At 37.2% G+C, this 115,343-nt stretch carries 102 protein-coding genes and 2 pseudogenes (2 of these 104 cut by a window edge); 82 read left to right on the top strand and 22 right to left on the bottom strand.

Translation table 11 applies throughout. The features are described 5' to 3' along the window. The 3 genes from IGL56_RS07785 to yeiL all read right to left on the bottom strand — a co-directional run. Window positions 1–669, bottom strand: partial view of a multidrug effflux MFS transporter gene (locus IGL56_RS07785; protein WP_002357121.1) — the 5' portion only. 513 nt of this gene lie to the left of the window's left edge; 669 of the gene's 1,182 nt are visible here — the first part of the coding sequence; its start codon is at window positions 667–669; the stop codon falls past the left edge of the window. 109 nt (window positions 670–778) lie between these two features. Then, a complete protein-coding gene (locus IGL56_RS07780; RefSeq protein WP_002357122.1) occupies window positions 779–1,174 on the bottom strand; it encodes a DUF3224 domain-containing protein in 396 nt (131 codons plus the stop codon). 71 nt (window positions 1,175–1,245) lie between these two features. Further along, complete coding sequence (yeiL, locus tag IGL56_RS07775; protein ID WP_002357123.1) at window positions 1,246–1,911, bottom strand: transcriptional regulator YeiL; 666 nt, start codon at window positions 1,909–1,911, stop codon at window positions 1,246–1,248. Window positions 1,912–2,000: 89 nt separating this feature from the next. On the opposite strand from yeiL, the gene IGL56_RS07770 reads away from it, so the two are divergent. From IGL56_RS07770 to IGL56_RS07740, 7 genes are all read left to right on the top strand, one after another. Further along, window positions 2,001–2,651 carry a YczE/YyaS/YitT family protein gene (locus IGL56_RS07770; RefSeq protein ID WP_429861327.1) on the top strand — a complete coding sequence of 217 codons (651 nt, stop codon included), beginning with the start codon at window positions 2,001–2,003 and terminating at the stop codon, window positions 2,649–2,651. A gap of 317 nt (window positions 2,652–2,968) precedes the next feature. Next, window positions 2,969–5,674, top strand: coding sequence for a cation-translocating P-type ATPase (locus tag IGL56_RS07765; protein WP_065813785.1), 2,706 nt, complete (start codon window positions 2,969–2,971; stop codon window positions 5,672–5,674). Window positions 5,675–5,743: 69 nt separating this feature from the next. Then, on the top strand, window positions 5,744–6,280 hold the full coding sequence (locus IGL56_RS07760) for a GNAT family N-acetyltransferase (protein ID WP_002357127.1): 537 nt from the start codon (window positions 5,744–5,746) through the stop codon (window positions 6,278–6,280). 69 nt (window positions 6,281–6,349) lie between these two features. Beyond that, window positions 6,350–6,790: a hypothetical protein gene (locus tag IGL56_RS07755; protein ID WP_002385841.1), complete on the top strand. Its 441-nt coding sequence runs from the start codon at window positions 6,350–6,352 to the stop codon at window positions 6,788–6,790. Between the two features lie 317 nt (window positions 6,791–7,107). Then, window positions 7,108–7,815: a GntR family transcriptional regulator gene (locus IGL56_RS07750; protein WP_002357130.1), complete on the top strand. Its 708-nt coding sequence runs from the start codon at window positions 7,108–7,110 to the stop codon at window positions 7,813–7,815. A gap of 114 nt (window positions 7,816–7,929) precedes the next feature. After that, the gene (locus IGL56_RS07745) at window positions 7,930–9,684 is read left to right on the top strand and encodes a PTS transporter subunit EIIC (RefSeq protein ID WP_065813786.1); all 1,755 of its coding nucleotides are present in this window, start codon (window positions 7,930–7,932) and stop codon (window positions 9,682–9,684) included. A 14-nt stretch (window positions 9,685–9,698) separates the two neighbouring features. Continuing rightward, complete coding sequence (locus IGL56_RS07740; protein WP_002392323.1) at window positions 9,699–11,366, top strand: alpha,alpha-phosphotrehalase; 1,668 nt, start codon at window positions 9,699–9,701, stop codon at window positions 11,364–11,366. 45 nt (window positions 11,367–11,411) lie between these two features. On the opposite strand, the gene IGL56_RS07735 is transcribed toward IGL56_RS07740, so the two are convergent. Next, on the bottom strand, window positions 11,412–11,573 hold the full coding sequence (locus tag IGL56_RS07735) for a hypothetical protein (RefSeq protein WP_002357133.1): 162 nt from the start codon (window positions 11,571–11,573) through the stop codon (window positions 11,412–11,414). 33 nt (window positions 11,574–11,606) lie between these two features. After that, window positions 11,607–11,963: a hypothetical protein gene (locus tag IGL56_RS07730; protein WP_002357135.1), complete on the bottom strand. Its 357-nt coding sequence runs from the start codon at window positions 11,961–11,963 to the stop codon at window positions 11,607–11,609. A gap of 180 nt (window positions 11,964–12,143) precedes the next feature. Here IGL56_RS07730 and IGL56_RS07725 point away from each other — a divergent pair, with 180 nt between their 5' ends. From IGL56_RS07725 to IGL56_RS07695, 7 genes are all read left to right on the top strand, one after another. Continuing rightward, on the top strand, window positions 12,144–13,478 hold the full coding sequence (locus IGL56_RS07725) for an FAD-dependent oxidoreductase (RefSeq protein WP_002357136.1): 1,335 nt from the start codon (window positions 12,144–12,146) through the stop codon (window positions 13,476–13,478). After that, window positions 13,468–14,934, top strand: a complete 1,467-nt coding sequence (locus IGL56_RS07720; RefSeq protein WP_002385844.1) for a helix-turn-helix domain-containing protein — start codon at window positions 13,468–13,470, stop codon at window positions 14,932–14,934. The genes IGL56_RS07725 and IGL56_RS07720 overlap by 11 nt, the downstream gene beginning before the upstream one ends. A gap of 276 nt (window positions 14,935–15,210) precedes the next feature. Then, window positions 15,211–16,716 (top strand): glycerol kinase GlpK, encoded by a 1,506-nt coding sequence (gene glpK / locus IGL56_RS07715; RefSeq protein ID WP_002357138.1) that lies wholly within the window; start codon window positions 15,211–15,213, stop codon window positions 16,714–16,716. 20 nt (window positions 16,717–16,736) lie between these two features. Next, the gene (gene glpO / locus IGL56_RS07710) at window positions 16,737–18,566 is read left to right on the top strand and encodes a type 1 glycerol-3-phosphate oxidase (protein WP_002357139.1); all 1,830 of its coding nucleotides are present in this window, start codon (window positions 16,737–16,739) and stop codon (window positions 18,564–18,566) included. 7 nt (window positions 18,567–18,573) lie between these two features. Further along, window positions 18,574–19,293, top strand: coding sequence for an MIP/aquaporin family protein (locus tag IGL56_RS07705; protein ID WP_002357140.1), 720 nt, complete (start codon window positions 18,574–18,576; stop codon window positions 19,291–19,293). A 283-nt stretch (window positions 19,294–19,576) separates the two neighbouring features. Beyond that, entirely contained in the window at window positions 19,577–20,104 is a 528-nt protein-coding gene (locus IGL56_RS07700; RefSeq protein ID WP_002385845.1) for a 5-bromo-4-chloroindolyl phosphate hydrolysis family protein, read from the top strand. After that, window positions 20,097–20,942 (top strand): hypothetical protein, encoded by an 846-nt coding sequence (locus IGL56_RS07695; RefSeq protein WP_002357144.1) that lies wholly within the window; start codon window positions 20,097–20,099, stop codon window positions 20,940–20,942. The genes IGL56_RS07700 and IGL56_RS07695 overlap by 8 nt, the downstream gene beginning before the upstream one ends. A gap of 314 nt (window positions 20,943–21,256) precedes the next feature. On the opposite strand, the gene IGL56_RS07690 is transcribed toward IGL56_RS07695, so the two are convergent. Both IGL56_RS07690 and IGL56_RS07685 read right to left on the bottom strand, forming a co-directional pair. Next, window positions 21,257–22,765, bottom strand: coding sequence for a helix-turn-helix domain-containing protein (locus tag IGL56_RS07690; RefSeq protein WP_002357145.1), 1,509 nt, complete (start codon window positions 22,763–22,765; stop codon window positions 21,257–21,259). 118 nt (window positions 22,766–22,883) lie between these two features. Continuing rightward, on the bottom strand, window positions 22,884–24,797 hold the full coding sequence (locus tag IGL56_RS07685) for a PfkB family carbohydrate kinase (protein ID WP_002385848.1): 1,914 nt from the start codon (window positions 24,795–24,797) through the stop codon (window positions 22,884–22,886). Window positions 24,798–24,943: 146 nt separating this feature from the next. Here IGL56_RS07685 and rihC point away from each other — a divergent pair, with 146 nt between their 5' ends. From rihC to IGL56_RS07670, 3 genes are read left to right on the top strand one after another with little or no spacing between them, the layout of a single operon-like run. Beyond that, complete coding sequence (gene rihC / locus IGL56_RS07680) at window positions 24,944–25,897, top strand: ribonucleoside hydrolase RihC (RefSeq protein WP_002383111.1); 954 nt, start codon at window positions 24,944–24,946, stop codon at window positions 25,895–25,897. Window positions 25,898–25,913: 16 nt separating this feature from the next. Beyond that, window positions 25,914–27,287 carry a C4-dicarboxylate transporter DcuC gene (dcuC, locus tag IGL56_RS07675; protein WP_430599716.1) on the top strand — a complete coding sequence of 458 codons (1,374 nt, stop codon included), beginning with the start codon at window positions 25,914–25,916 and terminating at the stop codon, window positions 27,285–27,287. An 11-nt stretch (window positions 27,288–27,298) separates the two neighbouring features. Then, window positions 27,299–27,787: a GNAT family N-acetyltransferase gene (locus tag IGL56_RS07670; RefSeq protein ID WP_002357151.1), complete on the top strand. Its 489-nt coding sequence runs from the start codon at window positions 27,299–27,301 to the stop codon at window positions 27,785–27,787. A gap of 78 nt (window positions 27,788–27,865) precedes the next feature. Here IGL56_RS07670 and IGL56_RS07665 read toward each other — a convergent pair whose 3' ends face one another. Next, on the bottom strand, window positions 27,866–28,894 hold the full coding sequence (locus IGL56_RS07665) for a lactonase family protein (protein ID WP_002357153.1): 1,029 nt from the start codon (window positions 28,892–28,894) through the stop codon (window positions 27,866–27,868). A 191-nt stretch (window positions 28,895–29,085) separates the two neighbouring features. Between IGL56_RS07665 and clpX the strand changes: the two genes are divergently transcribed. Both clpX and yihA read left to right on the top strand, forming a co-directional pair. Continuing rightward, window positions 29,086–30,339: an ATP-dependent Clp protease ATP-binding subunit ClpX gene (gene clpX / locus IGL56_RS07660; RefSeq protein WP_002357154.1), complete on the top strand. Its 1,254-nt coding sequence runs from the start codon at window positions 29,086–29,088 to the stop codon at window positions 30,337–30,339. A gap of 97 nt (window positions 30,340–30,436) precedes the next feature. Continuing rightward, window positions 30,437–31,018: a ribosome biogenesis GTP-binding protein YihA/YsxC gene (gene yihA, locus IGL56_RS07655; protein ID WP_002357155.1), complete on the top strand. Its 582-nt coding sequence runs from the start codon at window positions 30,437–30,439 to the stop codon at window positions 31,016–31,018. 16 nt (window positions 31,019–31,034) lie between these two features. On the opposite strand, the gene IGL56_RS07650 is transcribed toward yihA, so the two are convergent. After that, a complete protein-coding gene (locus IGL56_RS07650) occupies window positions 31,035–31,187 on the bottom strand; it encodes an SPJ_0845 family protein (RefSeq protein ID WP_002357156.1) in 153 nt (50 codons plus the stop codon). Window positions 31,188–31,364: 177 nt separating this feature from the next. On the opposite strand from IGL56_RS07650, the gene yidD reads away from it, so the two are divergent. After that, a complete protein-coding gene (gene yidD, locus IGL56_RS07645) occupies window positions 31,365–31,667 on the top strand; it encodes a membrane protein insertion efficiency factor YidD (RefSeq protein ID WP_002357157.1) in 303 nt (100 codons plus the stop codon). Between the two features lie 2 nt (window positions 31,668–31,669). Then, complete coding sequence (locus tag IGL56_RS07640; RefSeq protein WP_002357159.1) at window positions 31,670–32,551, top strand: ROK family protein; 882 nt, start codon at window positions 31,670–31,672, stop codon at window positions 32,549–32,551. Between the two features lie 40 nt (window positions 32,552–32,591). Here the strand turns inward: IGL56_RS07640 and IGL56_RS07635 are convergent, their stop codons facing one another. Beyond that, entirely contained in the window at window positions 32,592–33,203 is a 612-nt protein-coding gene (locus IGL56_RS07635) for an FUSC family protein (RefSeq protein ID WP_002374566.1), read from the bottom strand. Between the two features lie 102 nt (window positions 33,204–33,305). Here IGL56_RS07635 and IGL56_RS07630 point away from each other — a divergent pair. The 5 genes and pseudogenes from IGL56_RS07630 to IGL56_RS07610 all read left to right on the top strand — a co-directional run bounded on the left by IGL56_RS07630 (window position 33,306) and on the right by IGL56_RS07610 (window position 38,190). Then, window positions 33,306–34,265 (top strand): annotated as a pseudogene (locus tag IGL56_RS07630) (aromatic acid exporter family protein). A 117-nt stretch (window positions 34,266–34,382) separates the two neighbouring features. Further along, window positions 34,383–35,336: a hypothetical protein gene (locus IGL56_RS07625; RefSeq protein ID WP_002357162.1), complete on the top strand. Its 954-nt coding sequence runs from the start codon at window positions 34,383–34,385 to the stop codon at window positions 35,334–35,336. Between the two features lie 154 nt (window positions 35,337–35,490). Beyond that, a complete protein-coding gene (gene murC / locus IGL56_RS07620; protein ID WP_002357163.1) occupies window positions 35,491–36,828 on the top strand; it encodes a UDP-N-acetylmuramate--L-alanine ligase in 1,338 nt (445 codons plus the stop codon). A 197-nt stretch (window positions 36,829–37,025) separates the two neighbouring features. After that, on the top strand, window positions 37,026–37,511 hold the full coding sequence (locus IGL56_RS07615) for a MaoC/PaaZ C-terminal domain-containing protein (protein WP_002357164.1): 486 nt from the start codon (window positions 37,026–37,028) through the stop codon (window positions 37,509–37,511). Next, window positions 37,504–38,190 (top strand): Bax inhibitor-1/YccA family protein, encoded by a 687-nt coding sequence (locus IGL56_RS07610; protein ID WP_002357165.1) that lies wholly within the window; start codon window positions 37,504–37,506, stop codon window positions 38,188–38,190. Before IGL56_RS07615 ends, IGL56_RS07610 begins: the two co-directional genes overlap by 8 nt. 45 nt (window positions 38,191–38,235) lie before the next feature. On the opposite strand, the gene IGL56_RS07605 is transcribed toward IGL56_RS07610, so the two are convergent. From IGL56_RS07605 to IGL56_RS07595, 3 genes are all read right to left on the bottom strand, one after another. Beyond that, the gene (locus tag IGL56_RS07605) at window positions 38,236–40,038 is read right to left on the bottom strand and encodes a glycerophosphoryl diester phosphodiesterase membrane domain-containing protein (protein WP_002385849.1); all 1,803 of its coding nucleotides are present in this window, start codon (window positions 40,036–40,038) and stop codon (window positions 38,236–38,238) included. 100 nt (window positions 40,039–40,138) lie between these two features. Then, window positions 40,139–40,747: a TVP38/TMEM64 family protein gene (locus IGL56_RS07600; RefSeq protein ID WP_002383106.1), complete on the bottom strand. Its 609-nt coding sequence runs from the start codon at window positions 40,745–40,747 to the stop codon at window positions 40,139–40,141. A 221-nt stretch (window positions 40,748–40,968) separates the two neighbouring features. Beyond that, window positions 40,969–41,343, bottom strand: a complete 375-nt coding sequence (locus IGL56_RS07595; RefSeq protein WP_002381774.1) for a VOC family protein — start codon at window positions 41,341–41,343, stop codon at window positions 40,969–40,971. Window positions 41,344–41,540: 197 nt separating this feature from the next. Here IGL56_RS07595 and IGL56_RS07590 point away from each other — a divergent pair, with 197 nt between their 5' ends. From IGL56_RS07590 to rplS, 4 genes are all read left to right on the top strand, one after another. Then, the gene (locus IGL56_RS07590; RefSeq protein ID WP_002357171.1) at window positions 41,541–42,902 is read left to right on the top strand and encodes an Nramp family divalent metal transporter; all 1,362 of its coding nucleotides are present in this window, start codon (window positions 41,541–41,543) and stop codon (window positions 42,900–42,902) included. A gap of 107 nt (window positions 42,903–43,009) precedes the next feature. After that, window positions 43,010–43,534, top strand: a complete 525-nt coding sequence (rimM, locus tag IGL56_RS07585) for a ribosome maturation factor RimM (protein ID WP_002357172.1) — start codon at window positions 43,010–43,012, stop codon at window positions 43,532–43,534. Beyond that, complete coding sequence (trmD, locus tag IGL56_RS07580) at window positions 43,524–44,264, top strand: tRNA (guanosine(37)-N1)-methyltransferase TrmD (RefSeq protein WP_002381776.1); 741 nt, start codon at window positions 43,524–43,526, stop codon at window positions 44,262–44,264. Before rimM ends, trmD begins: the two co-directional genes overlap by 11 nt. A 143-nt stretch (window positions 44,265–44,407) precedes the next feature. Next, on the top strand, window positions 44,408–44,755 hold the full coding sequence (gene rplS, locus IGL56_RS07575; protein ID WP_002357176.1) for a 50S ribosomal protein L19: 348 nt from the start codon (window positions 44,408–44,410) through the stop codon (window positions 44,753–44,755). 121 nt (window positions 44,756–44,876) lie between these two features. Here rplS and IGL56_RS07570 read toward each other — a convergent pair whose 3' ends face one another. Continuing rightward, window positions 44,877–45,782, bottom strand: coding sequence for a polysaccharide deacetylase family protein (locus IGL56_RS07570; RefSeq protein ID WP_002357177.1), 906 nt, complete (start codon window positions 45,780–45,782; stop codon window positions 44,877–44,879). A gap of 223 nt (window positions 45,783–46,005) precedes the next feature. On the opposite strand from IGL56_RS07570, the gene yqeK reads away from it, so the two are divergent. The 11 genes and pseudogenes from yqeK to sprE all read left to right on the top strand — a co-directional run bounded on the left by yqeK (window position 46,006) and on the right by sprE (window position 62,819). Beyond that, on the top strand, window positions 46,006–46,584 hold the full coding sequence (gene yqeK / locus IGL56_RS07565; protein WP_002385850.1) for a bis(5'-nucleosyl)-tetraphosphatase (symmetrical) YqeK: 579 nt from the start codon (window positions 46,006–46,008) through the stop codon (window positions 46,582–46,584). Between the two features lie 90 nt (window positions 46,585–46,674). Next, window positions 46,675–47,667: a DUF4767 domain-containing protein gene (locus IGL56_RS07560; RefSeq protein ID WP_002357179.1), complete on the top strand. Its 993-nt coding sequence runs from the start codon at window positions 46,675–46,677 to the stop codon at window positions 47,665–47,667. Between the two features lie 315 nt (window positions 47,668–47,982). Next, window positions 47,983–48,195, top strand: a pseudogene (gene adhP / locus IGL56_RS07555) (alcohol dehydrogenase AdhP); the annotation flags it as partial. Window positions 48,196–48,242: 47 nt separating this feature from the next. Further along, entirely contained in the window at window positions 48,243–48,638 is a 396-nt protein-coding gene (locus IGL56_RS07550; protein WP_002357220.1) for a hypothetical protein, read from the top strand. Window positions 48,639–49,141: 503 nt separating this feature from the next. Then, window positions 49,142–54,769 carry a TIM-barrel domain-containing protein gene (locus tag IGL56_RS07545; protein ID WP_002392318.1) on the top strand — a complete coding sequence of 1,876 codons (5,628 nt, stop codon included), beginning with the start codon at window positions 49,142–49,144 and terminating at the stop codon, window positions 54,767–54,769. Window positions 54,770–54,850: 81 nt separating this feature from the next. After that, the gene (locus IGL56_RS07540) at window positions 54,851–56,842 is read left to right on the top strand and encodes an amidase domain-containing protein (RefSeq protein ID WP_002357223.1); all 1,992 of its coding nucleotides are present in this window, start codon (window positions 54,851–54,853) and stop codon (window positions 56,840–56,842) included. A gap of 418 nt (window positions 56,843–57,260) precedes the next feature. Continuing rightward, window positions 57,261–57,992 carry a response regulator FsrA gene (gene fsrA / locus IGL56_RS07535; RefSeq protein ID WP_078126945.1) on the top strand — a complete coding sequence of 244 codons (732 nt, stop codon included), beginning with the start codon at window positions 57,261–57,263 and terminating at the stop codon, window positions 57,990–57,992. An 88-nt stretch (window positions 57,993–58,080) separates the two neighbouring features. Further along, complete coding sequence (locus IGL56_RS07530; RefSeq protein WP_002377181.1) at window positions 58,081–58,809, top strand: accessory gene regulator AgrB; 729 nt, start codon at window positions 58,081–58,083, stop codon at window positions 58,807–58,809. Beyond that, the gene (fsrC, locus tag IGL56_RS07525) at window positions 58,806–60,149 is read left to right on the top strand and encodes a sensor histidine kinase FsrC (RefSeq protein ID WP_002392317.1); all 1,344 of its coding nucleotides are present in this window, start codon (window positions 58,806–58,808) and stop codon (window positions 60,147–60,149) included. Before IGL56_RS07530 ends, fsrC begins: the two co-directional genes overlap by 4 nt. A gap of 234 nt (window positions 60,150–60,383) precedes the next feature. After that, window positions 60,384–61,916 carry a M4 family metallopeptidase coccolysin gene (gelE, locus tag IGL56_RS07520; RefSeq protein ID WP_002357227.1) on the top strand — a complete coding sequence of 511 codons (1,533 nt, stop codon included), beginning with the start codon at window positions 60,384–60,386 and terminating at the stop codon, window positions 61,914–61,916. Between the two features lie 48 nt (window positions 61,917–61,964). Beyond that, on the top strand, window positions 61,965–62,819 hold the full coding sequence (gene sprE, locus IGL56_RS07515) for a serine proteinase SprE (RefSeq protein WP_002361980.1): 855 nt from the start codon (window positions 61,965–61,967) through the stop codon (window positions 62,817–62,819). Window positions 62,820–62,966: 147 nt separating this feature from the next. Here the strand turns inward: sprE and IGL56_RS07510 are convergent, their stop codons facing one another. Continuing rightward, window positions 62,967–63,797 carry an MBL fold metallo-hydrolase gene (locus tag IGL56_RS07510; protein ID WP_002371935.1) on the bottom strand — a complete coding sequence of 277 codons (831 nt, stop codon included), beginning with the start codon at window positions 63,795–63,797 and terminating at the stop codon, window positions 62,967–62,969. Window positions 63,798–64,188: 391 nt separating this feature from the next. Here IGL56_RS07510 and IGL56_RS07505 point away from each other — a divergent pair, with 391 nt between their 5' ends. From IGL56_RS07505 to IGL56_RS07425, 17 genes are all read left to right on the top strand, one after another. Next, window positions 64,189–65,043 carry a LysR family transcriptional regulator gene (locus tag IGL56_RS07505; RefSeq protein ID WP_002357233.1) on the top strand — a complete coding sequence of 285 codons (855 nt, stop codon included), beginning with the start codon at window positions 64,189–64,191 and terminating at the stop codon, window positions 65,041–65,043. 381 nt (window positions 65,044–65,424) lie between these two features. Next, window positions 65,425–66,813, top strand: coding sequence for an MFS transporter (locus IGL56_RS07500; protein WP_002391405.1), 1,389 nt, complete (start codon window positions 65,425–65,427; stop codon window positions 66,811–66,813). A 41-nt stretch (window positions 66,814–66,854) separates the two neighbouring features. After that, window positions 66,855–68,915 carry an LTA synthase family protein gene (locus IGL56_RS07495; RefSeq protein ID WP_002361977.1) on the top strand — a complete coding sequence of 687 codons (2,061 nt, stop codon included), beginning with the start codon at window positions 66,855–66,857 and terminating at the stop codon, window positions 68,913–68,915. Window positions 68,916–69,415: 500 nt separating this feature from the next. Continuing rightward, complete coding sequence (locus tag IGL56_RS07490; protein WP_002391404.1) at window positions 69,416–70,261, top strand: glycosyltransferase family 8 protein; 846 nt, start codon at window positions 69,416–69,418, stop codon at window positions 70,259–70,261. Next, the gene (locus IGL56_RS07485; RefSeq protein ID WP_002382420.1) at window positions 70,251–71,153 is read left to right on the top strand and encodes a glycosyltransferase family 8 protein; all 903 of its coding nucleotides are present in this window, start codon (window positions 70,251–70,253) and stop codon (window positions 71,151–71,153) included. Before IGL56_RS07490 ends, IGL56_RS07485 begins: the two co-directional genes overlap by 11 nt. A 385-nt stretch (window positions 71,154–71,538) precedes the next feature. Continuing rightward, window positions 71,539–72,270: a GntR family transcriptional regulator gene (locus IGL56_RS07480; RefSeq protein WP_002360115.1), complete on the top strand. Its 732-nt coding sequence runs from the start codon at window positions 71,539–71,541 to the stop codon at window positions 72,268–72,270. Between the two features lie 11 nt (window positions 72,271–72,281). Further along, entirely contained in the window at window positions 72,282–73,454 is a 1,173-nt protein-coding gene (gene agaS / locus IGL56_RS07475; protein WP_002357242.1) for an SIS domain-containing protein, read from the top strand. A 22-nt stretch (window positions 73,455–73,476) separates the two neighbouring features. Continuing rightward, on the top strand, window positions 73,477–74,472 hold the full coding sequence (lacD, locus tag IGL56_RS07470; protein ID WP_002357245.1) for a tagatose-bisphosphate aldolase: 996 nt from the start codon (window positions 73,477–73,479) through the stop codon (window positions 74,470–74,472). 15 nt (window positions 74,473–74,487) lie between these two features. Further along, window positions 74,488–75,429: a tagatose-6-phosphate kinase gene (gene lacC, locus IGL56_RS07465; RefSeq protein ID WP_002391403.1), complete on the top strand. Its 942-nt coding sequence runs from the start codon at window positions 74,488–74,490 to the stop codon at window positions 75,427–75,429. Between the two features lie 32 nt (window positions 75,430–75,461). Next, window positions 75,462–77,276, top strand: a complete 1,815-nt coding sequence (locus IGL56_RS07460; RefSeq protein ID WP_002401384.1) for a glycoside hydrolase family 35 protein — start codon at window positions 75,462–75,464, stop codon at window positions 77,274–77,276. Then, window positions 77,273–77,752 (top strand): PTS system mannose/fructose/N-acetylgalactosamine-transporter subunit IIB, encoded by a 480-nt coding sequence (locus tag IGL56_RS07455; RefSeq protein ID WP_002357249.1) that lies wholly within the window; start codon window positions 77,273–77,275, stop codon window positions 77,750–77,752. Before IGL56_RS07460 ends, IGL56_RS07455 begins: the two co-directional genes overlap by 4 nt. Window positions 77,753–77,765: 13 nt before the next feature. Then, window positions 77,766–78,665: a PTS mannose/fructose/sorbose/N-acetylgalactosamine transporter subunit IIC gene (locus IGL56_RS07450; protein WP_002357253.1), complete on the top strand. Its 900-nt coding sequence runs from the start codon at window positions 77,766–77,768 to the stop codon at window positions 78,663–78,665. Then, a complete protein-coding gene (locus IGL56_RS07445; protein ID WP_002357254.1) occupies window positions 78,652–79,461 on the top strand; it encodes a PTS system mannose/fructose/sorbose family transporter subunit IID in 810 nt (269 codons plus the stop codon). The genes IGL56_RS07450 and IGL56_RS07445 overlap by 14 nt, the downstream gene beginning before the upstream one ends. Before the next feature lie 19 nt (window positions 79,462–79,480). Then, window positions 79,481–79,888: a PTS sugar transporter subunit IIA gene (locus IGL56_RS07440; protein ID WP_002357255.1), complete on the top strand. Its 408-nt coding sequence runs from the start codon at window positions 79,481–79,483 to the stop codon at window positions 79,886–79,888. 149 nt (window positions 79,889–80,037) lie between these two features. Beyond that, complete coding sequence (locus IGL56_RS07435; RefSeq protein ID WP_002357256.1) at window positions 80,038–84,012, top strand: endo-alpha-N-acetylgalactosaminidase family protein; 3,975 nt, start codon at window positions 80,038–80,040, stop codon at window positions 84,010–84,012. A 239-nt stretch (window positions 84,013–84,251) separates the two neighbouring features. After that, a complete protein-coding gene (locus tag IGL56_RS07430; protein ID WP_002386882.1) occupies window positions 84,252–85,406 on the top strand; it encodes an AI-2E family transporter in 1,155 nt (384 codons plus the stop codon). Between the two features lie 120 nt (window positions 85,407–85,526). Then, window positions 85,527–86,171: a DUF998 domain-containing protein gene (locus tag IGL56_RS07425; RefSeq protein WP_002357259.1), complete on the top strand. Its 645-nt coding sequence runs from the start codon at window positions 85,527–85,529 to the stop codon at window positions 86,169–86,171. A gap of 46 nt (window positions 86,172–86,217) precedes the next feature. On the opposite strand, the gene IGL56_RS07420 is transcribed toward IGL56_RS07425, so the two are convergent. Continuing rightward, window positions 86,218–86,829, bottom strand: a complete 612-nt coding sequence (locus IGL56_RS07420; RefSeq protein ID WP_002381806.1) for a hypothetical protein — start codon at window positions 86,827–86,829, stop codon at window positions 86,218–86,220. A 178-nt stretch (window positions 86,830–87,007) separates the two neighbouring features. Here IGL56_RS07420 and IGL56_RS07415 point away from each other — a divergent pair, with 178 nt between their 5' ends. From IGL56_RS07415 to IGL56_RS07400, 4 genes are all read left to right on the top strand, one after another. Beyond that, window positions 87,008–87,460: a DUF2188 domain-containing protein gene (locus tag IGL56_RS07415; RefSeq protein WP_002357261.1), complete on the top strand. Its 453-nt coding sequence runs from the start codon at window positions 87,008–87,010 to the stop codon at window positions 87,458–87,460. Window positions 87,461–87,659: 199 nt separating this feature from the next. Further along, window positions 87,660–88,679: a branched-chain amino acid aminotransferase gene (locus IGL56_RS07410; protein WP_002357262.1), complete on the top strand. Its 1,020-nt coding sequence runs from the start codon at window positions 87,660–87,662 to the stop codon at window positions 88,677–88,679. A gap of 134 nt (window positions 88,680–88,813) precedes the next feature. Then, window positions 88,814–89,134, top strand: coding sequence for a cupin domain-containing protein (locus IGL56_RS07405; protein WP_002357264.1), 321 nt, complete (start codon window positions 88,814–88,816; stop codon window positions 89,132–89,134). 63 nt (window positions 89,135–89,197) lie between these two features. Beyond that, on the top strand, window positions 89,198–90,838 hold the full coding sequence (locus IGL56_RS07400; RefSeq protein ID WP_002357265.1) for a peptide ABC transporter substrate-binding protein: 1,641 nt from the start codon (window positions 89,198–89,200) through the stop codon (window positions 90,836–90,838). 97 nt (window positions 90,839–90,935) lie between these two features. Here IGL56_RS07400 and IGL56_RS07395 read toward each other — a convergent pair whose 3' ends face one another. After that, complete coding sequence (locus IGL56_RS07395; RefSeq protein ID WP_002371925.1) at window positions 90,936–91,811, bottom strand: NAD(P)H-hydrate dehydratase; 876 nt, start codon at window positions 91,809–91,811, stop codon at window positions 90,936–90,938. A gap of 149 nt (window positions 91,812–91,960) precedes the next feature. Here IGL56_RS07395 and IGL56_RS07390 point away from each other — a divergent pair, with 149 nt between their 5' ends. From IGL56_RS07390 to IGL56_RS07325, 14 genes are all read left to right on the top strand, one after another. Then, window positions 91,961–92,827, top strand: a complete 867-nt coding sequence (locus IGL56_RS07390; RefSeq protein WP_002357267.1) for an SPFH domain-containing protein — start codon at window positions 91,961–91,963, stop codon at window positions 92,825–92,827. A 174-nt stretch (window positions 92,828–93,001) separates the two neighbouring features. Then, the gene (gene purE / locus IGL56_RS07385; protein ID WP_010815993.1) at window positions 93,002–93,490 is read left to right on the top strand and encodes a 5-(carboxyamino)imidazole ribonucleotide mutase; all 489 of its coding nucleotides are present in this window, start codon (window positions 93,002–93,004) and stop codon (window positions 93,488–93,490) included. After that, complete coding sequence (purK, locus tag IGL56_RS07380) at window positions 93,483–94,607, top strand: 5-(carboxyamino)imidazole ribonucleotide synthase (protein WP_002371924.1); 1,125 nt, start codon at window positions 93,483–93,485, stop codon at window positions 94,605–94,607. The genes purE and purK overlap by 8 nt, the downstream gene beginning before the upstream one ends. Before the next feature lie 151 nt (window positions 94,608–94,758). Continuing rightward, window positions 94,759–95,472, top strand: coding sequence for a phosphoribosylaminoimidazolesuccinocarboxamide synthase (gene purC / locus IGL56_RS07375; RefSeq protein ID WP_002357270.1), 714 nt, complete (start codon window positions 94,759–94,761; stop codon window positions 95,470–95,472). 13 nt (window positions 95,473–95,485) lie between these two features. Continuing rightward, complete coding sequence (gene purS / locus IGL56_RS07370) at window positions 95,486–95,737, top strand: phosphoribosylformylglycinamidine synthase subunit PurS (protein WP_002357271.1); 252 nt, start codon at window positions 95,486–95,488, stop codon at window positions 95,735–95,737. Then, window positions 95,738–96,412 carry a phosphoribosylformylglycinamidine synthase subunit PurQ gene (purQ, locus tag IGL56_RS07365; protein WP_002357272.1) on the top strand — a complete coding sequence of 225 codons (675 nt, stop codon included), beginning with the start codon at window positions 95,738–95,740 and terminating at the stop codon, window positions 96,410–96,412. Then, a complete protein-coding gene (purL, locus tag IGL56_RS07360; protein ID WP_002357273.1) occupies window positions 96,409–98,628 on the top strand; it encodes a phosphoribosylformylglycinamidine synthase subunit PurL in 2,220 nt (739 codons plus the stop codon). The genes purQ and purL overlap by 4 nt, the downstream gene beginning before the upstream one ends. Beyond that, window positions 98,604–100,043 (top strand): amidophosphoribosyltransferase, encoded by a 1,440-nt coding sequence (purF, locus tag IGL56_RS07355; protein WP_002385863.1) that lies wholly within the window; start codon window positions 98,604–98,606, stop codon window positions 100,041–100,043. The genes purL and purF overlap by 25 nt, the downstream gene beginning before the upstream one ends. Window position 100,044: 1 nt before the next feature. Continuing rightward, entirely contained in the window at window positions 100,045–101,076 is a 1,032-nt protein-coding gene (gene purM, locus IGL56_RS07350) for a phosphoribosylformylglycinamidine cyclo-ligase (RefSeq protein ID WP_002357275.1), read from the top strand. Continuing rightward, on the top strand, window positions 101,073–101,645 hold the full coding sequence (purN, locus tag IGL56_RS07345) for a phosphoribosylglycinamide formyltransferase (RefSeq protein ID WP_002357276.1): 573 nt from the start codon (window positions 101,073–101,075) through the stop codon (window positions 101,643–101,645). The genes purM and purN overlap by 4 nt, the downstream gene beginning before the upstream one ends. Continuing rightward, complete coding sequence (purH, locus tag IGL56_RS07340; protein WP_375344972.1) at window positions 101,597–103,183, top strand: bifunctional phosphoribosylaminoimidazolecarboxamide formyltransferase/IMP cyclohydrolase; 1,587 nt, start codon at window positions 101,597–101,599, stop codon at window positions 103,181–103,183. The genes purN and purH overlap by 49 nt, the downstream gene beginning before the upstream one ends. 18 nt (window positions 103,184–103,201) lie before the next feature. After that, window positions 103,202–104,449: a phosphoribosylamine--glycine ligase gene (gene purD / locus IGL56_RS07335; protein WP_002357279.1), complete on the top strand. Its 1,248-nt coding sequence runs from the start codon at window positions 103,202–103,204 to the stop codon at window positions 104,447–104,449. Between the two features lie 127 nt (window positions 104,450–104,576). After that, a complete protein-coding gene (locus IGL56_RS07330) occupies window positions 104,577–104,906 on the top strand; it encodes a DUF1648 domain-containing protein (RefSeq protein ID WP_002357280.1) in 330 nt (109 codons plus the stop codon). Window positions 104,907–104,926: 20 nt separating this feature from the next. Beyond that, window positions 104,927–105,661 carry a TIM44-like domain-containing protein gene (locus tag IGL56_RS07325; protein WP_002357281.1) on the top strand — a complete coding sequence of 245 codons (735 nt, stop codon included), beginning with the start codon at window positions 104,927–104,929 and terminating at the stop codon, window positions 105,659–105,661. Window positions 105,662–105,700: 39 nt separating this feature from the next. Here IGL56_RS07325 and IGL56_RS07320 read toward each other — a convergent pair whose 3' ends face one another. The 4 genes from IGL56_RS07320 to IGL56_RS07305 form a co-directional block, all read right to left on the bottom strand. Then, the gene (locus IGL56_RS07320) at window positions 105,701–106,222 is read right to left on the bottom strand and encodes a QueT transporter family protein (protein WP_002385866.1); all 522 of its coding nucleotides are present in this window, start codon (window positions 106,220–106,222) and stop codon (window positions 105,701–105,703) included. A 145-nt stretch (window positions 106,223–106,367) separates the two neighbouring features. Continuing rightward, window positions 106,368–107,153, bottom strand: coding sequence for a 3-oxoacyl-ACP reductase (locus IGL56_RS07315; protein ID WP_002385867.1), 786 nt, complete (start codon window positions 107,151–107,153; stop codon window positions 106,368–106,370). A gap of 62 nt (window positions 107,154–107,215) precedes the next feature. Then, window positions 107,216–107,449: a DUF2829 domain-containing protein gene (locus IGL56_RS07310; RefSeq protein WP_002357284.1), complete on the bottom strand. Its 234-nt coding sequence runs from the start codon at window positions 107,447–107,449 to the stop codon at window positions 107,216–107,218. Beyond that, the gene (locus IGL56_RS07305; RefSeq protein WP_002357285.1) at window positions 107,439–108,101 is read right to left on the bottom strand and encodes a YigZ family protein; all 663 of its coding nucleotides are present in this window, start codon (window positions 108,099–108,101) and stop codon (window positions 107,439–107,441) included. The genes IGL56_RS07310 and IGL56_RS07305 overlap by 11 nt, the downstream gene beginning before the upstream one ends. A 141-nt stretch (window positions 108,102–108,242) precedes the next feature. Here IGL56_RS07305 and IGL56_RS07300 point away from each other — a divergent pair, with 141 nt between their 5' ends. Both IGL56_RS07300 and IGL56_RS07295 read left to right on the top strand, forming a co-directional pair. After that, complete coding sequence (locus IGL56_RS07300; protein WP_002357286.1) at window positions 108,243–108,530, top strand: DUF7662 domain-containing protein; 288 nt, start codon at window positions 108,243–108,245, stop codon at window positions 108,528–108,530. A 120-nt stretch (window positions 108,531–108,650) separates the two neighbouring features. Continuing rightward, entirely contained in the window at window positions 108,651–108,986 is a 336-nt protein-coding gene (locus IGL56_RS07295; RefSeq protein WP_002364074.1) for a PTS sugar transporter subunit IIB, read from the top strand. 324 nt (window positions 108,987–109,310) lie between these two features. On the opposite strand, the gene IGL56_RS07290 is transcribed toward IGL56_RS07295, so the two are convergent. Continuing rightward, on the bottom strand, window positions 109,311–110,027 hold the full coding sequence (locus IGL56_RS07290; protein ID WP_002357289.1) for an AAA family ATPase: 717 nt from the start codon (window positions 110,025–110,027) through the stop codon (window positions 109,311–109,313). Window positions 110,028–110,298: 271 nt separating this feature from the next. Here IGL56_RS07290 and IGL56_RS07285 point away from each other — a divergent pair, with 271 nt between their 5' ends. The 4 genes from IGL56_RS07285 to secA form a co-directional block, all read left to right on the top strand. Further along, entirely contained in the window at window positions 110,299–111,615 is a 1,317-nt protein-coding gene (locus tag IGL56_RS07285) for a DEAD/DEAH box helicase (RefSeq protein ID WP_002385868.1), read from the top strand. After that, entirely contained in the window at window positions 111,605–112,291 is a 687-nt protein-coding gene (locus IGL56_RS07280) for a ComF family protein (RefSeq protein WP_002357291.1), read from the top strand. The genes IGL56_RS07285 and IGL56_RS07280 overlap by 11 nt, the downstream gene beginning before the upstream one ends. A gap of 138 nt (window positions 112,292–112,429) precedes the next feature. Continuing rightward, window positions 112,430–112,981 (top strand): ribosome hibernation-promoting factor, HPF/YfiA family, encoded by a 552-nt coding sequence (gene hpf / locus IGL56_RS07275; protein WP_002357293.1) that lies wholly within the window; start codon window positions 112,430–112,432, stop codon window positions 112,979–112,981. A gap of 255 nt (window positions 112,982–113,236) precedes the next feature. Then, window positions 113,237–115,343: the 5' portion of a preprotein translocase subunit SecA gene (gene secA, locus IGL56_RS07270; protein WP_002381826.1), read on the top strand. Its footprint extends 431 nt past the window's final position; 2,107 of the gene's 2,538 nt are visible here — the first part of the coding sequence; it begins with the start codon at window positions 113,237–113,239; the stop codon falls past the right edge of the window.

Genomic DNA, 115,343 nt, shown 5'->3' with positions numbered 1-115,343 from the left:
ATTAATGCCCCCAATCAATAAGCCGTAGCACCAAACTTTCGAGTCGAAGGAAAGGCGTTTCGCCACGGACCAAAAAGATGCTTTCGTTAAAGTATTTCCTAAGTGAAAGGTTTCTGGTAAACGATAAAAACTATAGAAAAGTAATAGAACAGCCATGACAATTAAGGTGCTAAAGACATGCTGATAGCCAAAATAGGTTTGAACAAGTCCGCCGACTAAGGGTCCGATGGCAGGAGATAGCGATAGGGCAGCGCTTGTTTGAGCAAAAATTTTCCCTCTTTGAAGATCGTTAAAGCTTTCCCGCATCATTGATTGGGTAATGACAGAACCAACGCTTGCACCAAATGCTTGAATTAAACGGAAGAATAACAGCCAAGGAAATGTCGGACTCAAAAAAAGGCCAATATTTCCAATTAAATAGCATAAAATTCCTAATAACATAGCTGGGCGACGTCCAATCGTATCGGATAAAATTCCCCAGAATAAAACGCCAACGGCAAAGGCAACAAAATAAATACTCATGGTTAATTGTGCTACGCTATCGTGAATGTTAAAAGCAGAACTAAGCGCTGGCAAAATGGGTGTGAAAATCGACTCGCTGATTTGTGGAAATCCCACAAGCAAAATAATAATTAGTAATGATGGGACGGTGTTTCGGGTGTTTTTCATGATTTTTCTCCTTAAAAGTTTAATCTAATCAAAAACACCCATTGTCTTTTACAACCGCCAAATTTAAAATAAGTAAAATAATGTCACCAACTTTCCTTGAAATTTTTTATTATACAAAGTCTAAATGAAGAAGCGCTTCTTCTTGACTAAATTCATAAGTGTAGCGACCAGATAAACCGGAAAGCTCACCTGATGCTTGAAATAGTTCACCTGGGCAGTCTAAAAGACCCTGTGTAAACGTCCCTTTTTCGCAAGCAGTAAAGGTGCCTTTTTTTCCTAAATAAGTTCCTTCGAAATGTAGGAAACCGACCACTTGAGCCACAGCTTCAAGCCCATCTGCCATTGAAGAGCCTTGATAAGTCATTAAGTATTCTACAGAAGCTGTCCCAGATAAGGCGCCTGACAATTGATAAGAAGCGCTCGCTTGATTCACTGGGAAATTTTCATTAAGATTGTCAATCGGTTGTTCTTGCCAACTAGATACAGTAAATGATGCTTGCTCCATTGCTGTCCCTTCTTTCTTATTAATAAGAATAGGGTAGCGGGAAGCGCACTATTTGTCAACAATCCACCACTTTAACTCTTCATTTTTTGCACAAAAGAATGTAACGCTAAGCGGTTGATGTGATAAGCAGTTCCTTGTTTTTGAATAAAGCCGCGCTCTCGAAATTGTTTGAAAGTATAAATAAGATGGCGATAACTAACCCCTAAGTATTCGGCAATCTCAGTATGCTTTTCTTTATAAACATCTTCGTGATTAGCGGCAACCAATAGCAATTCCGCTAGCCGATAACTTAGTTCATAGGTCTGATTCGTTGTAAAGTGGTCCACCCGTTGGAGCATTTTTTTCCCTAGATAATGGCTGAGTTGCTGCATAAAAAGCACCTTGTTTTTTAAAACAGTTTCTGCGTAAGCTAAAGGTACAGCCAAACAACAGGTTTCACCTAAGGCGATAACGTCCTTGGTTATCGTTTCCGCTTGAACTAATGTTAAATCGCCAATTAAATCACCTGTCGTTAAAAACTGAACAATGGATTGGCGGCCATTGCGTTCTGTTTTTAAAATTTTCGCTTTTCCTTTGATTAAATAAAAAAGATAATTTAATGGCTCTGCTTGGTGATGAATGAATTCTTGATTTTCAAAATCGATAATAAAACTGTGTTTTAAATCAGTTTCATTAAAAAAAGGCGTATTTTTAGCTAATTCTTGTTTCGGTGATTGTTGGTAGGCTGTTTTAAGCATTTTTTTCTCCTTATAATAGGAGATATCTCCTATTTGTTTCTTCTATTGTAGCACATAATAGACGTATCAAGAGTAGAGGAGTTTTTATAATGTGGAAGAAAAAAATTGTGCTATCGTTTCTTTTTTATTTAATTAGTGCATTGGGCATCAGTTTGACAATTCAAGCAGGCATCGGGGTTAGCAGTTTTAATGCGTTTAATGTGACCTTTGCAACACTTACACATTTAAAAGTCGGAACTGTTACCACAGCTATCAATTTCGCTTTTTTAGGCACGTGTTGGTTGTTAGATCAGCAGCGTAAAATTCAGGACTATTTGATTATTTTGGTGACGTTAATTGGCTTTGGTTTTGTCATTAATTTTTTCTTATATCAATTATTTGGTTCGCTTGTTTTTCAAAATTATTTGGTTAAAATTGTTCTATTTATTTTAGGGACAATCATAGCAGGAATCGGGACAGGACAGGTAGTTGCGCTAGGTGTTTTGCAATTTCCAATTGAAAAATTTTGTACACTTATTTCTGAAAGAACGCGCTATAGTTTTCAGTTTTATCGTTATTTAGTTGATATTTTTTGTGTCAGTTTAGCACTAGGATTGTCCATTAGTTATCATTTGCCGATTTTTGTTCGTGAAGGAACCGTGATTAGTCTTTTCTTACTTTCTTGGGTTATTAGTTGGTCGAGAAAGCGGGGACAACAGCGTATTTTACGAATACAAATCAAGAAACTGGAATCCGAATGAAAGGATTTCAGTTTTTTTCAAATGAGCAGAACTTTTATTTGAAAAAAAGAATGGAAAACGGTATACTAATTAAGTAATTATTCATAACATTGGTTCTCCAATCAATGTTAAATAGTTTTTTCATGAGGGAGTAACTGACAGTATTTATGCTGTGACAACATCACCAACTCCGAAAGCAATTTCTGGTGTTGTCTTAAACGGTGAGACTTATGTATGTTCGACGAAGTAGCATACACAAGTCTATTTTTTTTCATTTATTTTTGATGAAATGTAAAATAGTACTTGAAGGATGCTGCAAAAAATAGAGGAGGAAGAACATGTCAGAAGAAAAGAAAACACAATTGTCTGAAGCGTTTTACGCACAAGACGACACAGTTGTTTTGGAGAAAATGAACACAACAACTGATGGATTAAGTGCACAGGAGGCTCAAAAGCGTTTAGAAACGTACGGGGAAAATGTGCTAGATGAAGGGAAGAAAAAATCACTTGCCGTGAAATTCTTTGAGCAATTCAAAGATTTTATGATTATTGTTTTATTAGCGGCAGCGGTCATTTCAGCCGTCTTTTCCCATGATGTGGTAGACTCGATTATCATCTTAGTGGTTGTTATCTTGAATGCCATCTTTGGGGTCATCCAAGAAGCCAAAGCGGAACAAGCCATTGAAGCATTAAAAGAAATGTCTTCACCAAATGCGAATGTTCGCCGTGATGGACACGTCATTACTGTTAAAAGCGATGAATTAGTGCCAGGTGACATTGTTTTATTAGAAGCAGGGGATGTCGTTCCAGCCGATTTACGTTTATTGGAAGCGAATAGCTTAAAAATTGAAGAAGCAGCGTTAACCGGTGAATCTGTTCCAGTTGAAAAAGAAGTAACCATCTTAGAGGGAACCGATATTGGTATCGGTGACCGAATCAATATGGCTTATTCCAATAGTAATGTGACGTATGGACGTGGTCTTGGCGTTGTGGTTGGCACAGGAATGAATACAGAAGTCGGTAAAATTGCTGGCATGCTAGCAAGCGAACAAGAAACGGAAACGCCTTTAAAACAAAACTTAAACCAATTGGGTAAAATGTTAACAATTGCCATTTTAGTCATTGCAGCGGTGATGTTTGTGGTAGGAATGATGAATGGTCGTTCATGGATTGACATGTTATTAACGTCAATTTCGTTAGCTGTAGCGGCAATTCCAGAAGGATTACCAGCGATTGTCACAATTATTTTGGCTTTAGGGACTCAAAAAATGGCCAAGAAAAATGCGATTGTCCGTAAGTTACCAGCCGTTGAAACATTAGGAAGTACAGATATTATCTGTTCAGATAAAACAGGTACGTTAACCTTAAATCAAATGACCGTTGAAGCGTTGTATACAGATGGTCAAGTTTTATCTGCTTCCACAGAAATCCCTGCCGATAATATGGCTTTAAAAATCATGAACTTTACGAATGATACAAAAATCGCTCAAGATGGTTCATTAATTGGTGACCCAACAGAAACTGCCTTAGTACAATTTGGTTTAGATCATGCGTTTAACGTAACCGAAAAAGTAGCAGCTGAACCTCGTGTGGCAGAGATTCCTTTTGACTCTGATCGTAAATTAATGACTACAGTTCATGAATTAAAAACAGGTGGCTTCCTAGTTTCTGTCAAAGGTGCACCAGATGAATTATTGAAACGTTGTACGGAAATCTTATCAAATGGAGAAACAAGTCCATTAGATGAAACAAAACGTCAAGAAATTTTGAAAACAAACACCTCATTAGCGAAACAAGCCTTACGTGTTTTAGGAATGGCTTATAAATATGTTGAGACGATTCCAGCCGAAATGAGTTCTGAACTTGTGGAAAAAGATTTAACATTTGCTGGTTTAGTCGGTATGATTGACCCAGAAAGAAAAGAAGCTGCAGATGCTGTAAAAGTCGCGAAAGAAGCGGGTATTCGTCCAATTATGATTACGGGTGACCACCGTGATACAGCAGAAGCAATTGCGGCACGTTTAGGCATCATCAAAGAAGACGACGACGATGCAGTCATTACAGGCGCTGAATTAAATGAATTGTCAGATGAAAAATTCGCACAAGTCGTGGGACACTACTCTGTCTATGCTCGTGTTTCACCAGAACACAAGGTTCGGATTGTTAAAGCGTGGCAACAAGAAGGAAAAGTGGTTGCGATGACTGGTGATGGCGTAAATGATGCCCCAGCCTTAAAAGCTGCTGACATCGGGATTGGTATGGGAATTACCGGAACAGAAGTATCAAAAGGTGCTTCAGATATGGTACTTGCCGATGATAACTTTTCAACAATTATTGTAGCGGTAGAAGAAGGACGTAAAGTTTTCTCAAATATCCAAAAAACGATTCAATATTTACTTTCAGCTAACTTAGGGGAAGTATTAACCTTGTTTATTGCAACAATGCTCAATTGGGATACCTTGTTACCTGTTCACTTATTGTGGATTAACTTAGTAACGGATACTTTCCCAGCGATTGCGTTAGGTGTGGAACCAGCAGAACGTGATGTGATGAGCCATGAACCTCGTGGTAAAAAATCGAACTTCTTCTCTGGCGGCGTTTTAAGCAGTGTTGTTTATCAAGGGATTACGCAAGGGGCATTGACTTTGATTGTGTATAAAATGTCAATTATGTTCCCAGCACATACCGCAGCTAACACAAACTTATCGGCGCAAGCGTTGTATGATTTACAACACGGCGATGCTTTAACCATGGCCTTCGCTACTTTGGGATTAATTCAATTGTTCCATGCCTTTAATGTGAAGTCGATTTATCAATCAATTTTCAAAGTTGGCTTATTCCGCAACAAATCATTTAACTATGGGATTCTTGTTTCGTTCTTGCTATTAGCTGCAACGATTGTTATTCCAGGATTTAATGATTTATTCAGCGTCACACATTTAGATGCATATCAATGGGCAATTGTAGCAGGTACTTCTTTTGCTATCATCCCAATTGTGGAAATTGTGAAGTTCTTCCAACGTAAAGCAGGTAAAGGTGCTTAATAAATAAGAAAAGAAAATTGGCTGGTACTTAAACCAGTCAATTTTTCTTTATGTAAGGAGTGAAAGGGCTTGAAACGGAAAATTATTTTCGAAACACAACGACTTATTGTCAGAGAATGGCAGTCGGAAGATGAAGTGGAATTGAAAAAATTTTTGCAAGATGAAAATGTGATGTATGCTTATGAACACGCTTTTTCTGATGAAGAGGTCGCAAACTGGCTAAAGTGGAACTTACAGTCCTATCAAGAATACGGCTACGGCTTATGGGCGTTAGAGAAGAAACGAACAGGCGAAGTCATCGGCGAGTGTGGTCTCACCAATCAATTAGTAAAAGGTAAGAGCTATCCAGAAATTGGTTATCATTTATGTGTGAAAGAATGGCACAAAGGGTATGCGATTGAAGCTGCCGCAGCGACAAAACAGTACGCATTCGATGTATTAAATTTTCCAGAAGTTATTTCAACGATTCGTGATACGAACTTAGCCTCTATGAATGTCGCTATTCGAAACCAGATGCTTGTTAGGGATCGATACATTAAAACATACCGTGGCAAAACGATGCCTCACTATGTTTTCTCTGTTAAGAATCAAAAGAATGAAGACTGAAAAAGTGCCACTTGTCAGATGGAATAGAAAAAGTGTAAAATGGAGTGAAAGAGAAAAGGGAAAAGAGGGATGGTTATGAGACCAAATTTAGGATTTTACGTTCAAACAATTAATGATATCGTTAAAACAACAGAAGACATTGGCGAAGTCATGAATCCATATTACGAAGAAGTTCGTCAAGCGATCGATAAGAATAAAGTGAATGATTTAACAGCCGAACGAATTGCAGAAATTCAAGCAAAATTTAAAGAAGGTACTGAAAAATATGAATTAATGCTCAAAAAAGTCGGAACATTAAAACCGACGCCACAAGTACTTGGCATTCACAAAAAATTTCAACATGCTTATACAGAATATGTAGCAGGATGCAATGAAATGATTTTAGCAACAGATCCAGAAACAGGTATTGATGCAGATTTATTTAATGCTTCAGAGGAAAAGCAGGATCAAGCAACGGATGAATTAACCTTTGCCATTACGCGGATGAGCAACATTCTTTTGAAAAAATAAAAAACTAATAAAAATAACTAACGAATTTAATATTTTTTTCATGTCTTTTTTATGGACAAAAGAGAAAGTGTATTGTATTATTAATTCATACCAACAACAACCTTTTTATTTTTCATTTTACTCTTATTGAGTAAATACTCCTTTTCCATCGGCAAAACTGCCGGTGGTTTTTTTTGTTATTTTTTTATTTTGAAACATTGGTATTTTTTAGGCAGCATCATTTAAAATATGTTTAATGTTGCGCGCATAAATAAGACTAGTCAAAATCTTTCAAGTATAGTAAAGTGAAATTATCATCGGAGAAAGAGTGAGCAGATATGACAAGAACTAAGTACATGGAAATTTATGAAAGCCTACGTGATAAAATTGATACTGGTATTTATCATGAAATGATGCCTTCTGAAAATACTTTAGTAAAAGAGTATGGAGTCTCACGCAATACAATCCGTCGCGCATTAAAAGAATTAACGAATCAAGGATTAACAGTTAGTATCCCTGGAAAGGGTGTCTCAATTATAAGTACGCCACATTCGTTAGGTGTTTCGCTAGATAAAATAGAAAGTTTTAAACAATTTACTAATCGCACACATCTAGAAATGTCTACGAAAGTATTGTCTTTTTCTGAAGAAGTGATGACGGAAGAATTGACCAAAAAATTACCTTTTCAAGTGGGAGAAACAATTTATCGAATTGTTCGATTAAGAATGCAAAAAAAAGATCCAATCGTTGTGGATGAAAATTATTTTCTAAAAGATGTTGTGCAAAATTTGACTACTGAAATAGCAGAAGATTCCATTTATGAATACTTGGAAAAAACGTTGAATATTCATGTTTCAACATCAAAACGCGTCATTACAGTTGAACTATTAACGAAAGAAGATAAAGAACTATTGCACAGCCATAGCTATGATACTGCAGTGATCATTAGAAATACGGCCTATACACAGTTAGGTAAATTGTTTGAATACACAATTTCTAAACATAGACCGGATAAATATGTATTTACAGAAGTGGTGGTCCATTAAAAAAACAAAAGCCAGTTGGCTTTTGTTTTTTTATTATTTAGAAACCTGTTTAAACAAGTTATTGACTAACTTGTTTAAACAGGTTACAATAATTTTGTAAACGTTTGCGGTTAAATGATGAGTTTCTTGGCCAGTAAACTCATGAAGGAGGAGAAGATAGTGAAATCAAATTATCAAGAATTGGCACAGGCAATTATTGTTGGCGTTGGTGGAGAAGATAATATTGAAAAAGTATTTCATTGCATTACACGTCTGCGATTTACTTTAAAGGACATCGAGAAAGTAAATCAAGAGAAACTGGAAAAGCTTTCAGCACCTAAAGTTCCTTCAGTAAAAGCTTTTTATAACACCAATTTAAATCAGTATCACGTGGTGATTGGTCAAGCGGTTGAAGATGTTTATACTGCTGTAGATAGTCAATTAGCTACAAAAGATTTTAAAAATCAAATAGATAAATCAGCAAAATTACCAAAGAAACAACCACAAGGCTTTAAAGAAATTATTTCTCACTATTTTCAAATAATTATCGGAACAATAACAGGATCCATGATTCCTGTTATTGGGTTATTAGCTGCTGGTGGATTAATTAACGGCTTACTAGCTATTTTCACAAAAGGGAATGGATTAATTAATGTGCTTGATCCACACAGTACAACGTATTTATTAATTTCAACATTATCAATGGTTCCATTTTATTTTTTACCTGTTTTAATCGGTTTTTCTGCCGCAAAACAACTAAAAGCTGATCCATATGTCGTAGCGGCAGTCGGGGCAGCCATGATTGCACCAAACATTCGTAATATTGTTAGTTTGGATCATCCAACAGTAGTCAATTTTACAAAAGGAGCAATCGAGACCGCAAATCAAGCAATTGCGGCAGCTGGCGTAACAACGAATGGAGCAACGGCGATAGCAAATTATGATGTTCATGGTGTTTTAACAGGATGGACAGTAACTGCAGGTAAGTTATTTCAGATGTTTGGAGCAACAGGACCTACATTTAATGCTGATTATTTTGGTATTCCGATTGTGTTGCCTAACTATGCGTACTCTATATTCCCAATCATTGTAGCAGCGGCTATAGCTGCACCTTTAGGAAGGTGGCTCAAAAAAGTTTTACCGATTGCACTTCAGCCAATTTTTAGACCGTTAATTACTTTTTTTGTGACAGCATCAATCATTTTTATTGGCGTTGGTCCTGTTATCTCAATGATTTCATCTGCTTTTGGTTCTGGTGTTGAATTTTTAATTGGTAATGGACAAAATGTTATTCAACTTGGGATAGCCGGTTTAATAATTGGTGGATTCTATCAATGTTTGGTGATTTTTGGTCTCCATTGGTTAGTTGTTCCAATCATTTCATTACAAATTGCTACAACTGGTGAGTCTAGTTTAAATATGTTGGCTAGTTATACAATGCTTGCTCAAGGAGCAGGAACGCTGGCGGTATTCTTAAAAACACGCAAAGCGCCAGTTAAAGGATTAACTTTACCAGCTGCAATTTCTGCCTTTTGCGGTGTAACGGAGCCTGCAATGTATGGTGTAAACTTAAAATATCCACGTGTGTTTATTATGAGTTCCATTGGTGCAGCTGTTGGTGCAGGAGCGGCGGGCTTTCTAAATCTCCATATGTATGGATTTTCTGGTTCGCTAATTGGTTTTCCAAACTTTGCAGCTAAAGGAGTATTGAATCCTACTACACAAGAATGGGTAAACGGAAATCCAAATAATTTTCTGGTTTTTTGGGTGACAACAATTTTGTGTATCACTGTTTCTATGGCACTCGTTTGGTTTTTTGGTTATAAAGATGATGATGTTATGGGAACTGGTATAGAAAAGAAAAATGTTTTTAAAAATGCAGTAAATTAAGGATGGAATAGAAGATGACAAACGAAAATTGGAAATCAGGCACGATTTATCAAATTTATCCACGTTCATTTAAGGATACGAATAATGATGGATTTGGTGATATCAAAGGAATCATTGAAAAATTAGATTATCTGGAAAATTTAGGTGTTTCCTATCTTTGGTTAACCCCTATGTATGTCTCTCCGCAAAGAGATAATGGCTATGATATTGCTGATTACTATAACATTGACTCGAAATTTGGGACAATGGCTGATTTTGAAGAATTATTAAATAAAGCACATGAAAAAAATATCCGAATAATGATGGATTTAGTTGTTAATCATACTTCTTCTGCACACTATTGGTTTCAAGAAGCTTTGAAGGGCAAAGATAATCCTTATCGAAATTATTATATCTGGAAAGACCCTGTCAATGGAAAAGAGCCAAATAATTGGGTATCTAAATTTTCTGGTTCTGCATGGGAATACGAGCCCACCTCAGGACAATATTATTTACATTTATATGAAAAAACAATGCCCGATCTGAATTGGGAAAATCCTAAATTACGAGAAGAAATAATCACTATGATGAAATGGTGGGCGGAAAAAGGAATTGATGGTTTTCGTTTAGATGTGATTAATAATATTTCTAAAGACCAATCCTTTCCTAATGATACATTAGAGACACCGAAAAATGACGGGCGAACGTACTATTCGGATGGACCACGTATTCATGAATTTTTACATTTAATGAATAAAGAAGTTTTTACACCGTATCAATTAGTGACGGTGGGGGAATTATCATCTACTACGCCTGAACAAGTTATTTTATATACGAAACCTGAACGCCAAGAACTTTCAATGGCTTTTAACTTTCACCATATGAAAGTTGATTATCCAAATGGGGAGAAGTGGGCAGTAAGTGACTATCAGTTAACAGAACTAAAAAAAATAATGGCGTATTGGCAACAAAAAATGTACAATGAAGGCGGCTGGAATGCTTTGTTCTGGACGAACCATGATCAACCACGTGCGCTGGCACGCTTTTTAGATGATGAGGAATTTCGGACTGAAAGTGCGAAAAATTTAGCAATTACAGAATTTGGCTTACATGGTACAACTTTTGTCTATCAAGGGGAAGAAATTGCCATGAAAGATGCTTATTTTCAAAATATTTCAGAATACGATGACCGTGAATCAATTAATGCCTACAATATGATGATTGCACGGGGCGATTCAAAAGAGTATGCTTTAGCGGCATTACGACAAAAATCACGAGATAACTGTCGAATTCCTATGCAATGGACGGATGAAAAATATTATGGCTTCTCTACTAACAAACCTTGGTTAATGGGTCCTACTCACGATGAGGTAAATGTTGAGCGAGCACTTGAAGATAAAAATTCGGTTTTTTATACGTATCAAAAACTAATTAAATTTAGGAAGGAAATGCCGATTTTTGTTAAAGGAGATTTTGAATTAATTGATGCAGAAAATAATCAAGTGTTTGCCTATAAGCGAGTATTCGATGATGAAACCGTTTTGGTTGTATCGAATTTTACAAGTGAAACTATTCGTTTTGATACAGGGATTAATTTAACTGAGGGAAGTCAAATCTTAGTGGCTAACTATCCGCGGAAAATAGTGACACAGGAACTAGAATTACAACCTTTTGAAGCTATGATGATTTTAAAAAATAAGTAATTAAAAAGAGAAAAAACTTCGCGTTGAACGAAGTTTTTTCTCTTTTTAATTTTCAACATTTCGCACATAATCATCAAAGTATTGAATTAACTCTTTCTTGATTTGTTGATAATCTGCTTCAGAATAGTTCTTTTCTTCTAGCGTGCCATTAAAAAATGGCAAATTTAGTTCTTCTTTTAAACGTTCAATCACTTCTTCTTGCTTCATAAGGACCCCTTCTCAACGAATTGTTCTCTTCTATTATAGAACATTGTAGTCATCCGTCAATTGTTCAAAGGCAATTTTCATTTCCTCTAGACGTTCATTCAATTGATTGGTTTCATCTTCTTCATTGAAAAAATGTTGTTTTAATTCAAAATAAAAATTTTCGAAGGCTTGAAAAAAAGGCTCAGACTTGTTGTTTTCAAGAGCAGGAACACTTGTGTAGAGAACACGAGCGCTATGATAGTAAGTGAAAACCTCGTTAATATTTAATAAAATACGCGCTTCTTCTGGGCGTGGTCGACTTGTAACTAAGTCATGTAAAGATAAACTTTTTGTATGGGTTTCAGATAAATAAAATAAAAATAGTTCCAATTGCTCTTTCGTTGCAGACATGAAAACTCCTCCTCAAACAGTAGTAACATTTATTATAAATGAAAATGAAAGTGCTTGAAAAGCAATGCGCTCAGCAAAAAATAATTATTTTAAGGGAAAACTATAGTTGTTGCTTTAGCATTCTTTTTAATCATGATAAACTGAGAGAAGTATAGTAGGTCCTGACAGAGGAGGAAACAAATGAAAATTGTGATTATTGGTGCATCATTCGCAGGTATTTCCGCAGCAATTGCTTCAAGGAAAAAATATCCCCAAGCAGAAATTTCTTTAATTGATAAACAAGCAACAGTGGGGTATTTATCTGGTGGCTTAAGTGCGTATTTTAATCATACCATCAATGAATTACACGAAGCACGTTACATAACGGAAGAGGAATTACGTCGTCAAAAGATTCAGTTGCTTTTAAATAGAGAAGTTGTGGCAATGGATGTTGAGAACCAATTGATTGCTTGGACACGAAAGGAAGAGCAACAGTGGTATTCTTATGATAAATTGATTTTAGCGACAGGCGCGAGCCAGTTTTCCACGCAAATTCGTGGTAGTCAAACAGAAAAACTACTCAAATATAAATTTTTATCAGGTGCTTTAGCGGCTGTTCCATTACTGGAAAAAAGCCAGACAGTAGCTGTCATTGGTGCAGGACCCATTGGAATGGAAGCTATTGATTTTCTTGTGAAAATGAAGAAAACGGTCCATGTCTTTGAAAGCTTGGAAAATCTATTGCCTAAATATTTTGATAAAGAAATGGTCGCAGAAGTTCAAAAATCTTTGGAAAAACAAGCAGTAATTTTCCATTTTGAAGAAACGGTCCTAGGAATTGAAGAAACAGCAAATGGTATTGTTCTTGAAACAAGCGAGCAGGAAATTTCTTGTGACAGTGGGATTTTTGCTTTAAACTTACATCCTCAATTAGCCTATTTGGATAAAAAAATTCAACGGAATCTGGATCAGACAATCGCGGTGGATGCTTATTTACAAACTTCAGTGCCGAATGTTTTTGCCATCGGAGATTGCATTTCAGTTATGAATGAACCAGTCGCGGAAACTTTTTATGCTCCGTTAGTGAACAATGCGGTACGAACTGGCTTAGTAGTCGCCAACAATTTAGAAGAAAAAACACACCGATTCATTGGCTCTTTGCGAACAATGGGAACAAAAGTGGGGGACTATTACCTTGCTAGTACAGGTCTAACCGAAACGGAAGGTTTATTTTTTCCGCAAACACTTGCTTCCGTAATTGTTAGACAGCCAGCGCCGCCTCTACAACATGGGACAGAAATTTTAGGCAAATTAATCTATGATAAAGTGACACAACGGGTCCTTGGGGCACAGCTTTGTTCAAAAAACAATTGTTTAGAAAAAATAAATACGTTAGCATTAAGTATCCAAACAGGTCAGACACTGACAGACCTATTACAAAAAGATTATTTTTATCAACCTTCCTTAACCAATATTTATGATATTACAAATTTGATGGGTGCTTCGGCTTATTGGAGAGAGAACGATGAAAGTTGAGACGTTATTGGAAAAGAAAGCGATGCGACAATTATTAACGGTGCAACAAACCATCTTAGCAGGCGGTACCTGCTCAGTCTCTGATTTAACAGCATTTTTAGCGGTCACAAAAGCCTCCTTTGAAAAAGACTTAGAGGATTTACATTATTTTTTGAAACCTTTTGGACAGGACTGTCAGCTTACTTATGATGGCCAGCAGCTATCAATCACCTTATCGGATTTTTTTTCGTTGAATCATTTAATTGAAGCATTTGTAAAAGAGTCTCTTAAATTTCAACTTTTAGATTATTTATATCGTAATAAAGAGTTTTCTATTGTTCAATTAACGACTAAATTTATGATTAGTGAGTCTTCTTTATTTCGAAAGATTAAAGAACTCAATCAATTGTTAGCCGCCTTTGATTTGCAAATAAAAAATGGACAACTACAGGGAGAAGAATTGCAGATTCGTTACTTTTACTTTCAGTTGTATTGGTATATTACTCCCTATGAAACACACCAGAAAAAAACGATGTCGCCGTTAAATAAACGGATAATTGAAGGGATTGAGACTGGCTTAGGTTTTACTTTTAATGAACATAATGCGTTAAAAGTTAGCCTTTGGTTGAGTATTACGAAAAAGCGCTTAGCGGTCACTTCAAAAAAATATCAACAATTGAGAAAGAAAATGATTGATTTTAAAGAAGATCCGTTATTTAAGCAAGTTCGACAATTGTTTTTCCGTTTTTCTAGTCGTTATTCATTAGAATTAGACGAAGGAGAAAGCATGATTCATTTTGTTTTTCTAATCACAATGTCGGTCTTACCAGAATCAGCTTTTGATGAATATTCCTTAATTCGGGGACGTCGTTCCGCTGTTTCTTTAGCTGATACGTTTATCTTGGAAAATGTGGTCTTGTATTATCGGCCCCATAAATTTGAACCTACTCTTGAGAAAACCATGGCTTACTATTTTTCACAAATTCATGGAAAACTGTATTTTTTTAAAGGAGAATTGGAAGTCTTTGATCGGGCCCATATCTGGGAAAAAGAACAGCAATTATCTAGTCGGGAATTAGCTTCTTTTTCAACAACGTTATTAGAAAAAGCTTTAGCTTGTTTTGATGAAACGTATCAACCAGGAGATAGTTTGCATGAACTTTCTCTGGTCAAATATTTAAGCGTGTTGGCATTAATTGAATTTAAAATGATTGGTGAAATAAAAATTGGAATTCATTTAGCAATGGATGCTCTTTATCAAGCGGCGTTAACACAAGTATTAATGCTTAGTCTTAAAAATATGAATGGCACACTGGTGGAGAGGTATCAGCCTGAACAAACATATGATTTAATTGTGACCAATTATCAGCAAACGAGCTATCAAGGAACACCGGAAGTCTATGTTTTGTCAGAATTAAGTTCGACCTATGATGTGCAACAATTAAAAAAGAAAATACGCACCTTGCGGGAGAAATAAACAAAAGGTTGGTGTGACGGAAATTGTCTGATCCTCGCACCAGCCTTTTTACAACTAAAAGTCGAAAATTAGGCTTTTTTAAACAAAAATGTTTCTTTTTATTGAAAAATTAGAGATAATAAAAGTATTATTGAAAGCGTTGTCTTTGTTGGTTTTAGTAGAAATCCTTTCAATTTTTTTAAAATAAAAAAAGTTTTTGACATGTTTAGTTATTCTTTTGTTTGTAAGATAGGAACATAAAGAAAACGGTTTCAAAAACGTTTAGGAGGAATTATCATGGCAGAAGAAAAATACATTATGGCGATTGATCAAGGAACGACTAGTTCTCGTGCAATTATTTTTGATAAAAAAGGAAACAAAATTGGTAGTTCACAAAAGGAATTTACTCAATATTTTCCTAATGCAGGCTGGGTGGAACATAATGCCAATGAAATTTGGAATTCTGTTCAATCCGTTATTGCAGGTTCTTTAATTGAGTCAGGAGTGAAACCAACGGATATTGCCGGAATTGGGATTACAAACCAACGGGAAACAACCGTTGTTTGGGACAAAGCAACTGGGTTACCCATTTATAACGCAATTGTTTGGCAATCACGCCAAACGACACCTATTGCTGATCAACTAAAAGAAGATGGCTACAGCGAAATGATTCATGAAAAAACTGGGTTAATCATTGATGCTTATTTCTCAGCAACGAAGGTTCGTTGGATCTTAGATCACGTAGAAGGTGCGCAAGAACGTGCAGAAAATGGAGAATTGATGTTTGGAACAATTGACACTTGGCTCGTTTGGAAATTAACGGGAGATACTCATGTCACTGATTATTCAAATGCAAGCCGGACGATGTTGTTTAATATCCATGATTTAGATTGGGATCAAGAAATTTTGGATCTTTTAAATATCCCACGAGTGATGTTACCGAAAGTCGTTTCGAACTCTGAAGTGTATGGATTAACAAAAAATTACCATTTTTACGGAAGTGAAGTTCCTATCGCTGGGATGGCTGGTGACCAACAAGCCGCCTTATTTGGTCAAATGGCCTTTGAACCTGGGATGGTTAAAAATACCTATGGAACAGGCTCATTTATTGTCATGAACACTGGCGAAGAACCTCAACTTTCTAAAAATAATCTGCTTACCACTATTGGCTATGGCATTAACGGCAAAGTATATTATGCCTTGGAAGGAAGTATCTTCGTGGCTGGTTCAGCGATTCAATGGTTACGAGATGGCTTAAAAATGTTGCAAACGGCTGCTGAATCTGAAGCAGTAGCCAAAGCGTCAACAGGGCACAATGAAGTTTATGTGGTTCCGGCATTCACTGGTTTGGGCGCACCATATTGGGATTCACAAGCGCGTGGGGCTGTCTTTGGATTAACACGCGGTACCACGAGAGAAGATTTTGTCAAAGCGACACTTCAAGCAGTTGCGTATCAAGTTCGTGACATTATTGACACGATGAAAGAAGATACAGGCATAGACATTCCTGTCTTAAAAGTAGACGGTGGAGCAGCAAACAATGATTTCTTGATGCAATTCCAAGCAGATATTTTAAACACTGCTGTTCAAAGAGCCCATAACTTAGAAACAACGGCCTTAGGCGCAGCTTTCTTGGCGGGCTTAGCGGTTGGCTTCTGGAAAGACTTAGAAGAAATCAAAGCATTCCAAGAAGAAGGACAACAATTTGAACCAATTATGGCGGAAGAAGAACGAGAAGATTTATATGAAGGTTGGCAACAAGCAGTAGCAGCTACCCAACAATTCAAACGTAAAAATAAGTAAATGGAAAAGGGGAATTTTCTATGACTTTCTCAATAGAAACACGCCGACAATCAATCGACGCTTTAAAAACACAACACTTAGATGTCTTAATTATTGGTGGTGGCATTACTGGCGCAGGGGTTGCCCTGCAAGCCAGTGCCGCTAAAATGAAGACAGGGTTAATTGAAATGCAGGATTTCGCAGAGGGTACCTCTTCACGATCAACCAAATTAGTTCATGGTGGTATCCGCTATTTGAAAACGTTTGACGTGGAGGTGGTAGCAGATACAGTGAAAGAACGAGCCGTCGTTCAATCCATTGCGCCACACATCCCTAAAGCGGATCCCATGTTATTGCCGATTTATGATGAGCCAAATGCAACATTTAATCTATTTTCTGTCAAAATAGCAATGGATTTATATGATCAGTTAGCTGATGTAACAGGTACCAAGTACGCCAACTATCTGTTAACAAAAGACGAGGTTTTGGCACGTGAGCCACAACTAAAAAGTGAAGGTCTACAAGGTGGCGGTGTTTATTTAGATTACCGAAATAATGATGCTCGTTTAGTTATTGAAAATATTAAACAAGCAGTAGCTGACGGGGCGCATGCTGTGAGTCGGGTTCAAGCGGTGGGCTTTTTATACAATGATGAAGGGAAAATTACTGGCATTCAAGCAAAGGACCTACTAACTGACGAACAGTTTGAGATTCACGCAGATGTTGTGATTAATACTACTGGTCCTTGGTCAGATAAATTAAGAGGCTTAGACAAAAACGATTCATTTACACCACAAATGCGTCCAACCAAAGGGGTTCATTTAGTTGTCGACAAAAGCCGTTTAAATGTTCCTCAACCAACGTATTTTGATACAGGTAAACAAGATGGCCGCATGGTCTTCGTTGTTCCAAGAGAAGAAAAAACATATTTTGGGACGACGGATACAGATTACCATGGAGACTTTCAACATCCAACAGTAGAACAAAGTGATGTGGATTACCTATTGGAAGTAGTCAATAATCGTTATCCAGAGGTACAATTGACAATTGATGATATTGAAGCCAGCTGGGCTGGCTTGCGACCTTTAATTTCTGCTAACGGTGGCTCAGATTATAACGGGGGAAACAATGGCAAACTTTCAGATAAAAGTATTGATGAAGTCATTGATGTCGTTGACAGATACCAAAAAAACAAAACAGATAAACGAGAAATTGAAGAAGTCCTAAACCATCTAGAAGACAGTTTGGTGGAAAATAAAGTCAATCCTTCAGCTGTCTCTCGAGGCAGCTCATTGGAAAGATCAGCGGATGGCTTGCTCACTTTGGCTGGTGGGAAATTAACAGATTATCGTAAAATGGCAGAAGGTGCGATGAAAATGATTCAAACCATCTTAGCAGAAGAATACCAGAAAGAATTCACCTTAATTGATTCTAAAAACTATCCAGTTTCAGGCGGGAAATTGAACCCTGCAACGGTAGACGAAGAATTAGAAGCGTTGGCAAAACATGGCGTATCTAAAGGGTTAAGTGAAAAGGATGCACTATACTTAGCTCATTTATATGGCTCCAACGTACCAACTGTTTTTGAAATGATTGATGATGCCAAAGTAATTCCTGGTTTAACCTTAACAGAAACTGTCTCTTTAAACTATGCGATGGAAGAAGAAATGGCTTTAACACCCGTCGACTTTTTATTGCGACGGACCAACCACTTATTATTTATGCGTGATCGTTTGGACCAAGTGAAAGCGGGAGTCATTGAAGAAATGGCACAGCATTATCAATGGACAGCGGAAGAAAGAGCACGACACATTGAAACATTAGAAAAAGTAATTGAAGAATCAGATTTAAAAAATTTGAAAGTAGGGTGAAGAAAAAATGGGAACTTCGATGATGACACAATTATTCGGTGAATTTTTCGGAACGATGATTTTAGTTTTACTAGGGGATGGCGTCTGTGCCGCAGTTAACTTGAAGAAAAGCAAAGCCTTTGCTTCTGGTTGGGTCGTTATTGCTTTAGGTTGGGGCGCTGCTGTTACATTAGCTGTTTACATGTCTGGGTATATGAGTCCAGCGCATTTAAATCCTGCTGTAACAGTTGCGATGGCAATTACTGGAAACTTTGAATGGGGCATGGTTTTACCTTATATCGTAGCTCAAGTCCTAGGCGGTTTTATTGGTGGTTTAGTTGTCTGGTTAGCTTATTTACCCCATTGGAACATTACAGAAGACAAAGGTGCTATTTTAGGAACCTTCGCCACTGGTCCAGCTGTCCGTAACTATCCAGCCAATGTTTTAACAGAAATTATCGGCACATTTGTCTTGGTTTTTGGTTTACTAGCCTTTTCTCAAAACGACTTAGCGGCTGGCATTAACCCAATGCTTGTTGGGATTTTGGTCTTAGGACTAGGTCTATCATTAGGCGGACCTACAGGTTATGCAATTAACCCTGCACGTGATTTAGGACCTCGTTTAGCGCACCAAATTATTCCTGTGAAAACAAAAGGTGATTCTGATTGGGCTTATTCTTGGGTGCCAATTGTGGGACCTATCTTAGGTGCTTCATTAGCTGCAGTAATTTATTTATTCACTATTTAATAAAATGAAATGTAAATAGTTGTTTTAGACAATAAAAAACGCTTGTGAGAAGTAATCAATTCTTGCAAGTGTTTTTTGCTACATATTAAACAAAAAAAGATTTCCTTAGACATTTAGACAATTTGTCCAAATACGTAACAGAACAATTTTCCTATATGATACAATAAAAGTGCACAAGTAATTGGGGGAGTAATATTTCATACTTATTTGTCAATTTTAAGCTGGACAATGTGTTCAGTAATATATACTAATTTAAAAAGGAGTACATGATTTGAATGGGATAATGGTTTTGTTAGTGGGGACTGGGTACATTGGTTGGGTTATTTATAGAAATGGTCGTACGTATTTCCGTTATAAAAAAAATCTAAAAAAATATCAAACGACGCACCATCTAACGGACAGTGACCTAGAGATGTACCAAAGAATTATGGACGAATTAAAAAAACAAATTATTTATTTAAACGAACTAACGAATAAGTCACGAAATTTAAAAAAAATTGAACAAGTAGAACTGGGTGTTGCTTCCGCTAAGGGCATCTTTAAACACTTAGTGAAGTATCCTGAAGCAATTACTCATTTTAGTGATTTTTTATATCATAAGGTACCAGAGATTTTACGAGCATCAGAACGGTTTTTAAGCATTAAAGAAGATAAATTGTCAACAGAAGAAATAACACTTGCAACCAATGGTATCTTAAGTACCATACGAGTGTTGTCGGAAAGTATCACAGATGATTATGAAAGATTAGTCTCCGAAGCATCTGAGGAAATTGCCTTATCAAAAAAATTAGTGGAGAGAAAAAATGGCTAAACAAAAGAATTTTTATGATACATATGATGCGCTTTTTCAAAAGCCAAAATGGTCGTTTTTTCCTGTCACAAGAACAGACACAGTAAAGCAACTTCCTAACCCCAATAAAAAAGTGGTAAAACCACAGACGAAAAAAAAGAAAAAACAAAAAAAGAACAAAAAAATTATTTGGATAGGCATTGCTGTAGCAATTGGCTTTATAGTATATATTGATCTTGCGGAGAAAGATGATTATTGGGATTACTCCGCTTCATCAGAAGATGTTTATCCTTTAAAAGAAGCTGGACTTACCACAACTGGACCTGTTGATTTAGAAAAACCACTAAAAGTCACAATAGAAGAAAATAAACTTTTATTTAATCAAGGCTACCAAATAGAAATTATCGGCGATGCCGATATTGAAACCAGTGGCGGAAAGAACTTTTTAATTTTACCTTCTACAGAGGAGTATCCAGATACAAAATATCTAGGCAATATCAGTTTTTATGAAAAAAGAGACTATTATACATCGGCAGGTATGTACCTTTCTGGCAATCTTATCAACAGTCTTTCTGATTATTTAGATACAAGTAAAGAGTTTATCAAAGCATACCCAATTGATAAAATTGCTGATGTACAAACCGGCTATATTTTAAAACGGAATCAAGGATATACAGACATCTCAAAATATTATCTCTTTAAAGATGGGACGGGATTTGAATTAGAAGTCTCTGTTGACCAATTGGAAAAGGTCAAAGATCCCAAAGACTATTCTTCTTTTGTAAAAACATACGCAAAAGAAGTCGCTTTTATAGAAAAAAGTTTTAAATTTGAGTCTACTGATGAGGAATCTCGATAGAGAAAATAGTTTTCAGCTTCAAGTAGCGCCCAGCAATACCTTTGTTGAAAAAATGTAAGAGCCTGAGACAAAAAACACTTTGGATCTTCGTCTCAGGCTTAAAAACTGATCAGCGGTGGAAGCGTAGCACTTTAAGGACTGAAGTACGACGTGTACCCACTTACTAGATTGTCTTTGAAGGTAACGTAGAAAAGAACAGCAATATACAAGCGACCTACAAACTATTTTCTGTCAGACTAAAACTGGCAGAAGTGGTTTGTAGGTTGCTTGTTTTCATTATGGCTGGTGAGACAGGTTGGCGCTTGATGTTTGTTTTAATATTGCAAATCAAAAATGGCGATACTTATTTTACTGAAAATTAGTTCCCAATCTTCTCGGGTTAATTCTTCTTCTAAAATGTAAATTCGGTCTATTTCTTTTGGTAAATCAAATAAGGGATAGTCAGTAATCACAATATCACAACTAGAAAAATCGGTTCGTTCAAAAATAATATCCTCACTAAATGCTTGCTTGATTTTCATCATAATAAAGCTAGCAATGTAAAAATCGCGAGAATATGCAACACCAATTTTAATTTTTTTGCGGGGACTATAGTGCTTATAAATTCGTAACAACAATTCACATGTCCAAATTGGGTTCTCCTGATCCTTAAATCTTAACTGATAAGGGGAATGCGCTGAAAAGTTTTGATAAAAAGCATAGATTTCTTTCTGTAAATCTTTTTGATAAGTACTATTTTTATTGACTAAAAAATCTAGAATTGCGGTATTTGGTTGCTGTGAAATAAATAATTGGTTATAGATAATATTTTTAAATAAAATAAGTAAGAAGTAATGACGATCAAATTCACGCATTTTTGGAATTTGAAAAACTTCGCAAAAATTGGTTAATAAAGAATCAACGTAGAAATATTCTGGGCAAGAAATTTCATTTAGAGCAGCCAGTAAATCTTTGGCTCGTTTTGCTGAATCAAAATTATCAATGGCAATGGGTGCAATGATATCTACAACCCGCTGTTGATCTTCTGAAAAATTTGATTGGGAACAAAAAATAGTTTGTTTTGAGTCTGAGAAAAGCCTTAAATAAGGATGTTCTTCAAATTCTTTTTGGAGATCATCTTCACAAGTATATGGAAAGCGATATTTTGCGATGTGTAAAAGTAAATTTAATTTTAGTAGAGAAGCGTGTTCCAAGCGTTCAAGAATTTCTGGTTTAATATGTTGCGTCAGTATATCTTCAAAATAAGTAGAGGTATAACGTGGTAAGGCTAAGGTATTTAAAAAGATGGTCCAGTAGACATCAAGAAAAGCATATAGGACTTGAAATTCAGAACCTGTAATCACTTTACTCGCGGAGGGGGAAAAATGGACGGAAATTCCATACAAACCAAATAGTTTATTAATGTTATTTAACCGTTTGTAAATGTAAGATGAGCTAAAATTAGTTTCTTGACTCACTTTCCAGACAGAATTGTTTTCTTTTTTGATAATTGCTTGAAAAAGAATGAAGTCAGTAGAATGGACACAGTAATAATTAAATAATAAAAAATAGTGGGAAAGAAAATCATTGGAAGTCGTATGTAATGAAATTTTTCCGTGATGGATCTGAATCTCTAAGGTATTTTCAGGAAGGGTTGCTAAGTCTTCTTGAATTTCACGAAGATAAATTGATAAATTTTTAGTAGAAAGATCGAATTTTCGGGCAACACTAGATAAATCAAGGTTCGTTTGTTTTGCTAAGTATAAAAAGACAGCCAATTTTTTTTGTGTTTTCTTTGAAAGTAAAAATGTTTTTATGGCATCTTGTGTTTTGATGAGACTCACTCCTTAGTAATAACTTCTCTTTTATTATAATAGTTCGCCTAATAAATTGTAATAAAAAAGAACAATTCTCATTGGTTTATGAGAAAATAACAAGATATTCAGCAGGAAAACACCTGTGTCAGTCGACACAGGTGTTACGATGAGCAAAAAGAGCGGGTTCTTTTTTTATCAAATAATTTTCCAAAGTGACGTGATCAACTAAAGAATCAATCACCCCTTCTTTAGAAACTGAAAATCCTGCAGCCTGAATTGCTATTTGAATGGCTGCTTCAGTCGGATAACCTTTCGAAAGATAGGAGGCGAGCGCGCTGATAAAGCTGTCACTGGCACCAGTGCTATCCACAGCTATATTTTCTGTTGCAGGGAAATAGTGGCACACTTGGGGTGTTTTTAATAACACGCCTTTTTTTCCTAAAGTAACAATGACATTTTTTACGCCCATTTCTAAGAAGTACGCCGCTTTCTCTTCTAATGTACCAGTATCTGGTTGAAGTTCCAATAATTCATCTTCATTGGGAATGAAAAAATCAACCTTTTCTAGTATATTCACTGGAATATGATGAATAGCAGCTGGTTTTAAAATAATCGGTACCCCTGAATGTTGGGCGATTTCACAAGCTTTCTCTACAGCAGACAAAGGAATTTCTGTTTGAATGAGACAAAAACTGGCATCCATAAATAGGTGTTTTTGCTGTGCGATTTTTTTAGGCGTAAGCGCTGTGTTTGCACCAGGTAAGATTGAAATCATGGAGTCGCCGCTTGTCTCAACATAAATATAAGCTTGACCAGTCTCAGTATCTTGAATACGTGTGATACCATCTGTCGTAACGTGGTATTTTTCTAATTCTTTATATAAGTAATTCGCATCTGTGTCTGAGCCTAAACAACCAATTAGGGTGGCTTGATGCCCCAGTTTGGTTAAGCCAACAGCTTGATTTAATCCTTTTCCGCCGGGGAATTTAGCATAGCTAGACAAAAAATTTGTTTTGCCGTTATGTGGTAAATTTGTTGAATACAGATAATTATCAACGTTTAAACTACCCACTACAATCATTTTGCTATGTGGATTAACACTAGACATGCCTAATGTATTTTTGTGATCTAGCACCAATTTTTCAGCCTCATTAATCAAGGCTGTTTTTTCTTTGCGTTTGTTAAGCAATAATAAGGCTAACTGGCTGCCAAACGTCTCTGTATCTAATAAGACGGAAGAAATATGATCAGGTAAAAATGAACGATCAATTTTTCGCTTAATTGCGAGTAAAGAGTAATTATCGGGGGTTCGCAAACCGCTCTGCTTTAAAAGCTGTTCCAAAAAAACAGCTTGGGTATAGTCATCGGTAAGGATACCCGTAATCCCATCTGTGATAAGCTGATTACTGAAATCAGCAGGGATAGTAGTTAAAATATTTTCTTTACTAAAGGGTAAATTGACATCAAATAAGGCTTTTTTATAGCCTGCAATAATTGCTTCTTTATATTTTTGGTTAGTGACGAAATAACTAATTTTTTTATGGTTATTCTGTAATAATTCTCGGGTTAAAACATAACTAGCTTCTTCATAAAGCCTCGCTAGAGAAGGCAATTCGTTAGTTGAGTGATTGACGAAATAGTAAGGAATCGTTAATTCTTCTATAAATTTCGCGTATTGTTTACTGTTTTCATTGATTGGGTCCCAAATAATGCCACTGGCTTGTTTTAAAGTTGGCGAGGTAATATTTTTCAGTTCTTGTTCTAAACTACCGTGACTATTTAAAATCAAGCAGCTATAGCCATTTTCTTGAGCTTTATCAATAAAGCTCGTAACCCAAGCCTCAAAAGTTTCATGGCTATTTAATAATAACACGAAGGTTTTTGTAGTACTATTTGTGACGAGATTTGCTGAGTAAGGTGTGTAGTTGTAATCTCGAACGATTTTTAAGACACGCTCACGGGTTTCTTTACTAATAGTTTGATCTTTATTATTTATAATTTTGGATACAGTTGAAGCGGAAACGCCAGCTAATTTTGCAATATCTTTAATATTCATCATTTTCGTCCTTTCACTGAACTCTTTTTTATAGTAAGCATTCTAAAAGCAGAAAGTCAAGAAAAAGCCTAATTATTTATTATTTAGAAATTCTGCTTGACTTTTAATGAAAGCGCTGTTAATCTCAAATTAAGAAAACGTTTCCGGAAATGTTTTTCCTAAATGTGAATGGAGGAAGAAAAATGGATACAAAGAAAAGACCGATCATTATTGATACGGACCCAGGAATTGATGATGCTGTAGCTTTAGCGATTGCACTGAATCATCCTAACCTAGAAGTTCGCTTAATAACGACGGTTGCAGGGAATGTAGATGTAGAAAAAACAACAAATAATGCCTTGAAACTTGTCGATTTTTTTGGGAAAAAGGTTCCTGTAGCCAAGGGGTGTAATTGTCCGTTACTTATTCAATTGGAAGATTCTGCTGAGATTCATGGGGAGACTGGCATGGATGGCTTTGAGTTTCCGCAACCTATCTCTACGTGTTTAGATATTCATGCAGTGGAAGCTATGCGAAAAGAAATTCTGTCTAGTGATGTTCCTTTGACCATTGTTCCAATTGCTGCATTAACGAATATTGCTTTGTTACTGACCCTCTATCCAGAAGTCAAAGAAAATATTGCAGAAATCGTCATGATGGGTGGCTCATTAGCAAGGGGAAATACAAATACAAGTGCCGAATTTAATACGTATGTCGATCCACACGCTGCACAAATTGTTTTCCAATCAGGTGTCCCGCTAACAATGGTAGGATTAGATGTTACAAGTCAAGCTGTGTTAACGAATCATGAAGTAACAGCCATCAGAGCGCTTGGCAGAGTGGGGGAAATGTTTTATGGTCTTTTCCGTCATTATAGAGGCGGCAGTTTAACTACAGGTTTGAAAATGCATGATGTCTGTGCGATTGCCTATTTAACTTCACCAGAATTATTTGAGACAACTGAAACGTTCATTGAAGTTGCTTTGGAAGGTCCAGCTGCGGGAGCTACTGTTGCGGATTTAAAAATGAAGTATCATAAAAACACGAATGCCGTTGCCTGTATAGATGTAAACGTTGAAGCTTTTCAAAAATGGGTTGTCGAAAAAATGAAAGCGGTTAATTAGCTGAAGGAGGATAAGTATGATTGAAAGTTTATTGGTATTGGTCGTTTTAGTTGTTGTAGCCTATTTGATTGTAAAAAATTATCATCCCGCACTCAGCTTAATTATTGGTGCGCTTGTTCTACTTGCATGTGCATGGATGTTAGGACATCCCATTTATCCTGCAGGGGAAGGAACCGGTTTTGGATTATTTGATATTTTCTTGAAGTTTAAAGATACAATTATTGCACAAGTGAGTTCAGCAGGAATTGTAATTATGATTCTTTTTGGTTACTCAGGCTATATGAATGCAATCGGGGCCAATCAGATGGCTGTCAACTTTTTGGTGAAACCATTAATGAAGATTAAACGTAAATCGTTATTTGTCCCTGTGGTCTTTTTAATTGGAAATTTAATGTCACTGGTAGTTCCTAGTGCATCAAGCTTAGCGATTATTTTAATGTCTATATTATATCCGATGCTAGCCAGCATGGGGATTTCATCATTAACTGCTGCAGGTGTGATTGCAATGACGGCAACTATCATGCCAACACCTTTAGGCGCGAATAACGTAATCGCCGCAAATACCCTTGGTTATGATGTGTTAAATTATGTTGTATGGAATGCCAAAATTTCGCTGCCATCGTTATTAATCATTGCGGTTGCACAGTACTTCTGGCAAAAATACTGCGATAAAAAAGAAGGCGAGGCTGCCTATGTTTCATTAAATGAAGAGGGCTTAAGCAAACAAAAAGAATTTGATGTTCCTAAATTTTATGCAATATTGCCAATATTACCGCTATTATTAATTGTTGGAGTGGGAATCGCAGGAATGTTTGTCAAAGGAATAACGATGGATATTTTTGTTCTTACATTTATTTCTTTCTTCATCGCTGTATTGGTTGAGACGCTTCGTTTGAAATCTTTTAAAAAGGTTCAAGATACAGCTGTCGAGATGTTTAAAGGAATGGGGCAAGGGTTTAGTCAAGTTGTGATGCTTGTCGTAGGCGGTTCATTATTCACGTCTGCGATTCAAACATTAGGAATTATTGATAGTATTATGGCATCTGTCGAAGCATCAAGTTCAGCAGGAATTGTCACGACCTTAATTTTCAGCGGTGCAACGACCCTTTTTGGAATTTTAAGCGGTGGTGGACTGGCAATGTTTTATGCGGTTATCGAACTAATCCCTGGGATTGCCGAAAAAGCAGGGATTGATGGTATTTTAATTTCCTTGCCAATGCAGATGATCGCGAATTTAACTAGAACGATTTCTCCTGTAGCAGCAGTTGTCATGATTGTCGCATCAACAGTAGGAGTTAGTCCCATCAGAATTTTAAAACGGACGAGTGTACCGACCATCATTGGCATTATTAGTGTGATTGTCTTGTCGATTCTATTGTTACCTTATTAAGAGAATAAACAATGAAAATTAGAGTGGCTGATGAGAAAGAGTTACCGATGATTCTTCAATTTTTAACAGAAGTAAAGGCATTCATGGATGTTGTGGGCATTACACAGTGGACAAAGGACTACCCTTCTCAAGAAGATATCCAAGAAGACATTACAAAAAAACGGTTGTATTTGCTAATGCACGAAGAAATGATTTTTTCAATGGCAACGTTCTGTATGGAGCAGGAACAAGACTTTGTTTGGTTAAAGCGCTTTGCAACTTCGCCTAATTATATTGCCAAGGGTTATGGCAGTTTGTTGTTCCATGAATTGGAGAAACGAGCAGTCTGGGAAGGAAGACGTAAAATGTATGCTCAGACTAATCATACAAACCATAGAATGATTCGATTTTTCGAAAGTAAAGGGTTCACAAAAATTCATGAATCTTTACAAATGAATCGCTTAGACTTTGGCTCTTTTTATTTATACGTTAAAGAATTGGAGAACCAATCCATCGTTTAAAATAAGAAAACAGGAGTCAGATGCAAAAATTATTTAGCATCTGACTCCTGTTATTTTCCAAGGAAATAGTCAACTTAATTATACAAATAAAACACAAACACATTCGGGAACAGCAACATCTTTTTGAATCATTTCTAATAAGCCTGTTTCTTGGTTCCGACGATAAAGTGTTAAGTTATCAGAGTCTTGATTAGCGACAACGATGAAATCTTCAGAAGGATCTAAATCGAAATCTCTTGGAATATCGCCTTCTGTTGAAATTAATTGAATTCGTTCAATCGCTTCGCCGTTTTCTGAAACAGCATAGACAGCAATCGAGTTATGGCCACGGTTTGAAGCATAAAGGAAACGGCCATCAGAAGAAATACGAATTGCAGCACCACCATTAAACGCATCATAATCAGCAGGTAAAGTAGAAACTTTTTGTAATTCAGTGAAAGAACCATCTGTTTCATCATATGAAAGAACTGAAACAGTGCTATCTAATTCACCAAATAAATAAGCCAATGATTTTGTTGGGTGGAACACTAAATGACGTGGACCAGTCCCTGGCTCAGTCACGAATTGAGCGATTTCAGAAAGCTTTCCATCTAAGCTAACATTATACGTATACACACGATCGGTTCCTAGATCACAGACGACTAAGCGTTGATCAGGCGTCAAATCTGTGTAATGAACATGGGCATTGTTTTGGTTTTCATGAGGACCAGTTGGCTCTGTATGAATCACTTTGTCAGCATCTTCCAAAGAACCATCTTCTAAGATACGATACACGTGAACGATACCTTGGTGATAATTTGCTGCATAGACAAGTTGTCGGTTTTCGTCAACAGCTACATAACATGGCGGCGCACCTTCCTCAGTTACTTTATTCAATAAGTTAAAATGGTCCATTTCTGGTTGATAAGCGGCAGTGCCACCTTCACCGTCAACACTAGTGACGCTAAAAAGTTCGCCCTTTTGACTCAGAGCAAGATAGGTAGGACTCGTTTCTTCTAACAAAAGTGTCGCTTCTGTTAAACGACCTTGTGTCGTATCTAATGCAATTTTATAAATGCCTTGGCTGGCTCTTCGAGTATAGGTACCTAGTAAAATTTGTTCTAACATCACAATTCCTCCAATTTGTTTCAACACAATCACTTTTTATGAAAGTGCTTTTATATAATGTAGTATACCATAAGAAGTCTAAGAACAATAAAACTTTCTATCTGAGATGTTCGCATTTTAAAGTGGTTTGTGCTATTATGATGAGAGACTGTGATGACAGTCATTTTTTGATTTTTAGAGGGGTGACGAACATGTACGACAATACGGATAATAACGGGACCGTTCGTTGTTCATTTTGTGGGAAAACACAAGAAGAAGTAAAAAAAATTGTTGCTGGTCCGGGTGTCTATATTTGTAATGAATGTATTGATCTATGTAAAGAGATTATTGATGAAGAATTTTATGATGAAGCAGTCCGAGAATTAACGGATGTGCCAAAACCCCAAGAAATTTTAAATGTTTTAAATGAATATGTTATTGGACAAGAACGTGCAAAACGCACACTTTCTGTTGCTGTTTACAATCACTATAAACGTGTGAATCAATCAGAAACAGCTGCAACTCAAGATGACGTTGAATTGCAAAAAAGTAACATTTGTTTAATTGGACCAACAGGTTCAGGTAAAACTTTCTTGGCTCAAACGTTAGCAAAAACATTAAATGTACCTTTTGCAATCGCTGATGCGACCAGTTTAACAGAAGCAGGTTATGTAGGGGAAGATGTTGAAAACATCCTTTTAAAATTACTACAATCTGCTGACTATAATGTTGAACGCGCGGAAAAGGGCATTATCTATATTGATGAGATTGATAAAATTGCCCGTAAGAGTGAAAATGTTTCGATTACTCGAGATGTTTCAGGTGAGGGTGTTCAACAAGCCTTACTAAAAATTCTTGAAGGAACAGTTGCAAGTGTACCACCACAAGGGGGCCGCAAACATCCACATCAAGAATTTATCCAAATTGACACAACGAATGTTCTCTTCATCGTTGGTGGAGCGTTTGATGGAATTGAAACCATTGTTAAAAACCGCTTAGGCGAAAAAACTATTGGTTTTGGTAAAACTAATTCTGCTTTAAATGAAGAAGAAAGCATCATGCAACATATTATTCCAGAAGATTTATTGAAATTTGGTTTAATTCCAGAATTTATTGGACGCTTACCTGTAATGGCTGCGCTTGATAAATTAACGAATGATGATTTGGTTCGAATTTTAACAGAACCGAAGAATGCCTTGGTGAAACAATATCAAAAATTATTGTCTCTTGATGACACTAAATTAGAATTTGAACCAGAAGCATTAAAAGCCATCGCAGCCAAAGCCATTGAACGTAATACTGGCGCACGGGGACTTCGTTCAATCATTGAAGAAATTATGATGGACGTAATGTTTGATGTTCCTTCAGATGAAAGCATTGAAAAAGTTATCATTACTAAAATGGCCGCTGAAGGTACCGGTAAACCAACAATTATTTATAACAAAAAAGATAAAGAAGCTGTATAAGATTGAAGCTGAAAACAGCTCTTTCGGCGGATCTCCGAAAGAGCTGTTTTTGTTAAGCTTTTGAATGAAAGACTGAATAGAAGAACGGAGGAAAACAATGAACGTACATAATGCAGAAATCGTGATTAGTGCGGTATCCCCTAAACAATATCCTGAATCTCAATTACCAGAGATTGCTTTAGCTGGACGTTCGAACGTTGGGAAATCATCTTTTATTAATACCTTGATTAATCGTAAAAATTTAGCAAGAACTTCAGGCAAACCTGGTAAAACGCAAACGCTAAATTTTTATTTAATTGAGGATGCCTTACACTTTGTGGATGTTCCTGGCTATGGTTATGCCAAAGTTTCTAAAACAGAACGTGCGAAGTGGGGAAAAATGATTGAAACGTATATCACGCAACGTGAGCAATTACGTGCAGTCGTTTCTTTAATTGATTTACGTCATCCGCCGACCCAAGATGATATCCAAATGTATGAATTTTTGAAATACTATGATTTGCCAGTTATTATTGTAGCAACTAAGGCAGACAAAATTCCGCGGGGCAAATGGAACAAACACGAGAGTGTCATCAAAAAAGCCTTGAATTTTGATAAACAAGATGACTTTATTATTTTCTCTTCTGAAACAAAAGAAGGAAAAGAAGCAGCTTGGACAGCAATTGAAAAGTTTCTATAGAAAAAAACAAGCAAAATTACTCTTTTGCTTGTTTTTTTGCTTCTTCTTTTTTTACTTCTTGTCGTTGTTTTGCCAGTTCTTCAAGAGGTACTTCTTTCTTTAATGGATCAACGGCGAAAGAATCGAAGAGTTTATCTAAGTCATTGGAACGTTCAAATTTTAATCCCATTTACTAAGCCTCCATTCCTTTTTTTATAGTGTAGCACGTTTTTTTTCATTTGGATAGCAACAGAAATGTAAGAATTCGTCATAGTTGGGTCTAGTGTAATTTCTCGTAACTAGGACTTGCCAAACATGAAAAAACAAGCTATTCTTTAGTAAGAATTAGTTAGAAAGAAGGCACTTTATGAAAAATCCGTTAATCGGCGGTGTTCGTTTTTATCAACGATTTATTTCTCCAGGATTGCCTGCACGTTGTCGCTATTACCCAACGTGTTCACAATATATGATTGATGCAATTCATACACATGGAAGTGTCAAAGGAACAACGATGGGGGTAGCACGGATTTTACGATGTCATCCTTTTGTTAAAGGCGGCATTGACTATGTTCCGTTGAAATTTCGCTTGACGAAAAATCCTGATGAGACCTATCATGGACCGTATACGTATCGAAGAAATAAGAAAACAGAAGTAGAAAAGGATGGATAAATATGGCAATTTTAGCATTTGATCTTGGCGGTTCTTCCGTGAAATACGGCGTTTGGACAGGCAAAGAATTAACAAATCAAGGGAGCTTTCCAACACCTGGCTCTTGGGAAGAAATGAAAGCGCATTTATATTCGATTTATGCAGACAAAAGAAATGAGTCGATTAGTGGTGTTGCTTTTAGTTCACCTGGAGTAGTTGACGAAAAAAGTCAACAGATTTTAGGGATTTCCGCCATTCCATATATTCATCATTTTAACATTTATGAAGAATTAGAAGCGTTGTTTGGCTTACCAGTGACTATCGAAAATGATGCGAATTGTGCTGGTTTAGCTGAGATATATGAAGGCGCGGCGAAAGGGAAAAAAGAAGTGCTTTTTGTCGTTATTGGGACAGGAATTGGCGGAGCGATTTTTCGCAATGGTGAATTGTACAAAGGCGCTCATTTATATGGAGGCGAGTTTGGACTGAACTTTTTAAGTAATGGCCAAACATTCAGTGAAATTGGCACAGCTGTCAAAATGGCTCAGCGCTATTGTGAACGAATTGGAGTCGAAAAACAGGCGGTGACAGGAGAAGAAGTTTTTGAACTGGCACAACGAGGGGATGAGATTGCTCGCGAAGAAGTCAATAATTTTTATGATTATTTAACACAAGGATTATTCGGCTTACAGTTTTCTTATGATCCTGAAATGATTGTACTCGGAGGTGGTGTTTCTGCTAAAGAAGGCTTATTAGCAGAGATTAATCGCCGGATGCTAACGCATTTACAAACCTTTGAATTAAAAGATTTTGTTCCAGAAATCGTGACCTGCCATTATCAAAATGATGCCAACTTGATTGGCGCAGCCGCCAACTTTCAAGCAAAAACGAATTGGGAACTATAAAGAAACAGCCGATTGTTATTCTCTTCAATCGGCTGTTTCTTTATTTATTTGCCTTGTCATCAGTATTTTCTTCTGCAGCAATCCGCGCTTGAACTTGTTGGCGTAAAGTTTCTAGTTCTTTTTCTTTCTTTTCTAATTCAGCTAAATCTTCAGAAATTTCATGGGCTTCTTCTGCTGGCTTAGGTTGTAAAAAGACGTTTAAACCAATCGCTATAAAGGTCCCAATGAATGTATCCAACACACGTTCCATTGCATATTGAAAGGAATCGCTTTGCGGAATACTTAAAGAAATCATTAAAAGTGTCGCAGTTGCAGAAATGATCCCAGCATTGTTATTAATCCCATCAGAAACAACGATGACGATAATGACTAAAAGTGGTAGTAGCAGTAATTCTACTAAGTGTTGGTTAGGAAAATAATCTTGTGCTAATACATAAAGCAAAGCTAAAAAGCCACCCAATGTGTTTCCAATAATGCGCGATTTTCCAAAAGACAAACTGGTATTTAAATCTTGTCTTAATGAAAAAACAGCTGCTAAACAGGCAATCATAGGTGAGCCACGATGGAAAAATTGAAATAAAAGAATACACAGCATGACAGCAATTGCTGTTTTTAACGTTCGCATGCCTAAACGAAATCGACCCACTATCATAAATATTCGCTCCTAAATAACTTTTCTCTTTAATGATAACCGAAATAGAGGTAAAATTACTAGAGAAAAGTGAAGAATTATTATTTTTTAAGGGGAGTATGCATGAAAATTGGTTTACGAACAGTCAAGACAGCCATTAGCGCTGCATTAGCAATGATTATTGCGGAAAAACTGGGATTACTTTATGCCCCTTCGGCAGGGATTATTTCGGTTTTAAGTGTTACTAGCACGAAAAAAACATCTGTCATGACAGGAATTTATCGTTTGTTATCCTTAGCTTTGGCAACTATTTTAGCGTATATTTGTTTTACTTTTTTAGGTTTTACAGCGATTGCTTTTGGTATTTTTTTGTTATTATTTATTCCAGCAGCTGTGTATTTTCAATTATCTGATGGGATTGTTGTGAGTTCCGTTTTGGTAACTCATTATTTAGTCGAAAAAAATCTTTCTTGGGCGATTATTGGAAATGAATTTTTATTAATGAGTATTGGTGTGGGACTAGCGTTATTAGCTAATTCCTATATGCCTGATACAGAAAAACGTTTAAGAGAAGACCAAGAAGTCATTGAAACAATGTTTCGTAAAATTTTAAGGGAAATGGCGCTACATTTAAACAACGCTGCAGGAGAGCGAAATTTGGTCATGCATTGTGCAGATTTAAAAACCTTTATTCGCACAGGCGAGACGTGGGCCAAAAATCATGCCGAGAATCAATTGCTGTCTACCAATACGTACTATTTAGAGTACTTTGCGATGAGAAAAATGCAAAGTAATATTCTAAAAAACATGTTGGAATTATTAGAAGATATTACTGTTGATGCGCAACAAGTTCGCTATATTCAACAATTGTTGGAATATACGGCAGAAACATTTGCAGAGAATAATGATGGACAAGAAATTATGAATCGAATTAAGACCGTTTATGAAACCTATCGCACAAAACCATTACCGCAAACAAGAAGTGAATTTGAAAATCGGGCGTGACTCTTTCAGTTTTTACAATTGTTTCAGTCATTCATTCAAGTCAAAGCGGACTTTGCCAAATTACAACTAGATAAATAAACAAAAAAGAAACCTTTTTAAACGGAGGTTTCTTTTTTTGTTCTCTTAAAAATTCAGGCAAGTTCTTTAGTATTCATTGAGAATGTGTTAAACTAATGAGAAAGAAAAATAAAAGGAATGACCGCAATGGATAATGCTCAAGTGAAGAGAAAACATTTCCGTTTTCCAGCGTATGATGATGAACAGGGCGTAAAATTACCAACAGATAATGAACGTAACTTATTTCAAGATGATCTGATTGGTAAAGCAATGTCTGGTAGCAGAAGAACTGCAACATCTGCCGAAGATACTAGACAAAGCACACCATCCGTCCAACAACCAACAACGAATCAATCAACTACAAATAAACAAACACAACAATTAACGGCAGCACAACAAGAGCAATTAGCACGTCATCGTTCTAATTTGCCAGACTACACAAAACATGCTAGTAAAGCAACGAAAAATAAACAAGCAACGAAAAAAAATAATAGCCTTTTTGGGACGCCAAAAGGAAATGGCTGGACACAAACGTATAAAAAAAAAGAAGTCGTAGCGAAACCAAGTAGACCTGCCGCATCACCATTAGTGCAGAAAACGACACCTTCTTATTTTGTTCCTAAATATATCCCGGCTTCTGTGATTCCTGAGGAACAGGAACCTAGTTTTACTGAAGAAGAGTTGCTAAAAGCAATGAAAAAAGATCGGCGTTCATATGTCATTCTTGATGATGAACCAACGGCTTTTCAAGTGAAAGATACGGAAGAAGATCCAACGGTGCGGAAGTTTAATATTCCAACCTCAGAACCTGAGATTCCTTTAACTAGACGACAATATCAACAAATCAAACCAGACTTAGAACGTTTTGGCGAAGATGCGTTGGATTTACGTTCGCGTTCCCGTTTGAATGCCGCAAAGAAAAATGCTAAAAGTCAAACTGCTTATGGGAAAAAATTAGCTAAAGCGAATGCTCAAGTGGAGCCTGAAGCACTTGTGACAGAAGAGAAGAAAAAGGGCATCTTGGATAAACCATTAAGTGGGATGCTAGAAGATTCAAGTTCTGTATTAGAAAACAGTAAATATTTTAGTTAAGAGATGAAACTTACATGTGGATTTGAAACATGTAAGTTTTTTATTCTGTTTTAATAGTTGATTATTTTTTTGTTTTATACGATAATGAATCTCGTATGATTGAATTTTTTTTAAAAAAGGTATGTTTTATATAGTGACAGAGAAGAGGATTATAATGGGAAATCAAGAGAACAAATTATACCATTTTGTCGGAATTAAAGGTTCTGGCATGAGCTCATTAGCGTTGGTCTTACACCAAAAAGGCTATAACGTTCAAGGATCAGACGTAGAAGAGTATTTCTTTACACAACGGGATCTTGAAAAATCAGGTGTCCCTATTTTACCATTTAATGCAGATAATATTGATAAAGACATGATTGTTATTGCTGGAAATGCTTTTCCAGATACCCATGAGGAAATCGCCCGCGCCATCGAATTAGGCGCAGAAGTAATTCGTTACCACGATTTCATTGCTCGTTTTATCGAACCGTACACAAGCATTGCTGTAACAGGGTCACATGGGAAAACAAGTACGACTGGTTTGCTAGCACATGTATTAAGTGGTATCAATCCAACTAGTTATTTAATAGGGGATGGCACTGGCCACGGCGAACCAGATGCTGATTTCTTTGCATTTGAAGCGTGTGAATATCGCCGTCATTTCTTGGCTTATTCACCAGATTATGCGATTATGACGAATATCGATTTTGATCATCCAGATTACTACAAGAGCATTGAGGACGTTTTTTCAGCGTTCCAAACAATGGCTCATCAAGTCAAAAAAGGAATTTTTGCTTATGGTGATGATAAGTATCTTCGCCAGTTAGAATCAGAAGTGCCAGTTTATTATTATGGCGTCAGTGAAGAGGATGATATCCAAGCCCGAAATATTCAACGAACAACGGAAGGCTCATCTTTTGATGTTTATCACAAGGATGATTTTGTAGGTCATTTTGTCTTACCAGCATTTGGCCATCACAATATCATGAATGCGCTAGGTGTGATTGCTGTGGCTTATTTTGAAAAACTTGATATGCAAAAAGTCGCAGAAGAAATGCTAAGTTTTAAAGGTGTGAAACGTCGTTTTAGCGAGAAAAAAGTCAGTGACATGATTATTGTTGATGATTATGCGCACCATCCAGCTGAAATTAAAGCAACGATTGATGGCGCCCGCCAAAAATATCCTGACAAAGAAATTATTGCTGTCTTCCAGCCACATACATTTACACGAACAATTGCCTTAATGGATGAATTTGCTGAAGCACTGGATTTGGCAGATGAAGTATTCTTATGTAATATTTTTGGCTCTGCGCGTGAAACACAAGGCGAGGTACGCATTGAAGATTTAGGCGAAAAAATTCAAAAAGGTGGACAAGTAATTACCGAAGATAATGTGTCACCTTTACTAGATTTTGAAAATGCAGTGGTGGTCTTTATGGGTGCTGGCGACGTTCAGAAATTTGAACAAGCTTACGAAACATTACTAAGTAACACAACTAGAAACGTTTTATAAGAGAACATAAACAAAATCGGGACAGGGGTATCTGGCTTCAAAAAATAAGAAGCTGCTCCTGTTCCGTTGTTTGTTTTTAAAATCTAGCATGGCAGATAAGTTGGTTTTGTTTAAACATCCTTTAAAGACTACTTTTTAGCTTGCCTTTTAAGTACATTTTGGTACAATTATCTTATCAATAACGGAGGTGTACTAATTTGAATATCGGAAAACCGAGAAAATTAGGCAAAACCATCGAAGATATCGAAGAGGGAGATTCGTTGTCCTTGACAGAGTCAATTGAAGACAAGGACTTATTACTTTACTTGGGCTTGACCAATGATGCGAATCCTTTATATATCCAACATGATTATGCCCAAAAAACAGAATATGAAAAACCAATCGTACCATCAATTATGCTGATGGGAATTATCACTAGTGCGATTTCAAAACATTTACCAGGACCAGGTTCACATGTTGTGAATTTCTCTGTGAACTTTGTGGAACCCGTTTTTCATTACGAAACATTGACTTTCCAATTAGAAGTAATCAAAGTCGACAAAATGAAAGATGTGATTACCATTTCAGTTGAGGCTGTTAATGAGCAAGAAAATCGCGTGTTAGATGCAGTGGTGATGGTTCAACCACCCCAAGTGACGATTGATGAACTAACAGAGAAAGAAGGGACTTTAACTTATGAATAATCAAGAGTATATCCAAACTGGCACAGGTTTGAATAAATTTTATGCCAAAATTTACGGATTTTTAGCGTTAGGAATTGGTATTAGCGCAATCATGGCTTATGCAATGACAACTGTCTTTTTACCTGTTCTAGCTACTTTATTCCAATCAAGCTTAGCTTTTTGGATGATTTGGCTTGTTGAAATTGGCTTAGTTTTATATCTAGGCGCAAAAGCACAGAAGAATCCAACCATTGCGATTGCAGGATTTGTTGCGTATGCATTATTAAATGGTGTCACTTTATCCGTGACGTTATTAATGTATACTGGTGGAACAGTGGCCGGCGCATTTTTAAGTGCAGCGGCTACCTTTGGCGCGATGTCATTAGTAGGTGTCTTTACGAAGAAAGACCTATCAGCAGTTGGTCATGCCGCTTATAGTGCCTTAATTGGAATCATCATTGCGATGTTGCTAAATATGTTCCTTTTACACAGTAATGCTGTAGAATTCTTTATTTCCATTTTAATGGTCCTAATTTTCTCAGGGATTACTGCTTATGATAACCAACGTATACGCCAAGTCTATGCGCAAACAGGTGATCAAGCAGGTACTGGGATGGCCGTTTTCTTCGCATTACAATTATACCTTGACTTCATCAACTTATTCTTAGCTTTCTTAAGAATTTTTGGTAAAAACAACTAACATGAACGTAAAAGAGCCAATCTGCTCAGCAGATTGGCTCTTTTTTTAACCCATTCCAATAGCGAAATTCAACAGTTTATCGGAGTATGTTGGATTTTCTAAATCGGTTTTCATTGTTTCGTTCAGTAGACTGAGTTGATCGGTAATGATGCCATCGACGCCATAAAAAATCATTCGCGTCATAACATCTTCATCATTTGCTGTCCAAGCATAAACCTTTTTCCCATCATGATGAGCGGCATTTACAAAGTTACGATTCATTGTACTGTATTCCATAGTAAAAAAGTCAACTGGCATTTTAGGCGGTCCCACAATGTTGAAAGGAATAACGTAGCCTACATAAAAGCGTGGTTCTTCTTTCTTTAAGGCCATCGCCGTATCATAGGTTAAGGTATGAAGGATATGGCCGTTTTCTAAAATATTTTCACGGTATTGTTTGACAAAGCGCTGTACTAAATCAGGGCTACCCTGAGGCGTGGTTTTGATTTCAATTAATAAACGTTGTTTTAATTGATTGGCTTTGGCTAAATAATCATCAAAAGAAACTATTTTAGCAGTTTGACCATTTTCTGTGACATTCATGTTCGTTAATTCTTTAAGTGTTAATTGATTTGGTCGTTTATTAACCCCCGTTAACGCCCGTAAATTAAAATCGTGCATGACAATAAATTGATGGTCTTTGGTTTCTTGAATATCCATTTCAACATAATCAGGTTTTGCCTTATTGGTCTCGATTAAAGAGTCCAAGGTGTTTTGAACGCCATTGTTACCATTAACACCACGATGGGAGATGGTAACCGGTTTTCGGTCAGGTGTATGACTTAGGTAATTCGTATTATAGGTGCCTACACCAATTCCGAAGAAGATTGCAATCAAACAAAAAAGAACGACTCTGAAGGTGGTCCATTCTACCCGAACCTCTGATTTCGGGGTGAACCATTCTGGCGTGTCAGGCAAAATCCCTTCATCTTCCATATCATCAACAATAATGTAAAAAATAGCAACACTAGACAACACCAAGTTTAAGAGCATCATAACCTGAAGGAGTGTCATAGCGATGACAGCGCTAGGTAAAGACCACTCAGGTTTAAACGTTTCGACTGCGGTTTGACCTAAAAATATCAAGAAATAGCCAGCCGTAAAAATCCCTAAAACAGTTCCTCCAATGATAATAAATTGCCCTAAAATCTGGAAAAAGCGCCGCTTTGTAATTTGCCAACTACGTTTTAAAGACTCACGAAAACCAACATCACGTAAAATCAACTCTGGAAGGGCAAAAGCAAGTCGAATCGCTAAATATAAGATAATCAGTTCTAACAATACGAAACCAATGATAATAATGACGCGATTTGCAAAAATAAAATCTAAGATAAAGGCTGGAATCTTAACTCTTGTTAATAAATAAGAGCGGAAGGTTAACCCACTTAATGGTAAAATCAAAAAGAAATATGCCAGGAAAAACAGAAAGGTAATTCCTCGAACTTTTTTGATCTGAAGCAAGGTGCCGTGCAATAATTGCGTTAGAGTAATTGGTTGCTTTTTCTTAATAAAATAGACACTAAGCAATAAAAAGGTAAATTCAAAAAAGAGCGCCAGTAAAATTAACAGCCCAATTAGTAGAAAAGTCAAAAGGACATAGGGATGTTGCGTAGCAATTGCCCCTAAGTTATCGTAGGAAATATAATCAATCCCACCTTCTTTGAGTACCAATTTGGACAAACTTGTCAATAAAGGCAATAGAACGAATAACATAAATCCGTGCATCAAGAGCACATCGCGAAAATACGCCGTTGTCCCTTTAAGAAAATCTAGCGTATTCACAATACTATTTTTAAAATAACTAAACATCAAAAGTCCCCCAGTTTCTACCAAAATTCCATAATAAAAGGACTAAATCAAACTGACACAGGCAGAGTTTTGATTTAGTCCGTTCGCTTTTTTATTTATTTTACATTCCCAGTAAGCTAGTTAAAAATGTACCGCCATAAATTAACGCAAGACTATATAAATAGATAGAAGCAGGTTTTGCTAATAAAATAATCAGAGTAAATTTTTTCACAGACATTTTTGTTAAACCGGCCATTAAACAAAGCGCATCATCCGGTGCAATCGGGAAGAAAATTGCTAAAGCAAACAATCGTTCAAAACGTTTTTCATTGTCTAACCAACCGATATACTTGTTATATGTTTTATCACTGACAAGGCTCATAATGAATGGTTTCCCATAATTACGACCTAATAAGAAAATGATAATAGAGCCAAGTGCAATACCAACGTAATTATAGACGAAGCCCATTGTTGGCCCAAAAATCAAGACCCCTGCAGCACAGCTAACACCACCAGGAATAATCGGAATAACCACTTGAATAATCTGAATTAACATGAAAATAATCGGACCGAGAATGACAGATTGCCCTACTAGTCCTCTTAGTGCATTGATGTCCTTGAAGACACCTAATCGGATAAAATAGATGGTTGCAATTATGGTTGCAACAATGCCCAAAATGGAAATAATATTAACAATTTTTCTAGATAGGGTAACACTCACATTTCTCATCTCCTTTAGTTATACTCATCGTACTTTTAGTATATAACTTTTCATCAATAAAAAACATCGTTTGTTCTTTCTGCAAACGAACAAAGTTGTAAGATACGCATCATTTGATAAGTTTATTATACAAAAAAAGAGACAGAAAAGACATCCTACTTAAGACCCATTCTGCACTGATCTTTCGAAAGAGAGTAAAAGAAACGAAAGTGGCGCATCTTTTAGTAATATTATAGAGGGGCAAAGAGTGAAATTAAATTTGCATCCACGTCTTTAATGATTGCGTATCGTTGGCCCCAAGGTGCATTCCAAGGTTCTTTAAAAACAATGTAACCAGCTTGGCTCATTTTTTTCACGGTGTTATCAACTTCTGCGGCCGTTTCACAAAGAAAAGCAAGTTCAATTTTATCGCCTTGTTGGCTAGGCGCAAACCCATAGACACCAGTAATCATTTGTAGTGAATTTAAAGAAATCCTGACGCCATTGTTTTGTAATTCTGTGTAATCAGGCGAAGCTTCTCCCAGCACGTTAAAACCTAGCGTTTGGTAAAAAGAGAGTGCTTGTGTCATATCGTTGACGATAATACCGACCATATCTAACTTCATCCTCATAACCTCCGATCTATGATAAAATAAGTGTAAGGGATTTTTTGGTAAAAACCAAACGATTTATAGCGAGAGTGCTTAAAAAAATTATAATGTAACAGTTTACAACGAAGAATAAGAAGACTATAATTATGTTAACTAGTTTTAGGTGTACCTAAAAGTGAAATGTGTGAACAAGATAGATTGAGGGATGTTGGATGAAAGAAAAGAAAACGGAAAAAATGCTTAATTATGCAAATGGACCTAGTTTAGAAGAGATAAATAATACCGTCGAGGTACCTAAAAACGCAAGCTTTTGGCGAACTTTGCTAGCCTATAGCGGACCTGGCGCCTTAGTGGCTGTTGGTTATATGGATCCAGGAAATTGGATTACGTCAATTGCTGGCGGAGCGGAATATAAGTACACGTTACTTAGTGTGATTTTGCTTTCTAGTTTAGTTGCCATGTTACTACAAAGTATGGCTGCGCGCTTAGGAATCGTGACAGGAATGGATTTAGCCCAAGCGACTAGAGAGCATACAAGTAAACGAACGGGCGTTGCCTTGTGGGTGGTGACGGAGTTAGCCATAATGGCAACAGATATCGCTGAGGTAATTGGTGGTGCCGTTGCTTTGCAATTATTATTTGGTTTTCCATTATTAATTGGTGTGTTGATAACAACGTTTGATGTTTTATTACTTTTGCTACTGACAAAGTTAGGCTTTCGCAAAATCGAAGCAATTGTTTCTTGTTTAATTGCAGTTATCTTTTTTGTTTTTGCTTATGAAGTGGCATTAGCAGATCCAAATATTGGTGAAGTGTTACGAGGTTTTATTCCAGACACAAAAATAGCGACAGATAAATCCATGTTATTTTTAGCCTTGGGAATCGTTGGAGCGACAGTCATGCCTCATAACTTATATTTGCATTCTTCCATTGCGCAAGCTCGGAAATTTGATCGTAACGATGATGCTGAGAAAGCCAAAGCAATTCGTTTCACTACTTGGGATTCAAATATTCAATTAACTGTCGCTTTTGTCGTAAATTGTTTGTTGTTAATTTTAGGAGGAGCATTATTTTATGGAACCAACAGTGAATTAGGTAAATTTGTTGATTTATTTGATGCTCTGAAAAATCCAGATATTGTTGGTAATATTGCTAGCCCAGTGTTAAGTATTCTTTTTGCAATTGCTTTACTGGCTTCGGGTCAAAATTCAACGATTACAGGTACGCTGTCAGGACAAATTGTAATGGAAGGCTTTATCCATTTAAAAATGCCGTTGTGGGCACGACGAGTGTTAACTCGTTTGTTAGCAATTGTGCCAGTCATTATCTGTGTCATTATTTATGGCGGTAGCGAAACGGCTGTTGAAGACTTGTTACTTTATACGCAAGTTTTCCTAAGTATTGCTTTGCCAGTGTCGATTATTCCTTTAACGATGTATACAAGTGATAAAAAATTAATGGGCCAATTTGCGAATCCAGCGTGGGTGAAATTTTTAGCTTGGATTATTGCTATTGCCTTGACGTTATTAAATTTATTTTTAATTTATGGCACATTAACTGGTTTAACGAATTAATAAAAACAAAGGCTGACTAGAAAAGTTGGCCTTTGTTTTTTCATAGAATTTGCGCGTAAGAAATGGTAGAATAGGAAAGATGAAATACAAGGAAGAGAGGCTTTCACGTGACAGATTATTTAAATGTAGGAAAAATTGTGAACACACAAGGAATCAAAGGGGAAGTTCGGGTCATTTCGAAAACGGATTTTCCAGAAGAACGTTATCAAAAAGGGGCAACGTTACTGCTATTTCAAGAGAAAAAAGCACCAATTGAATTGGTCGTGGAGTCCCACCGCAAGCATAAGAATTTTGACATTTTAAGCTTTGAAGGACATCCAAATATCAATGATGTTGAAAAATATCGTGACGGTATTTTAAAAGTTGCAAAAGACAATCTCGCTGAATTGGGAGAGGACGAATTTTATTATCACCAAATCATTGGTGCCACTGTTTATGATGAAACCGGTAGTGAACTGGGAAAAATTAAAGAAATTTTATCTCCTGGTGCGAATGATGTGTGGGTCGTCCAACGACCAAAGAAAAAAGATTTACTTTTACCGTATATTGAAGGCGTTGTTACAAAAGTCGACGTCGAAAATCAACGGATTGATGTGGACATTCCAGAAGGATTGATTGACGATGAGAATTGATGTATTAACTCTTTTTCCTAGAATGTTTGAAGGACCAATGGGGGAATCAATTATTGGGAAAGCTCGGGAAAAGCAGTTATTAGAATTGAATGTCTCTAATTTTCGCGATTTTTCAGATAACAAACACCAAACGGTCGATGATTATCCGTATGGCGGTGGCGCGGGGATGCTTTTAAAAGTACAACCGATCTATGATAACCTAAAAGCAATTGAAGAAGAGACAAACCAGCAGCCAAAACGGGTCATCTTATTAGATCCAGCCGGAAAACCGTTTAATCAGAAAATGGCCGAGGAATTTTCACAAGAAGAACATTTAGTTTTTATTTGTGGACATTATGAAGGCTATGATGAGCGAATTCGCACGATGGTTACAGATGAAGTTTCATTGGGGGATTACGTTTTAACAGGGGGCGAATTAGGCGCAATGGTCATGATTGATGCGACAGTCCGTTTATTACCTGATGTCTTAGGTAATAATCTTTCTGCACAAACGGATTCACATTCCACTGGCCTATTAGAGCATCCACAATATACCAGACCTGCTATTTTCAACGATATGGAAGTCCCTGCCGTGCTAACGAATGGTAACCATAAATTAATTGCAGAATGGCAACTAAAAGAATCATTACGACGGACCTTTTTGCGTCGACCTGACATGTTGGAATCAGTAGAAATGACGCCTGAAATGTTGAAGTTATTAGAGGAAATTAAACAAGAAGAGCAAAAATAAGGGAACTTTCAAGAAAATTCTCTTTACAGCTTATTTTGTCTGTGGTAAACTAATTTGGTGAGTGCAATGCGCTCTAACTATTACAATATTCCGCTGTGGCAGAAGTGACCATAAGAATATTTGGGAATAAGGAGAAGGATAAAATGAATCCATTAATTCAAGAATTAACACAAGAACAATTACGTACGGATATTCCTGCGTTCCGCCCTGGTGACACTGTTCGCGTTCATGCGAAAGTAGTCGAAGGTACTCGTGAACGTATCCAGTTATTCGAAGGTGTTGTAATTAAACGCCGTGGTGCTGGAATCAGCGAAACTTACACAGTACGTAAAGTTTCAAATGGTGTTGGTGTGGAACGTACATTCCCATTACACACACCACGTGTTGCTCAAATTGAAGTGGTTCGCTACGGTAAAGTACGTCGTGCAAAACTTTACTACTTACGCGCATTACACGGAAAAGCAGCTCGTATCAAAGAAATCCGTCGTTAATCTTTACTATTCGACAAACGAACACCCTCTTGCTCAGCAAGAGGGTGTTTTTGTGTGTAATTAAGTAGAAAATCAACATTGACTAAGACCAGAAATGCTTCCTTTAGTGTTCCGAGTTGCTTTAATATAACACGCCAAATTGATAACCATTTGCTTGATAAAACTCTATTAATTGTGGCAATGCTTGTTTTGTTAATTCCTTATCTACTGAATCATGCATTAAGACTACTCTAATATTATAATCCGGATAAACCTCAAGTGAATGTTGATGGAAAGCGAGCATTTCTGCGACTGTAGTAGGCTGTCTGTCTAACGGCTCCGCATCTCCAACCATCGCATTCCAGTCAATCCAATGGATGCCAAGTTGTTTGAATAATTCATCAGATTTTTCTGTACCTCCCCATGACATATGACCTCCTGGGTATCGCCAGAGAGTTGTTTGAAATGTTTCGCCCAATATTTTTTTAAGAGAGTTCTCCATGGTTGCTATTTCCGCTTGTATTTCTTCAGTGTTAACAATCCCGTTTGGATATAACGTTGCATAATCATGAGTTGAACTATGAAAGCCTATTGAATGCCCTTCTGCGACTTCGCGTTTCACTATGTTTTGATTTTCGGAAGTTAGGGTATTTCCTACAAGAAAAAAAGTTGCGTGGACGTTATACTTTTTTAATGTATCTAGGACTTGTGGGGTTATTTGATTATTAACGCCATCATCAAAGGTTAAGAATACTAATTTTTCACCTTTGTAAGGTTCTTCTCCAGTTATATATTTTCTGATTTTGTCTGCTGAGTAAGCATATTTTTTTGATGAAATAGTCATGTGTGTTGATTCCTTTTCTAACTTGGTCGGGGAATCTTTTTTTGCAGTTGAATTTTTAGTCGATGTCTGCGTAGTATCATCATTTTTACTTGTTATCTTGGGTTGAGTTAATAGGAACGTTTGAATGAAAACAAGAACAATGAGGATTAACGCACTAAATAATACATACCCGTTTATTTTGAATTTTCTTTTCTTATGTCGCATACTTTCACTCCTCTTTGGTTAATGAAAAAGTTAAAAAATACACCTCCACGTTATACAAAATTGAACGTCCTATTAGTTATAGACGAATTTGAGGACCAAAAAGTTTCAATTTTTTCAATTTAGTTAGTTGTTTATTTAATAAAAAATAAAAGGTTGCTAGAGGATGAAAGGAGTATAATTTATTTATCTAGAAGAGTAATCGGAATGAGAAAGGGCTGTGGAAATGGATCATCAACAGGTGTTGAAAAATGAAATTAAACAATATTTAGTGAGTAAAAACTGTGAGAAGACGTATTATCATTGTATGGAAGTTGGAGAGTATGCCTATCAACTTGGTGAAAAATATTTAACTAGTCCAGAAAAAGTAAGTATTGCAGGATATTTACACGATATCTCTGCGATTTATCCAAATAATCAGAGAATTAGTGTCGCACAAAAATATGGGATTGAATTAAACGAAGCAGAAATGGCCTTTCCAATGATAATTCATCAAAAAATTTCTAAGTCTATTGCGAAAATGGATTTTGGTATTGAAGACAATGAAATTTTATCAGCTATTGAATGCCATACAACATTGAAGAAAAACTATTCGGACATAGATTTAGTTTTGTTTGTCGCTGATAAAATAAAGTGGGATCAAGAAGGTAAACCACCATACTTAGATGGTTTATTACAAGCTTTAAATTGTTCTTTAGAAAATGCCGCATATTTCTATATTGATTATATTTTGAAACACGATATTAAAGTTGTGCATCCTTGGTTATGGGATGCTTACAATCAACTTAATTTGATAATTAAATAACAAATAAACATAGTCGTTTTTAGTCGAGTTTTGCTGGTGAGAAAAGTGGAAAAGTAGTACAGTATTCTTGTCAGAAAGAAGGGATTCCCAATGAAAAAAATAATCTTGATAGGTCTTTTATTGAGTATTTTATCAGGATGTTCTTCCAACAAAAGTGGTGATAGCACTGCAAGCAAGCCGACAGCAACATCAGAAATGAAAGCACCTGTTACCGTTAACAACAGCCAAGCAAGTCAAATGAGCACGGAGTCAAAATCTAGTACGACTCAAAGTAATTCTTCTGCTTCTAGTAAAGCTGAAAATCAGTTGTGGTCTGCGCAAAAAAAGGCACAACTACAACAATTTATGGCTGATTGGGGGCAACGGATGAACCAAACGTATAAAGAATATACACCAGGAAATTCAATCAATTTTAATGGCGTCCAAGCGCCTGATGGTCTAGTAGGAAATGTTACTATGCAACCAGCGATTGGTCAGCATCCCATTTATTTAGAATGGTCTGAAAATGGACAAGTGAAGGATGGATATGCGTTAGTTGCTGTTTACTCTGATGCAGAAACGCAACCAGAAATGCAAAAGCATTTGTATTTATTCACCATCGTTAACAATCATCCCTTAGTTTTAGTGACGATGCAAAATCAAGGAGATCCTTATGGCTATCTGTATTTTGGAGCAACAGATAATGCAGAGTTGAGGGCTGGCTTTGAAAAAATTGTAGGTGCCCCGTCAATTACTAAAGAACAAATCCCAAATATTTCAGTCAATCCGTGGTCTTCAAAAGAGGAAGCGATTGATTTTTACGAAGGAATGTATAAAAACACGGCAAACGAAATTTCAACTCAAATTGACTGGCATAACTATCAGCGGGCAAATTGGCGCGAGGTAGAAACAAAAGGCGACACGTTGACATTACATTTTGCCAACGTGGGCGGTGCTGGGGGCTCATACACACAATTCACGAAAGTTGGTACGAATACTGTTGTTGTATCATTTGATGGCAATGCTGCTTATCCCGATAACCCAAGTAGCGTTTTACTCGTGAAAAACAGTGATTATAAAGTTTTAAGGACTTTGAATCAGTAATAGGGGAAATACGTCGTTTACTTAAACATAGGCAAAGGCAGGTTACTTATAAAAAGGTAAGCAGCCTGCCTTTGCCTATGTGCTATTTTTTTGGATAGAGGTGCTCAGAGTAGGGGATGTTTTTCTGGGAAGTTTTTATGCTAGATCTCTATTTGACTAGGCTCAAATAGATCTGAATCAATCGTTGAAGTGATATCTGTTTATATAAAGATAGGCTAAATTGTCATTTTTTTACGAATCGTCGTTCATGTTAAAATAAATGGAGAAATGTTTTAGTATTCATAGTAAGTATTTTATCGTAGAATAAAAGATATACTAACAATTCCACGTCTTGTTCTTGATGGCATTCACGTAGTCGGATCGTTAGTTGGAACCCGTCAAGATTTAAGAGAAGCTTTCCAATTCGGTGCAGAAGGAAAAGTTGTTCCTGTTTGTCAAACACGTCAACCAGAAGAAATTAATGCTATTTTTGAAGAAATGGAACAAGGAAAAATTCGCGGGCGCATGGTCATTGATTTTCGCAGTTAATTTAGTTTTTTAGTGATTCGTTGATTTAATCTGAAAACCATGAAAGGATGGATGGAATGTTTGCAAATCTTACTCTCCGTGAGAGACGACTGCTTAAGCAAGCACAAGTGGGAGCCACAATTAGCTTTATTCTTTTGTTTGTACCAATTCTGACAATCAGTCTTTTGCATACCAGTGACTTATTAACAAAATGGCTAGGTATAGTTGGGGTAATTATGGTTTTACCATTGTTGTATTTTGCGTGGCAGATTTTAAAGATAGCCTATAAAGATCAAAAAGATAATCCAACGCCTCCTTTGTGGGTTCCGAAAGTTTATGGGATTGGGCTTTCGATCAATCCCTATCACCGGTTTGGAAAGTTAATTTTTATATTGCTAGCGGTACTGATAGTTGGCATCATCATTAGTTTGCTTTTCACACCAGCAAGTCAAATCAATCACTAAAAAACGAGTAATTAACACCCTCTTGCTGAGCAGGAGGGTGTTGATTATTTTTAAATAGACTAGATTTGAGCAACAGGTATTAGATTTTTGAAAAAGTCTTTCTTTTTCTGATGTAGATATTTTCGCAATAAAATCATCATTATAAGTGAATTAACAGGTTTATCAAGGGTTAATACTTGTTAATGGTGGCTGCTATAATTAACCGTTGACAAACACAAAAAAACCATCATACGATAATTATGTTATTAAAAAAGTGAAAAATTGGTAGTCAACAAATGAAAACGCATTCATTAGGAAATTGTGATTCTGTACTAAAATTTTTATATAAGATGAAAATGGATTGTTTTCATTTAATATTTTATTGAAAGGATGTGTTTATGAAGGGGTTACTGAAACTGACTTGCTTACAGTCTCAGTAAACTAAGAAAATCGTTATGACTTTTCATCTGGATAAAACTTTGTTGGGTTTTGGATTTTGTGAGTAATTGTGTCGGAACTATTCTATGGGGAGCAATTTTAAGGAGGAAAAAATGAACAAAGAGTATCAGGGTAAAAAAATTTACGGTAAAAAGCACTGGTTGACATTTTTATTAGTGAGTTCGTCTGTATTGGCGTTCCATTCGTTTGTTACGATGGATTCTCAAGTGGTTGATGCGCAAGAGCAAACAGCAAAAGAAGACGTAGCTGATTCAGCAACGTCAGTCGGAGCAATTGTGTCGATTGAAAAAGCGGAGAAAAACTTTGTCATTACGTATGCTTCTGGAAAAAAAGCACAAATTAGTATTTTAAACGACCATCTTTTTCGCTATCATCTAGATCCAACTGGTAAATTTGAAGAATATCCAACTCCAAATGATCCAAAGCATGTTGCGAAAATTACGGCTAAAACAATGGCCGACTATGGTACACAAGCCTTTGAGCAAACGAACGTCACAGATTCAGGAAACCAATTTATTCTAGAAAATAATGGTTTAAAAATTATGTTCGAAAAAGAAAGCGCTTTAATGAAGGTTCTAGACAAGAAAAAGAATCAAGTTATTTTAGAAGAAACCGCTCCGCTATCCTTTAAAAATGATAAAGCTACACAAACGTTAAAACAAAGTAGTCAAGAAAATTATTTTGGCGGAGGAACTCAAAATGGTCGATTTACGCATAAAGGAACAGCTATCCAGATTGTCAATACGAACAATTGGGTAGATGGCGGAGTAGCATCGCCTAACCCATTTTATTGGTCAACTGCAGGGTATGGCGTTGTTCGAAATACATGGAAACCTGGCAACTATGATTTTGGAAGTCATGATCCACAAACAACCACAACAACGCACGAAGGAACAGATTTTGATGCTTTTTATTTCTTTAATGATTCCTCAGCAGGTATTTTAAAAGATTACTATGAATTAACCGGGAAACCAGCTTTGATGCCAGAATACGGGTTCTATGAAGCACATTTAAACGCGTATAATCGGGACTATTGGGTGAAAGTAGCAGAAGGAACCGCGGGAGCAGTTAAGTTTGAAGATGGTAATTTTTACAAAGAATACCAACCAGGCGATCTAGGAAACTTAAATGGCACGCTAGAATCTTTAAATGGAGAAAAAGAGAATTATCAATTTTCTGCACGCGCAGTTATTGATCGATATAAGAAAAACGATATGCCGTTAGGGTGGTTCTTGCCAAATGACGGCTACGGTGCTGGCTATGGCCAAACAGATTCATTGGACGGCGATGTACAAAACTTAAAAGAATTTACAGAGTATGCTCAAGCCAATGGTGTTGAAGTGGGGCTGTGGACTCAATCTAATCTCCATCCAGCGGATCCTAAAAATCCTAAAAAAGGAGAACGGGATATTGCGAAAGAAGTTAGTGTCGCTGGTGTTAAAGCTCTCAAAACTGACGTGGCGTGGGTCGGGTATGGGTATTCCTTTGGCTTAAATGGTGTAGAAGATGCCGCGAATGTTTTTGTAAAAGAAACAGACGGCGCAGTTCGTCCGATGATTGTTTCATTAGATGGTTGGGCCGGAACCCAACGGCACGCTGGTATTTGGACAGGCGATCAAACGGGTGGTCAATGGGAATATATTCGCTTCCATATCCCAACATATATCGGGACTTCGTTGTCTGGACAACCAAATGTCGGTTCAGATATGGATGGAATTTTTGGTGGAAAAAATAAAGAGGTCAACATACGTGATTTCCAATGGAAAACTTTTACACCAGTGCAGCTAAATATGGACGGCTGGGGCTCCAATCCAAAAACGCCATTTGCTTTTGATCAAGAAGCCACAGATTTGAACCGAGCGTATCTAAAATTAAAATCAATGATGATGCCTTATAACTACAGTATTGCCAAGGAATCAGTTGATGGACTACCAATGGTACGGGCCATGGCTTTAGAATTTCCTAATGAAGGAACAGCATATACAAAAGATTCTCAATACCAATATATGTGGGGACCCAATTTACTCGTTGCCCCAATTTATAATGGCAATCAAGATGAGGCAGGAAATTCAATCCGTGATGGAATCTACTTACCAGATGAAAAACAAGTCTGGGTTGACTTATTTACAGGCGAAAAATATCAAGGTGGCCGTGTCTTAAATGGAGTAAAAACACCGCTGTGGAAGGTGCCCGTTTTCGTCAAAGATGGCAGTATTATCCCAATGACGAATCCAAACAACAATCCAAAGGAAATCCAACGAGATCAACGATCTTTCTTGATTTATCCAAATGGCACCACTTCTTTTAATATGTATGAAGATGACGGAATTTCAACTAGTTATGAAGCTGGGCAATCAGCTACGACTAAAATAAATAGTCAAGGCCCTAAATCAAACGAAAAAGGGGATCTGACCGTTACTATCGAACCGACAAAAGGAAGTTATAGTGGCTTTGTTGATGAACGAAGCACCACGCTTGATTTGCTAGCTTCAGAAGCGCCCGAAAGCGTAACAGCAATGGTGGGGGGAACAGAAGTAACCTTGAAACAAGCAGCTAATAAAGAAGAATTTTTAGCTGGTACAAATCTATATTATTTTGATAAAGAATTCCAAGTGAATCAGTATCTTTCTGAAGCTTCAGGAGAAAAACTGAACCAATCAGCGTTATCAGTAAAACTAGCGAAACAATCTGTGACCGCCAAAGATGTTCAAATAACTGTCAAAGGTTTCATTAATAAAGGAACGGTTGACGGAGGAAATACAACGGTCGATGACCAGTTAACTATTCCGGCAAATGTCGCAATCAATGAAGAAAAAACAACGCCATCTTCTTTGACTCTTCAATGGGATCAAGTAACTGAGGCAACAAGCTATGAAGTAGAGCGTGACGGAACTGTTTTCGGAAATATTCAAACGAATACAGCAACATTTGATGGATTTTCCTTCCTAAGCGAACATACTTTTCGAGTTCGAGCTGTTGGAAAAAACGGGGTCTCTGAATGGAGTGAACCGATTAAAGGAAAAACACAAGATGATCCCTATAAAGAAACAATTAATCAAGTCAAAGCAACAAGTAATTTACCAGAACAACCAGGCGCAGAATTGAAGAAATTAACAGATAAAGATTTGAGTACAGGTTGGCATACGAACTGGTCAACCGGCATCGCTAATCCAAGTGATGGAAATTTCTTGTCTTTAAAATTTGATCTTGGTGCGGAGTATCAAATGGATAAAATTGAATACTTGCCAAGAGACAATGCCGGCAACGGAAATATTTTGCAACTCCAGTATCGGACGTCGAAAGATGGAGCTAATTGGACAGAGTTTTCAGAACCTATTAACTGGAAGCAAGATGCTTTGACAAAAACCATTGAAACGAAGGAGCAAGCGTATCGTTTTGTTGAAATGAAGGTATTAAAGTCGGTGGGTAATTTTGGCTCTGGTCGTGAGATGCTCTTTTACAAACAACCAGGAACAGAAGGAATCTTACATGGAGACATTACTAATGATGGAACGATTGATGAAAATGATGCAATGAGTTATCGAAACTATACAGGCTTAGAATCTGTGGACAGTGACTTTAATGGCTATGTTGAAAAAGGCGATTTAAATAAAAATGGGGTAATTGATGCTTATGATATCAGTTATGTTTTACGACAATTAGATGGTGGGATTGAGATACCTGATGTCGAAGAAATTGCGGGCGGTTTATCCCTTGCTGTGGTTAATGAAAATGGCAAGGATACCTATCTTCCTGGCGATACATTAACCTTTACACTTAAAGGTCAAGACTTAAAAAACATTAATGCGTTAAGCACAAAAATGTCCTTTGATTCTAGCAAATTTGAACTTGTCGGTCAGCCTGCAACCACGAATAATACAAAACAAATGGAAAATTATTCTAAATATCGGAAACATTCAAATGATGTGGAGAATCTGTATTTAGTTCTTAGTAATCAAGGAAATAAACAATTGTTAAATGGTTCAATGGACTTAGTTACCTTTAAAGTTAAAGTAAAAGAAACAACTCGCGTAAAACGTGCGACAACTGTTGAGCAGCCATTACAATTTGATATGAGTCAAGGCTTATTAGTAGGCCAAGGATTCCAACAAGCCACACTTTCAGATTTTTCTGTAACAGTGAAGCCCACAGAGCTAGTAGATAAAGAGTTATTACAAGCGCTAATTACGCTAAATCAAGCACGTGTCGAAAAAGAATATACGCCTGAAACTTGGGCAATTTTTAAACCAGTCTTAGATGAGGCAGTAGCTGTTCTAGCCAATGAACAAGCCACACAGACAGACGTTTCTGCTGCTGTGGAAAACCTAGAAAAGGCTGCAAGTCAGTTGGAAAAAATGCCTGATGTAGCGAATAAAGCTGATTTAGAAAAAGCAATTCAAGAGGGGCTGGCGAAGAAACCAAGTGATGGGCAAGAATTCACCGAAGAAACTAAAAAAGTTCTCGAAGACTCATTAGCAGCAGCTCAAAAAGTATTTGCTCAAGAAAAAGTTACCCAAGAAGAAATAGACCAAGCGACTAAAACATTGCGTGAAGCAATTGCACAATTAAAAGAACAACCCGTCGCCGTTGATAAGGAAACCTTAAAAGAGAAAATCGCTCAAGCTCGAGGAAGAAAGCCGGAAGAAGGATACCAATTTACAAAAGAAACAGAAAAACAATTGCAAGAAGCAATTCAAGCGGCTGAAGCAATCGTAGCGAAAGAAACGGCGACAAAAGAAGAAGTCTCTGAGGCTCTAAACGCATTGGAAACTGCAATGGCTCAATTAAAAGAAGTACCCCTTGTAAATAAAGACCAATTACAAGAAGTAGTCAAACGAGCGCAGCAAGTCACTCCAAGTGAAGGGCACCAATTTACTGCCTCCTCGTTACAAGATTTACAAAAAGCGCTTTTAGCAGCTAAAAACACATTGGAAAACCCAGCAGCTAATCAAAAAATGATTGATGAAGCGGTTGCTGAATTAACTAGTGCCATCGATGGGTTACAAGAAGAAGCGTTAGTTACAGATAAAAAAGCCTTAGAGGCAATGATAGCCAAAGCAAAAGCAATCAAACCATCTGCCGGAAAAGAATTTACCAGCGAGTCTAAAGCGCGCTTAACTGAAGCAATTGACCAAGCGGAAGGGATTTTAGCTGATAAAAATGCTCGGCAAGAACAAATTGATACTGCTGAAAAAAATGTAAAAACTGCTTTGGATAGTTTAGAGGAACAAGTCCTTCAAGCGGATAAAACAAAGTTGAGAGAACTGCTTCAAAAAGCAGAAACCTTGAAACCTAAAGCAGGAAAACAATTTACAAAAGCATCGCAAGAAGCTTTAGCTGAAGCAATTAAACAAGCAAAAGCACTTGTTGAGGACCCAAGTGCGACGCAAGAAGCTGTGGACAAATGTTTAAGTATTTTAGCACAAGCCATTGAAGCAATGGCAGAAGAGCCAATCAGTAGCAACTCTACAGGCAACAATAGAAATCATGGCACGGTTAGCGGGACTGGTAGCGTAACCAGTCCAGGAAAGGGCACAGCAGCAGGTGGAACGACAACAAAAACCACCACTTCTGGTACTTTGCCAAAAGCAAATGAAGTTGTTTCGCCAATCTGGTCAATCAGTGGTTTTCTATTGATAGTAAGTATTGGTTTAGGAAAATTATTCTTCAAAAATAAAAAAGACCAAAATTAGCGTATCATTAACTTACAAGGCGCATTTGTACAAAAACAGTGTGCAAATGCGCAAGTAAGTAATAGGAGAGGATTTTTACGAATGAAAAGAAAGAAAATCAAGAATCAACTACTTGTTTTAACAAGTATTCTCGTTCTTCTGAGTTTGGAAGTCGCTCCAGTTGTTACGTTGGCTGCAGAATTACCAAGTAGCTCGCTACAAACAGCTCTGTCCTCGGAAACGACAATTACTTCGGAAGAAAAAGTAATTGAAACAACCGAAACAACCGAAACAACTGAAACAACTGTTGCTACATCGACAACGTCCACTAGTAGTTCGTCATCTGAATCAAATAGTTCTACCGATACGACTACCGAATCAACGAGTCATTCAACGACAGAAACGACAACCACAAATACTAGTTCTGAAACAAAAAAAGAACCTACAGAGCCAACGGTATCATCAGAAATCACGCAGCCTATTGAACAATCGCAACCACCACAAGTTCAACCACCACAAGTTCCTGTGACCAAGCAAGAACCTGAAGAACCTATTCAAGTTCCTGAAGCCACCAATAACGTTGTTGAAGAAAATCAGGCTGTATCGTTAAATCCGTCCCTCAAAGTAGATGAAATAGCTTCTTCAAATTTAAAAGGCTACGAACTGCCACTGTTGTCGTCTTTTGGCGAAAAGAAACGGGCAGTCGTGGTGGCTGAAGCATTAAGACACATTGGGAAAACAAAAAAAGAATTTAATTTGACGGAGCAAGCATTGACCAGTAGTTTCCTTGCCCAAAAAATTTACCAACAATTATTTAAAATAGACATTGGCAGTACACCGCAAGAACAAATGACATTTGGTAAAGTTCGTTCTATAGAGGAGGCAGAACCTGGTGATCTGATTTTTTGGCAAACAGCTGAAGGAAAAACGCTTCAAAATGGTGTTTATCTTGGCCAAGGAAAATATTTAATTGCCGCAGCGGAAGCGGATTCTAAAGAGAAACCAGAAGTAATCGCTCAGTTAGAGAATATCTATACTGCCAAACAACAACCAGACTCAAAAGAGGAAAAACGCTTGGTAGTGACTAATCCTTTTAAGGAGTTCATATTAACGGAGTATGGCAAAGAAGTTTTAGCAACATATGGTGCGTCATTTGAAATGCAGAAGTCAGAACAAACCACAGCGTTTATTAAAAAAATTGGTGAGACAGCCAGAGAACTTGGCGAAAAATACGATGTTTTTGCATCAGTGATGATAGCTCAGGCTATTTTAGAAAGTGGCTCTGGCGAAAGTCAACTAGCCAAAGAACCTTATTATAATCTCTTTGGCGTGAAAGGTTCGTTCCAAGGAAATAGTGTTAGCTTTTCAACAAAAGAGGCTGATCAGAGGGGCCAACTTTATACAATTTCCGCTGGGTTTCGCGATTACGGTGGCTATAATGACTCACTGCAAGATTATGTTCAATTACTCCGACAAGGGATTGACGGAAATCAAGATTTTTATAAACCAGCGTGGCGTTCGGAAGCCAAAAACTACCTTCAAGCAACGCGTTTTTTAACAGGTAAATATGCAACAGACAAGCAATACGATAATAAATTAAATTCGTTAATTGCGGTTTATAACTTAACGCAATTTGACTTACCAAAAACAGCAGACGGTTTGATTATCCAATCTAAAAATGAGCTGTCGGAAGCGGAACAGCAACAAATGCATTTTCCAGTCTATGATGGGATCAATTATAATCGGAGTGGTAGCTATCCCGTGGGCCAATGTACGTGGTATGTCTATAATCGTTTCAAACAGTTGGGCACTTCTGTGGATGAATTTATGGGAAATGGCAGTGACTGGGGAAGAAAAGGACGTGCATTAGGCTATCAAGTTAGTTCATTGCCTAAAGCTGGTCGTGCGATTAGTTTCCAACCAGGAGTTGCTGGCGCAGATAATCAATATGGACATGTTGCTTTTGTTGAAGCGGTCACTTCTGATGGAATCATTATTTCTGAAAGCAATGTCATCAATGATCAAACGATTTCGTATCGTGTCTTACCTAATGCAATTGCTTATAGTAGTGGCGTGACCTACATTGGCGCTTAAGCGACTCATTCAACAGGAAGAAGTGTGGATGTTTAAGTAAAAAGTTAGCACAATGATCCATGTGTGAACTAACAAATTAAAATAACCAGAATCGACCAATGAATTGATTTTGTCATGTATAAAATGACAAGAACAGTTTGGCGGTTGATTCTTTGTTTTTCATCAACGAAGAGACAATCGTCCTCATGATTCGTTAGAAAAAGATGAATAGTCCAAAGTACTCTTTCTTGATGCTTTGTTATTTTATGTTTTTGTTTGCAGGAAACTACTGAAATCGCTATACTAAATTTATGTGAATATACTAACAGACAATCAATTTTTTATCTCTTTTATTGGTGTATAAATTGATTGAACATTATAATCATTTGTCTTTTGTTGTGTAATTTTATATCTTCTTGAGAAAGGGATGAGTGAACAAATGGCTATTTATATATTAGAAGACCAAATTATTCAAGCAAAAGCGTTAGAAGCATTGTTAACAAATATCCTACATTCAAGAAATATTTATAATGAAACAATCCATTTATTTTCACGTTCAGATGAATTATTACAAGTGGCACACCAGGACGCCCAACTAAATATCTTTTTCCTAGATATTCAAATGAACAATCATATCCAGGCAGGATTTGAGGTTGCTAAAGAAATCAGAAAAACAGACAGTGAAAGTCTGATTGTATTTATTTCTACTCACACAGAATTAGTTTTAACTTCCTACAAATATATGGTTTCAGCTCTTCAATTTATTCAAAAGAACGTGGATTTTCTAGATTTCCAAAAAGAGGTCGAAACATGTGTCGATGCATATATTCAACAAAAAGAAAATATAAAGACAAAAAGTGAATATATTATCATTAACTTAAAAGCGTCTTCTATAAAAATGGATATTAATGATATTTATTTCTTTCAAACGGAATACGATCATCGTGTATCAATGGTTGGTAAAAATTTTAAAAGAGAATTTTATGGAACGTTATCAAAAATTGAACAACTGCATCCAGATTTGATTAGAGTCCATCAATCAATCATCATCAATAAAAAATATGCGTCAAAATTAAATTATAAAACGCATCTTTTAACTATGAGAGACGGAACGGAAGTACCAGTCTCAAGAAGATATTATACTCAGGTCAAGGCACTATTTCTTACTTAGGGAGGGATAATGACTAATTAAGGAATTATCTATCTATTAGTCGCTATATTCGTTATAATTTAGTGCAATACTTGAAGAGGAGGGCGATATGCTAATCGATTGGATTCTAAAAAATATTATGGATATGGATCAGGAAGATCAATCAGGAAAAACACAATGGACAAAGTATTATCTAACCGTTTATTTTTCTGGCTTATTTAATTTTCTGATGATTCTGATTTTATCAGTTTTATTTGGGACGTTAAGCGAAACCTTTATTGTATACGTCGTACTGATTTTTTTACGGCCTGTCGCAGGTGGCTGGCATGCAAAAACCAAATGGCTCTGTCGTCTAGAAAGCATTGTTATCTATGTTGCCATACCATTTGTATTGAAAAATTCTTCTGTGAGCTTACCGTTTATTTATAAAATTTTATTGATTTGCCTCTTAGTCGTATTATTTTATTGGTATGCGCCACAAGGAACAGCAATCGAACCTGTTCAGCCATCTGATTTAAACGTGCTCAAAAAGCAAAGCCTTATAAGGGTGTGTTTACTTATTTTATGTAGTCTGTTTGTCAAAGAAAAGATTGCTTCAGTAATACTCTACGGTCTCGTCATCCAAGGTCTGATGATACTCCCTGTAACAAAAAATTTAATTGAAGGAAGTGTTTTTATGAAATTTGGTAAAAAAATAATTAAAAATGTTATTGAAAAAAGAGTTGCAAAAGTCAGTGATGGTGTGGGAACTAAGCCTAGATTAAATCAAAATTCGCCCAATATATTTGGACAATGGATGGGACAAACTGAAAAACCTAAAAAGAATATTGAAAAATGATTTTGTCGTTATTAGCTACTAACGTTTTGCTTGTATCTAGCTTTATCGTTTTTGTCTTTTTACGAGTAACATTGATCAAGATTGAATGTAAAATACCGTTACTTTCATTGCTTATTGTCATTAATCTTTGTTCGTTTGCGGCATTAATGTTGGGCTACTCTTGGTTGATTTATGCGCTGACAGTCGTTATTTTTACAGGATTTTTACTCATTCACAAAAAGAGGTTCTCAATTTTTAAAGCGATATTTTTATCCGTTTTTACATTGCTTATGGTTTCGTTTATCAATTACACGGAGCAAACGATTTTAAGTGTTTTTTTTCAACAGATTTATCAAAATAAATTATTATGGATTGCCTCAAATGTTCTTCTGTTGCTTATAAATATCTGGATTGCTTTAAAAATTCCCAATAGTGTTTTTTTAAGATTAAATCGTGTGTTAGAAAATAGTCGAATTTTTTTTGGTTGTTTACTTTTATTGTTGATTCTGTTGTTACTTTTTGTGTTTTTGATTTCGCCAGAGATTTCACCTGACTTTATGCGAGGATTTGTCACGGTAAATAGTTCTAAATTGGAGTTATTAATAAGTGTAGGTTTATTTTTAATTCTGATTGGCTTAGTCATTGAAGCTTATTTGGAAGAACAACGTATCAACACTCAATTATTGAATAATTTAACGATTTATACTGAAAAAATAGAATCCATTAACGAAGAGCTAGCGATGTTTCGTCATGATTATAAAAATTTATTGTATAGTTTACAAATTGCTATTTCATACGAAGATATTCTGGAAATCAAAAGAATTTATGAAGAAACGATTGCACCAACCAAAAAAATTATTGATAATGAAGAATTTGAACTTATGAAGTTAAATCGTTTGAAAAATATGGAACTTAAGGCACTCATAAGTATGAAAATTAATACCGCAAAGCAAGCAAAACTAAAAGTGATTGTTGATGTGCCAGAAGTATTTATTCTCGATACATCAATCGACTTAGTGGTTGTGATTCGTTTGTTGGCTATTCTATTAGATAACGCGATTGAAAACAGTGCAAAATCAGAATTGAAAATGTTCGCTATCTCAATTTTCAATAAAAATGAAACACAAGAGTTTGTGATAACAAATAGTGTCCAAGCCGAATTTGATTTTAGGGTTATGAAGAAAACCAAATTTAGTTCTAAAAGTAACCCAGAAGAGCACGGTTGGGGATTGTTATATGTAAAAGAAATTGTTGATTTTTCAGATCAATTTGACTTGCAAACGTCCTTCAATGAAGGATCGGTTACTCAACATTTAATTATTGAAAAAAATCATAACAGTAAAAAAGTTGTTAACGAATGAATTTGTTAACAACTTTTTTGCTATGGTATTGAGTTATGAGGGGCAATACAGGGAAAAATGTCGGCTGATTAAGGAATTTAGATAGTGCCGGTTAGGTAGTTGTCTATAATGAAAATAGCAACAAATATTTACGCAGGGAAAGGGGCGGTCGTTTAACGGGAAAAATTAGGGAGGATAAAGCAATACTTTTGTTGGGAAAAGAAATAAAAGGAAACTGGGGAAGGAGTTAATTGTTTGATGAAGGGAAATAAAATTTTATACATTTTAGGTACAGGCATCTTTGTTGGAAGTTCATGTCTATTTTCTTCACTTTTTGTAGCCGCAGAAGAACAAGTTTATTCAGAAAGTGAAGTTTCAACAGTTTTATCGAAGTTGGAAAAGGAGGCAATTTCTGAGGCAGCTGCTGAACAATATACGGTTGTAGATCGAAAAGAAGACGCGTGGGGGATGAAGCATCTTAAGTTAGAAAAGCAAACGGAAGGCGTTACTGTTGATTCAGATAATGTGATTATTCATTTAGATAAAAACGGTGCAGTAACAAGTGTTACAGGAAATCCAGTTGATCAAGTTGTGAAAATTCAATCGGTTGATGCAATCGGTGAAGAAGGAGTTAAAAAAATTATTGCTTCTGATAATCCGGAAAATAAAGATCTTGTCTTTTTAGCTATTGACAAACGTGTAAATAATGAAGGGCAATTATTTTATAAAGTCAGAGTAACTTCTTCACCAACTGGTGACCCCGTATCATTGGTTTATAAAGTGAACGCTACAGATGGAACAATTATGGAAAAACAAGATTTAACGGAACATGTCGGTAGTGAAGTAACGTTAAAAAACTCTTTTCAAGTAACGTTTAATGTACCAGTTGAAAAAAGCAATACGGGAATTGCTTTACACGGAACGGATAACACAGGGGTTTACCATGCAGTAGTTGATGGCAAAAATAATTATTCTATTATTCAAGCGCCATCACTAGCGACATTAAATCAGAATGCTGTTGACGCCTATACGCATGGAAAATTTGTGAAAACATATTATGAAGATCATTTCCAACGACACAGTATTGATGATCGAGGGATGCCCATCTTGTCAGTTGTTGATGAACAACATCCAGATGCTTATGACAATGCTTTTTGGGATGGAAAAGCAATGCGTTATGGTGAAACAAGTACACCAACAGGAAAAACGTATGCTTCCTCTTTAGATGTAGTTGGTCATGAAATGACACATGGTGTGACGGAACATACTGCCGGTTTAGAATATTTAGGACAATCAGGTGCCTTGAATGAATCTTATTCTGATTTGATGGGTTATATTATTTCGGGTGCATCTAATCCAGAAATTGGTGCGGATACTCAGAGTGTTGACCGAAAAACAGGTATTCGAAATTTACAAACGCCAAGTAAACACGGACAACCAGAAACCATGGCTCAATACGACGATCGAGCACGGTATAAAGGAACGCCTTATTATGATCAAGGCGGTGTTCATTATAATAGTGGAATTATTAATCGGATTGGTTACACCATTATCCAGAACTTAGGCATTGAAAAAGCACAGACTATTTTCTACAGCTCGTTAGTAAATTACTTAACACCTAAAGCACAATTCAGTGATGCTCGTGATGCGATGCTTGCTGCTGCAAAAGTTCAATATGGCGATGAAGCAGCTTCAGTGGTGTCAGCAGCCTTTAACTCTGCTGGAATCGGAGCTAAAGAGGATATTCAAGTAAACCAACCAAGTGAATCTGTTCTGGTCAATGAATGAAAAAAATTCCCCAATTAAATAAAAATGGATAAGGAGTGGCATAATCTTATGAAAAAGTTCTCCATACGAAAAATTAGTGCTGGTTTTTTGTTTCTGATTTTAGTAACTTTGATCGCCGGTTTTAGCTTGTCTGCAAATGCAGAAGAGTATATCGTTCCTGCCGAAAGTCATTCACGACAAAAAAGATCGTTACTGGACCCTGAAGACAGAAGACAAGAAGTGGCAGATACAACCGAAGCGCCTTTTGCGTCAATCGGAAGAATCATTTCCCCTGCCAGTAAACCAGGCTATATTTCTTTAGGAACAGGCTTTGTTGTTGGAACTAATACAATTGTCACCAATAATCATGTGGCTGAAAGTTTTAAGAATGCCAAAGTATTAAATCCGAATGCCAAAGATGATGCTTGGTTTTATCCAGGTCGAGATGGCAGTGCGACACCATTTGGCAAATTCAAAGTGATTGATGTAGCTTTTTCCCCGAATGCGGATATTGCGGTAGTGACTGTCGGCAAACAAAACGATCGTCCAGATGGCCCAGAGTTGGGAGAAATTTTAACGCCATTTGTTTTGAAAAAGTTTGAATCTTCAGATACCCATGTCACAATATCAGGCTATCCAGGTGAGAAAAACCACACGCAATGGTCTCATGAAAATGATTTGTTTACATCTAACTTTACAGACTTAGAAAATCCATTACTATTTTATGATATCGATACAACAGGTGGTCAATCTGGTTCACCAATCTATAATGCTCGGTTTGAAGTAGTTGGTGTTCATTCCAATGGTGGCATTAAGCAAACAGGAAATCATGGTCAAAGACTAAATGAAGTGAATTATAACTTTATTGTCAATCGAGTGAATGAAGAAGAAAATAAACGTTTATCCGCTGTGCCAGCAGCGTAAAGAACCATAAAAATACTCGGAATTTCCAGAATCACGGGAAATTTCGAGTATTTTTGTTTTTTAAGATAGTGTAAGTTACGATATAAGTACCTTGTAATTATCGGTTAAAAGCATATAATAGTGCTGAAAAGAAGGCAAATAATCCGATTAAGTTAGTATTTCTAAACCATCATAACTCGTAATGATTTCATGCTTTTGAGATAAAGCCGCCATCTCCGCATAAGACAAGCCGCCATTGTGAGAAAAATGGTTGGCAACGTAAATCGTTTTATCTGTGACGAGTTTTCTTTCTTTTAATTCTGCAATTAATTTTAAATTTTCTTCCCAATTCATATGACTATTGCCAGTTTCGTTTGTTTGACTAGTACAATCTAAAGAAACAATACTAAGAAGTAAGTGGCTCTTTTCAAGATATTCAAACATTTCTGACGTAAAGTAACCTGTATCATGGGTGGATAAAAAAGCATCTTTACCATCGTCTATAACGAAAATAAAACAATCTTCACTGAAATTTCCATGTTGTGCAGGAAGGGGATAAATCGTATAGTTCGCAATAGTAAAACATTTGTAGGGCTGAATAACCTGATAATGTAATCGGGTATCGTCTTGACGACCTTCTAAATCAAAGGCGCGCTGATAAAACGTCTTAACTGCTTCATTTCCGTAAACAGTTAAACGATTGGGAATATCTAATGCATAACCAGACATTCGATAAGCCAAATCCTCGCCGTAAAAATGATCGGAATGCCAATGAGAGATTAGTAAAGAGTTAAAGTCTGCAAAACACAAGTCATACTGCAACAAGTGTAAATAAGAATCCCCTGGAAAATCAATCAGCAGGATATCATCAATAATTAATTGAGTTTGTGTACGAATTTCTCGTCCTTTTTTCTCTCGAGCGTATTTACATAATTTACAATTACAAAAAATTCCTGGAATCCGTTCTGCTGCACCCGTACCTAAATAGTTGATTTTCATTGGGAGTACCTAACCTTTCTTTGACATTCTTCATACTTAGTAGATAACGCTGAACCTTAAAGTAAATGGGCATGGAAACTGAAACATTTGTTGTGTCCATCTTACCTTTTTTAGAGAAGAATTGAAATGGAATTTCTTAAGTAAATTTGCGTAAAATAGAAAAAGCTAGACGCCTTTTTTGATAAGCCGAATTTACTGCGAATGCTCGTACTATTTCCGAAAAAAAGTTTTACCAAAGGCACTTTCATATCCATCTGCTATTAGTTATAGAAAAATAACAAGATGGACATAGCTTATTAGAGCAAAAATAACTACGCTATTGATAAAGAGTGAGGCGTGTTTTGAACAGGTTGCGTGGGCAAATGAATTTGAATAAAAGGGATGACAAAAGATGACTATTGAAAAATTAGAATATTTTTATACCATTGCAAAATATAATAGTATTTCCAAAGCAGCCTCTGAACTCCATGTTAGTAAATCAACCTTAAGTGCGTCATTAAAAGATTTGGAAAGTGAATTGGGCCATTTACTTTTTGACCGTAACGGGAATTCTTTGACGTTAAATTCCTATGGTGATAAAATCGTCCAATCTGTATATATCATTTTAAACGAGGCTAAGAAAATGAAACTTAATTTGCATGAAATGATTGAGAATCCAGTGATGCGTTTAGGTTTTGGAAATACGTCCTTGATGTATAAAGTGACAGAAAATGAGGACCAACTGAATCGTTTTTGGGAATGTTACCATGGTTCATCGTTTGAGTTATTGAATAAATTGGAGAATCATGAGTTGGATTTTGTGATTACTTCTGCAGATGTGAATAGTCCAGTTTTAAAGAAAGAACAATTAATTGAACTAAAAATGTATCTTTGTGTTTCAAGAGAAATTAAACAAGAAATTGAGGAAGAAGGCTTCACCTGTTTGACCAACTATCCATTTCTATTTTTGCCTCATCACTTAGATCATTTAGAAGCTACCAAGAGTGTGCTAGAAATGTTGCAATTAACAAGTCCGCTTGTTTGTTGCTATGATACGTTGATGCTTACTCGTCTCATTGAAAAAAGTAAAGGAGTTTATGCGGTGATCTCTCTTCGGAAAGAACAACTGCAGGAAATTGATTCTAAACTCTTCTTTTTACCGATTGAACGAAAACAAAAATTTTATTTATACCGAAATGTTTCCAGTTCGGTTTTTGTCCAACCTGGTCAAATCAAGGCAACTTTACAAAAGTTGCTAGAGACTTAGCCATTAAAATTACTTTGGAATAGTTACCCAAAATAGCTTTATTCGCTTAGATTTACTTCTGCTGCGGATAAGGCTATTTTTGTTGTTCATTGTTTAAAAGAGATGCTCAATTATGGGACTGTTCGATATTTCTGAACGGAATGTTCAATTATTTAATAACTTAAGAATCGATAAATCGTATCTATTACGGTTCAATTTAAAGGGGTTCTGGTGTATAGTTTGGCTATCTAAAGATTTACTTTTTTAAGTATAAAATAACTAAATGGCAAGGAATATAAAGAACTGTTGATACGTGAGTACTTGCGATAACTGTGTCGTTAGAAGTTTAAGTGTCATTGTTGCTTTTCCTGTTTTATGTAGTTGCTAGAAAGGACTGTTTTTATGATCGATAGAAAAAAAGTTATTTTGTATACTTGTTGCATGAGTTTGTTTGTAGTGACCATGGATGTTACGGTTGTCAATGTGGCGTTACCATCCATTCAAAGTGATTTTCACACGAATCTGTCTACATTACAGTGGGTAACAGATGGCTACACTTTAATGGTAGCATCCTTATTATTGTTATCTGGGTCTACAGCAGACCGAATTGGCCGTAAACGAGTCCTTCAATTGGGCTTAGCCTGTTTTGGTTTAGCGTCTTTCCTATGTGGGATTTCGCAAACCCCAGGGCAATTGATTGCGTTTCGCATGTTGCAAGGGATTGGTGGTTCTATGTTAAATCCGGTAGCAATGTCTATTATTACACAGGTATTTACCGAAAAGTTAGAACGTGCGAAAGCAATTGGCTTGTGGGGCTCTGTTACAGGGATTTCCTTAGGCATGGGCCCGATTATTGGCGGACTAATTGTTTCTTATTTTAGCTGGCGGTATGTCTTTTTTGTAAATGTACCGATCATTGCTGCGGCAATCATCCTTACACAAAAGTTTGTACCTGAGTCAAAAGTAGAGAAAACGGCGAAAAATGATTTTGTTGGTCAAGCATTGATGATTCTTTTTCTATTTAGTTCTATCTATTCCATTATCGGACTACCTAGAAAAGGGCTTTTCGCGCCAGATATTTTAAGTACTGGGATAATCGGCTGTTTAGCCATTGTCATTTTCTTTATTTATGAATATAACATTGACAATCCGTTAATCAACCCGCGTTTCTTTTTATCTATTCCATTTACATCGGCTTCTTTTTTAGCTATTTTTGGCTTTATCATATATAACGGCTATTTATTTTTAAACACGCTATATTTGCAAGAAATGAGAGGCTTCAGCCCTTTGGAAGCTGGCTTATCAACCATTCCTTTGGCTTTTGTTAGTTTTCTTGTTGCCCCGAGAGCCGGCGAAATGGTAGGGAGAATAGGAACGAAACGTCCTATTATGCTTTGTGGTATTTCAATGTTGGCTGTTAGCTTTTTACAATTATTTGTAACTAAAACAACGCCTATGATTATTTTATTTATTATTTATATCTTTTTAGGCATTGGGTTTGGGATGTTAAATTCACCGATTACCATTACAGCGATTGAAGGAATGCCACTTTCTCAGTCAGGAACGGCAGCAGCCATTGCGGTGACATGTAAGCAAATTGGCAATTCTTTAGGGGTTGCGCTACCAAGTCTTTTAATTACAAAGCCTATTACTAGTTCGCTTACTCGAACACCTTTTACAAACGTATGGCTTTTATTTGGATGTTGCGCCATTGCGATTATCTTTTTAAGTTATTTATCCAATTCTCCGCTAGCGAAAAAGTCATTGCGCAGAGTTAGGTTTTATTTTTAACAAATCAAGATTTTTTTGAAGGGAAAGGAAGACAAACTTAGATGAAAAAAATAAATAACCGATTAGGACTCTTTTTATTTTTTGTTTTACTCTTTTGGGCAAAAACGATTCTGGCGTATTACCTAGATTTCTCATTAGGCGTTAAGGGCAGTCTCCAACGAGAAATTTTATGGTTCAATCCAGTTGCTACTACGCTGTTATTATTTGGCTTTAGTTTGTATTTTAAAAAGCATAAAACATTTATGCTTAGCTTAACTCTTTTAAATGTTTTAAATACATTAATTTTATATTTGAATATTATTTTTTATCGTGAATTCACTGACTTTATTACCATCCAATCTGTTTTTGGCTTTTCAAAAGTTTCAGAAGGGATTTCTGGTGATTTACTTGCTTTAATGAGAGTCCACGATGTCTTTTATTGGCTAGATACTTTAGTGCTGCTCGTTTTGGTATTTTACTCTTTTAAACAGCGACGGAATCATCAAGTCTTTGTGACCAAACCTATCAACAGAAGATTGGCGATCTCAATTAGTTGTTTAAGTGTCTTGCTCTTTTCGGTTAACTTATTTTTAAGCGAAACCGATCGTCCTCAATTGCTTCAAAGAATTTTTGATCGTAATTATATTGTAAAATATCTTGGCTTGGATGCATTCACAGCCATCGATGGTGTCAAAACAGCCATGTCAAATGAGGTAAGAGCAGAAGCTAGTTCAAACGAATTACCTGAAATCATGAAATTTACCAAGCAAAACAATTTACCGCTTAATCCGCAGTATGCCGGGATTGCCAAAGGAAAAAATGTATTTGTGATTCATTTAGAAAGTTTTCAACAATTTTTGATTAATATGAAAGTCCAAGGCCAAGAGGTTACACCGTTTTTAAATCAGCTCTATCAAAACAAAGCGACAATCAGTTTTGATAATTTCTTTCATGAAGTAGGGCAAGGAAAAACGAGTGATGCGGAGAATATGTTGGAAACAGGAACATTCGGGCTCCCGCAAGGCTCTCTTTTTACACAATTAGGATCAGACAATACTTTCGAAGCGGCTCCCGCAGTTTTAGGACAAAAAGGCTATACAACCGCTGTTTTCCATGGAAATGTGGGGAGTTTTTGGAATCGAGACCATGTGTATAAAAACTTAGGATATCAATACTTTTTTGATCGGTCATATTTTTCAAAAGATGACAAAATGCTAGGTTACGGTATTTTAGATAAACAATTGTTGCGTGAATCAGCTAGTGAGCTTGAACATTTACAGCAGCCATTCTATGCGAAGTTTTTAACTGTGACCAATCATACCCCTTATTATACGGATGACCAAAACTTCCCGTTTCCTAAATTGAACACAGGCAATTCGATTGTGGATGATTATGTTCGAACAGCGCACTATTTGGATCAATCGCTAGAACAATTTTTCCATTACTTGCAAACAACAAGTTTATACAATCATTCTATTTTTGTTATTTATGGTGACCACTTCGGTATTTCAGATGCGAACAACAAGGACTTATGTAAAGCTTTCAACCGCGATCCAAAAACGTGGACAAACTATGACAATGCGCAATTGCAAAGAGTACCTTTGATGTTTTACATGCCAGGCTATACGCAAGGGAAAATCATGCACGAATATGGTGGGGAAATTGACGTTTTACCGACACTGTACCATCTTTTAGGTGTCGATGATAAAAATTATATCCATTTTGGCACGGACCTTTTATCTCCTCAATATAAACAAGTGGTTCCTTTTAGAAATGGCGATTTTGTAACGCCTCAATTTTCTTATCTAGGTGGGGAAATCTACAATAATCAAGGAAAAAAATTAGACCAAGTTCCAGCAGATTTAAAAGCAGAAGTCACGAAAGATAACGATTGGGTGAAAAAATCGTTAAGTTTATCTGACAAATTAAATCAGGAAAACCTTTTACGTTTTTATAAACCACAAGGATTCCAAGAAGTGCAACCAAAGGACTACAACTATGATGTGGCTTTTGAAAAAAACAAAGTCTTAGAAGTAGAAAAACAAAAAAATGCACAATCAACCAGCTTGTTTAGTCAAAATGGCAATCAAACGACAGTCCAAAATTATCCGACTACGCCATAGATCATTTAAGAAGGATAATTTTTGGAAGGGAAAGAGAATCATATATGAAGTGAAGGAGGTCAGGACAGAACCGTTTATTTTCGAAGGAATTGGTTCTATTCTCGCCATTTATCAGGTTTTGAGCCTGGAACAAAAATCCAAAGTGATTTTTGTCCCAGGCTCTTTCGCTCTTTTATTGAGTAAGAAGTCAGTTTAGAATTTATATTAAGTTTCGCTGTACATTTTAAAATTATCATCAACAGAAAATACAACAGGCGAATTTTTAGATAAAAAAATTAGTAAAACAAGTATTAAATAAATAGTATTTTTGAGGATAAAGTAAGAGAAATGTTGTTTTTTTAATAGTTGTTAACGGAAAACAAAATTATTTTATAGCCATAAAATATATTTTTATTATAATTATATTATAAAATAATGAGCATATGATTTGCAGATAAGTTTTTCAGGGCCTATTCTAAATAGGAACTTAGCTATAAAAATAAAAGAGGAGAGTGGTTTTGATGAGAAAAACTCAGAAGATTGTGCCAATTGTGACAGCTTCAGACGAAAATTATGCTCCTTATTTGAATGTAATGATGACAACTGTTTTAGAAAATTGTCATGCGGAGAGACCTGTTCATTTTTATGTGATTGATGATGGGCTGTCGCTATCTAGCAAAAAAGCACTCCAAGAAACGGTTAGTAGTAACTCACAAAGTGCGACTGTTGAATTTCTAACAGCAGACAAAGAAGTTTATCAAAATTTTTTAGTGAGTGATCATATTACAACGACCGCATACTTACGCATTTCTTTACCGTCACTTTTACAAAAATATAGCTATAAAAAGGTTCTTTATTTAGATGCAGATACGCTTGTTTTAGATGATATTGTCCAGTTGTATGATACGCCATTAGTGAACCAAACGATTGGCGCGGTTATTGATCCTGGGCAAGCATATGCCTTGAAACGTTTGGGCATCGATTCCTCCGATTATTATTTTAATTCAGGAGTCATGATGATTGATATTGACCGATGGAACGAGAAAGCAATCACGCAAAAAACAATTCAGTATCTAGAAGAAAATGGGGACCGCATAATCTATCATGATCAAGATGCTTTAAACGCTGTTCTTTATGAAGATTGGCTAGCTCTAGAACCAAGATGGAATATGCAGACGTCTTTAGTTTTTAATCGTCATGAAGCGCCTAATGAGGCTTACCAAAAATTATATGCAGCGGGAAATCAAGAGCCAGCGATTATTCATTTTACTGGACACGATAAACCCTGGAATACGTTAGAAAATCATCCTTATACAGCTCTTTATCTAAACAAATTAAAGAAAGTAGGTGCAAGAAATGGAAAATAGAAAAGAATTAGCGATTGTCTCCTGTTGCAATACCAACTTTGTACCGCATCTTGCTGCTATGTTTGTTTCAATTTTAGAAAATAGTCCTTCAGCGGCAGCTGTTCATTTTTATGTGATTGATGACAATATCAATTTTGAAAGCAAGCAACTACTGTATTTTACGATTAAACATACCCAAATCAATGCAGAGTTAACATTTTTAAAAATCAACCCCCATTTTTTCAAAAATGTTGTAACCAGTGAACGAATTCCCAAAACAGCTTACTACAGGATTGCTATTCCAGAGCTGTTTAGAGGAAGCCAGATCGAACGGCTGTTGTATATGGATTGTGACATGATTGCCTTAGATGATGTCGCAAAATTATGGACAGTTGATTTAGGTGAAAATATCATCGCCGCTGTTGAAGATGCAGGGTTCCATCAACGTTTGGAAAAAATGGCGATTCCTGCAGAATCTATGTGTTATTTTAACTCAGGCTTGTTGCTAATCGATGTTAAAAAATGGTTGAATTTAGATGTAACCACTAAAGTCTTAAGATTTATTGAAGAAAATCCAGATAAATTACGTTTCCATGATCAAGATGCATTGAATGCGGTTTTACACGACCGTTGGACCCTGTTGCATCCTAAGTGGAACGCCCAAGGTTATATTCTGTCAAAAGCGAAAAAACATCCAACTATTTATGGAGAAAAACAATATGAAGAAACGAGAAGAGCACCATCCATTATCCACTTTACTGGCCATGTCAAACCTTGGACGAAAGAATTTCAGTGGTATACCAAACGTTATTATGATCAATATGCGAACAGGACTGCCTTTCGTTGTGTCAACACATTCAATCAATATTTATCTTATACGAAAATTAGCAGAAGGATTGAATATGCTCAATAATGAATATTTTCATGGATTTCGTAAAATCAGTTACTTGTTAGTTGTTGCCAAAACCAAACAATAGAAACGAAGAAGTCGGGATCGAACTGTTTTTCAGATTTTGAGTATGAGACAAAAATCTAAAGTGATTTTTGTCTCATACTCTTTTTTGTCTATTTAAAATAAAGCTAGCAACTGGTATCATATTTAAGGGTGGTTTTTTATAAAAAAATGATTTCTTGAGGAAAAAAATATTACAATAAAGAAAAATGAAAAAATGTAAACGTTATCATTTCAAGGTTATAGCGGTATGAAGATATTTATTAATACTTTTTATTGACAAAATAAAAAAAACCACCGTACTATTGGTTTGTGGTTATAACCAGTTAGGGTAAAGGAGAAAGTTATGGAAAATGCCTTTAAAAACAAAGCTTTGTATCATCAACTTGTTGATTTGCTGCAGGAACGAATCGAAACATGCATGATTCCTCATGACAAGTTGCCCTCTGAACGTGAATTGACTGCACAATATGGAGTGAGTCGGACGACGGTCCGGTTAGCGCTACAAGAACTAGAAAATAGAGGTTCCATCTATCGTCGTCATGGCAAAGGAACATTTGTTTCAGATATAAAAAAAGAGGCCGCTGATTTAGCTGGCGCATATAGTTTTACAGAACAAATGAAAGGGCTGGGTCGAAAACCACATACCCGTATATTATCCTTCGAAAAATTGGAAGCGGATAAATTTATTTGTCAGCATTTGAATCTTTCGTTAGGAGAGGCAGTTTTTAAATTAAGTCGGTTGCGGATTGCTGATAACGAGCCATTAATGGTTGAAGACACATACTTGCCTGTGAAATTTTTCTTATCACTCACGGATCAATTACTACGTAGCAAGCCATTATATGATCTATTTTCGGAAGATTTTAAGCAAACCGTTCGTTTAGCTGATGAAGAATTATACGCTAGCATTGCGTCAAAAGAAGATGCCAAATTATTGATGATTCCGGAAGGAGCGCCAGTCCTTCATTTAGCACGCCAGACATATAACATGAAAAATGAAATTATTGAATTTACGTTGAGTGTGGCGCGAGCAGATCAATTTCATTATCAGATACGCCATATTCGGAATAGTTAGGAGAGTTAAGTATGTTTACAGCAGAAAAAGAAGAACTAGAACAACTAGGAGCGGAAATCACGACACGTGAAATTCGTCAGCAACCTGAGCTTTGGCAAGAAACCGTGACACTTTATCATGAAAATCAAACAGCTTTGGAAAACTTTTTAAAAGAAGTCCAAGCCAAAGCGCAAGGAAAACGCACAAGAGTAATTTTTACAGGAGCAGGGACTTCACAATATGTCGGTGATACGGTTGTACCTTATCTCCGAGCACACGGCGACACACAAGCCTTTTCATTCGAAAGTATTGGGACAACGGATATTGTAGCCAAACCAGAAGATTATCTGATTAAAGACGAACCAACATTGCTAGTTTCGTTTGCAAGAAGTGGAAATAGTCCTGAAAGTTTAGCGGCAGTTGAAGTAGCTAATCAAGTGGTTGAAACAATTCATCATTTAGCGATTACTTGTGCCGAAGAAGGACAACTGGCACAAATAAGCCAAAAAGAAGAAAACAGCTTTTTATTCTTAATGCCAACACGCTCCAATGATGGTGGTTTTGCGATGACTGGTAGCTTTTCTTGCATGACTTTGGGTACATTACTACTCTTTGATCAAACAGCCTTTGAGCAAAAACAAGATTATGTAACCGCTCTAATTAAATTAGGTGAAGAAGTGCTATCCCGTGAAGAAGAATTAAATGAAATTGTTAACCTTGATTTTGAACGCATTGTTTATGTTGGTTCTGGAAGTTTAGCTGGTTTGACAAGAGAAGCGCAATTAAAAATCTTAGAACTAACAGCCGGCAAAGTTGCCACAATTTTTGACTCTTCTATGGGCTTCCGTCATGGACCAAAATCATTTATTAATGAAAAAACAATAATGTTTGGTTTTGTTAATAATACACCATACACAAGAGATTATGACTTGGATATCTTAGAAGAAGTTCACGGTGACGAAATTGCGGCGGGTGTTTTTGCGATTGCTCAACCTGGCAAACGTAATTTCTCAGGTTCAACTATTGAATATTCCGCAGAAACTGCTCTATTACCTGATGGCTATTTAGCATTAGCAGATATCATGGTAGCCCAAACAGTCGCACTTTTAACATCTATTAAAGTTGGAAATAAACCGGATACCCCTTCACCGACAGGTACAGTGAATCGTGTGGTTAAAGGCGTAACGATTTATGACTATAAATAATACAACATTTGGAGGAGGAACTATGCTTACGTTAACAGCTGGAAAAAAAGCGGCAATGGATCGTTTGTCAACCCAAGAAGGAATCATTAGCGCATTAGCCATTGATCAACGAGGTGCCTTGAAAAAAATGATCAAAGCGCTAGATGTAGAGCCAACTGATGCACAAATTGAAACGTTTAAAGAATTAGTCTCGAAAGAATTGACACCTTATGCGTCTGCCATTTTATTGGATCCAGAATATGGATTGCCTGCTGCAAAAGCACGCGATACCGAGGCTGGATTGTTACTCGCTTATGAAAAAACGGGCTATGATGCAACAACTCCGGGACGATTGCCTGATTTACTAGCAGATTGGTCTGTTTTACGCTTGAAAGAAGAAGGCGCAGATGCGATTAAATTTTTACTATACTATGATGTGGATGAGGATCCAGAAATCAATCATCAAAAACATGTATTCATTGAACGCTTAGGGAGTGAATGTGCAGAAGAAGACCTACCATTTTACTTAGAATTAGTTTCTTATGATGCACAAATAGCAGATGCAACTTCTTTAGAATATGCAAAAGTTAAACCGCATAAAGTGAATGAAATGATGAAAGAATTTTCTAAACCCCAATATAAAGTAGATGTATTGAAAGTGGAAGTTCCAGTTAATATGAATTTTGTAGAAGGTTTTGCGCCGGCTGAAACAGCGTATACAAAAGAGGAAGCGGCGAATTATTTCTTAGAACAAAGTCAAGCCACTGATTTACCATTTATCTTTTTAAGTGCCGGTGTCTCAACAGAGCTATTCCAAGAAACACTACGTTTCGCTAAAGAAGCTGGTTCAACATTTAATGGTGTTTTATGTGGCCGTGCTACGTGGAAAAATGGCGTGAAACCTTTCGTTGAAGCAGGAGAAACTGCGGCTTGTGATTGGTTAAAAACAGAAGGCCGAGAAAACATTGAAAGTTTAAATGAAGTCATCGCAGCAACCGCCAGCTCTTGGCATGCGAAAGTTCAAGTAAACGAAGGGTAATTGGGAGGCATAGCTGTGATAGTAACAGTAACAATGAATCCGTCAATTGACATCTCCTACCTATTAGATCATCTAAAGCTTGATACCGTTAATCGGACCAGTCAGGTGACCAAAACCCCTGGTGGCAAAGGACTAAATGTCACTCGCGTTATTCATGATTTAGGTGGAGATGTTATCGCTACCGGCGTTCTTGGTGGTTTTCATGGGGCGTTTATTGCAAACGAGTTAAAGAAAGCAAACATCCCCCAAGCATTTACGTCAATCAAAGAAGAAACGCGTGATTCGATTGCGATTTTGCACGAAGGGAATCAAACTGAAATTTTAGAAGCTGGACCGACTGTTTCCCCAGAAGAAATCAGTAACTTCCTTGAAAATTTCGATCAATTAATTAAGCAAGCAGAAATTGTCACAATTTCTGGCAGTTTAGCGAAAGGATTACCATCAGATTTTTATCAAGAATTAGTTCAAAAAGCTCACGCACAAGAGGTTAAAGTGCTACTAGATACTTCTGGTGATAGTTTAAGGCAAGTTCTTCAAGGACCATGGAAACCGTATTTAATTAAACCTAATTTAGAGGAACTAGAAGGATTGCTAGAGCAAGATTTTTCAGAAAATCCATTAGCAGCTGTACAAACAGCTTTAACAAAACCAATGTTTGCGGGAATTGAATGGATTGTCGTATCTTTAGGAAAAGATGGTGCAATTGCCAAACATCACGATCAATTCTATCGTGTAAAAATTCCAACGATTCAGGCTAAAAATCCTGTTGGTTCAGGAGATGCAACCATTGCTGGTCTTGCATATGGACTAGCGAAGGATGCCCCAGCTGCCGAACTGCTAAAATGGGGCATGGCGGCTGGAATGGCTAATGCCCAAGAAAGAATGACTGGGCATGTAGATGTAGAGAACGTGAAGAAACATCTTATGAACATCCAAGTAGTTGAAATTGCTAAATAAAGAGCTTTCTTTATTTAGCAATTATCCAGCAATTGAAAGCGTTTACTAGAAAGGGTGGCAATGTGGACAGATTTGAAATTAAAGAGGAGTTTCTTTTAAATGGTCAACCATTTAAAATTTTATCAGGCGCCATTCATTATTTTCGTGTAGATCCCTCAGATTGGTATCATTCACTTTATAACTTGAAAGCTTTAGGCTTCAATACAGTTGAGACATATGTACCATGGAATTTACATGAACCGCAAAAAGGAACATTTCATTTTGAGGGAATATTAGATTTGGAGCGCTTTTTAAAATTAGCACAAGAACTTGGACTATATGCGATTGTGCGGCCGTCTCCTTATATTTGTGCAGAATGGGAGTTTGGCGGTTTTCCAGCCTGGCTATTAAATGAACCAGGACGGATGCGTTCGAATAATCCAACCTATCTGAAGCATGTTGCGGAATATTATGATGTTTTAATGGAAAAAATTGTTCCGCATCAACTTGCTAACGGTGGCAATATTTTAATGATTCAAATCGAAAACGAATATGGTTCATTTGGCGAAGAAAAAGCGTATTTACGGGCGATTCGCGATTTGATGATTGCACGTGGCGTGACAGCACCATTTTTTACTTCTGACGGGCCATGGCGCGCAACATTGCGGGCAGGCAGCATGATTGAAGATGATATTTTAGTAACTGGGAATTTTGGCTCAAAAGCCAAAGAAAATTTCGGTATGATGCAAGCCTTTTTTGAAGAACATGGTAAAAAATGGCCGCTAATGTGTATGGAATTTTGGGATGGCTGGTTTAATCGTTGGAAAGAGCCAATTATTAAACGAGATCCGCAAGAATTGGCTGAATCAGTTAGAGAAGCATTAGCATTAGGCAGTATCAACTTATATATGTTTCATGGCGGCACCAATTTTGGGTTTATGAATGGCTGCTCCGCACGAGGAACCATTGATTTACCACAAATCACTTCCTATGATTATGATGCGCCACTTGATGAACAAGGGAACCCAACCGAAAAGTATTTTGCGTTACAAAAAATGCTTCACGAAGAGTACCCTGCGTTACCACAAGCTGAACCATTAGTAAAAGATTCTTTTGCGCAAACAGCAATTCCTTTAACAAACAAAGTGAGTTTGTTTGCGACTTTAGAAACGATTAGTCAGCCAGTGGTCAGCGTTTATCCGCAAACCATGGAACAATTAGGACAAAATACCGGCTATCTTCTTTACCGAACAAGCATTGAAAAAGATGCTGCAGAAGAAAAGCTAAGAGTGATTGACGGTCGTGATCGTCTGCAATTATTTGTCAATCAGGTACATCAAGCAACGCAATATCAAACGGAAATTGGCGAAGATATTTACGTTACACTGCCGCAAGAGAATAATCAAATCGATGTTTTAATGGAAAATATGGGTCGTGTCAATTACGGGCACAAACTATTTGCAGATACTCAGAAAAAAGGGATTCGAACGGGTGTCATGGCAGATTTACATTTTATGACACAATGGCAACAATATTGTTTACCTATGACAAGCTGTGAACAGGTAGACTATTCAAGAGAATGGCAACCTGATCAACCAAGCTTTTACCAGTATCATATGGAGTTAGCAGAAGTGAAAGATACATTTATTGATGTTTCTAAATTCGGCAAAGGAATTGTTTTTGTTAACCAAACCAATCTTGGTCGTTTCTGGAATGTTGGTCCGACGCTTTCCTTATATATTCCCAAAGGATTATTAAAAGAAGGGCAAAATGAGATCGTCATTTTTGAAACGGAAGGAACGTACCAACCAGAAATTCAGTTAGTAAAAGAACCACTATATAAAGAAATGAAAGAGGGATTACAATGAGTATTATTGGCGTAAGAATTGATGGACGTTTGATTCATGGACAAGTGGCAAATTTATGGGCGACAAAATTGAATATTTCCAGAATTATGGTCGTTGATGATGAGGTTGCAGGGAATGCCATTGAAAAAAGTGGCTTAAAATTAGCAACACCAGCTGGCGTGAAACTAAGCGTGTTACCAGTTGAAAAAGCTGCTCAAAATATTTTAGCAGGAAAATACGACTCACAACGTTTACTAATTGTGGTACGGAAACCAGATCGTTTATTAAAACTAGTAGAACTTGGGGTGCCGATTAAAGAAATCAATGTTGGGAACATGTCTCAAACAAACGAAACACGGTCGATTACTAAGTCAATCAATGTGGTCGATCAAGATATTGATGTTTTTAAAGAGTTAAATGCTAAAGGTGTCCATCTGATTGCTCAAATGGTGCCAAGTGACAAAGCGGAAGACTTTATGAGTTTGATAACAAAATAGGAGGGAACAAAAAATGAATATCTTATGGTGGCAGATCTTATTATTAACATTATATGCAGGATACCAAATTTTAGATGAATTACAAATTTATTCTTCATTAAGTGCGCCAGTGTTTGCAGGTCTTTTTGCAGGATTAGTGATGGGGGATATTAAAGCAGGACTTATTATTGGTGGAAGTATGCAATTAACTGTATTAGGAGTTGGGACTTTCGGGGGTGCCTCCAAAATTGATGCTAACTCAGGCACGATTCTTGCCACAGCATTTTCTGTGTCTTTAGGAATGAATCCTGAACAAGCAATCGCTGCTATTGCAGTACCAGTTGCTAGTTTAATGATTCAATTAGACATTTTGGCTCGCTTTGCGAATACCTACTTTGCACATCGGATTGATAAAATGGTCGAAGATATGAACTACAAAGGAATTGAACGTAACTTCTTAATGGGTGCTTTACCATGGTCTCTTTCTCGAATGATTCCAGTCTTCTTAGCACTTGCTTTTGGTGGTGGTTTAGTACAAAAAGTTGTATCTGTCCTAAATGGCGATTTGAAATGGTTAGGTGATGGCTTGTCTGTTGCTGGGGCGGTCTTACCAGCGGTCGGTTTTGCAATTTTACTACGTTACTTACCAGTGAAAAAACATTTCCCTTATTTAATTCTTGGTTTCACTGTAACTGCTTTACTAGGAACAATCTTTACAAACATGCAACTTTTAGGAACATCTGTTGCGAGCGTTGTGAAAGACTTCAGTGGTGTATTTAACGCACTACCAATGTTAGCAGTTGCTTTAATTGGTTTCGCTTTAGCCGCAATTAGCTACAAAAATGGCCAAATGATTCCGAGTGGGCCAGCAGCCAAAAAAGAACATGCAGCGAATGATTCAGACGAAGGAGAGATTGAAGATGACGAAATCTAATTATAAATTGACGAAAGAAGATTTTAAACAAATTAATCGCAGAAGCTTGTTTACTTTCCAATTAGGTTGGAACTACGAAAGAATGCAAGGATCAGGTTACTTGTATACGATTTTGCCACAATTGCGTAAAATTTATGGGGATGATACGCCTGAATTAAAAGAAGTGATGAAAACACACACGCAATTTTTCAATACTTCAAACTTCTTTAATACGATTATTACAGGGATCGATTTGGCCATTGAAGAAAAAGAAGGCATTGCTGGAAAACAAACAGTTTCAGGTTTGAAAACTGGTTTAATGGGACCGTTTGCAGCAATTGGGGATTCAATTTTCGCAGCTTTAATTCCAACTATTTTTGGGGCGCTAGCTGCCAACATGGCGATTAATGGCAACCCAACTGGTATCTTTATCTGGATTGTTGCTCAAATTGCCGTGATGGTCTTCCGTTGGAAACAATTGGAATTTGCGTATCGCGAAGGAATTTCTTTGGTAACAACTATGCAACACCGCTTAACTGCCTTAACAGACGCTGCAACTTTACTAGGGGTCTTCATGGTTGGCGCTTTAGTGGCAACGATGGTTAATGTGAAACTATCATGGGCACCAAGTATTGGGGATGTAACACTTAACATGCAAAATAACTTGGATATGATTTTACCACGTCTACTTCCTGCAGGAATTGTCGGTGGCGTTTATTGGATGCTAGGTAAAAAGAATATGACGTCTACTAAAGCCATTTTTATCGTATTAATTGTCTGTGTCGCATTGTCTGCGTTAGGTGTTATTTCAAAATAAGTAAGACAGGAGAAAATCGATGAGTGAACATTTAGTTTTAGTAAGTCATGGCCGTTTTTGCGAGGAATTGAAAAAAAGTGCGGAGATGATTATAGGACCGCAAGAAACAATTTCCACTGTTACTTTATTACCAGAAGAAGGTGAAGCTGACTTTTTAGAAAAATTTGAAGCGATTACGGAATCGCTAGAAGATTTTGTTGTCTTTGCTGATCTATTAGGGGGGACACCTTGTAATATTTTATCGAAAAAAATTATGCAAGGTGCTTCGTTTGACTTATATACTGGGATGAATTTACCGATGGTTATCAGCTATGTAAATGCAAGTTTATTAGCGATCGAAGGTGACTATGTTAAGGAATCAGCAGAAAGTATTGTGAAAGTCAACGAATTGCTGCTAAATGTTGCAGTAGATGATGAGGATGAATAATTCTGACTTGTTGTCGTAAGTAATTAAAGTTTTTAAGAGAATGATTTAGAAATGGACGTTCCAAAAATAAAAGAATTTATTTTTGGAACGCCCCTTTAATTGTTAATAATGAAAGCGTGTTCAAAAATGTTAGGGGGCTGATTTATCAGATGAAACATGGAAAAATAAAACGATTTAGTACATTGACACTATTGGCAAGCGCAACGATTTTAGTACCATTAAGTACGTCTGCAGAAGAAACAACAAACAGCAGCACTGAAACAAGCTCATCAATGGTGGAACCTACCGCAACAGAAGAAAAATTGTGGCAATCTGATTTTCCAGGAGGGAAAATTGGTGAGTGGCAAGATGTGATTGGTAAAACAAATCGAGAATTAGCAGGAGAGTCATTGGCGATTTCACGAGATGCAGCAGCAGGTAATAATGCCGTATCTTTAAATTTAGATTCCCCTAAATTAGCTGATGGTGAAGTAGAAACAAAGTTTAAATACACTGCTGGAAGCGGTCGAACGGGTGTGATTATTCGTGGTAATACCAAAGATAGCTGGGTTTTTGTAGGCTATAACGCGAATGGCAAATGGTTAGTTGAAAGCCCTAATTCGTGGAATGATTCAATTTCTGGGCCAACGTTAAATGAAGATACGAATTATTTGTTGAAAGTACGTTATGTTGGTGAAAAAATTACTATCTGGCTTAACACCACGTTGATTTACGAAGGAGAACCTGTTTTGGCCAACGGAGACAAAATTCCAACAGAAGCCGGACATGTGGGTGTCCGTTTGTGGTACGACAAAAAAATTGTCAATTATGACTATTTTAAAAATGGCCCCGTAGATAGCATTCCAGAAATTGTGCCAGAAGTGACCCAAATTGCGCCAGTCAAAGTTTTTACAAAAATTGGTGTCGCACCAAAATTACCGAAACAAGTAAAAGTGACCTATAATACTGGTAAAGAAGCCAATGAAGCAGTCCGTTGGGATGAAATCGATCCTGCTGCATACAAAGAACCAGGAACTTTTGAAGTCGACGGTACTTTGGAAAATACAAACATCAAAGCAAAAGCCAGCATTGTTGTTGCTAAAGACAATGAAGCTGAAAAAGGCGACAAAATCTCTTCCGCAGATTTAACAGCCGTGGTTGATCCACAATTTCCACGAATTATTCGCTACGAAGACCCTCAGAGTAATCAAGTGATTTTTAATGGCCAACACGAGAAAATTGACCAAGTAATGATTGATGGCAAAGCATATAAAGCAACTGCTGAAAAACAAAAGAGTGAAGCAAATCAAGCCGTTTATAACGTAGCTGTCCCAGAAATTGGTTTGCATTTCACAACGACATTGACTGTTTCCGAAGGCCAAGAATTAGCTATGAAACTCTCAGATATTCGTGAAGAAGGAATCAAAATACACACAATTTCAATTCCAAATCAAGGCTTGATTTCTGTCAATAGTACAGATGAAGGGGCGACTTTTGCTGGCGTTGTGATGAATACTGGGACAAATGCAAATAACGGAAATAAAAATGGTGATACTATCCAAGATTTAACTACAACAAGCCAAGAAGAAACGAAAAAATATATGTATGGTTTCTTAAATACGGCGAATTATGCTGCAAGTTTTTGGACGAACGCCTATGGAGACGGCTCTGTCGATGGTAGTGACAACAATCGAATCCATAAACAAACAAAAGAAGCGGCGACTGGTTTTGTAACAACCTTGTCAAGTGGGGCATGGACCTATCGACCATTTGATGCACCGGAAGATTACACAACTGGAGAAACACCAGAAGTGAAAGTTAAATTCTCAAAAGATAGCAACGACGACAATCGGGTGGATTGGCAAGATGCGGCAATTGGGTTCCGTTCAATTATGAATAACCCAATGGGCGCGGAAAAAGTCCCTGAATTAGTCAACCAACGGATTCCTTTTAACTTTGCTAGTCAGGCGACAAATCCATTCTTAGTGACGTTAGACGAATCAAAACGTATTTACAATTTAACAGATGGATTAGGACAAATGAATTTACTAAAAGGGTATCAAAATGAAGGACATGATTCTGCGCATCCAGATTACGGTGCTATTGGTCAGCGACCTGGTGGGGAACAAGCGTTGAATCAATTAATTGATGAAGGACATAAATTAAATGCCGTTTTCGGTGTGCATATTAATGACACCGAGTCTTACCCAGAAGCAAAAGGATTTAATGAGGAATTAGTTGATCCAACGAAGCGTGGCTGGGATTGGTTAGATCCGTCTTATTTTATTAAACAAAGACCCGATGCATTGAGTGGTCGTCGCTATGAGCGCTTTAAAGAATTAAAACAAAAAGCACCGAATCTAGATTATATTTATGTTGATGTTTGGGGCAACCAAGGCGAATCAGGTTGGGCAAGTCGTCAACTAAGTAAAGAAATTAATTCACTCGGTTGGTTTACAACCAATGAATTTCCGAATGCTTTAGAGTATGACTCGGTTTGGAACCATTGGTCTGCAGAAAAAGATTACGGCGGTACAACAACGAAAGGCTTTAACAGTACAATCGTTCGTTTTATTCGGAATCATCAAAAAGACACTTGGATTATTTCCGACAACCCTTTGTTAGGTGGAGCTGAATTTGAAGCCTATGAAGGTTGGGTGGGTAAAACCAATTTTAATACCTATCGCCAAAAAACTTTTGCCATTAATGTCCCAACTAAGTTCTTACAACATTACCAAATTACAAACTGGGAAACTACAACAGCAGCAGATGGTCAAATCTATGGCACAATTAAATTAGCGAACGGTGCTGAAAAAGTGACCGTTACTCAAGCAGATGCTAATTCGCCAAGAAGCATTACGTTAAATGAGACAGAAGTTCTAAAAGGTGATGCGTATCTACTGCCTTGGAATGTCAATGGTCAAGACAAACTATATCACTGGAATCCAAAAGGCGGTACCAGCACTTGGTCATTGGATAAGAAAATGCAAGGAAAAACGAATTTACATTTATATGAATTAACAGATCAAGGGCGTATTGACAAAGGCGCAATTGCCACTACAAATAACCAAGTGACCATCCAAGCCGAGGCTAATACACCGTATGTCATTGCTGAACCTGACAGTATTGAACCGATGACATTTGGAACAGGAACACCATTTAAAGATCCTGGATTTAATGAAGCCAATACCTTAAAAAATAACTGGAAAGTTTTCCGAGGTGATGGAGAGGTTAAAAAAGATGCTAACGGTGATTATGTCTTTAGTTCAGAAAAAGAAAGAACCGAAATCAAACAAGACATCAATCTTCCTAAACCAGGAAAATATAGTTTGTATTTAAACACAGAAACACATGATCGCAAAGCCACAGTAACTGTTAAAATTGGTGGTAAAAAATATACGCGGACAGTGAATAATTCGGTTGCCCAAAACTACATTCAGGCAGATATTAACCATACAAGCAGGAAAAATCCGCAGTATATGCAAAATATGCGAATTGATTTTGAAATCCCAGATAATGCCAAAAAAGGCTCGGTGACGTTAGCGGTTGATAAAGGCAATTCCGTTACAAAATTTGATGATTTACGAATTGTTGAGCGTCAAACGGATATCATGAACCCAGACAAACAAACAGTTATTAAGCAAGATTTTGAAGACACACAAGCAGTTGGATTATATCCTTTCGTTAAAGGCTCAGCTGGTGGTGTAGAAGATCCACGGATTCATTTATCAGAAAGAAATGAACCTTACACACAATATGGTTGGAATGGAAATCTTGTTTCAGATGTATTAGAAGGCAACTGGTCCTTGAAAGCCCATAAACAAGGAGCAGGATTGATGCTTCAAACAATTCCGCAAAATATTAAATTTGAACCGAACAAGAAATATACGGTCCAATTTGATTATCAAACTGATGGTGAAAATGTCTTTACTGCTGGGACCATTAATGGGGAGTTGAAAAATAACAATGACTTTAAGCCAGTCGGTGAGTTGACTTCGACAGCAGCAGATGGTCAAACCAAGCATTATGAAGCAGAAATAATTGGGGATGCTTCAGGAAACACTACGTTTGGTATTTTTACAACAGGTGCCGATAAAGATTTCATTATGGATAACTTTACGGTCACAGTGGAATCAAAAAAATAAATTTAGTCTATCTAAGCAACTTGGTCTACAAGTTAAACGTACTTGTAGCCCAAGTTGCTTCTTTTATGAAAAGAAGCAAGGCCTAGTGCCTCATTTTTATACTGCAGAATAAACAGACACATTTTTAAAGTGTCAGGCTTCTTTGTGTATTTCATCAAGAACGAATGGACAAACTTGCCTTTTGCCACAAATCGTTTACAATTACAATGATAGGCATAATTTATTTAGAGGTGAAGTGATTGAAGAAATACAATGTTGATTGGAATTACTGGGTTGTCCGCTTTTTATTTGTAATGGCGCTGATTGTTGGCTATTTATTAATCACGAATTATCAGCACTTTGTCCATAGTGTTTCGGGTTTATTAGGCATCTTATCCCCATTCATTACTGGGTTCGTGATTGCTTATTTATTGAGTGGAAGTCAAAAAAAAATCGAGGGATTACTAGAAAGAGTACCTTTACCAGTCGTTAAAAAAGCGAAACACGGCTTGAGTGTACTCCTTTTATACCTGATTATTTTGTTTATTTTTGTCTTGACATTAAACTATATCGTTCCGCTACTCATTAGTAATTTAGTAGATTTAGCAAACTCTTTACCTACTTTTTATGATCACATGGTTCAGTTTGTGATGAGTTTAGAAGATAAAGGGATTTTAAAAACAGCCGCGATTGAAAAATATTTAAATAGTGTCCTTAAAGATTTGTCGCCGGAACGTTTTTTAAATCAATGGACACAAGCGTTATTTTCATTAGGAACGTTGACTAAAAATGTTTCCTCATTCTTTTTAAATGCATTTTTAACGTTGATTATCTCAATATATGCGCTGGTATTTAAGCAATCTATTTTGACATTTGTTGAAAAGGCTGCCCACAAATTGCTGTCTGAAAAAGTGTACAAGCAAACACAAACCTGGTTAAATACAACGAATAAAATTTTCTATAAATTTATCAGTTGCCAATTTCTTGATGCTTGTATAATTGGCGTTTCATCAACGATTTTGTTAAGTATTTTGAATGTGAAATTTGCTGTGACTTTGGGGATTTTATTAGGTATTTGTAATATGATTCCTTATTTTGGTTCGATTTTTGCGTCAATTGTTGCTGGTGTGATTACGCTTTTCACAGGTGGTGTTACTCAAGCAATTACGGTGTTACTAGTTTTATTAATTTTACAACAAATTGACGGCAATATTATTGGTCCTCGAATTATGGGAGATGCCCTAAATGTCAATCCGATTTTAATTATTGTTTCAATCACGATTGGGGGAGCGTACTTCGGCGTCTTAGGGATGTTTTTAGCAGTTCCTGTTGCTGCAATCATTAAAATTATTGTCTCGGAGTGGCTAAATGAATCAAAAGAAAATGATAAGATTGTAGATTCTATTGAATCCTAAAGTAAAACTTTTCGTCTCGCGCTGACGAAAAGTTTTTTAGTGGAAAAGAAAGTTTCATTATTTGGAATTTTTGATATGCTATACTTGAAGTAAATAGAAAATCAAAATTGAGGTGAATAGATGCAGTTTTTAAAAAAATATGGCGGCTATTTTTTAGTTTTAGGGGTCTTACTTGATTTTTTTACACCTTATTATGTCGGATTCAAAGATCAAGGTTACAATCAATTGACAGAAGTAATTAGCTTATTAGGTGATGTGAATAGTCCAGTTAGGGAAAACTTTAATCGGTTAACTATCATTGCGGGAATGTTGATGTTAGCAAGTTTACCTAGGATATATTCTATTTTTTCCAGAAAAACGAAAAAAGGTGCTTGGTTAGTAGTGGCAATGATTGGCGCTTATGGTTTATTTGATTGTATTTTCAGTGGACTCTTCAGCGTAGACACTTCAACCGCTGGCACAGTTGCTGCCGCGCTTCATAACGGAGGATCAGCAGTCGGTTATACAGGCTTTTTGTTGTTATCAGGCGTCTTAACCATTATCTACAGTAAATACGGTTCGCAAAAAAATAAAAACCTTTTTGGCTTTTTGTTTATTTTATGTATGCTTGCAGCCGGCTTATATGGCTTAGCAAGGATTCCACAGTTGCAACAGGTAAAACCATTTAATTATTTAGGCTTATGGCAAAGAGTGAGTTCATTTTGTAATTATCTACCAATGCTGGCACTGTGTTTACAAACTAAAACCAATGACAAATTTGATTGAACATTTGTCATTGGTTTTTTACTAGTTAAAATTGTCTGGTAATAACTTAATTATTGGCTACGGTGACTTCACCAGTAACAGTGGCACCATCTTTTTCTAAGTCAGCAGAATCTTTGTATTCTTGTTTATCAAAAGTAATATTGCCATTAACTTTGGTACCATTTAAAGTAAAGCCATTTGCTTTCACCTCAATATCACCTTTGACAGTCCCGTGAACGATGTTGAAATTTTCAGAAGAAACGATTAGCTTAGGAACTGTGATTTCATATTCAGCAGTTACTTTTTTATTATCATCTTGAGAATAAAGCGCTAATTTACGATAGACATCGTTGGAATCTTTCCCCTTATCATGGAAAGTACCAGCAACTGTTACCTCGTTATCAAAAGTGACATTGTCAGTAGCTGCGACAATCCAATTTCCTTTATCACTTAACGCCATTTCGAGCTCTTCAGGCTTGGCACTAATTGAAGCACCAGAGACTACTTCTGTACTTGAATTAGCTGTTTCTTTGCTACTAGAACTACTATCTGTTTTTTTATCAGATGAACAAGCACTAAGCAGCACAAGAGCAGCAGTTGCCGTCAAAACAGTGGTGAGTACTTTAGACATTTTCATGAAAATCCCTCCAAAAAATTTATTTATTTCTTCCTTTATCATAACTGATTCAAAGGGAAATGAGTAATTATACACTCAAAGATTGAGAAGTTTGGCTAATGGGAAATTAGGCTTATTCTCTCAAGAAGGTTCAGGAAATATTCAAAGTAATCATTTCTTTTTCAAATGTTCCTTTTCTGTAGTAAGCTAGTAATAGACAGAATTTAAGGAGGAGATTTTGATGCCTTGGAATATGAATGATTATCCTACATCAATGAAAAATTTAGCACCTTTGATTCGGAAAAAAGCGATAGATATTGGCAATGCGTTGCTTGCGGATGGCTACCCTGATGATCGCGCCATTCCAATTGCGATTAGTCAAGCGGAGAAATGGTATCAAGAGGCAAGTGCAGCAGACAAAAAGGCATTTGAACAAGAAGCAAATCCTACGAAACAAGATTCGCATAAACAGGATAAACATGCGGGAAAATTATTAACGGCGGCTGTCAACGTTAAATATAAAGACGACCAATGGTTGGTGATTTCAGATAGCGCTGAAAAAGCAAGTAATACATTTACCCACAAACAAGAGGCGGTTAAACGAGCTCAAGAAATTGCTCGGAATAAGCAAACAAAGCTGAAAATCTATAAGCAAGATGGTACGTTACAAGAAACCAAAGAGTATACTGAATAATTTTTCGACACCTTGATATTCCGTTGCAATTCAAGAAACGGTTATCAAGGTTTTTTTGCGAGGGAGAAATGGACAAGTAAGAAAAAATAACAAAAGTTAAGAAAGTTAAGAATGAGAATAAGACTTGCTTTTCTAGTTTTTGGTGGGTACAATTACACTAATTAAGATAAAAAATCAAAATAATTGAGGTGCTACGACAATGGAAAAAGCCAATCTTGATTGGAATAATTTAGGATTTTCTTACATTAAAACGCCCTTTCGTTATATTAGTTATTGGCGAGATGGCAAGTGGGAAGAAGGCACGCTAACAGATAACAATCAGTTAACGATTAGTGAAGGTTCGCCTGCTCTACATTATGGCCAACAATGTTTTGAAGGATTAAAAGCGTATCAATGTGCAGATGGTTCTGTCAATTTGTTTCGTCCAGATGAAAATGCCAAACGGCTACAAAAAAGTTGTGCGCGTCTACTGATGCCACAAGTGCCAGTAGAAACCTTTGTTTCTGCATGCCAAGAAGTGGTGAAAGCCAACCTTGCTTATTTACCGCCATATGGAACGGGTGGCACGTTGTATCTTCGCCCTTATATGATTGGTGTCGGCGATAATATTGGCGTAGCACCTGCCAAAGAATACATTTTTTCTATTTTTTGCGTGCCGGTTGGTTCCTATTTTAAAAATGGTTTAGCACCAACCAACTTTATCGTTTCTGAATATGATCGAGCGGCCGGTCGAGGAACCGGGGCCGCTAAAGTGGGTGGCAATTATGCAGCTAGTCTTTTACCAGGTGCAGAAGCACATGAGAAAGAATTTAGTGATTGCATTTATTTAGATCCGTATACGCATACGAAAATTGAAGAAGTTGGTGCAGCTAATTTCTTTGGCATAACCAAAGAGGGTACTTTTATTACGCCGAAATCAGCGTCTATTTTACCAAGTATTACTAAATATTCATTATTGACGCTAGCAAAAGAACGTTTAGGGATGACGGCGCTTGAAGGAGACGTTTACATTGATCAATTAGCGGACTTCTCCGAAGCGGGTGCTTGTGGCACAGCGGCGATTATTTCTCCTATTGGTGGGATTCAAAACGGCACAGATTTCCATGTATTTTATAGTGAAACGGAAGTTGGACCAGTGACTAAGCAACTATATGATGAACTGGTTGGCATACAGTTTGGTGACAAAGAAGCGCCAGAAGGCTGGATTGTAAAAGTTTAAAGAGACAAAAAAGAGAGAATTCATGCTCTCTTTTTTTTGTGTAGAATATTCAGAATTTTCTATAAAAATATTGACTTTGATTCTATTTAAAGGAATAATGGAAGATATAAGATTTAAAAAAGGAGGGAAAGCTATTGCTTATTAAATCAGCAGAATCAGAAGAAATGACGATTTTTTTTGATAAAGAAAACCAACCAAATGCACAAGTTCAAATGGGCATTATTACATTACAACCTGGTGAAAAGCGGCCTTTAGCTGGATATGCTCGCCATGAACAGGATGAATATTCTTATGTGATTTCTGGCGAAGCACATACGATTTTAGAAGATGGTCAAGACTTAGTCGGAAAAGCTGGACAAGCCCAATTAATTGAAGCTGGTGAGGGGCACATTAATTATAATGATGGGTTGGAGCCAGCGGTCGTTGTCTGGATGCTTGTGGAAAGAACAGAATAAAACGGGAAGCTGTCTTTCTGTAAGTAAGAGTATAAAAAAATGAAGAGTTATAGGAGAAAGAAGATGAAAAAGTATTTAAAAATCACAATGGTTTGTATTTTATTGGTAGGATTTTTAGCTGGGTGTACCAATAAAAATGAAAATAAAAAGAAACAGAAAAATACCAAAGAAGCCGTTCAACTGATGTCACCCTCGGAATTAACAACGCTCAACACCTCTGTATTATTGGATTTTCCAGATGCTATTGTCCAAACTGCAGCGTTTGAAGGGTTATATAGTTTAGATGAACAAGACCAATTGGTACCAGCCGTAGCAAAAGCATTGCCGATGATTTCAGAAGATGGAAAAACCTACACGATTTCTTTGAGAAAAGAAGCGGTTTGGAGTAACGATGATCCTGTCACAGCGCATGATTTTGAATATGCTTGGAAAAAAATGATTGATCCTAAAAATGGCTTTGTTTATAGCTTCCTCATCGTTGAAACAATTCAAAATGGTGCAGAAATCTCAGCTGGGAAATTAGCACCCAATGAACTTGGTGTCATAGCTGTGGATGATTATACATTAAAAGTGACGCTCAAAGAGCCAAAACCGTACTTTACGTCCTTGTTAGCTTTCCCTACATTTTTCCCGCAAAATCAAAAAGTAGTCGAACAATTTGGTGCGGACTATGGAACTGCTAGTGATAAAGTCGTCTATAATGGTCCGTTTGTGGTAAAAGATTGGCAGCAAACAAAGATGGACTGGCAACTAGCAAAAAATAATCGCTATTGGGATCACCAGAACGTGCGCTCAGACATTATCAATTATACGGTTATCAAAGAAACATCTACCGCATTGAATCTTTTTGAAGATGGACAATTAGATGTGGCTACACTAAGTGGTGAATTGGCGCAACAGAATAAAAATAATACGTTGTATCATTCGTACCCAACAGCGACAATGAACTATTTGCGCTTAAATCAAAAACGGAAAGGGCAAGCAACGCCGCTTGCAAACGAAAACCTGCGTAAAGCGTTGGCTTTAGGCATAGATAAAGAAAATCTAGTCAATAATATTATTGCAGATGGTTCTAAAGCGCTACATGGTGCGATTACGGAAGGCTTTGTGGCGAATCCCACAACGGGCCTCGATTTTCGTCAAGAAGCAGGTAATTTAATGGTTTATAACAAAGAAAAAGCGCAAAGTTATTGGAAAAAAGCACAAGCAGAATTAGGAGAAAAGGTTAACGTTGAATTGATGGTAACAGATGATGGTTCTTACAAAAAAATTGGTGAAAGTTTGCAAGGCTCGCTACAAGAACTGTTTCCTGGTTTGACAATAGAGCTAACCGCATTGCCGACCGAAGCTGCATTGAACTTTGGGCGAGAAAGTGACTATGATTTATTCTTAATTTACTGGACACCAGACTATCAAGATCCTATTTCTACCCTGATGACTTTATACAAGGGCAATGATCGCAATTATCAGAACCCTGTCTATGACAAATTATTAGATGAAGCAGCCACAACCTATGCCTTAGAGCCAGAAAAAAGATGGGCGACACTGATTGCAGCTGAAAAAGAAGTGATTGAAACGACTGCTGGCATGATTCCACTTAGCCAAAATGAACAAACAGTCCTGCAAAATGATAAAGTCAAAGGCTTGAATTTTCATACCTTTGGCGCTCCATTAACGTTAAAAAATGTTTATAAGGAAAAATAAAAAGAGAGCCTGGGCTGAAAATCGCTTTTGATTTTCGGCCCAGGCTTAAATCCTGCTTTTTAACCCAAAATTTGTCACCATTTAGCCTTTTCGGGTTTTATCTCGAACGCTTCTGTTCTAATAGTTCAGAATCAGGTGCAGTGTGTGGCTGGGCATATTTTTTCATATATGTCGGCAAGGCTTGACTAATCTTCGTTGGTAAAACAACATAGTCGGTTTTGGCCAAATCATCACCAATGAGACTGTGTAAGTAAACGGCGCTAGCAATGGTTTCAATTGTCGGCTTAAACTGAGCTAAAAAACCAGCAATGATGCCAGCCAAGGTATCCCCAGTTCCGCCAGTAGCCATCCCAGGGTTGCCACCTTTATTTTGAAAAGGTTCTCCTGAGTGGAAAATTGTGGTGCGATGACTTTTTAAAACAATCGTACTGCCTAATTTTGCTTGTTGACGCTGGTTATTTGCCAGTGTTTGTTGCTCGATAGGTAAGTGACTCAAACGTTGCCATTCCATTTGATGAGGTGTGAAAACAACTTTTTCAGGATAGGTAAGGGAAAAATTGCCTTGGCTAAACAGGGTAATTGCTGAGCCATCGATAATTAACCATTGTTTTTTTTGATGTTGGGCGAGTACCATCTTTAATATTTGTTGTGCAGTAGCATCTAAGCCTAAACCTGGACCAATTAAAATAACCTCCGCTTGCTCTACGACGTTCGTCAGAAGGACTGTTTCTTCAAAGCCCACGACCATCGCTTCTGGGCATCTTGCATGTAAAGGCCCGTGATTTTTAACATCAGTAATCACAGTGGTGAGACCAGCGCCACTATTGATACACGCTTCGGTACTCATGATGATGGCTCCGCCATATTGTCGGTTTCCTCCGATTAATACAACACGCCCAAAATTACTTTTATAAGAGTCGGAGGGGCGTTGAGTGATGACTTCCTCTAAAATATCCTTGCTTAAATAGCGCATTCTATCACTCCTTTTCTTGGGATTTCTTTGTTCTCAGTATACTACAAGAGCCCCGAAAAAATCAGTTTATTTAATGTTAAAAGTTACTCTATTGAAGGCAATGAGGTGTATAATAAGGACCAGATAAATGAGTTAGGAGAGTGAAACAGATGGAAGAGAAAAAAACATTTTATATGAGTGGCTACGTAGGAATTGCGAGCTTATTAGTTATTTTAATTGCGGGAATTGGTTTATTTATTTATGGAGCGAGTCATACTAATGGTGTTCTTGTTGTTTTAGGTATTATTTTGTTAGTTGGGGCTATTTTATTTTTAAGTTCCTTAACCATTGTTAGTCCCAATCAGGCGAAAGCTATTTTATTTTTTGGTCGCTACTTAGGTACGATTAAAGAAAATGGGTTGTTTATTACCATTCCATTTACGCAAAAAATGAACATTTCTTTGAAAGTACGAAATTTCAATAGTTCTCTATTAAAAGTCAATGACTCTGACGGGAATCCAATCGAAATCTCTGCGGTCATCGTTTTTCGGGTAGTCGATACAGCTAAGGCGTTATTTAATGTCGATTATTATCAAGACTTTGTGGAAATTCAAAGCGAAACGGCAATCCGGCATGTAGCAACACAATATCCTTATGACACTTTTTCAGATAATGATGTAACTCTGCGAGGAAATACCGAACAAATTTCCGAGGAGTTAACCAAAGAATTGCAAGAACGCTTAGCAGTGGCTGGTGTAGAGGTTATCGAAACACGGTTGAATCATTTAGCTTATGCAACTGAAATTGCTAGCTCCATGTTGCAAAGACAGCAAGCAAAAGCAATCTTAGCGGCTCGACAAACAATTGTTGAAGGTGCGGTAAGCATGACACAAATGGCCTTAGAACAGATTGAAGAAGGGCAAGAAATTAATTTTACCGATGAACGAAAAGTACAACTTATTAATAATTTACTAGTCTCAATCATTACTGATAAGGGCACACAACCAGTTATTAATACAGGCGACGTTTCTTCTTAAAGAGGAAGCAACGCTAAAAATAGCAAAAAAAGAGTCATCTTTCCGATGACTCTTTTTTTTGATAAACACGAACATTATATAATTTTAATCTATAATATTTCGGTTTTTCTTTGACATCTCTTTTTCTCATTGTTAGAATAACAGTGAAAAAAGGCGGAAGGAGTTATTACATTCATGAAACCATTAGTCGCTGTGATTATGGGAAGTACCTCAGACTGGGCAACGATGAAAGCTGCTTGTCTTGTGTTGGAAGAGTTGGGAATTTCTTATGAAAAACGAGTGATATCAGCACATAGGACCCCTGACTTGATGTTTCGTTTTGCAGAGGAATCACGAATAAAAGGATTGAAGGTTATTATTGCTGGCGCAGGCGGAGCGGCTCATTTACCAGGGATGGTAGCTGCAAAGACAACCTTACCTGTCATTGGTGTTCCAGTTAAAACACGAACATTAAACGGTATTGATTCACTGTTGTCTATTGTGCAGATGCCAGGGGGAGTTCCTGTAGCAACAACTGCGATTGGCTCAGCAGGTGCTACCAATGCTGGGTTATTAGCTGCAGAAATACTAAGTATTGATGATTTACAGTTGGCAGAAAGAATCCAAGCAAGACGACAATCATTGGAAAAAGCGGTTGTGGAAAGTGGGGAACAACTTGAATAAACCTTTAAAAGTCGGAGCAACTATTGGCATTATAGGTGGGGGACAGTTAGGGCGAATGCTAGTCATGAGTGGTAAAAAAATGGGTTTCCAAATGATTGTGTTGGACCCAACGCTCAATAGTCCAGCTGGTCAAGTAGCTGACCGTCAAATTGTGGCAGCCTTTGATCAGATATCTGCTTTAACTGAACTAGCAGAGTTATGCGATGTGATCACCTATGAATTTGAAAATATTGAAGTGGCCTCCCTAGAAAAGGCCATTCCACTAGAAAAGTTGCCACAAGGAACAGAATTGTTAAAAATTACTCAAAATCGATTGCTTGAAAAAACGTTTCTTCAATCGATTGGCTGTAAGATTGCCCCTTTTGCGGAAGTGAAAAGTCAGAAAGAGCTGCCACAAGCAACAGAAAAGATTGGTTTTCCATGTGTCTTAAAAACTATTCAAGGTGGATACGATGGAAAAGGACAGGTCGTCTTAAAATGCGAAGAGGATTTCTCCCAAGCGACTGAATTATTAGCTAACGCTACTTGTGAATTAGAAAAGTGGGTGCCTTTCACTAAAGAACTTTCAATCATCGTTGCAGGGAATAAGCATGGTTACCAAAGCTTTCCTGTATCTGAAAACATTCATCGAAAGAATATCTTGCATGAATCAATTGTGCCAGCTCGAATTTCTGAGAATGTGCAACAAAAAGCAGCGGAATTGGCGCAACACATTGCTGAGGAATTAAATTTATCTGGGGTTTTAGCTATCGAACTGTTTTTAACGGATTCAGAAGAGTTGTACGTCAATGAATTAGCGCCACGGCCTCATAACTCAGGTCATTACTCTATTGAAGCTTGCTCATTTAGTCAATTTGATGCGCATATTCGAGGGATTAGCAATTGGGGCATTGGGTTACCCCAGTTACTTCAACCAGTGGTTATGGTGAATCTCTTAGGTGAACACTTAGAAAAAAGCTACCAGTTATGCACGTCAAAACCCACTTGGCAAGTCCATTACTATGGAAAAGCCGAATCAAAAGTTGGCAGAAAAATGGGCCACGTCACCATTACAACACCTTGTTTATCAGAAACGTTAAAGGAAATTGAGACTGTTGGTATTTGGAATGTAACTTAATAAATGCTTGCTCCAAGCAAGTTTTTTATTTTTACATTCAACAAACACGAACGATTGTTGTTTTTTTGTAACTAATGTAAGTTTTTAACTGATGTGAATCAGCTGACATAGAAAGAATAGCGTTCATGAAGCTAACGAGAAGAGGGAAAGAATGGAAAAGAAAGCACTTGTGTATACAGGAAAAGCGAAGAAGTTGTATCAAACAGAAAATGCAGCGGTTCTTTTTGTGGAATATCTTGATCAAGCAACAGCTTTAAACGGTCAAAAAAAAGACAAAGTTCTTGGGAAAGGCGCTTTAAATAATCAAATCACTAGTCTAATTTTTGAACATTTACAGCAACAGAAGATTCCCAATCATTTTATCAAAAAAGTATCTGAACACGAACAATTAATTCAGGCCGTAGAAATGATTCCTTTGGAAGTTGTCGTACGTAATTATGCGGCAGGAAGTTTTTCAAAACGTTTAGCGATTGAAGAGGGCACTAAATTAGTGACGCCCATTATTGAATTTTATTACAAAGAAGATCGTCTGGATGATCCTTTTATTAACGAAGACCATATTCAATTTCTAAAAGTAGCCACTCCTGCTGAAATTGTGGAGATCAAAGCATTGGCTTTACAAATTAATCAGGCGCTTAGTCAACTCTTTCAACGCCTCAATATTTGTTTGATCGATTTTAAAATCGAGATTGGTCGGACGAAGGCCAATCAATTGTTACTGGCAGATGAAATTTCTCCAGACACCTGTCGTTTATGGGATTTAAACACAAACGAACATCTGGATAAAGATGTTTATCGCCGTGAATTAGGAGAAATAGTTCCTGTATATGAAGAAGTTTTACAACGTTTACTAACAGCTAATTGAGGAGGAAGCGCGTATGTATTTTGTCAAAGTCTATGTTACGTATAAAGAATCAATTTTGGATCCCCAAGGTGAAGCGGTTAAGGAAGCAGTCCATCGGCTTGGTTTTACAGAAGTAGCCGAAATCCGTGTCGGTAAGTATTTTGAAATGCACGTCCAGCAGACAGAAGCAATTGAAGAGAAAATTGAACAAATTTGTGATCAACTATTAGCCAATGTAAATATGGAATCCTATCGTTTTGAAATTTTATCTTTGGAGGAAATTTAAATGAAATTGGCAGTGATTGTTTTTCCAGGATCCAATTGTGATGCAGACTTATTGTGGGCTGTCAAAGAGGTGATGGGCGTCGATGCAGAATTTGTCCGACACGATGCCACTTCTTTAGCAAAATTTGATGGCGTGTTATTGCCTGGTGGTTTTTCTTATGGCGATTACTTACGTTGTGGTGCAATTGCTCGGTTTTCGCCAATTATCAATGAGGTGATTCGCTTTGCTACAGAAGGCAAAATGGTTTTTGGCACTTGTAATGGCTTTCAAATTTTAACAGAAATTGGCTTACTTCCTGGCACGTTGCTAAGAAATGATTCGCTTCGTTTTATTTGTAAAAGTGTCCCATTGAAAGTGAATACGCACACAAAGTTTACAAGCGAGTATCCTGAAAATGTTTCGATACATTTACCAGTAGCACATGGCGAAGGGAATTACTATTGTGATGAAAAAACGTTGCAAGAGCTGAAAGAAAAGAACCAAATTGTTTTTACGTATCAAGAAAAGGTGAACGGGAGTCTTGCGAATATTGCTGGTATTTGTAATGAACAGGGCAATGTTCTAGGAATGATGCCTCATCCGGAACGAGCGATGGAAGAATTGTTAGGTTCAACAGATGGACGCAGCTTTTTTGCTTCAATCATTAAAAACTTTGGAAAGGAATTAAGCCAATGATGAATGAACCAACACCAAAAGAAATCAAGGAGACACGGTTGTATGCAGAATGGGGACTAACAGATGAAGAATATCATCAGATTGAGACCATTTTGCAAAGAGAACCTAATTATACAGAAACTGGCTTATTCTCCGTGATGTGGAGTGAACATTGCTCTTACAAAAATTCCAAGCCCGTTTTAAAAAAGTTTCCGACGGAAGGGCCACAAGTGCTTCAAGGCCCTGGTGAAGGAGCTGGGATTGTCGATATTGGTGACGGATTAGCTGTTGTTTTTAAAGCAGAGAGCCATAATCATCCTTCTGCAGTAGAACCTTACGAAGGAGCAGCTACAGGCGTTGGTGGAATTATTCGCGATATTTTCAGTATGGGGGCGCGGCCGATTGCTTTACTGGATTCGTTAAGATTTGGCGAACTGACGGATGCACGAACACGTTATTTGTTTCAAGAAGTTGTGGCGGGGATTAGCGGTTATGGAAATTGTATTGGTATTCCAACCGTTGGCGGCGAAATTGCTTTTGAGCCATGTTATCAAGGAAACCCACTTGTTAATGCTATGTGTGTGGGATTGATTCGTCATGATGAGATTCAAAAAGGCCAAGCAAAAGGCGTCGGAAATAGCATTCTTTACGTAGGTGCGAAAACAGGACGAGATGGAATTCATGGTGCGACCTTTGCTTCAGAAGAATTTAGTGAAGGTGAAGAACAGCAACGATCTGCGGTACAAGTAGGTGATCCGTTTATGGAAAAATTATTATTGGAAGCTTGTCTTGATTTAATCAAAAATCATCAAGATATTTTAATCGGCATCCAAGATATGGGGGCGGCTGGCTTGGTTTCTTCAAGTGCTGAAATGGCATCAAAAGCAGGTTCAGGCTTGATTCTAGAGCTAGATAAAGTTCCGCAGAGAGAGACGCAGATGAGCCCCTATGAAATGCTCTTGTCTGAGTCCCAAGAACGGATGTTAATCTGTGTGGAAAAAGGAGCAGAACAGCAAGTTTGTGAATTGTTTCAAACGTATGACTTAGAAGCGGTAGCGATTGGCTCCGTAACAGATGATGGACAGTATCGTGTCTTTCACGGTGGCAAAATAGTCGCAGATGTACCAGTAGATGCTTTGGCAGAAGAAGCCCCTGTCTACCAGAAAGCCTATCAAGAACCAGAGCGGATGCGTGCTTTTAAAAAATTAGCGCCCTTCATTCCAGAAATTACGAATAGTACGGAATTATTAAAACGCCTATTGCAACAGCCAACGATTGCATCGAAAAAATCAGTTTACGAAACCTATGATAGTCAAGTACAAACGAATACAGTGGTGCAACCAGGAAGTGATGCAGCTGTTTTAAGAGTGCGGGGCACCAATAAAGCCTTAGCGATGACGACAGATTGTAATAGCCGTTATTTGTATTTAAATCCTGAAATAGGTGGGCAAATTGCGGTTGCAGAAGCAGCCCGTAATATTGTAGCAAGTGGAGCACAACCTTTGGCTATCACTGATTGTTTGAATTATGGTTCCCCTGATAAACCAGAAAGTTTTTGGGAATTATGGACGTCAGCGGATGGAATCGCCGCAGCCTGCCGTCAGCTAGGAACACCCGTGATTTCAGGGAACGTCTCTCTTTACAATGAAACAGATGGTCAAGCCATTTATCCAACGCCAATGATCGGCATGGTGGGCGTGATTGAAGATGTTTCACAAATTACCACACAAGCGTTTAAACAAGTGGATGACTTAATTTATCTCATCGGTGAAACCCACGCAGATTTTAACGGCTCAGAAATTCAAAAAATGCAACTGGGTCGAATTGAAGGGCAATTACGCTCATTTGATTTAAAAGAGGAAAAAGCAAACCAAGAATTAGTTTTAAAAGCAATTCAAGCAGGCCTAGTTGCTAGCGCGCATGATTGCGCTGAAGGCGGCGTTGCCGTTGCTTTAGCCGAGTCGGCTTTTGCTAACGAACTGGGGTTACAGGTGACACTGCCATTAGCAAAAGAATATCTATTTGCGGAGACGCAATCCCGTTTTATTCTTTCAGTTAGTCCCCAGCATCAAGAAGCATTTGAAACACTTATCGGAAGAAAAGCTCAACATATTGGGAAAGTGACTGAAACTGGTTTGATCATTCATGCGTTAGATGATGTGATCAATTGTTCAACAAAAGAAGCCAAAGCCTTATGGGAGGATGCGATTCCATGTCTTATGAAGCAAAAAGCTTAAATGAAGAGTGTGGTATTTTTGGTATTTGGGGTCATCCTGATGCGGCACAAGTGACCTATTTTGGTTTACACAGCTTACAGCATCGAGGCCAAGAAGGCGCGGGAATTGTGGCGAACAATTCTGGGAAATTAGATGGCCACCGTGATTTAGGTTTATTAGCAGAAGTATTCCAAAAGCAAGAACAACTGAATGCGTTAGAAGGAACGGCGGCTATTGGTCATGTACGCTATGCAACCGCTGGTACGGGTAGCGTGGATAATATTCAGCCATTTTTATTTAAATTTTATGATAGTCAAATTGGGTTAGCACACAATGGCAATTTGACAAATGCCAAGCGTTTACGAAAACAACTAGAAAGAGAAGGAGCTATTTTTCATTCCAATTCAGACACTGAAATTTTAATGCACTTGATTCGAAAAAGCACTGCTGTCTCGTTTCTCGATAAACTAAAAGAGAGCTTGAATTTGGTTAAGGGGGGCTTTGCTTATCTTTTATTAACAGAAACGATGATGATTGCTGCACTGGATCCCAACGGCTTTCGCCCTCTCTCCATCGGACAAATGAACAATGGGGCGTACGTTGTGGCATCCGAAACGTGTGCATTAGAAACAGTTGGGGCTCGCTTTATTCAAGATGTGGCGCCTGGTGAAGTAGTCATCATTTCTGATGAAGGCTTGAAAATAGAGGTTTTCACTACGGAAGTCCAACCGGCAATTTGTGCAATGGAATATATTTATTTTGCACGACCAGATTCAAATATTGCTGGAGTTAATGTGCATACAGCTCGTAAAAGAATGGGGAAGAACTTGGCGATCGAAAGTCCAGTCGCAGCTGATATGGTAGTTGGGGTACCGAACTCGTCATTGTCTGCAGCTAGCGGCTATGCAGAAGAAGCACAGATACCTTACGAACTAGGTTTAGTAAAAAATCAATATGTCGCTCGAACATTCATCCAGCCGACACAAGAATTAAGAGAACAAGGTGTCCGTATGAAACTATCGGCAGTTCGTGGCGTGGTCAAAGGAAAAAAAGTCGTTTTAGTAGATGATTCGATTGTTCGCGGAACCACTATTCGGCGCATTATCCATTTATTAAAAGAAGCAGAAGCGCAAGAAGTTCATGTCAGAATTGCTTCACCGCCATTAAAATATCCGTGTTTTTATGGCATTGATATACAGACGAGGGACGAACTAATTGCGGCAAACTATTCAATTGAAGAGATCAAAGAGCAGATTGGCGCAGATTCGCTGGCTTTTTTGAGTGAAGCAGGGCTGATTGATGGGATTCAATTAAATTATGATGCTCCTTATTCTGGGCTGTGTATGGCTTACTTTAATGGAGACTATCCAACGCCTTTGTATGATTATGAAGAACAATATCAAGCATCCTTGAAAAAAGAAACTAGGAGGAATTGACATGGAAAATGCCTATTCAAAAGCTGGCGTAAATGTTGAGGCAGGATACGAAGTAGTGGAACGAATTCAAAAGCATAGCCAAAAGACACAACGGACGGGAACGTTGGGCATGCTTGGTGGTTTTGGTGGTTGTTTTGATTTAAGTAGTTACAAGCTTAAAGAACCAGTTTTGGTATCAGGAACGGATGGCGTAGGCACAAAGTTACTCTTGGCAATTGAAGAACAGAAACACGAGACAATCGGAATTGATTGTGTAGCAATGTGTGTCAATGATGTCGTCGCACAAGGCGCCGAACCGTTATATTTTTTAGATTATTTAGCGTTAGGGACCGTTAATCCAGCTAAAGTTGAAGCAATTGTTGCGGGTGTTGCGACTGGCTGTTGTGAGGCGAATGCAGCCTTAATTGGGGGCGAAACAGCTGAAATGCCTGATATGTATGAAGCAGATGCTTATGACGTGGCTGGTTTTGCCGTGGGTATTGCTGAGAAAAGTCAACTCTTGACTCCAAGTAACGTAAAAGAAGGCGATTTCTTGATTGGTCTTCCTTCAAGTGGTCTTCATTCTAATGGTTACTCTTTAGTAAGAAATGTTTTTTTTAAGAAACATTCGTTTAAAACAACGGACAAGCTTCCAGAATTGGCACCCAAAACGTTAGGGGAAGAATTATTAACACCAACAAAAATTTATGTGAAGGAATTATTGCCATTGTTAAAAGCAGGACTCGTGCATGGGGCTGCGCATATTACTGGCGGCGGGTTTTTAGAAAATCTACCAAGAATGTTTTCTTCCTCATTAGCTGCAGAGATTCAATTAAATAGTTGGCCAGTGCTACCAATTTTTAAATTGATTCAAAAATACGGTGAAATTCCACCTGAAGAAATGTATGAAATTTTCAATATGGGCTTAGGGATGATTTTAGCGGTGAGTCCAGAGCATGTTGAAAAAGTTCAGGAGCTTTTGCCAGAAGCTTTTGAAATTGGTCGTTTGGTACCTAGGAAAACGAAAGCCGTTATTTTTAAGGAAGCCTTATGAAGATAGCTGTTTTTGCATCTGGCAATGGTAGCAATTTTGAGGCGATTGCTGCAGCTTTTTCCCAGAAAAAAATCGCAGGGCAGTTGAGCTTAGTCTTTTGTGACCAGCCTGAAGCCTATGTATTGACCCGTGCCAAAAAACGCAAGATTCCCGTTGTTTGCTTTTCACCATCTGATTTTCCATCTCGTGGGCAGTATGAAGAACAAGTATTGAAACATTTAAAAGAGCATCAGATCGATTTAATCGTGTTAGCTGGTTATTTGAGAATTATCGGCAAGACTTTACTGGAGGCTTATCCAAAGAGAATCGTCAATATTCATCCTTCTCTGTTACCTAGTTTTCCAGGTCTTCACGGAATTGAAGAGGCATTTCATTATGGAGTGAAAATAACAGGAATCACTATCCATTATGTTGACTCTGGGGTTGATACAGGACCGATTATTTTCCAAACAACCACCAAGATTGATACTGAAGATACATTGGACACATTAGCAGAGAAAATTCATGCTCTTGAGCACGAATGGTACCCAAAAATAATTTCACAAATTGTAAAGGAGACAATGAAATGACCAAAAGAGCATTGATTAGCGTTTCAGACAAAACAGGAGTGACAACATTTGCAGCAGGCTTAGTTGCAAATGGCTTTGAAATTATCTCCACTGGGGGTACAAGGGGTGTCTTAGAAGAAGCGGGGGTACCGACACTTGCTATTGACGACATCACTGGCTTTCCAGAAATGTTAGATGGTCGTGTCAAAACGTTACATCCGAATATCCATGGCGGACTTTTGGCAAAAAGGGGAAACCAAGCGCATCAAAAAGCACTGACTGAACAAGGCATTCAATTTATTGACCTTGTAGTAGTGAATCTTTATCCATTTAAAGAAACAATTTTAAAACCAGCGATCTCTGAAGCAGAAGCGATTGAAATGATTGATATTGGCGGTCCTAGCATGTTACGTTCAGCGGCAAAAAATTATCAAGACGTAACAGCAGTGGTTGATCCTAGTGATTATGAACAGGTATTAAGTGAAATTAGCAGCACTGGAACTAGCCAGTTAGCCACTAGAAAAAGATTAGCAGCAAAAGTCTTTCGTCATACCGCTGCTTATGACGCGCTTATCGCTGACTATTTAACGACGCAAGTGGGTGAATCTGAACCAGAGAAACAGGCGCTTACTTATGAACGTAAGCAAACATTGCGCTATGGCGAAAATAGCCATCAACAGGCCACCTTTTATCAATCCGTTGTACCTGTATCATTATCCGTTGCTTCCGCTCGACAACTTCATGGCAAAGAACTGTCATATAACAATATTCGAGATGCTGATGCAGCACTCCGGATTGCTAGCGAGTTTACAGAACCTACGGTCGTCGCTGTTAAACATATGAACCCATGTGGAATTGGAACAGGAAAAACGATTTTGGCAGCCTATCGTCAGGCATTTGAAGCAGATCCAGTTTCAATTTTTGGTGGCATTGTTGTTTTGAATCGTCCAGTGGACCAAGCGACTGCGGCTGAAATGCATCAAATCTTTTTAGAGATAATTATTGCGCCTAGTTTTGAGGAAGAAGCTTTGGCACTGTTATCTCAGAAAAAGAATCTTCGTTTGTTAACGTTAGATTTTCATGCTCAAGAAAAAAAAGCGGTGGAATTAGTTTCTGTTATGGGCGGGTTATTAATTCAAGAACAGGATACAGTTGTTGAAAATGACCAAGCATGGCAAGTTGTTACAGAGCGCCAACCCACACCAGCTGAAAGAGACGCATTGAACTTTGCTTGGAAAGCAGTCAAGCATGTAAAATCAAACGCTATTGTTTTAGCCAATGAAAGCCAAACGGTGGGGATTGGCGCTGGTCAAATGAATCGAATTGGTTCAGTAAAAATTGCAGTTGATCAAGCCCAAGCAGCTGGAAAATTACAAGGGGCCGTCTTAGCAAGTGATGCCTTTTTCCCCATGGCAGATAGCGTGGAATATGCTGCACAACATGGCATTCAAGCAATTATTCAGCCAGGCGGGAGCATTAAAGACCAAGCATCAATTGATCTAGCTAATCATTATGGTATTGCGATGATTTTTACTGGGACTCGTCATTTCAAACATTAATTTTTAAAGGAGAAACCGATGAATATATTAGTGATTGGGCGTGGTGGTCGTGAACATGCAATCGCCAAAAAATTACAGCGAGAAGACAAAGTCAAGACTGTTTATTGTGCACCAGGTAATCCTGGTATGAGTGGTGATAATATTCGGACCGTACCTATCAGTGAAGAGCAGCAAACGGAACTAATTCAATTTGCGAAGGATAATCAGATTGATTGGACATTCGTCGGACCAGAAACGCCATTAATTGAAGGGATTGTAGATGCCTTTCAAGCAGCGGGATTACTGATTTTTGGCCCGACAAAAGCAGCTGCAATAATTGAAGGTTCAAAAAGTTTTGCGAAAGATTTTATGCAAAAATACCAGATTCCAACGGCGGAATATCGGGTCTTTCGACGTTTGGCACCTGCCTTAGAATATATTGAACAGCAAGGAGTACCAATTGTTATTAAGGCGGATGGTTTGGCAGCTGGAAAAGGAGTAGTAGTTGCCGAAACAAAAACAGCCGCAAAACGGGCGCTAGTTGCGATGATGGAGGATCAACAATTTGGAGTAAGCGGTCAAACGGTTGTAATCGAAGAATTTTTGCAAGGAGAAGAATTTTCCTTAATGGCTTTTGTTTCTAATGAGAAGGTATATCCGATGGTGATTGCTCAAGATCATAAGCGGATTTTCGATGGGGATGCTGGTCCGAATACAGGGGGGATGGGTGCTTACACACCAGTGCCTCAGATCCCAGAAGAAGCGGTTCAGCAAGCCATTAGCCAAGTCCTGAAACCGACTGCTAAAGGAATGGTGGCTGAAAAACGTCCGTTTCAAGGGATTTTATATGCTGGTTTAATCCAAACAGCAACTGGCCCCAAGGTTATTGAATTTAATGCTCGATTTGGGGATCCAGAAACACAAGTTGTGTTGGCACGTTTAGAGAGTCCCCTTTCAGAAATAATTTCTTCATTGCTGGTGAAAGAGCAACCAACGATTGCATGGAATGAGTTAGCGAGTGTTGGTGTTGTTGTAGCAGCAGAAGGCTATCCTAATCAATACAAGACAAATCTACCATTGCCAGAAATGTCTGGTGAAACCATCTATTATGCAGGGGTAACTCGTTCAGAACAGGCTCTGGTTTCGGCTGGCGGACGAATCTTTTTAGCAGAAGCAACTGCTTCGACTCTTGAAGAAGCCCGCAAAAAAGTTTATCAAACATTGGATAATTACTCATTTCCTGGAATGTACTATCGAAAAGATATAGGTGTGAAAGGCTTGATTTAAGGTTTTTAAAAACAGAGGCAAGGACATTTAATCGAATGTTTCCTTGTCTTTTTTTTATTGCAAATTCAGATAGGGAGGCATAAACTGAAAGTATATCTATCATTAAATAGAGGAGAAAACTAAGATAATGAGAAACAAGCAGATTGAAAAAGTTAGTCAACGGTTGTTTATTGTTACAAGTGTCTTGGCAGTCAGTTTACTGTTATTAAGTGTGGTGGTTTATCCTGATTTACCAGCTCATGTGCCCATTCATGTGAATTTTTTGGGCGAGGGTAATTCGTTTGGCCCAAGATCTAGTATATTTATGTGGCCAGCGGTCCTGTTTGGCTTGAGTATTTATCAACGAAGTTATCAATCAGTACAACCATATGGCAGATGGCTGAAGGTATTATTAATCATTGTTAATCTTGGCGCTTTGTTTAGTATTCTGCGTCTATTTATTCATTTGTTGGTTTGAAGGGGTCGAAAGGTGAGAAAATGAGAAAGTTAATTTTAGTTTTTGTGGGTTGTGCCATGGCCTTTTGTTTATGGCCTAATCAAGCGGCGGCTGTAGCTGGTGGCTATGGCGGCGGACGTGTAGAAAGTCCAAGCGGAGGTAATCCCTCGAATGGTTTTTCGCCAAGCGGTGATGGATCAAGAAGTTATGTTCATCATAACGAGACCGGGAACAGCAACACAACGCCACTGGAAGGCTTAATTTCAACAGTGTTTTTTGTTCTTTTTGGGGGCGCGATGATTTGGCAAAGACGCCGTAGAAATCAACCAGTCGATGAAGACGCTTTTCAAGAAATGTGGGCAGCATTACCTGGAACATCAAAAGAAAAAAAGGCACTCTTAAAAGAAATACAACAAACGTTTTTAGAAATACAACAAGCGTGGGATCAAGAAAATTTGTCTGTAGTCAAAGATAACTATACAGAAAAACTTTATCAAAAACATCTTGCAGTATTACAAGAAAATCAACAAGCGGGCATCAGAAATCATGTAAAAAAAGTGAAAGTAGCGCCAGCTTCGAATTATCATCATATTAGTGAAACCAGTTTTTCACTGATGCTTCATTTTTCTTGTATTGACTACGAGGAAGATACTCAAAGCGGTCGTGTTTTATCGGGATACAAGCATCAAAAACAATATTTTTCACAACTTTGGTATTTTGATTACAATCCATCTCTTGGAAAATGGCAAGGAGACTTCATTCAACCTAAAGGATAGTGCTAAAAAGCGCTTGGGGTTTAAATCCCAAGCGCTTTTTTATTCTTCGATGCGTTTTACAAGCTGTATTTTTTTATTTAATACGTAAATCAGGATGCCGCCGACTGTCATTGAAAGAAGTTCACCAAGTCCAACGGTCAACCATGTGTACCAAAAAGGTAACTGATAAAAGAACGTTAAGGGTCCGGCGACAGTGAACATGGACAAAGCAAAAAGAATGGCCGTCAGCATTAGTTTAATCAATAAATTTTGCTGATTTTTTGTCGCAAAATAGGCAATCCATAAGACTGCGCACGTTCCAGCGCTACCGATGACTATATCGATGATACCAAGAGGCGAAGCGGTGTTGGCAATCGCAACCCCTAACGTAATGGACCAGATATATCGCTTGTTAAAAACGCCTAAATAATTAAATAATTCGGCAAGACGAAGCTGTATCGGACCAAAACTAAGCGGAGCGAGAAGTACAGTGACAACGACATACAAAGCGGTAACCAGCGCCATTTTAGCCAACGCCGTAGCTGACCACGTACTGGTTTGTGGATTTGATGAATGATTCATTTAAGATTCTCCTTTATAAAACAACGACGTGTTTTAGTGATAACCATAACCAAAGGAAGGGCAGCAAAGCCAACTGAAGTGTTATGGTGTGAGTTGCCTCACTGTGTTACATGTTACTGAAGAACAGACACTCTGTAAAGTCTTTTTATTTCATGGTCCAACCACCATCAATGGTCATAACTGTGCCATGGATATAATCAGCGTCATCACTAGCTAGAAATAATGAAAGTTTTGCCACCTCTTGTGGCTGTGCCCAACGGCCCGCAGGTGTTTCACTTGCTACCCAAGTAGCCATTTCACCTTCTCCTGCAAAATCAGCTGCGTTCATGGGTGTTTGGATGGCACCTGGCGCAATCGCATTTGCTCGAATGCCTAATTTGGCATAATCGTAGGAAAGTTGTTTTGTATACCCGATGATTGCGTGTTTGGAGGCAGTGTACGCTGCGCCGCCGCCCCCAGCTACTAAGCCAGCGATAGATGCCATATTAACGATTACTCCTTTTTTTTGTTGGAGGAAATAAGGTAATATGGCATTGGTCACTAAAAAGACACTTTTTAAATTGGTTGCTAAAATTTGATCCCATAAAGCTTCCGAAGTTTCTAGAGAAGGACGATAATCATCTAAAATACCTGCCGTATTTAATAAAATATCAATTTGGCCGTTGTCTTTCACAATTTGTTTCATCGTGGCTTGCACAAATGAGGGAGAAGACACATCACCGACAAAATAAGTAAATGGCTTAGTAGAATCTAGGTTAACCAGTGCGGCTGTCTGCTTTAACCCCGTTTCGTCTAGGTCGATGCCAATAACTTCAGCACCTTGCTCAGCAAAGGCAATTGCTTGTGCTTGGCCAATCCCTGAAGCTGCACCGGTTACAAGCACCCGTTTTGTTTCAAATTCTTTTGGCATAAGAAAAACTCCTTTAAACATTTAAAAATTAAGGTCTGGAAGAACGAGCAATCGCCGTAATCTGCCAGACCTTATGTGTGTAGTTATGCTTCAACAATCACCCAATCTTCTGCTAAGACATCACAAGGTGTTGGTGAAAACATGCTGTAGCCTTCATCAGAAGTTTTGATTAAAAAATACGGGGTAACTTGTAAAAATTCACCTTCGGAGGTGCCAATTTCATCACGTAATTCAATAAAAAGTTCAAAACCGCTCCAGCCTTTACGTACGGCTTTTTTTCCTGCTTTAATCTGTGGCAATACTTCTTCAAATGTCATTTGCTTGTGCTCCTTTTTCGTTAAATGGTAGTTCGTGATAGCTCGTTGCGCCTTTTTCAATTGTCAACTGACCGTTAAGTAAATCCGTCATTTCAGCTATAAATGTTTCTGTTGCTTGTTCATCTACTAAACAAATTAACTGAATAGACTCTGTGTAAATAGTTTCTTTAAGCGTGTAGGGACTATGTTCTAAAAAGGCCTGGGCTTTTCCTAATAAAGGATAGGCGATCGTAATCAATAGCTCTTGTTGCAATTTGCCAATGACTAAACCAATTTCATCTAAAGTGTGGGAAAGAGCATGACTATATGCTCGGATTAAACCACCAGTGCCTAATTTTATTCCGCCAAAATAACGAGTGACAACAGCCACTACGTTGATTAACTCTTTTTTCTTTAAGACTTCCAGCATTGGAACACCAGCAGTGCCACTAGGTTCGCCGTCATCGCTGCTCCGCTGAATGTCATTTTTTTCGCCGATCACAAAAGCACTACAATTATGATTGGCTTTCCAATGTTCTTTTTTTATTGCGGCGATAAAGGCTTTTGCTTCTTCTTCTGATGTTACGCGCTTTACAGAACAGATAAATCGCGATTTCTTGATTTCAATCTCGCTGAAACCATCTTGTTTGACTGTAATATAGCTTTCTAACATATGGGTATCCTTTTCTCTCGTAATAAAGTCAGTATAAAAAAGAATCAACTGAATAGCAACTTTTTCTCTCATCTTTTTTGTGAGATTTTTGGAAAAAAACGTTATAATAAGGTATGATAGAGAAAAGGGAGGCGCTGGAAAATGGTACATACACGACAGAAAAAATATGATACAATTACTCATTATTTGAAAACGAATGGCGGTTCCCAAGTTACCTTGACCTTTACCCAGTTTGATGAATTGTTATTCCCTCATTCTGGTTTACCAAAAACTGCTAAGACAGATGTCGATTGGTGGGCAAACGATTATAAGCATCCAGAAAAGGGCGCTTATGGTTGGTTGAATGCGAGTTACCAAGTAGTTCAAGTGAATTTGGAAAAAGAATATGTGGTATTTAATAAATTACTGAAATCAGCATGGTACGTTTAAACCAAGATTGTATCCGCTTTAAAAAACAAGAATGATTGACAAAAATTAACTTTACACTATAATATTTTTAATAGATAATGTTGAAAATTGAAAAAGGCAATGGTAAAAGGGGCTGTTAAAATGTCAAAAAAAACAATTATGTTAGTTTGCTCCGCAGGAATGAGTACTAGTTTACTTGTTACAAAAATGCAAAAAGCAGCATTTAATCAAGGCTTAGATGCCCATATATTTGCGGCTTCTGCATCGGAAGCAGACACAAATTTAGAAAATAATCCAGTCGATGTGTTATTGTTAGGTCCACAAGTTCGTTATATGAAGAGTGATTTTGAAAAGCGTCTATCACCAAAAGGTATCCCAACAGATGTCATTAGCATGTCTGATTACGGCTTAATGAACGGGGAAAAAGTGTTGGAACAAGCCTTGGATTTGTTAGCACAAGCAGATAAAAAAGAGTAAAAACAAGTTGTTTTTTCGAGAATCTTCGAAAAAGCAACTTGTCTTTTTTTATGATTTTAGTTAATTGGAATTGAGCTGAGGCAGTCATTCTGGTTTATCAGTTCCATAAATTATAGAGCCGAAATTAGTCCTGTGAGCTAGAGAAAGACAACTGTCTTTAATTTTTTACTTTAATCTAGATACTAAAAAAACATACTTAACAATCTATTTTCTGAATAATAAACGCCTTTTTCCGTAGTCTAAAAGTAGTAATTCAAAGAATGATTAACAATATTTTTATATACGAGTCATTATAGTATGGCATAAGCAATTCGAATAACAGACTTATTCAGCAAATAAATGAGAGAGAATTCTGTTTTTGTTGTTTAAAAATAATGAGGTTATTTCATAAGGCATACTTTCTTCATACGTGATTTCTAAAGGACTATCTTTATCAAAAGAAATAATTTGTGAGTCAGGCATTGCAAGTAATATAGGTGAATGAGAGACAATAATAAACTGAGACCCCTCATCAATTAGTTTTTTTATAGATATCATTAAGGCTAGTTGGCGTTGAGGTGAGAGAGCCGCTTCAGGTTCATCTAACAGGTACAGACCATTTCCTCTAAACCGATGGTTCACCAGATTCAAAAAACTTTCGCCGTGTGATTGATGATGTAGGGATTTATCGCCATATTCAGAAAAATCTAAGTCTATATTTTCTGCATATGTAGCAACATTGTAGAAACTTTCAGCTCTTAAAAAGAAGCCATCCTTAGCACGCTTTACACTTTTTCCAACAGTTAAATAATTATGTAAATCCAAGTGAGTATCGTTTGTAGAGAAATTAAAATTAATACTACCGCCTTCAGGATTAAATCCCCAATTGACTGCGATTGCTTCTAATAAAGTGGATTTTCCAGTTCCATTTTCACCTGAAAAAAAAGTAATAGGTTTTTTAAAATTTAGTGAATTAAATTTATTCAGCCCTTCAATTTTTGAAAAAACAGAATCTTCTTCAAAAGCTTTGAGTTCTAGTCTTTTTAAAAAAATATTTTCCATGATAAAGCTTGCTCCTCTCTAGTCTTTTCAAATTAAAGCTTGAATTACTAGATATACTTTAACATTAATTTTTCTTTAAAGGTAGATAAATTTGTTATAAAAAATCTGCATATAGGTAAGTCGAAAGTGGAAGATTCGTGTAAACAATAAAGCGTATCAAGAGTTTGTTTAGTAGGTAACGACTAGATAAGAATAGAAAGATAACGGTGGGAGATTTCCTTTTTCGTAAAAAAGCTAGAGAAATGCGTATTTTATAAATGAGGTGGTTAACATGGAAGATTTGCATGGACGTAAAATAATTATTGAAGAAACAGAACGTTCATTACAGACAAAACTGGTTTATTTACCAACAATGTTAGAGCGTTCACCCCTAACAATTCAATGTCAGCGGTGCGGGGAAGTCGTATCCAAAAAAGAAAACAGACTGGCGACAAATGTATACTACTGTCATGCGTGCATTCAATTAGGCCGTGTGACTTCTTGTCAAAAATTTTGTCATTTACCAGAAAGGCTCAATAGCCCAAGAACTGTCTTTTTTGAGTGGTCTGGACAATTAACAAAGGGACAGCAAGCGATCTCGGTTGAACTTTGTGAGACAGCAAAAATAAGAGAGAATCGCTTAGTGTGGGCAGTTACAGGTGCAGGCAAAACAGAAATGTTATTTGCTGTTTTACACCAAACCTTACAAGAAGGGGGGCGGATTGCGCTGGCTTCGCCGCGTGTCGATGTTTGCTTAGAACTGTTTCCCAGAATCCAAGCGGTTTTTCCTCATGAAGCAATTGCTTTACTTCATGGAAACAGTCAAGAACCGTATCGTTATACGAAACTAGTGATTTGCACCACCCATCAATTATTGAAATTCCATCAAGCGTTTGATTTACTTATCGTTGATGAAGTCGACTCTTTTCCTTTTGTTAATAACGAGCATCTTTATTATGGAGTGCGTAACGCACGAAAAAAAAGAAGTAGTTTGGTGTACTTAACAGCAACCCCTACGAAAGAATTACGGAAGCTTTTACAGCAAAAGAAGTTAGCAGCCAGTATTTTGCCAGCAAGATATCATCGTAGGCCATTACCTGTGCCACGCCGATTTTGGGTTCAGTCGTGGCAACGTCTTTCTAGCAAAAATATTAAAATCATTGCACATCATTTGAAACGTTTATTGGTGCGTAATTCAGTTTTACTATTTTGCCCAAGCATTTCATTAATTCACCAATTGCATGCATTAATAGCTGAGCGATTTTTCGACAAAGAAGTTGTCGCCGTTTATGGTAGTGATGAGCTTCGCCTAGAAAAAGTTCAAGCAATGCGTCAGCAGAAAACGGATATTTTGATCACTACAACCATTTTAGAACGTGGTGTGACTTTTGATGCAGTCTCAGTTATTGTTTATGGTGCCAATCATCGAGTCTTCACTTCTTCAACACTTGTCCAAATTGCGGGCCGAGTCGATCGAAGACAAGAATTCAATTACGGCGAAGTTTTATTTTTACATGATGGGGAAACAAGAGACATGAAAGAGGCAATTCGGCAAATAAAGCAAATGAATCGCTTGGCTAGCAAACGAGGGATGTTAGATGGATTGTAAAAATTGCGCAAGCCCCATTCGTTTGGAGATAACATTAAAAATGCTCTTACGTTTTAAAAAATGGGCGAGGCCTTCACTTTGCCAGCACTGCCAAGCAAAGTTCCAGAAACTGCCAATGACAGGCACTTGTTTTGGCTGTAGTCGCGTCAGCCAAGAGCGCTATTGTTTTGATTGTCAAAGGTGGCAGCTGCTTTATCCCGAGTATTCTTTTCATAATGCAGCGTTGTTCCATTATGATGAAGGAATGCAAGAGTGGATGGAACGCTATAAATTTCAAGGAGACTATCGCTTAAGAACGTGTTTTAATGAGGAAATCAACTCTTACTTTCGGCAACAATCTGCGGACTATATTATTCCGGTGCCCTTATCCGAAAAACGAATGCAAGAACGAGGCTTCAACCAAGTAATTGGCTTACTAGAAGCGGCTGATGTTCCGTACAGCCCTTTTTTAATTAGAAAAGAGGAAAATGTTCCGCAATCTAAGAAAACTAGAAAGGAAAGGATGCGGTTGCAACAACCATTTGCCATCCAAAAAGAAAACCAAAAAAAATTAAAAAATTGTTCTGTTATTTTGGTGGATGACATCTATACCACTGGACGAACTCTTTTCCACGCAGCTGCTGTTATCAATGACTGTTATCCTAAAAGTTTGAATACGTTTACTCTCGCGCGGTAAAAAGAAAAGAATTCATAAATTTGATGACTATTTTGTTGGCAAAACCCAGATTATTCGATATAATGAAATTAAGAAGAAGGGAATTAAAGAGTGGTCCTTTAATCTTTTCTTTACTGGTAGATGAAAGGGGTAATTGTTATGTTTAGATATAATGTACGTGGAGAAAATATCGAGGTAACCGAAGCGATTCGAGACTATGTTGAGAAAAAAGTCGGTAAATTAGAAAGATATTTCAGCGATTCACCTGAAGCAACGGTTCACGTGAATTTGAAAGTGTACACTGAAAAAACAGCCAAAGTCGAGGTTACTATTCCTCTTCCTTATCTAGTTTTACGAGCTGAAGAAACGTCACCTGATTTATACGCAAGTATTGATTTGGTTGTCGATAAATTAGAACGACAAATTCGTAAATTTAAAACAAAAATCAACAGAAAATCTCGTGAAACAGGACGTAACAATACAAAAGCCGCTGTCTTCTTAGTTGGTGAAGAAACAGAAGAAACACCTTCAGAATTAGACATCGTTCGTACAAAACGTCTATCATTAAAACCGATGGACAGTGAAGAAGCTGTTTTACAAATGAACATGTTAGGACACAACTTCTTCATTTTTGAAGATGCTGAAACAAATGGAACAAGCATTGTTTACCGTCGTAAAGATGGCAAATATGGCTTGATTGAAACAGACTAAAGCTTAAAATAAGAGCTGAAATGCCTTCGTGCATTTCAGCTCTTTAAACATCTTTAAAGCACGGAGTAAAGAAAAAATAAAGAAATACATAAAATAACTTTAAAAGTTCCTCTTTTAAAGGAAAATGTCTGTAAAATAGAGAGAAATGGTTTTCTTTCTCGTCAAGTAATGATAAAATAAAACGGATAGATTGTGCTTCTTGTACAAAAAGGATACAAAAATAAAAAGAGGTAATTGAAAGGAACACAGATACCAATGGCAAATTTTTTGAAAAAAATGATCGAAAACGATAAAAAAGAATTAAGACGATTAGAAAAAATCGCCGATAAAATTGATGCACATGCAAGTGCAATGGAACAACTAAGCGATGAACAATTACGTGAAAAAACAGATGAATTTAAAGCCCGTTATCAAAAAGGGGAAACCTTAGACGAACTATTACCAGAAGCGTTTGCGGTTGTCCGTGAAGCTGCTAAACGTGTACTAGGTTTATTCCCATACCGTGTCCAATTAATGGGTGGGATTGTGCTTCATGACGGGAACATTCCTGAAATGAGAACAGGTGAAGGGAAAACCTTGACTGCCACAATGCCTGTATACTTGAATGCACTATCTGGCGAAGGAGTACACGTTGTTACAGTTAATGAATACTTAGCAACCCGTGACTCTAACGAAATGGGAGAATTATATAATTTCTTAGGCTTAAGCGTTGGCTTAAACATTAACTCTAAATCTTCTGATGAAAAACGTGAAGCGTATAACTGTGATATCACTTATAGTACAAATAACGAATTAGGATTTGACTATTTGCGTGATAACATGGTTGTTTATCGCAGCCAAATGGTTCAACGTCCATTAAACTATGCAATTGTCGATGAAGTGGATTCAATCTTAATTGATGAAGCAAGAACCCCATTAATTATTTCTGGACAAGCTGAAAAATCGACAGCACTCTATACGCGTGCCGATAATTTTGTCAAACGCTTAAAAGAAGACGAAGATTACAAAATTGATATTCAGTCTAAAACAATTGGTTTAACAGAAGCAGGGATTGAAAAAGCTGAACAAACTTTCGGATTGGATAACCTGTACGATATTGAAAATACAGCATTAACGCACCATTTAGATCAAGCGTTACGGGCAAACTATATCATGTTATTAGACATTGATTACGTGGTTCAAGACAATAAAGTCTTAATTGTTGACCAATTTACTGGTCGTATCATGGATGGTCGTCGTTATTCTGATGGCTTGCATCAAGCGATTGAAGCAAAAGAAGGCGTCGAAATTGAAGATGAAACAAAAACAATGGCGACGATTACGTTCCAAAACTACTTCCGGATGTACAAAAAACTAGCCGGGATGACTGGTACTGCTAAAACAGAAGAAGAAGAATTCCGTGAAATTTACAATATTCAAGTCATTCAAATTCCAACCAATCGTCCAATTATCCGTGACGATCGTCCAGATTTACTTTATCCAACCTTAGAAAGTAAATTTAATGCAGTGGTGGAAGATATTAAAGAACGTTACCACAAAGGACAACCAGTGTTGGTGGGGACTGTTGCGGTAGAAACGTCAGAATTACTTTCTGATAAATTAAACGCAGCTAAAATTCCTCATGAAGTATTAAATGCGAAAAATCACTTTAAAGAAGCCGAAATCATTATGAATGCTGGTCAAAAAGGCGCAGTTACAATTGCAACAAATATGGCTGGTCGTGGAACGGATATTAAACTTGGTTTAGGTGTACTTGAACTAGGTGGTCTAGCGGTTATCGGGACAGAACGTCATGAGTCACGTCGTATTGATAATCAGTTGCGTGGACGTGCAGGACGTCAAGGGGATCCAGGGGTTTCACAATTTTATTTATCTTTAGAAGATGACTTAATGAAACGCTTTGGTTCAGAACGAATTAAAACATTCTTAGAACGAATGAATGTGCAAGAAGAAGATGCAGTTATTCAAAGTAAAATGTTTACTCGCCAAGTAGAGTCTGCTCAAAAACGTGTGGAAGGAAATAACTATGACACACGTAAAAATGTCTTACAATACGATGACGTGATGCGCGAGCAACGTGAAGTTATTTATGCGCAACGACAAGAAGTAATTATGGAAGAAAATGACTTGTCTGATGTATTGATGGGCATGGTAAAACGGACGATTGGCCGAGTGGTGGATAGCCATACACAATTAGAAAAAGAAGAATGGAATTTAGATGGGATTGTCGATTTTGCAGCCTCAACACTTGTCCATGAAGATACGATTTCTAAAAAAGATTTAGAAAATAAATCAGCTGAAGAAATCAAAGACTACTTAGTGGCACGTGCGCAAGAAGTATTTGAAGAAAAATCTCAACAAT

It is taken from the genome of Enterococcus sp. DIV1316a (assembly GCF_050536915.1).
GTDB lineage: Bacteria > Bacillota > Bacilli > Lactobacillales > Enterococcaceae > Enterococcus > Enterococcus faecalis.
The sequence above is the reverse complement of the archived record's forward strand: the minus strand, read 5'-3'. Positions and strand labels throughout refer to the sequence as shown.

What these genes read in the sequence shown, in the direction of transcription:
- IGL56_RS07495 (WP_002361977.1), top strand. Translation starts at nt 66,855, where the DNA reads ATGAAAAAAATAAATAACCGATTAGGACTCTTTTTATTTTTTGTTTTA.
- IGL56_RS07755 (WP_002385841.1), top strand. Translation starts at nt 6,350, where the DNA reads ATGGTTATGAGACCAAATTTAGGATTTTACGTTCAAACAATTAATGAT.
- IGL56_RS07770 (WP_429861327.1), top strand. Translation starts at nt 2,001, where the DNA reads ATGTGGAAGAAAAAAATTGTGCTATCGTTTCTTTTTTATTTAATTAGT.
- IGL56_RS07765 (WP_065813785.1), top strand. Translation starts at nt 2,969, where the DNA reads ATGTCAGAAGAAAAGAAAACACAATTGTCTGAAGCGTTTTACGCACAA.
- IGL56_RS07635 (WP_002374566.1), bottom strand. Translation starts at nt 33,203, where the DNA reads ATGATAGTGGGTCGATTTCGTTTAGGCATGCGAACGTTAAAAACAGCA.
- IGL56_RS07300 (WP_002357286.1), top strand. Translation starts at nt 108,243, where the DNA reads ATGGTACATACACGACAGAAAAAATATGATACAATTACTCATTATTTG.
- glpO (WP_002357139.1), top strand. Translation starts at nt 16,737, where the DNA reads ATGACTTTCTCAATAGAAACACGCCGACAATCAATCGACGCTTTAAAA.
- IGL56_RS07285 (WP_002385868.1), top strand. Translation starts at nt 110,299, where the DNA reads ATGGAAGATTTGCATGGACGTAAAATAATTATTGAAGAAACAGAACGT.
- IGL56_RS07290 (WP_002357289.1), bottom strand. Translation starts at nt 110,027, where the DNA reads ATGGAAAATATTTTTTTAAAAAGACTAGAACTCAAAGCTTTTGAAGAA.
- purM (WP_002357275.1), top strand. Translation starts at nt 100,045, where the DNA reads ATGGAAAATGCCTATTCAAAAGCTGGCGTAAATGTTGAGGCAGGATAC.
- clpX (WP_002357154.1), top strand. Translation starts at nt 29,086, where the DNA reads ATGTACGACAATACGGATAATAACGGGACCGTTCGTTGTTCATTTTGT.
- IGL56_RS07590 (WP_002357171.1), top strand. Translation starts at nt 41,541, where the DNA reads ATGAAAGAAAAGAAAACGGAAAAAATGCTTAATTATGCAAATGGACCT.
- purF (WP_002385863.1), top strand. Translation starts at nt 98,604, where the DNA reads ATGTCTTATGAAGCAAAAAGCTTAAATGAAGAGTGTGGTATTTTTGGT.
- IGL56_RS07390 (WP_002357267.1), top strand. Translation starts at nt 91,961, where the DNA reads ATGGAAGAGAAAAAAACATTTTATATGAGTGGCTACGTAGGAATTGCG.
- IGL56_RS07415 (WP_002357261.1), top strand. Translation starts at nt 87,008, where the DNA reads ATGCCTTGGAATATGAATGATTATCCTACATCAATGAAAAATTTAGCA.
- agaS (WP_002357242.1), top strand. Translation starts at nt 72,282, where the DNA reads ATGTTTACAGCAGAAAAAGAAGAACTAGAACAACTAGGAGCGGAAATC.
- IGL56_RS07670 (WP_002357151.1), top strand. Translation starts at nt 27,299, where the DNA reads ATGAAAATTAGAGTGGCTGATGAGAAAGAGTTACCGATGATTCTTCAA.
- purH (WP_375344972.1), top strand. Translation starts at nt 101,597, where the DNA reads ATGGTACCCAAAAATAATTTCACAAATTGTAAAGGAGACAATGAAATG.
- IGL56_RS07560 (WP_002357179.1), top strand. Translation starts at nt 46,675, where the DNA reads ATGAAAAAAATAATCTTGATAGGTCTTTTATTGAGTATTTTATCAGGA.
- IGL56_RS07685 (WP_002385848.1), bottom strand. Translation starts at nt 24,797, where the DNA reads ATGATGAATATTAAAGATATTGCAAAATTAGCTGGCGTTTCCGCTTCA.
- IGL56_RS07545 (WP_002392318.1), top strand. Translation starts at nt 49,142, where the DNA reads ATGGGGAGCAATTTTAAGGAGGAAAAAATGAACAAAGAGTATCAGGGT.
- IGL56_RS07410 (WP_002357262.1), top strand. Translation starts at nt 87,660, where the DNA reads ATGGAAAAAGCCAATCTTGATTGGAATAATTTAGGATTTTCTTACATT.
- IGL56_RS07600 (WP_002383106.1), bottom strand. Translation starts at nt 40,747, where the DNA reads ATGAGAAATGTGAGTGTTACCCTATCTAGAAAAATTGTTAATATTATT.
- hpf (WP_002357293.1), top strand. Translation starts at nt 112,430, where the DNA reads ATGTTTAGATATAATGTACGTGGAGAAAATATCGAGGTAACCGAAGCG.
- IGL56_RS07695 (WP_002357144.1), top strand. Translation starts at nt 20,097, where the DNA reads ATGGCTAAACAAAAGAATTTTTATGATACATATGATGCGCTTTTTCAA.
- IGL56_RS07455 (WP_002357249.1), top strand. Translation starts at nt 77,273, where the DNA reads ATGAGTATTATTGGCGTAAGAATTGATGGACGTTTGATTCATGGACAA.
- IGL56_RS07435 (WP_002357256.1), top strand. Translation starts at nt 80,038, where the DNA reads ATGAAACATGGAAAAATAAAACGATTTAGTACATTGACACTATTGGCA.
- IGL56_RS07510 (WP_002371935.1), bottom strand. Translation starts at nt 63,797, where the DNA reads ATGAAAATCAACTATTTAGGTACGGGTGCAGCAGAACGGATTCCAGGA.
- IGL56_RS07480 (WP_002360115.1), top strand. Translation starts at nt 71,539, where the DNA reads ATGGAAAATGCCTTTAAAAACAAAGCTTTGTATCATCAACTTGTTGAT.
- IGL56_RS07425 (WP_002357259.1), top strand. Translation starts at nt 85,527, where the DNA reads ATGCAGTTTTTAAAAAAATATGGCGGCTATTTTTTAGTTTTAGGGGTC.
- fsrA (WP_078126945.1), top strand. Translation starts at nt 57,261, where the DNA reads ATGGCTATTTATATATTAGAAGACCAAATTATTCAAGCAAAAGCGTTA.
- purC (WP_002357270.1), top strand. Translation starts at nt 94,759, where the DNA reads ATGGAAAAGAAAGCACTTGTGTATACAGGAAAAGCGAAGAAGTTGTAT.
- fsrC (WP_002392317.1), top strand. Translation starts at nt 58,806, where the DNA reads ATGATTTTGTCGTTATTAGCTACTAACGTTTTGCTTGTATCTAGCTTT.
- yidD (WP_002357157.1), top strand. Translation starts at nt 31,365, where the DNA reads ATGAAAAATCCGTTAATCGGCGGTGTTCGTTTTTATCAACGATTTATT.
- IGL56_RS07440 (WP_002357255.1), top strand. Translation starts at nt 79,481, where the DNA reads ATGAGTGAACATTTAGTTTTAGTAAGTCATGGCCGTTTTTGCGAGGAA.
- IGL56_RS07605 (WP_002385849.1), bottom strand. Translation starts at nt 40,038, where the DNA reads ATGTTTAGTTATTTTAAAAATAGTATTGTGAATACGCTAGATTTTCTT.
- IGL56_RS07610 (WP_002357165.1), top strand. Translation starts at nt 37,504, where the DNA reads ATGAATAATCAAGAGTATATCCAAACTGGCACAGGTTTGAATAAATTT.
- purL (WP_002357273.1), top strand. Translation starts at nt 96,409, where the DNA reads ATGATGAATGAACCAACACCAAAAGAAATCAAGGAGACACGGTTGTAT.
- IGL56_RS07540 (WP_002357223.1), top strand. Translation starts at nt 54,851, where the DNA reads ATGAAAAGAAAGAAAATCAAGAATCAACTACTTGTTTTAACAAGTATT.
- IGL56_RS07720 (WP_002385844.1), top strand. Translation starts at nt 13,468, where the DNA reads ATGAAAGTTGAGACGTTATTGGAAAAGAAAGCGATGCGACAATTATTA.
- purE (WP_010815993.1), top strand. Translation starts at nt 93,002, where the DNA reads ATGAAACCATTAGTCGCTGTGATTATGGGAAGTACCTCAGACTGGGCA.
- IGL56_RS07485 (WP_002382420.1), top strand. Translation starts at nt 70,251, where the DNA reads ATGGAAAATAGAAAAGAATTAGCGATTGTCTCCTGTTGCAATACCAAC.
- yeiL (WP_002357123.1), bottom strand. Translation starts at nt 1,911, where the DNA reads ATGCTTAAAACAGCCTACCAACAATCACCGAAACAAGAATTAGCTAAA.
- dcuC (WP_430599716.1), top strand. Translation starts at nt 25,914, where the DNA reads ATGATTGAAAGTTTATTGGTATTGGTCGTTTTAGTTGTTGTAGCCTAT.
- rplS (WP_002357176.1), top strand. Translation starts at nt 44,408, where the DNA reads ATGAATCCATTAATTCAAGAATTAACACAAGAACAATTACGTACGGAT.
- IGL56_RS07325 (WP_002357281.1), top strand. Translation starts at nt 104,927, where the DNA reads ATGAGAAAGTTAATTTTAGTTTTTGTGGGTTGTGCCATGGCCTTTTGT.
- IGL56_RS07490 (WP_002391404.1), top strand. Translation starts at nt 69,416, where the DNA reads ATGAGAAAAACTCAGAAGATTGTGCCAATTGTGACAGCTTCAGACGAA.
- IGL56_RS07780 (WP_002357122.1), bottom strand. Translation starts at nt 1,174, where the DNA reads ATGGAGCAAGCATCATTTACTGTATCTAGTTGGCAAGAACAACCGATT.
- IGL56_RS07320 (WP_002385866.1), bottom strand. Translation starts at nt 106,222, where the DNA reads ATGAATCATTCATCAAATCCACAAACCAGTACGTGGTCAGCTACGGCG.
- IGL56_RS07395 (WP_002371925.1), bottom strand. Translation starts at nt 91,811, where the DNA reads ATGCGCTATTTAAGCAAGGATATTTTAGAGGAAGTCATCACTCAACGC.
- murC (WP_002357163.1), top strand. Translation starts at nt 35,491, where the DNA reads ATGGGAAATCAAGAGAACAAATTATACCATTTTGTCGGAATTAAAGGT.
- IGL56_RS07705 (WP_002357140.1), top strand. Translation starts at nt 18,574, where the DNA reads ATGGGAACTTCGATGATGACACAATTATTCGGTGAATTTTTCGGAACG.
- IGL56_RS07500 (WP_002391405.1), top strand. Translation starts at nt 65,425, where the DNA reads ATGATCGATAGAAAAAAAGTTATTTTGTATACTTGTTGCATGAGTTTG.
- IGL56_RS07315 (WP_002385867.1), bottom strand. Translation starts at nt 107,153, where the DNA reads ATGTTTAAAGGAGTTTTTCTTATGCCAAAAGAATTTGAAACAAAACGG.
- lacD (WP_002357245.1), top strand. Translation starts at nt 73,477, where the DNA reads ATGCTTACGTTAACAGCTGGAAAAAAAGCGGCAATGGATCGTTTGTCA.
- sprE (WP_002361980.1), top strand. Translation starts at nt 61,965, where the DNA reads ATGAAAAAGTTCTCCATACGAAAAATTAGTGCTGGTTTTTTGTTTCTG.
- trmD (WP_002381776.1), top strand. Translation starts at nt 43,524, where the DNA reads ATGAGAATTGATGTATTAACTCTTTTTCCTAGAATGTTTGAAGGACCA.
- IGL56_RS07570 (WP_002357177.1), bottom strand. Translation starts at nt 45,782, where the DNA reads ATGCGACATAAGAAAAGAAAATTCAAAATAAACGGGTATGTATTATTT.
- IGL56_RS07505 (WP_002357233.1), top strand. Translation starts at nt 64,189, where the DNA reads ATGACTATTGAAAAATTAGAATATTTTTATACCATTGCAAAATATAAT.
- purD (WP_002357279.1), top strand. Translation starts at nt 103,202, where the DNA reads ATGAATATATTAGTGATTGGGCGTGGTGGTCGTGAACATGCAATCGCC.
- IGL56_RS07745 (WP_065813786.1), top strand. Translation starts at nt 7,930, where the DNA reads ATGATGAGTTTCTTGGCCAGTAAACTCATGAAGGAGGAGAAGATAGTG.
- purQ (WP_002357272.1), top strand. Translation starts at nt 95,738, where the DNA reads ATGAAATTGGCAGTGATTGTTTTTCCAGGATCCAATTGTGATGCAGAC.
- IGL56_RS07750 (WP_002357130.1), top strand. Translation starts at nt 7,108, where the DNA reads ATGACAAGAACTAAGTACATGGAAATTTATGAAAGCCTACGTGATAAA.
- purS (WP_002357271.1), top strand. Translation starts at nt 95,486, where the DNA reads ATGTATTTTGTCAAAGTCTATGTTACGTATAAAGAATCAATTTTGGAT.
- yqeK (WP_002385850.1), top strand. Translation starts at nt 46,006, where the DNA reads ATGGATCATCAACAGGTGTTGAAAAATGAAATTAAACAATATTTAGTG.
- IGL56_RS07730 (WP_002357135.1), bottom strand. Translation starts at nt 11,963, where the DNA reads ATGTCTGCAACGAAAGAGCAATTGGAACTATTTTTATTTTATTTATCT.
- IGL56_RS07530 (WP_002377181.1), top strand. Translation starts at nt 58,081, where the DNA reads ATGCTAATCGATTGGATTCTAAAAAATATTATGGATATGGATCAGGAA.
- IGL56_RS07330 (WP_002357280.1), top strand. Translation starts at nt 104,577, where the DNA reads ATGAGAAACAAGCAGATTGAAAAAGTTAGTCAACGGTTGTTTATTGTT.
- IGL56_RS07295 (WP_002364074.1), top strand. Translation starts at nt 108,651, where the DNA reads ATGTCAAAAAAAACAATTATGTTAGTTTGCTCCGCAGGAATGAGTACT.
- IGL56_RS07735 (WP_002357133.1), bottom strand. Translation starts at nt 11,573, where the DNA reads ATGAAGCAAGAAGAAGTGATTGAACGTTTAAAAGAAGAACTAAATTTG.
- IGL56_RS07310 (WP_002357284.1), bottom strand. Translation starts at nt 107,449, where the DNA reads ATGACATTTGAAGAAGTATTGCCACAGATTAAAGCAGGAAAAAAAGCC.
- yihA (WP_002357155.1), top strand. Translation starts at nt 30,437, where the DNA reads ATGAACGTACATAATGCAGAAATCGTGATTAGTGCGGTATCCCCTAAA.
- IGL56_RS07725 (WP_002357136.1), top strand. Translation starts at nt 12,144, where the DNA reads ATGAAAATTGTGATTATTGGTGCATCATTCGCAGGTATTTCCGCAGCA.
- IGL56_RS07740 (WP_002392323.1), top strand. Translation starts at nt 9,699, where the DNA reads ATGACAAACGAAAATTGGAAATCAGGCACGATTTATCAAATTTATCCA.
- IGL56_RS07625 (WP_002357162.1), top strand. Translation starts at nt 34,383, where the DNA reads ATGACCGCAATGGATAATGCTCAAGTGAAGAGAAAACATTTCCGTTTT.
- IGL56_RS07280 (WP_002357291.1), top strand. Translation starts at nt 111,605, where the DNA reads ATGGATTGTAAAAATTGCGCAAGCCCCATTCGTTTGGAGATAACATTA.
- IGL56_RS07305 (WP_002357285.1), bottom strand. Translation starts at nt 108,101, where the DNA reads ATGTTAGAAAGCTATATTACAGTCAAACAAGATGGTTTCAGCGAGATT.
- rihC (WP_002383111.1), top strand. Translation starts at nt 24,944, where the DNA reads ATGTTTTTCCTAAATGTGAATGGAGGAAGAAAAATGGATACAAAGAAA.
- IGL56_RS07400 (WP_002357265.1), top strand. Translation starts at nt 89,198, where the DNA reads ATGAAAAAGTATTTAAAAATCACAATGGTTTGTATTTTATTGGTAGGA.
- glpK (WP_002357138.1), top strand. Translation starts at nt 15,211, where the DNA reads ATGGCAGAAGAAAAATACATTATGGCGATTGATCAAGGAACGACTAGT.
- IGL56_RS07700 (WP_002385845.1), top strand. Translation starts at nt 19,577, where the DNA reads ATGGTTTTGTTAGTGGGGACTGGGTACATTGGTTGGGTTATTTATAGA.
- IGL56_RS07420 (WP_002381806.1), bottom strand. Translation starts at nt 86,829, where the DNA reads ATGATAAAGGAAGAAATAAATAAATTTTTTGGAGGGATTTTCATGAAA.
- IGL56_RS07650 (WP_002357156.1), bottom strand. Translation starts at nt 31,187, where the DNA reads ATGGGATTAAAATTTGAACGTTCCAATGACTTAGATAAACTCTTCGAT.
- IGL56_RS07640 (WP_002357159.1), top strand. Translation starts at nt 31,670, where the DNA reads ATGGCAATTTTAGCATTTGATCTTGGCGGTTCTTCCGTGAAATACGGC.
- IGL56_RS07445 (WP_002357254.1), top strand. Translation starts at nt 78,652, where the DNA reads ATGACGAAATCTAATTATAAATTGACGAAAGAAGATTTTAAACAAATT.
- purN (WP_002357276.1), top strand. Translation starts at nt 101,073, where the DNA reads ATGAAGATAGCTGTTTTTGCATCTGGCAATGGTAGCAATTTTGAGGCG.
- IGL56_RS07665 (WP_002357153.1), bottom strand. Translation starts at nt 28,894, where the DNA reads ATGTTAGAACAAATTTTACTAGGTACCTATACTCGAAGAGCCAGCCAA.
- IGL56_RS07550 (WP_002357220.1), top strand. Translation starts at nt 48,243, where the DNA reads ATGGATGGAATGTTTGCAAATCTTACTCTCCGTGAGAGACGACTGCTT.
- IGL56_RS07450 (WP_002357253.1), top strand. Translation starts at nt 77,766, where the DNA reads ATGAATATCTTATGGTGGCAGATCTTATTATTAACATTATATGCAGGA.
- IGL56_RS07595 (WP_002381774.1), bottom strand. Translation starts at nt 41,343, where the DNA reads ATGAAGTTAGATATGGTCGGTATTATCGTCAACGATATGACACAAGCA.